Source organism: Pseudomonas sp. 10-1B (assembly GCF_000935045.1).
Classification (GTDB): Bacteria; Pseudomonadota; Gammaproteobacteria; order Pseudomonadales; family Pseudomonadaceae; genus Aquipseudomonas.
The window spans coordinates 1-81241 of the sequence record NZ_JYKS01000025.1 but is presented as its reverse complement, the minus strand read 5'-3'; the positions used below and the strand labels follow the sequence as shown (position 1 = coordinate 81241).

The window sequence follows — 81241 nt, the reverse complement described above, 5'->3', positions numbered from 1 at the left end:
AGCGGTAAGTCGGCAAGGCAAACCGCTGCTGGCTCCCACAGGGATATCACTGCACTTGAGGGCGGTGGAGAACCTGTGGGAGCGGGCGAGCCCGCGAAGAGGCCAGTTCAGGCAACACCAAACTCAGCGGTAAGTCGGCAAGGCAAACCGCTGCTGGCTCTGCAACATCGAAATCACCGGCAGTTCACTGGCCTGCTCGGCCAGGTCGCGGCGGATGGCGCTGATCGCCCAGGACAGCTGTTCGGCACTGTGCAGTTGTGCGTAAGTCAGCACCCGGCGGGTGACCTTGCCATCGGCAGCACGCAGGGTCAGCAGTACCCCGCCATCGGGGCGGGCTTGGGTATTCACCTGGTAGGCCGAAAATACCGAGACGAACTTTTCCTGGATGAGGTCCATATCAACTCCTGGCTGTTGGGTGGCAGACATGAGTTGATGGTTGCAGCGACCGTGCCAGAACTTGAAATAGACAGAAACCCAGTAAATTCAGGGTATTACGAGGTATTTTCAGAAGCGGCATCGTGCAGGCTGCATGGTCGTGCATTTTGCACAGTGCATTTTGCATGGTCCGGCAATTGCCTATCGGCCCTATAGAATCTGAACCTTTGACCGCAATGGCGTGCCTGACAAACACTTGGGCAACGATTTCTGCCAGGAGGTTCCATATGTCCAGCCAACCCTCGCCCGCCAGCATGACCGACGACGAAACCGCCGCGTTCGCCGAGCAGGTGTTCGAACGTGCCCGCCAGGGCGATGCCGAGATGCTTGGGCGCCTGCTTGCCAGCGGCCTGCCGGCCAACCTGCGCAACCACAAGGGCGATACCCTGCTGATGCTGGCCAGCTACCACGGCCAGCATGACGCGGTGCGCGTGCTGCTGGCGCATGGTGCGGACCCGTTGATCGCCAATGACAACGGCCAGCTGCCCATCGCCGGGGCCGCGTTCAAGGGGGACCTGGCGATGATCCGCCTGCTGCTGGAGCACGGTGTACCGGTGGACGCCGCCGCGCAGGACGGGCGCACCGCGCTGATGCTGGCGGCCATGTTCAACCGCAGCGAGATCCTCGACTACCTGCTGGCCCAGGGTGCCGACCCGGCCCGCCAGGATGTCCGCGGCGCCACCGCGCTGATGGCGGCGCAAACCATGGGTGCAGTGGACACCGCAGCGCGCCTGCAAGCGCTGGCCGGCTAACCGCCAGGGGGCATTTGCGGCTATCCTTGGCGACTTTTCACCCGTCGCAGGCCCCCTTTCATGAAAACTCAGTTGCTCGAATTCATCAGCCTCATTGGCGCCGGCTGCATGCGCGAGGAAGACATCGAGCGCATCGCAGGCGAAGCCGCCCAGGCCTACGCCGACCCGGATGCCTTCCTGGCCGCCAACCCCGACATCAACTACGACGACAGCTTCCCTATGCCGCTGGGCGAATGGGTGGTGCTGGGCAGCCTGCCGGACACCGTGGTGTTCCAGGCCGACAGCTACCAGGAGCTGTTCCAGCAGATCAGCGCTTCGTTCGACCAGAGCGTGCCGTTCACCCTCAAGCCCAAGCAGCTGGCCCGCACCGAGCCGCTGACCGCGCTCAACCGCATCCAGGTGCAGATGGGGGCGTTGAACAAGGAGGCGGGTGGCTACGTGCTGCTCAACTTCAGCCAGTTGCTGGATGACGAGTTGCAGATGGTGATGGTGGGGCAGAACGACCTGGCGCGGGTGCTGGAGCTGGGGGCTGAGGTGGGGATCAAGGTTGAGCCGGCTTTGGAAGCTTTGAAAGTAGCTGTACACATCTAAAGGCTACTGGCCCTATCGCCGGCAAGCCAGCTCCCACAGGTACAGCACAGGTTTCGAACCCTGTGGTGATCCTGTGGGAGCTGGCTTGCCGGCGATAGGGCCTGTACAGCCAACCCAAAATGTCAGCCCAGCGCGGTATCGAGAAACATCATCACCCCGAACCCCCCCATCAACCCCAGCGTCGCCGCGGTCTGGTGCCCGTTGCGGTGGGTTTCGGGGATCACCTCGTGGCTCACCACGAAGATCATCGCCCCCGCCGCCAACCCCATGCTCACCGGGTAGGCCAGGGCAAAGCCGGTCGAGATGCCCAGGCCGATCAGCGCGCCCAGCGGCTCCATCAGCCCCGACCCGATCGCCACCAGCGCGGCCTTCAGGTTCGACAGCCCGGTAGCACGCAAGGCCAACGCCACGGCCAGCCCCTCGGGGATGTCCTGGATGGCGATGGCGCTGGTCAGCGGCAGGCCGATGTTCATGTCGCCATTGGCAAAGCTCACGCCAATGGCCATGCCCTCAGGCAGGTTGTGCAGGGTGATCGCCAGCACGAACAGCCACACCCGGCTGATGCGCTCGGCCTCGGGGCCGCACGGGCCGGTACTTTCGTGCTCATGCGGGGTGAAGCGGTCCAGGCCCAGCATCAGCAGTACGCCCAGGCCCATGCCCAGCACCACGGTAAAGGCCGCGGCCGGGCCGTAGCCGGTAATTTCGCGGGCGGCATCCAGGCCCGGCAGAATCAGCGAAAACGAACTGGCGGCCAGCATCATGCCGGCGGCAAAGCCCAGCATAACGTCCTGGGAACGGGCGCTGACATCGCGCAGCACCACCGCCAGCACCGCGCCCAAGGCGGTGGCGCCGAAGCCGGACAGCCCGCCCAGCGCGGCCAGGTGCAGGTTGTCGGCATGGTCGCCGTTTACCGCGTTCCACAGGCTGGCGGCCAGCAGTAGCAGCACCGCCAGCAGGCTCAGCCCCAGGCCGGCGCTGAGCCAGGGGGTGTTCACGGCCTGCTGGCGCCAGGCGCTCAGCAGCGAGGAGGGTGGGGCGGCGCTTTGCGTGTGGGCGGGGGGCATGCGAACCTCGGGTCGATGGATACGGGCAGTCTACTCAGGGACCCGCGCCAACGGCCAAGGATTCCCTTCTATCGCCCTGATAGCTGACTATGCTGTGCAGCAAAGCCTTTGCACAGGAGTTTTGGCATGGGGTCTACATTCAACAGCCTGGTCGGGCTGATCATCCTGGCGCTGGATATCTGGGCCATCCTCAACGTGATCAAGAGTGGCAGCACGCTGGGCATCAAGGTGCTGTGGATACTGCTGATCGCCTTGCTGCCAGTGGTGGGGCTGGTGATCTGGGCGATCGCCGGGCCGCGTGGGAATGTGCGTATCTGAATACCTGTGCCGGCCCTTTCGCGGGTAAACCCGCTCCTACAGGCACAGCGCTGTGCCTGTAGGAGCGGGTTTACCCGCGAAAGGGCCGGCACAGACAAAAGCCACAACACCCCCGTGACAAAATTTTCACATTGATTTAAACAGAATCCGCACCCGCACAATGCTGCGTTGGTCTAGTACCAGCGCCATCTCCGCAAACCGCAATCCTAGGACTTTCCCATTCATGGCTAACCTGGACGCCTTGAAGCAACAGGGTGTGCGAGCGTCGCTCTCGCCGACCCTGAAATCCCACCTGGCCTACACGCTGCTCAGCGGCCTGGTGATCATGCTGATGCTCAGCCTCGTGCGCCTGGCGCTGCTGGTCTACAACAGCGACATGGTCGGCGATACCCCCTATGCGACCGTCGCCGAAGGTTTCCTCAATGGCTTGCGCTTCGACCTGCGGGTGGTGGTGTACCTCAGCATTCCGCTGCTGCTGGCCATCCTCAGCCCCTGGGCCATGGCCCGGCGTGGCGTGTTCCGCGTCTGGCTGACCCTCACCTCCAGTGTGGTGATGTTCCTCGGCCTGATGGAAATGGACTTCTACCGCGAGTTCCACCAGCGCCTCAACGGCCTGGTGTTCCAGTACATCAAGGAAGACCCGAAAACCGTGCTGAGCATGCTCTGGTACGGCTTCCCGGTGGTGCGCTACCTGCTGGCCTGGGCGTTCGGCACCTGGCTGCTGAGCCTGCTGTTCAAGGGCATCGACCGCATGACCCGTGACAGTGGCGCGGTCATGCTGCAGCGCCGCGTGGCGCCGTGGTACAACCGCCTGGCGGTGTTCATGGTGATTCTGCTGGTGGCCGTGGTCGCCGCCCGTGGCACCCTGCGCCAGGGCCCGCCGATGCGCTGGGGTGATGCCTTCACCACCGATTCCAACTTCGTCAACCAGCTGGGCCTGAATGGCACCCTGACCCTGATCGACGCCGCCAAGAGCCGCTTTGGCGAGGACCGCGCCAACATCTGGAAGCCGGTGCTCGAACAGGACGTGGCCACGCAAAGCGTGCGTGAGCAGTTGCTGACCGCCAATGACACCCTGGTCGATGCCGACGAGGCCGCCATCCGCCGCGACTTCGTGCCGCCGGCCGAGCGCACCCTGCCGATCAAGAACGTGGTGGTGATCCTGATGGAAAGCTTCGCCGGCCACTCGGTGGGTGCGCTGGGCAGCCCCGGCAACATCACCCCGTACTTCGACAAGCTGGCCAAGGAAGGCCTGCTGTTCGACCGCTTCTTCTCCAACGGCACCCATACCCACCAGGGCATGTTCGCCACCATGGCCTGCTTCCCCAACCTGCCAGGTTTCGAATACCTGATGCAGACCCCGGAAGGCGGCCACAAGCTGTCTGGCCTGCCGGCCTTGCTCAGTGCCCGCGATTACGACGACGTGTACGTCTACAACGGCGACTTCGCCTGGGACAACCAGTCCGGGTTCTTCGGCAACCAGGGCATGACCACCTTCATCGGCCGCAACGACTTCGTCAACCCGGTGTTCTCCGACCCGACCTGGGGTGTGTCCGACCAGGACATGTTCGACCGTGGCGCCGAAGAGCTGGCCAAGCACGACGGCAAGAAGCCGATCTACGCGCTGCTGCAGAGCCTGTCCAACCACACCCCGTACGCGTTGCCCAAGGACTTGCCGGTAGAGCCGGTGACCGGCCAGGGCCGCCTGGACGAGCACCTGACTGCCATGCGCTATTCGGACTGGGCCCTGGGCCAGTTCTTCGAGAAGGCGCGTAAAGAGCCGTACTTCAAGGAAACCCTGTTCGTCATCGTCGGCGACCATGGCTTTGGCAACCACCAGCAGGTCACCGAGCTGGACCTGGGCCGCTTCAACGTGCCGCTGCTGCTGATTGCCCCGGGCATCCAGGACAAGTTCGGCGCGGTCAACCACACCGTGGGCACCCAGGTCGACATCGTGCCGACCATCATGGGCCGCCTGGGTGGCAAGGCGCGTCACCAGTGCTGGGGCCGCGACCTGCTCAACCTGCCTGAGGGCGACCAGGGCGTGGGCATGATCAAGCCGTCGGGCAGCGAGCAGATCGTCGGCCTGGTACAGGGCGACCGCATCCTGATCGAGTCCAAGGACATGACCCCGCGCATGTACCGCTACCAGTTGGGCAGCGAGTTCAAGGCCGAGCTGATCGAAAGCCCGGACCAGCCGGAAATGCTCAAGAAGCTCGAGGCGTATATCCAGACCGCGACCAAGAGCCTGCTGGATAACACCGCTGGCGTAGTGCACGGCACTCCGAAGTAAGGTTGCAGCAGGGGCCGCTTTGCGGCCCATTCGCGGGCAAGCCCGCTCCTACAACGGGTTGTGATGCCTCTGTAGGAGCGGGTTTACCCGCGAAGAGGCCGGCACAGACTGAACATTCTCCTCGCCCCAGGGTCAGTTATTCAGGCCTCACACACACCCGGTGTTCGTTGACTGAGAGGATCCGTTCAATGAAAGAGTGGGAAGTCATCTTTGCCGACCAGAAAGGCGTGCTCACCACCCTGAAGCTGCACGGCGACCAATGCCCCAGCGAAGAGGATGCCGCGCGGGCCATTCGTTCGCACCTGTACCCGGTGATGGACGAGCTGGACCTCAACGACTTCCAGGACCGTGCCATTTCCCCCACCGCGCGCTGGCTCAAGGAGCAGAGCGGCGTGACCATCACCAGCATCCACGAAACGCCCTGAACCACACGTTTGCGTGGTGCCCTGGCAGGCACTACGCTGCATGAAGGTACCAGCCTATTCTGCGGGCTTGGTGCCGCTTCATTCGCGTCTTGCATCAGCTCGAACTGCACGGCCGCTGCCGGCAGGTGCGTAGTGCACGGAAAGTCTATCCATTGCTTTATTCAGGAGGACGTTTCATGAGCAGCCAGAACGACGATATCAGCAGCAACGTCCTGCGCCAGATGAAAGCAGGCGGTTTCGACTTCACCCAAATCCACCCCATCGAGTTCTACGCTGTATTCCCCGACGAAGCAGGGGCCCGCCGTGCGGCCGGGCAGTTTCGCGGTGAGTCCCTCAATGCCCAGGTGAAGGAACTGGGCGACGGTGCCTGGCACCTGGAACTGAGCAAGGTCATGTATGCCACCTACGGCGGGATTGGCGACTTCGAAGAGGCCTTCGAGCAGTTGGTGACACCTTATGGTGGTGAGGTGGAAGGCTGGGGGGTCAAGCACGAGCGGCCCATAGCCTGACAGTTTGGTGTTGCCTTCTTCGCGGGCTTGCCCGCTCCCACAGGTTGGCCACAATGTTCAATCCCGTGGTGATTCTGTGGGAGCGGGCAAGCCCGCGAAGAAGCACACACAATCCTCACGGCTTGCGCTTGGCCATATGCTCAAGGTATGCCAGCAAACTATCCAGCTCCCGCTCACTCAACACACTTTCGGCAAACCCCGGCATCTTCGCCTGCGGCCACCGCCGCAGGCTCTGCGGGTCACGAATCAGCTGGCGTAGATACCCAGGCTGAAAATACTCGGTCGGGTTGTGCGGCACATTCAAATCCGGCCCCAACTGCGCATCTCCCGCACCGTTCAGTCGGTGGCAGGCCAGGCAGTTCTGCTGGAACAAGGCAAAGCCTTGGCGCACCGGGCTGTCGGCTGGCAGCTTGGGGTCGGGCAGCAGCGCCGGGAACCGCGTCTCGACGGATGCCAACTTGCGAATGCTGGAAATCTGGAACGGCCACTGCTCCGGGCGGATGCCACTGGCCTGCGGTGTGGTCCATACCAGGTAGAACGGCCCCGCGCTCGGTTTGCCCTGGCCCAGTGCCGGCCACGGCTTGCCCGGGTCTTCCACGGCCAGCCAGGCCCGTGCCGGCCCTTGCTGCAGGAGCGGTGCGGCGGGCATTTCGGCGGCAAAGCCATCCAGGGCCACCGCCTGCAGGTGGTCGCTGGCGCTCACGTTCTCCAGTAGCGTGGCCAGGGGCACCGCTCGATACTGCATGGGGCGCTTGTAGGAAACGTCCTGTTCGATGCGGATGTCCCGGGCCTGGGGATGAGCGAGCAATTCGGCACTGCTCCACTGGCGCGTGTCGGCGCCCAATTCAAGGTGCAGTTGCGCCGCCGACAGCGGCAGGCTCAGGAGCAACGCTAACAGGGTAAGGCAGTGGCGCATGGGTAATCTCCGACCATCAAGGCCGGCAGGTTACCTGTGCGCTGCCAGTTGGCGCCACAGTTGCAGTCAGCCGAACAAACGTGTCAGGTTCGGCAGGATCAGCAGCAAAGTCGTGGCGAAGAGAATGAGCCCAGCTTGGCGAATTTTCGATTGTCTGAACATGGCGGACCGCCTTCTTGTTGTTATTCCTGAATACCCGTTGGCTTCCTTGTCGCGCTTCGGGTCGATCGCAGTAGCGTCGTGTGGCGCCTGAACTGCCTGCCTCTCTTGAAAAATGGATATACAACCAACAGTAGGGTGCGTGTCATCCATGCTTGAGAACCCTTTGTTCTAAAAAGACGGATCTGTGATTTCGTCTGGCTATGAGGCCAAGTGCCAGCTGGCTGGCATGCTCTGACTAGACGGTGGCGCAAGTGTCAGCAGGGCAGCGACAGAATATGACCGTTCGTCAGTGCAGCCTACTTGCTTGTACGGGCCTTTCGCGTCAGTCTTTACAGCAAATTCCACCCTCATGTCGTTCAGGAACATCCCTATGTCGTTACGCATCTGCATCCTTGAAACCGATGTCCTGCGACCGGAGTTGACCGCGCAGTACCAGGGCTACGGCAGGATGTTCGAGCAGCTCTTCTCGCGTCAGCCGATCGCCGCCGAATTTAGTGTGTACAACGTGATGAACGGCGACTATCCCGCCGACGATGAAGTGTTCGATGCCTACCTTGTGACGGGCAGCAAGGCCGATTCGTTCGGTTCAGACCCCTGGATCCAGACGCTCAAGGCCTACCTGCTGAAACTGTACGAGCGTGGCGAGAAGCTGCTGGGTGTGTGTTTTGGCCATCAACTGCTGGCATTGACCCTGGGTGGCAAGGCCGAGCGTGCCGCGCAGGGCTGGGGCGTGGGCATCCACCGCTACTCGCTGGCGGCCCATGCGCCGTGGATGGACCCGGAGGTGTCGGAGCTGACCCTGCTGATCAGCCACCAGGACCAGGTGACCGAATTGCCGGAAGGCGCCACGGTGATCGCCTCCAGCGATTTCTGCCCGAATGCGGCGTACCACATTCGTGACCAGGTGCTGTGTTTCCAGGGGCACCCGGAGTTCGTGCACGACTACTCCCGGGCGCTGCTCGATGCACGCCAGGAGTACCTGGGGGACGAGGTGTACCACAAGGCCGTGGCCAGCCTGGCCACCGAGCACCAGGGCGACCTGGTGGGGGAGTGGATGTTGCGCTTTGTAGGAGCGGGCTTGCCCGCGAAGCAGGCGAGGCGGTAGCTGGCACCGGTTGTGCCGGTGTCGCGGGCAAGCCCGCTCCTATGTAGGAGCGGGCTTGCCCGCGAAGAGGCCTTCACAGCCAGCCCGATTTCTTGAAGCTGGCATACAGCCCGGTACACCCCGCCACAATCACCCCCAGCACCCCAAAATATCCATAGTGCCAGCCCAGTTCCGGCATGTTCTGGAAGTTCATCCCATAAATCCCGGCAATCGCCGTGGGGAACGCCAGGATCGCCGCCCAGGCCGCGAACTTGCGCTGCACGATGCTCTGCCGCGATGACTCCAGCAGCATGCCGATCTCGATGGTCTGGCTGGCGATGTCGCGGATACTGGCCAGGTCTTCCATCTGCCGCGTCACGTGGATCTGCACATCGCGAAAGTACGGCCGCATGTTCTTGTCGATGAACGGGAAGCTCAGGCGCTGCAGCTCTTCGCTCACTTCCACCATCGGCGCCACGTAGCGGCGCAGGCGCAGGATGTCGCGGCGCAGGCTGTGCAGGCGGCGGATGTCGTCCTCCTGCAACGAACCGCCGAGCACGCTTTGCTCCAGCTCTTCGATCTCGCCATGAATGGCCTCGCTGACCGGCTGGTAGTTCTCGGTCACGAAGTCGAGCAGGGCATACAGCACGAAGTCTTCGCCGTGCTCCAGCAACAACGGCCGAGCCTCGCAGCGCTGGCGCACCAGGGCGTAGGACTTGGAGTGGCCGTTGCGGCAGGTGATGATGTAGCCATTGCCGGCGAAGATGTGGGTTTCGATGAACTCCAGCTTGCCTTCGTGGCGTACCGGCGAGTAGGTGACGATGAACAGGGCGTCGCCGAAGGTTTCCAGCTTGGGCCGGCTGTGCTTTTCCAGGGCGTCTTCGATGGCCAGTTCGTGCAGGTTGAACTGGCGCTGCAGGTTGGCCAGTTCCTCGGCGTTGGGCTCTTCCAGGCCGATCCACACGAAATGCCCCGGCTTGCGTGCCCACTCGCTGCCTTCGTCGATGCTGATGTTGGTGACCTTCCTGCCGGCGCTGTACACCGCCGATGCCACGACTCGCCCCATGGTTGTCCGCTTTTTCCGGTTGAACACGGGGTACAGCTTGGGCCGTACCTGGCTTGAGAGCAACCTGCGGAAGCTGGAATCGGTGTTGGCTTCTTCGCGGGCTTGCCCGCTCCCACAGGGTCACCACAGCTTCAGGCATTGTGGGGGCCCTGTGGGAGCGGGCAAGCCCGCGAAGAGGCCAACACAGGCGGCCTAGCTCTTGGCCAGCTCCCCGTCCATGCGGTCAATGCACTGCTGCATCTGCCCCCGGCACTGCTCGATCAGCGCCGGCAGGTCCTGCAGGGTCATGCCGGCCGTGGCGATCGGCGGCAGCGAGCGCACGATCACCGTGCGCTGGCGCCAGCTGTTCAGGCTCAGGCGCCCGGCATAGCGGCTGACGCACACCGGCACGATCGGCACGCCGGCCTCGATGGCCATGTGGAACGCGCCTTTCTTGAACGCCAGCAAATGTTCGCTGGCGTTGCGCGTGCCTTCGGGGAAAATCCAGATCGAGGTGTCGTCCTGCAGCACCCGGGTGGTCTTCTGCAGCGCCTTGCGCGCCTGGTAGGCGTTCTTGCGGTCGACCAGCACGTTGCCGCCCAGCCAGAACAACTGGCCGAACAGCGGGATCCAGCCCAGGCTCTTCTTGCCAATGGCCACGGTGCGTTGTGGCACCACCTGGCCCAGCACGAACAGGTCGAAGTTGGATTGGTGGTTGGCGACGATCACGCAACCGGGTGGCTGGTCCCACAGCGGGCCGACCTCGGCCTTGACCTTGATGCGCAGCAGCCAGGTGGCCGGCACGCTGTAGAGGCGGGCGAACATGCGGCTGTTGTCGGGGTTGAAGGGGCGGCACAGGCCAATGATCAGGCCCACGGCGCCAACCGCAAGGAAATGCAGCGCCAGCAGGAACATGCGCAATGAATAAAGCATGGTACGACTCACACCAGACAGTCGCCGGGCAGTGTACGGGTGTGCACTGGTTGGGGCAAACACCGGTGTAAGCCTGTGCTGGCCCTTTCGCGGGTAAACCCGCTCCTACAGGGATAACGCAAACCTGAAGGCACAGGTAATCCTGTAGGAGCGGGTTTACCCGCGAAGACGTCGGTAAGGTCAACCCATATGGTGCTGGTCCAGCTCGATCGCCTTGTCCAGCGCCTCCAGCAGCCCTTTGCGCACCTTCAGCTTGGTGTTCTTGTGCGCCAGCATATTCAGCTTCTTCAGCTCCCGCGCCACAGCCAGTGCCGCGTCCTGCAACTGCTCGGCCGGCACCACCTTGTCGAGGAAACCGGCATCCACCGCGCCGTGCGGGTCGAACACCTCGGCATTTATCACCGAGCGCTGGAAGGCCGCGCGGCGCAGGCGGTCGCGGGCCAGCTCGATGCCGGCATGGTGCATGGTCATGCCGATCTGCACTTCGTTCAGGCACACCTTGTACGGCCCTTCGACGCCGATGCGGTAGTCGGCCGACAGCAACAGGAAGGCGCCCTTGGCCACGGCATTGCCCGGGCAGGCGACCACTACCGGGAACGGGTGCGACAGCAGGCGGCGGGCGAGGGTGGAGCCGGCGGTGACCAGGCCGATCGCTTCCTTGGGGCCGCTGGTCATCACCTTGAGGTCGTAACCGCCAGACAGAATGCCCGGCTGCCCGGTGATGATCACCACCGCACGCTCCTCGGTGGCGCGGTCGAGCGCGGCGTTGAAGGCGCTGATGACGTCCGGCGAGATGGCGTTGACCTTGCCGTTGTTCAGGGTCAGGGTGGCGATGCCGTCTTCGGCATGGTAGGTAATCAGCTCGCTCATGGCAGAGTCCTTTTGTTGGCGTGGCGACGACGTTACCCAGCGCCGTGGGCCAGGTAAAGCAGCAAGGCTGACTGGTCGGTCAGCGTTCACCGCGGCCTAAATGCAAATGCATGAAAAATTTGAAAAAAATGCTTGCCAAAGGAAAGACCTTCCACTAAATTAGCGCGCCTCGACAGGCTGAAAGGCTTGAAGAGAAAACGGTGAAGTGTCCGAGTGGTCGAAGGAGCACGCCTGGAAAGTGTGTATACGAGAAATCGTATCAAGGGTTCAAATCCCTTCTTCACCGCCACATTCTACGAAGAGCCCCCGCGCTGAAAAGCCCGGGGGCTTTTTGCTTTTGGGGGCTGCTGCGCAGCCCATCGCCGGCAAGCCAGCTCCCACAGGGACCGCGCCGGTCTCAAGTACTGCGCGGTCCCTGTGGGAGCTGGCTTGTCGTGGCGACGAACCGCGGCGATGGGCCGCAAAGCGGCCCCAAAATCTCAAAAGCTGACCGAAGCCGACAGCCGAGCGGTGCGTGGCGCCCCCTGGAACAGGTAGTTGTCCCCAAGGTAATCCCCCACATCGCGCCAGTAGCGCTTGTCGAACAGGTTATCCACCGTCAGCCGCAGCACCGTGTCATACCCGCCGATGTGCGTGCGGTAGCGGCTGCCTACATCGAACACGGTATATCCACCCACCTCCACATTGCCCGCCTGGCTCGCATACTTGCTGGCGCTGTAGCGCGCCCCGCCCAGCAGTGCCAGCCCTGCTAGCGGCAAGGTGTATTCGGCCTGCAGCGCCGCCCGCAACTTGGGCACGTTGATCGCCTGGTGGCCTTCATAGGCCTCGGTGCCGCTGTTTTGCACTCGAGCCCGAATGGCCGCGGCGCTGGCCTGCACCTGCAGGTTCTGGGTCACCCAGCCGCTGGCGCCCAGTTCCAGGCCGGTGTTCTTCTGCTGGCCTTGCTGCACGTAGGTGAAGTTGCCGGCACCATCCGGGCGCGCGTACTGGTATGCCTGGCGAATCTGGAACAGTGCGGCGCTGAAGCTCAGGCCTTGCCAGTCGTGCTTGAGGCCCAGTTCCAGCTGGTGGGAGGTGGTGGGCGCGAGGATTTGCGCAGCGTTGCTGGCGAACCAGGGCGCAGTACCGCCCGCGGACAACCCCTTGGAGTAGCTGGCATATACCGTGGTATCTGCCTGCGGTTTGTAGATAAGCGCGGCATTGGGCAGCAACTCGTACTGACGGGTATGCCGCCCGGCCACGCCGTTCTCGTCCCAGGTCTTTTCATCCAGGCGCACTTCACGGGCACCCAGTACAGTCTGCCATTGCTCGTTGAAGCTGATGCGGTCGCTGATGAACAGGCCATACTGGCGGCTGTCCAGGCGGCGCTCGCTGGCGCCAATGGGTTTGTCGGACGGGGCGAAGGCAGGGGCGCCGGTGTGGATGTTGCCGGTGCCGAGCCATTCGTTGTAGTAAGGGCGCTGATCGAGGGTGCGTCGCTGCGCACTGCTGCCCACGCTCAGCTCATGCCCCACGCCCAGCGCATCGAAACGCCCGCTGAGCATGGCCTGTGCCTCATCGGTGCGGCGGGTATCGTCGGGGCTGCGGAAGTCGTAGATGTCATAGTCGCCATTGCTGCCGAAAAACGCGCCTTCGCTCGAACCCCAGGCAAACGAACTGTAGTCATCGATCACCACCTTGCTGCGCGAGGCACTCAAGGTGCCGGTCCAGGCCTGGTTGAAGCGGTACTCGAAGCGCCCGCCCAGGTTCAGCGAGTCGTTCTGCACTGGCTTGGCCCAGTGCTGGTAGGCCAGGCGGTCATCCGGGTCGATGCCATGGGGCACCTCCGTGCCGCCAAGCAGCTGGTAGCCGGGGACCGAGCGCTGTTCGCGGTGCTGGTATTCAGCATCCAGCTGCAGGGTGGCGTCCGGGCTGATTTGCCAGTCGAAGGCCAGCGAGGCGAAGTCGCGCTTGCCGTCGGCATGGTCGACGTAGGAGCGGATGTCTTTATGGGCCAGGTTGGCGCGCAGGCCGAACTGCCGCTCGCTGCCGAACCAGCCGCCCAGGTCGGTGGCCAGGTAGCGTTCGCCTTGCTCGTTGGTCGATACGGTGACGCTGCGCACGTCTTCGGCACGCTTGGTCACGTAGTTGACCAGGCCGCCCGGCTCCGACACGCCGCTCTGCAAGCCGGATAGGCCCTTGAGCAATTCCACCTGCTGCTTGTTTTCCAGGGCCACGTTCTGCTCGCCGGCGATGGTCTGGCCATTGATGCGGTAACTACTGGCCGCGTTCAGCTCGAAGCCGCGCACGTTGAAGTTTTCGTAGTAGCCGATGGGGGCATAGCTTTCGCCTACCGAGGCGTCGCTTTGCAGCACTTCGCTGAGCTTGCGCACCTGTCGGTCTTCCAGCAGTTGCTGGCTGAACACGCTGATCGAGGCCGGGGTGTCGAGCAATGGCGCGGCGTGGAAGCCGCCCACCGCTGCCTGGCGTGCCTGGTAGCCGTCGTTGGCGTAGCTGTCGGACACCTGCAGCGGTGCCAGCACCACGCTGTCTTCGGCAAGCACATGGGGGCAATGCAGGGCCAGGCCCAGGCTGAGCAGGCTCAGGGGCAGGCGAGGGGGATGCGGGGGCATGCGGGGGCTCCTGGAGGCGCGACACCTGCAATGGCCCTATCGCCGGCAAGCCACAGGATTACCACAATGCCCAAGCCTGTGATGACCCTGTGGGAGCTGGCTTGCCGGCGATAGGGCCAGTACAGGCCATGAAAAAGGCGGCATCTTACAGCCGCCTTCAACATAAAACGATCCAGGCCCGGCGATATTCAGTCAGCCTTTGCTGGCCGGCCGCCTGTGCTGCCGCCAGCTGTCATCGATTTTCGACCAGGTCTTGCCATCGGTAATGGCCATCAGCTTGCGCCCGTCCTTGAAGGTGGCGAGGAAGGTGGCTTCTTCCTCCTTGCCACCCAGCCACAACCCGGCCAGCAGCCCCACCGGCCCTGCCACCAAGGCTCCGGCCACACCCCAGCCCAGGGCACTGCTCAGGCTGCGGTTGGACTCCAGGCTGGCCAGCCGGAGGTCGCTGATGCGCGCCAAGGAAATCCGCTCGCCCGGGGAGGGGCTACGGGGGGTCTTGAGTGTGAGCGATCCGTTGCGATACTCGCCTTCACCTTGCAAGAAATCGCCGGATTGCACCGTGAGTCTTGTCATAAAGTCGTCCTGTCAGGGATTGGGCATTGACCAGCGCCTACTGAGCGCTGCCGGGCTTGGCAAGTCAACGGCCATGCGACGGAGGGTAGTGCGGTGCATTGTCGCGCTGGCTGATGCCTCTTCGCGGGCTTGCCCGCTCCCACAGGATTGTCACTGCCTTGAGGCCCTGTGATATCCCTGTGGGAGCGGGCGAGCCCGCGAAGCATCCAACAAAGATTTTTCAGGCGGCCTGCAATGTGTTTTTGCGCTTGCGCTCGGCCAAGCCCCAGGCCAGTAACGCCAAGGCACCAATCACCAACCCCGCCACCACAATGCCCATCCAGCCCTGGTGCTGGAACAACTGCGTCCCCAGCAGCGACCCCAGCGCCCCGCCGATGAAATAGCAGGTGATATACCCGGCATTCAGCCGCGTACGCGCTTCTGGCCGCAGGGCGATCACCGCGTTCTGGTTGCTTACATGTACCAGTTGCACTGCCAGGTCGAGCATCAGCACGCCCAGCAGCAAGGCCAGTAGCGACTGCTCGGCGAACCCCAGCGGCAGCCACGACAGTAGCAATACCACCAGGCCCACGGTGGTGCCCAGCGCACCCTTGCCACGGTCGGCCAGGCGCCCGGCCCAGTTGGCCGACAGCGCACCCGCCGCACCGGCCAGGCCGAACAGGCCGATCACCGCATCCGAATAGTGGTACGGGCCTTTCGCCAGCAGGAAGGCCAGTGGTGTCCAGAACAGCGCGAACAGGCTGAACGCCAGCAGGCCGAGCAGCGAGCGCAGGCGCAGCACCGGTTCTTCGAGGAACAGGCGGAACACCGAGCCGATCAGCGCCGGGTATTTCAACCCTGCATGGCTATGGTGCTGCGGCAGGCTGCGGTACAGCGCGACGGCGGTGATGGCCATCAGCACCGCGGCCAGCACATAGATGCTGCGCCAGCCGCCCAGTTCGGCCATGAAGCCGGCAGCGGTACGGGCCAGCAGGATGCCCAGCAGCAGGCCACTCATCAGCGTGCCGACCGCACGCCCGCGCTGGTGCGGCTCGCTCAGGGTCGCGGCCATGGGCACCAGGATCTGCGCCACCACCGAAAAAAGCCCGGTCAGCGCAGTACCCAGGATCAGCCACGGCAGGCTCGGCGCGCAGGCGCTGATCACCAGGCCCAGGGCGGAAATGGCGGTCATCACGGTAATCAGCCGGCGCTGCTCGAACAGGTCGCCCAGTGGCGCCAACAGCAACAGGCCGGCGCCATAGCTGAGTTGCGCGGCAATGACGATGCTGCCGGCGCTGGCGGTACTCAGGCCGAACTGTTGGGCAATGCTGTGCAGCAGCGGTTGGGCATAGTAGTTGCTGGCCACGGCCAGGCCGGTGGCAGTGGCCATCAGCAGGATCAGGGCGCGGCTGAGAGAGGTGTGCATGCGGTTCTCGTGGCGGGCAGGGGTAAAGACGGGGATTATCGGGAAATGTCAGGTATGACACCAATATTTGATCAAACCTGCCCCGGCCCTATCGCCGGCAAGCCGGCTCCCACAGGATCACCACAGGCTTGAGCATTGTGGTAACCCTGTGGGAGCCGGCTTGCCGGCGATAGGGCCGGGACAGGCAACCCACCAAGTCAGGCAGCGAACCCACCATCGATCGTCAGACTGGCCCCGGTGATGTACCCCGCCTCTGGCCCTGCCAGGTAAGCCACGAAGCTGGCAATCTCATCCGCCTCGCCATACCGCCCGATCGCCATCAGCGGGATCAGGCTTTCAGCGAACTCGCCGCTGGCCGGATTCATGTCGGTGTCCACCGGCCCCGGTTGCACGTTGTTCACGGTAATGCCCTGCGGGCCGAGGTCACGGGCCATGCCGCGGGTCAGGCCGACCAGTGCCGACTTGCTCATGGCATAGGGGGCGCCACCGGCAAACGGCATGCGCTCGGCATTGGTGCTGCCAATGTTGATGATGCGCCCACCCTGGCCCATGTAGCGCGCAGCGGCCTGGCTGGCGACGAACACGCTGCGCACGTTCACCGCCAGGGTGCGGTCGAAGTCGGCGAGGTCGAATTCGGTCAGCGGTGCCACCGCCAGCACACCGGCGTTGTTCACCAGGATGTCCAGCCGGCCGAAGGCCTTCACGGTGTCATCCACGGCCAACTGCACGGCCGCGGCATCGGCGCTGTCGGCCCGCAGGGCCAGGGCCTGGCCGCCGTTGTCGGTGATTTCCTGGGCCAGCGCTTCTGCCGGGCCACTGGAGCTGACATAGGTAAAGGCTACTTGCGCGCCTTCGCGGGCCAGGCGCCGCACGATGGCCGCACCAATGCCACGGGAACCGCCCTGTACCAGCGCGACTTTGCCTTCGAGTGTGTGTTGTTTGGACATGCTGATCTCCTGCTGGAAGCCAGGCTTGAATGCCTTGGATGGGCGCAGTATCCGCGCTCGATTACCTGCTGATAAGATGGCAATCACTATCAGCAGAGTAAACCTTTGGTTGGCAATCATGGCCATGGAATCGTTCAATGCCCTGGAATGCTTCATCCGCAGCGCCGAGGTCGGCAGCTTTGCCGAGGCTGCCAGGCGCCTGAGCCTTACCCCGGCCGCGGTGGGCAAGCACGTGGCCCAGCTAGAAGCGCGCCTGGGTGTGCGGTTGTTCCAGCGTAGTACCCGCAAGCTGACCCTGACCGAGGCGGGGCAGCGTTTTCTGGGGGAGGTCAGCGACAGCTTTCGCACCATCCAGTATGCCGTGGCCAACCTGGCCAGCGCCGAGGGCCAGCCGGCCGGGTTGCTGCGGGTGAGCATGGGCACGGTGTTCGGGCGTTTGTATGTGTTGCCCTTGCTGAGTGAGTTCCTGCGCCGTTACCCGGCCATTACCCCGGACTGGCATTTCGATAATCGCCAGGTCGACCTGATCGGCCAGGGCTTCGATGCGGCGATTGGCGGTGGCTTCGAACTGCCGCCGGGGGTGGTGGCGCGCAAGCTGACGCCGGCGCATCGGGTGCTGGTGGCGGCGCCGGCGTATCTCGACCGGTACGCGCCGATCGAAGACCCGCAGGTGCTGCAACGCCACGCCGGCATTCTGATCCGCTCACCGCAGACCGGGCGGGTGCGCTCGTGGCCGTTGACCAGCCGCTGGCAGGTGCAGCAACCACTGCAATTGCGCCAGGCGATGACCATGAGCGATTCGGACGCGGCGTGCGCGGTGGCCGAGCAGGGCCTGGGGATTGCCTTGGTGAGTTTGCCGTTTGCCGTGCCTTATCTGCAGGCAGGGCGGCTGCGCCGGGTGTTGCCGGACTGGTATGTGGACGATGGGCATATCAGCCTGTATTTCGCCGAGCACAAACTGTTGCCGGGCAAGACCCGGGCGTTCGTCGATTTTGTCGTGGAGCAGTTTGCCGAGCAGGGGTTGGCGGGGCGGTTCGATGCCTTGCAGGTGCTTTAGCTGTGTATTGCCTGTTCCGGCCCTATCGCCGGCAAGCCAGCTCCCACCTCGATCGCATAGGCCTCAAGCCCTGTGCAGTACCTGTGGGAGCAGTTTGCCAAGCAGGGGTTGGCTGGGCGGTTCGATGCCTTGCAAGCCCTTTAGATGGGTATTACCTGTACCGGCCCTATCGCCGGCAAGCCCGCTCCCACCTCGACCGCATAGGCCTCAAGCCCTGTGCAGTACCTGTGGGAGCTGGCTTGCCGGCGATGAGGCCAGCACAGGCAATACAAGACAGTTGCTCCCACAGGTTACTGCACAGGGCTTGAGGCCTATGTGGTCGAGGTGGGAGCGGGCAAGCCCGCGAAAAGGCCGGTTCAGGCAACATCGACAATGAACAGTACCTGCGACCCCAGGCTCACCTCATCATCAACCTTTTTACCTACCATCTGCTGCCCCAGCGGCGAGCGCGGGGTAATCACCGTCACCAGCCCATCCCCCGCGCCAATCTTCAACCCTGCCGCCTCGGGCCCGAGGAACAGCCGGCGCTGCCCGCCATCCTCATCCTCCAGTGTCACCAGGTTGCTCACCTGCACCCCGCGCGCCGGGTCGTAGTCGCGCAGCAGCAGTTGCTGGTAGGTCAGCAGCGCCTTGCGAATCTCGGCGCTGCGGCGGGCCTGGCCGGTAGCCAGGTACGAGGCTTCCAGGCCCAGGGTGTCGTACTTGTTCTCGGCGATATTCTCTTCGGCGGTAGCGGCTTCGTAGGCGCTTTGCGCCGCGCGGGTCAGCACGTCCTGGTCATGTTCGAGGGTGGCGACGATCTGCGCCAGCAGGCAGGTCTTGTCCATGGTCAGTAACAGAACTCCAGCACATTGGCCTGGCTTTTGTCGGTGGGCGCGGTGCGGTTCTGCTGCAGCCAGAACTGGCACTTGGGGCTGTTGAGGTTGCGCGGGTTGCCCTGGGCGGCTTCGGCGGCCTGTTGCAGTTCCTGCTTGTGCAGGGTGTGCTTGTAGCGCTGGAACATCTCGGCCTGGGCATCCTCTGCCGGGGCTGGCGCCGCAGGGTGGTACAGGCTGGGGGCCATGGCCTGGGCCAGCGGTTGCACCTGCTGTGGCCACAGCTGCAGGGCCAGCCACAGGCTCGCGGCAATGGCCATGGCGCCCAGCCACAGGCCAACGGCGACGCACACGATCAACGGCAACGGCTTGAGGGTGATCTTCAGTTCACGGTGGCGCGGCATGGCAGCTTCCTGGCAGGGTGGGTCGGGGGCATTGTCGCATGCGCCTGGGCATTTTTCCGCGCAGGTGCTTTTGTCGGCGACAATTTATCCGCAGAATTCGCGGTTTTCCGCTGGGCGAGGGCAGGGCACATGAAAGCCACCTGGGACATCTTCTGCACTGTTGTCGACAACTATGGCGATATTGGCGTGACCTGGCGCCTGGCCCGGCAACTGGTGGCCGAGCACGACTTGGCGGTGCGCCTGTGGGTGGACGACCTGCGCGCCTTCGTGCGCCTGTGCCCGGGCGCCGATGCCGCGCTCGCACAGCAGTGGCAGCAGGGGGTCGAGGTGCGCCACTGGCCGGCCGACTGGCAACCGGTGGCCACCGCCGACGTGGTCATCGGCGCCTTCGGCTGCCGCCTGCCGGCTGGCTATATCGAAGCGCTGTGCACGCGACCGACGCCGGCGCTGTGGCTGAACCTGGAGTACCTCAGCGCCGAGGACTGGGTGGAAGGTTGCCACGGCTTGCCATCGCCGCAGGGCAACGGGCTGCGCACCGTGTTCTTCTTCCCCGGCTTTACCGGCAAGACCGGCGGGCTGCTGCGCGAGGCGCCGTTGCTGGCCCGCCGCGCGGCCTTCGAGGCCGACCCGGTACAGCGCGCTGGCTTCCTTGCCGGGCTTGGCGTGCAGGCCCAGGCCGACACCCGGCTGATCTCGCTGTTCGCCTACGAGAACCCGCAGTTGGGCGGCTGGCTGGATGCCTTGGCCGAAGATGCCCGCCGCAGCCATCTGCTGGTGCCGGAAGGGCGCATCATGCCCGACCTGTGCGCCTGGTTGGGCGAGCCCGCGCTGGCGGCGGGAGAGATACGCCAGCGCGGTGCGCTGACCGTGCAGGTGCTGCCTTTCGTCAGCCAGGATGATTATGACCGCTTGCTGTGGTGCTGTGATTTCAATGCCGTGCGTGGCGAGGACTCGTTCGTCCGCGCACAGTGGGCAGGGCGGCCGTTGTTGTGGCACATCTATGTGCAGGAAGAGAACGCCCACTGGGAAAAACTCGAAGCGTTCCTGATGCTTTATCGCCAGGGCTTGTCGAACCCTGCCGCCGAAGCGCTGGTCGAGCTGTGGCGTGCCTGGAACATGCACCGTGACATGCACGCCGCCTGGCGCGGCGTATTGGTGCACTGGGACGAGCTGCAGGCGCATGCCCGCCAGTGGTGCGCGAAACAGGCCGCTCAGCCGGACCTTGCCATGACGCTGGTACAGTTTTACCGAAATTGGCTATGATATGCGGCCTCGATTTTTATAAATCCATCCAGATTCGGATACTGCGTAATGAAAACTGGTAAAGAGCTGAAACCCGGCACCGTACTGCGGATCGACAACGACCCGTGGCTGGTACAGAAAGCCGAATTCACCAAGTCGGGTCGCAACAGCGCGATCATGAAGACCAAGCTGAAGAACCTGCTGACCGGCTACAAGACTGAAACCGTCTACTTCGCCGACGACAAGCTGGATGACGTGATCCTCGACCGCAAGGAAGTGACCCTGTCCTTCATCAGCGGCGACGCGTACACCTTCATGGACACCACCGACTACACCATGTACGAACTGAACGCCGAAGACATCGACGCCGTTCTGCCGTACATCGAAGAAGGCATGCAGGACGTTTGCGCCCTGACCATGTACGAAGAGAAAGTGGTATCGGTCGAACTGCCGACCACCATCAGCCGTCAGGTCACCTACACCGAGAACGCTGCTCGCGGCGACACCTCGGGCAAGGTCATGAAGCCTGCCAAGCTGGCCAACGGTACTGAAGTACAGGTTGCCGACTTCATCGAAATCGACGAATTCATCGATATCGATACTCGCGATGGCTCCTTCAAGGGCCGTTCCAAGAAGTAATCCTTCTTGTGAAACGCAAAAACCCGGCCTTGGCCGGGTTTTTTGCGTCTGAGATACCAGCTGCGCTATACCTGTGGGAGCAACTGTCTTGTATTGCCTGGACTGGCCTCATCGCCGGCAAGCCAGCTCCCACAGGGTATTGCGTAAGCTTTAGACGGTTACGTGCAGGCGCACATCCACATTACCGCGGGTGGCGTTGGAGTACGGGCACACTTTGTGGGCCTTTTCCACCAGGCCTTCGGCATCGGCCTGGGCCAGGCCCGGCAGGTTGATGTGCAGGTCGATGTCCAGGCCGAAACCGCCCGGGATCTGGCCGATGCCCACCTTCGCGGTGATCGAGGCGTCCGCCGGCAGGGCTTTCTTCTCTTGCCCAGCTACGAATTTCAAGGCGCCGATGAAGCACGCCGAGTAACCGGCGGCGAACATCTGCTCAGGGTTGGTGCCGTCACCGCCAGCGCCGCCCAGTTCCTTGGGGGTGCTCAGCTTGACGTCCAGTTTGCCGTCGCTGGAGCGGGATTTGCCGTCGCGCCCACCGGTGGAGGTAGCTTCTGCGATGTACAGAGGAGTGACCTTTTGCATCTTGAGCCTCGCTAATGTGCTGTGCGCTTCCTGTCGGAGGGGGCGCGGGTTGGTGTGGGATTTAAATTAGCGCGCAATTAGTTTGCGCTCAAGATAAATCGTCACCGTTCATCCGAACGGCCATTGCACAGCATAGCCCTCAGAGGTTTTTTTGCAGGTTTTCACGCAGCGCCAGCAGGTCGGCCTGCAACTCCTGCAGCTGTTCCAGGCTGCGCCCGCTGGCCTTGAGAATGCACTGCGGCACCTCCCGGGCTTGTTGCTGCAGGGCGCGGCCCTTGTCTGTCAATTGCACCAGCACCACCCGTTCGTCCTCGCGGCTGCGGTTGCGTTGCAGCAGGCCTTCGCTTTCCAGGCGCTTGAGCAGCGGGGTCAGCGAGCCGGGGTCGGTGAGCAGGTGCTGGCTGATTTCGCCCACGGTCAGGCCGTCGCGCTCCCACAGCACGAGCATGGCCAGGTACTGCGGGTAGGTCAGGCCCAAGGCCTGCAGCAGCGGTTTGTAGACCTTGGTCATCAGTAACGAGGTGGAATGCAGGGCGAAACAGACCTGGTTGTCCAGCAGCAGCTCGTCACAGGAGGCTTGGGTGTTGGCGTTCATGCAGGTCCTTGAAGGTAATCAATGGGAAAGTCTGGCACGCTGATCATTAGTGCACGCCTTACTCGCGCAGTTCACTGCGCAAGGCCAAGTCCCAGGGTGGAATCGGGCTGAAGCGGCTCTTGAGGAATTCGAGCAGCAAACGGCTGCGAGAGTTCGTTTCATGTGCCAGGCGTAGCGCGTAGATACCGCTGGTCTCGGCTGCGGGCAAGCCGCCGTCGCAAAACAACGGTATCAGCTCGCCGCGCAGCAGGTATTCGCTGATCAGCCAGGTTGGCAGGTGGGCGATGCCCAAGCCAGCGAGGGCGCCGAACAGTAAGGTTTCGGCATTGTTGGCGGCCATGCGCATGCGTGAGGGGCGGTACAGGCGGGTTTGCCCGGCCACGTTGAAGCGCCAGGCGAACGGCGGTGCCAGGCCGTCCCAGTCGAGGCCATCGTGTGCGGGCAGTTCGCTGGGGCAGGTGGGCATGCCGCGGTTGGCCAGGTAGGCGGGGCTTGCGCAGGCGATACGCACCATGTAGGCCAGGGGCGTGGCTACCAGGCGGGTATCGGCCAGGGGGCCGGCGCGCAGCACCAGGTCGACCTCGCCCAAGTGGCTGCCATGCAGGTCGACGAAGCTGTCGATCAGGCGCAGTTGCACGTCCAGGCCTGGGTAGGCCACGAGGAAATCGGCGATGGCCGGGGCCAGGTGGCGGCGGCCGAACGCGGCGGGGGCATCGATGCGGATCAGGCCTTCGGGGGCATTGCTCAGCGACACCGCTTCGGCCCGGGCCAGGCGCAGTTCCTCGATGATGCGCCTGGCCCGGTCAGCGAAGGCGTTACCCGCTGGCGTGGCGCGCACGGCGTGGGTACTGCGGGTGAACAGGCGGCTGCCGACCGCGCTTTCCAGGTTGTCGATGCGCCGGGCCACGGCGGACGGGGTCAGTGGATGGCGACGGGCAGCGGCAGAAAAGCTGCCGCTCTCCAGCACATCGAGGAACAGGCTCAACTGGTCGGTCAGGGTATCAGGGCTCATGGCTGCCTTGCTTTTGCGAAAAGCGCATAGCCATTGTGCGCTGCTGTGCGTTTCCCCGCCAGTGCACAATCGTTAGCATGCTCGCATTATGTGTACAGGCGGATGAGGCCCTGATGATCGAGTGGTTGTTGTATATCGCGCTGGGCGCGGCCCTGGGGACCATGGGTGGCCTGTTCGGCATTGGCGGTGGGCTGATCGCGATCCCGGCGCTGGGCGTGCTGTTTGGCCTGGACCAGCAACTGGCACAGGGCACGGCGCTGGTGATGGTGGTGCCGAACGTGCTGCTGGCGCTGTGGCGCTATCACCAGCGCAACCGCATCGAGCTGCGTCATGCCTTGCCGCTGTCGCTGTGCAGCTTCGTGTTTGCCTGGCTGGGGTCGATCTGGGCGGTGGGGCTCGATGCGCACTCCATGCGTCTGGGGTTTGTCGGCTTTCTGGTGGCCTTGGCGGTGTGGAACGTGGCGCGGATATTCCTCAAGGTTTCGCCAGCCAGTGCCGAATTGCGCTATGCCTGGCCGTGGCTGGGTGTGCTGGGCAGCTTTGCCGGTACCATGGGCGGTTTGTTCGGGGTGGGCGGCGCGGTGGTAGCCACGCCGATCCTGACCAGTGTGTTCGGCACTACCCAGGTGGTGGCGCAAGGGCTGTCGCTGGCGCTGGCCGCGCCGAGTACCTTGGTGACCCTGGTTACTTATGGTGTGCATCACAGTGTTGACTGGGGGGTAGGGCTTCCGTTGGCGGTGGGGGGCTTGCTCAGCATCAGCTGGGGGGTGAAGTTGGCCCATGCGTTGCCAGAGAAGGTGTTGCGGGTGATGTTCTGTGGGTTTTTGGTGGTGTGCGCGGTGATGCTCGGGTTTGAGCTTTGAGCTTTTGGGGCTGCTGCGCAGCCCATCGCGACACAAGGCCGCTCCCACAGGTTCCAGCACAGGCCTCAAGGCAGGCGATAAACCTGTGGGAGCGGCCTTGTGTCGCGATGGGCCGCAAAGCGGCCCCAAGTTACTTGAACCCTTCGATAATGTAGTCAGCCATGCAATCGGTAATCGGCGAGGGGTTCTGGGTGCTGCGCACCAGCATCACATTGGCCACGGGCAATTGGGGTAGCCCTTCGCTCTCGCCCAATATGCGGATGTTCCCGCTGATCAGGCTCTGCAACTGCGCCGTCACTGCCAACCCCGCCGTGACGATGGCAAAGATCGCCGCCAGGCTCGGGCTGGTGTAGGCGATGCGGTAGTCGATGCCCTGTGCTTCCAGGGCATTGCAGGTCCAGGCCCGGCAAAAGCAGTCGGTGTTGAACAGGGCCACCGGCATGGGTCGTTGCTCCTGCGGGCAGAAACCTTCGGCGGCGGCCCACACCAGGCGTTCCTGGCGCAGTAGCTGGCCAATCTCGTTGCCCGGCTCACGGGTGATGATGGTCAGGTCCAGGTCCTGGCGCAGCATCAGTTGCTTGGACGAGTCGCAATGCACCTCCACCTGCACCAGCGGGTAGGCCTGGGCAAAGCTCGACAGAATGGTCGGCAAAAAGCGCATGGCGTAGTCGTCGGGCGTGCCGATGCGCACCACCCCGACCATGTGCGGCATGCGCAGGGTGTTGAACACTTCGCCATGCAGCTTGAGGATGCGTCGGGCATAGCCCAGCAGCACCTGGCCTTCGGCGGTCAGCCGCACCTGGCGGCCGTCGCGTTCGAACAGTTGGCGCTGCAGGATGTCTTCTTCCAGGCGTTTCATCTGCATGCTCACCGCCGACTGGGTGCGGTTGACCACCTCGCCGGCGCGGGTGAAGCCGCCTTGCTCGGCAATGGCGACGAAGGTACGCAGTACGTCCGCGTCGAGGCTCTGGTACTGGGACATTGCATCAATCTCCGAGATGCATGGCATCAGAAACATTCGTTGGATTGATCTTATGCCTGGCGCGAGACTGAGGCCATCCAACACGGAGGGCTTCACGATGAAAGGTCATGTCAGCAGCATCCCGCAACCTGCCTTTTCCCTGAACCACCTGTGGCATGCGGCCTTGCAGCGGCCGGCGCGCTGGCTGCAGTTGTACCGCCAGCGCCAGGAGCTGGCCAGCCTCAGCGATGCGACCTTGCATGATCTGGGGTTGAGCAGGGCGGATATCCAGCAAGAGGCCGAGCGGCACTTTTGGGATGATCCGCTGCGTAAATAGGCTAAGTTTGTCGGTGGACTTACCGGCCTCTTCGCGGGCACGCCCGCTCCCACAAGTTCTGTGCAATGCAGGCCAGGTGGGAGCGGGTTCACCCGCGAAAAGGCCGGAACAGACACCACAAGGAGATCAGGCTTGCCTCTCAAGCTGTCTATCAACCAGGCCCGTCGCCTGGCATTGTCTGCCCAAGGCTTCGCCAAGCAGCCAGAAGCACCGCCAACCCTTCCGGCGCTCAAGCGCATGCTGCAACGCCTGGGCGTGCTGCAGATCGACTCGGTCAACGCCCTGGTCCGCTCCCACTACCTGCCGCTGTTCTCGCGCCTGGGCGACTACTCGCCCGCCACCCTCGACCAGCTCGCCTGGGGCCGCGGCCGCCAGCGCCAGCTGTTCGAATACTGGGGCCACGAAGCCTCGTTGCTGCCGCTGAGCCTGTACCCGCTGCTGCGCTGGCGCATGGTCCATGCCGCCGAGGGCCGGGGTATCTACCGCCAGCTTGCGCAGTTCGGTCGCGAGCGCCAGGACGTGATCGCCCGGGTACTGGCCGCCGTCCGCGAGCAGGGCGCACTGGGCGCGGGCAGCCTGTCAACCCGCGAGGAACGCGCCGGCCCTTGGTGGGACTGGAGCGAGGAAAAGCACGCGCTGGAATGGCTGTTTGCCGCCGGTGAAGTCACCGTGGCGGGCCGGCGCGGTTTTGAGCGGCTTTACGATGTGCCGGAAAAGGTGCTGCCCAAGGCGATCCTCGACCAGGCGCAGCCCAGCGAAGCCGAGGCACACCAGGGCTTGATGCTGCACGCCGCCACCGCCCTGGGCGTAGCCACCGAGCGCGACCTGCGTGACTACTTCCGCCTGGAACCTGGGCAGGCCAGGGCAGCGCTGGCCGAACTGCTGGCCGACGGCCGGCTTCAAGCAATCGAGGTACAGGGCTGGAAGCAACTGGCCTACTGCGAAGGCGTGCCACGCATCCCCAGGCGTATCGAAGCCAGCGCGCTGCTGTCGCCGTTCGATTCACTGGTCTGGGAGCGCAACCGTACCGAACGCTTGTTCGACTTCCGTTACCGCCTGGAAATCTACACGCCGGCGCACAAGCGGGTGTACGGCTACTACGTGCTGCCGTTCCTGTACCTCGAACGCATAGCCGCGCGGGTAGACCTGCGTGCCGAACGTGCCCAAGGGCAACTGGCAGTGCACGCCGTGCATGCCGAAGCGGCCGGGCTGGACGAGGAGGGTTACCAGGCCCTGGCCGGCAACCTGCTGCGCCTGGCCAGTTGGCTGGGGCTGGAACGGGTGCAACTGAACTGCCCGCGCGCGGAGGGCAGCCAGTTGCGCCGGGCGTTGCTCAGCGCCGCACCTGCTTGAGGGTTTCGGCAATCAGGAACGCCAGCTCCAGCGACTGATCAGCATTCATACGCGGGTCGCAATGAGTGTGATAACGGTCAGACAGCGCATCCTCGGTAATCGGCCGCGCACCGCCGATGCATTCGGTCACATTCTGCCCGGTCATTTCGATATGAATGCCACCCGCATGGCTACCCTCAGCCTGGTGCACCTGGAAGAACTGCTTCACCTCATCCAGGATCTGCGCGAAGTCGCGGGTCTTGTAGCCGCTGCTGGCCTTGATGGTGTTGCCGTGCATCGGATCGGAGCTCCACAGCACCTTGCGCCCCTCGCGCTCGACCGTGCGGATCAGCCCCCGCAGGTGCTCGCCGACCTTGCCCGCGCCCATGCGCACGATCAGGTTCAGGCGCCCGGGGTCGTTGGTCGGGTTCAGCGTGTCGATCAGGCGGAGCAGCTCTTCGGGGTTCATGCTCGGGCCAACCTTGACCCCGATCGGGTTGTGCACCCCGCGCAGGAACTCCACATGGGCGCCGTCCAGCTGGCGGGTACGGTCGCCAATCCACAGCATGTGCGCCGAGCAGTCGTAGTAGTCGCCGGTCAGGCTGTCCTGGCGGACGAAGGCTTCTTCGTAGTTCAGCAGCAGCGCTTCGTGGGCGGTGAAGAAGCTGGTTTCGCGTAGTTGCGGCGCGCTGTCCAGGCCGCAGGCGCGCATGAACGCCAGGGTTTCGTCGATGCGGTTGGCCAACTGGTGGTACTTGTCGGCCAGCGCTGAGTTGGCGATGAAGTCCAGGTTCCACTTGTGCACCTGGTGCAGGTCGGCAAAACCGCCCTGGGCGAAGGCGCGCAGCAGGTTGAGGCTGGCAGTGGCCTGGTGGTAGGCCTGCAGCAGGCGCTCTGGGTCGGGGATGCGGCTTTTCGCGTCGAAACCGATGCCGTTGACGATGTCGCCGCGATAGGCGGGCAAGGTGACGTCGCCGATGGTTTCATCGCCCGCAGAACGCGGCTTGGCGAACTGCCCGGCCATGCGCCCCACCTTGACCACTGGGCAGCCGGCGGCAAAGGTCATGACGATGGCCATCTGCAGCAGCACCTTGAAGGTGTCGCGGATTTTCGCCGCCGAGAACTCGGCGAAGCTCTCGGCGCAATCGCCACCCTGCAGCAGGAAGGCGCGGCCTTCGGTGACCTCGGCGAACTGTCGGCGCAGCTCGCGCGCCTCGCCCGCGAACACCAGCGGCGGGTAGCTGGCCAGGGTCTGTTCAACCTTTAGCAGATGCGCGGCGTCGGGGTAGGTCGGTTGCTGCTGGATCGGCAGGGCGCGCCAGCTGTCAGGGCTCCACGGTTGCTTCATCTCGGGCTCGGTCTTGTCGGTGGTAGGCTTCAGACCATGGTAACAGTTGGCGCTGCGCTTGTTGCATCAAGGGTGTTGACGGACAATGCGCGTTTTTGCGCGGGTGGGTGGCGAACATGGTGGCGGAACGGGAAGAGCGGCTACTGGCACGGGTGGAGGATGCCTTCGGCGTCATCAGCGTGTACGAAGTAGACGACTACCGCTTTCTGGAATTCGGCGATGCGATCGAGCAAAGCTGCGTGTTCACGGCCGACCCCAGCTGGCTGGAGTACGACTACACCCGCGCCATGCTGGTGGGGGCGCTGTGCCATGAACAGCCGGAGAGCGCGCTGTTTCTCGGCCTGGGTGCCGGCACCCTGACCCAGGCCTGCATGAAGTTCCTGCCGCTGGAAGACATCGAGGCCATCGAGCTGCGCCCGGACGTACCGCGCCTGGCCATGGAATACCTGGGCCTGGACGACGACCCGCGGCTGTATGTGCGCATCGGCGATGCCCTGGAACTGCTGCCCACGGCGGAGCAGGCCGACCTGCTGTTCGTCGACCTGTACACCGACCATGGGCCGGGGGTGGGGCACCTGGCGTGGAATTTTCTGGAGAACTGCCAACAGCAGCTGAACCCGGGTGGTTGGCTGGTGATCAACCAGTGGGCCACCGATGATGGCAAGCCGCTGGGCGCGGCGTTGCTGCGCGGGTTGTACCACCGGCATTACTGGGAGCTGCCGGTGAAGGAGGGCAATGTGATTTTGCTGGTGCCGGCGGACCTGGAGCAGACTCTGGACATGGAGGGCTTGCGGGCCCGGGCCGAGGCTTTGGCACCCCAGTTGGGTTACAGCCTTGAGGGGTTGATCCGCGACATTCGACCGGCGACTTGAGGACTGCATTGGCTTCTTCGCGGGCGCGCCCGCTCCCACAGGATACTCGCCGCCCTTGAGTTCTGTGATATCCCTGTGGGAGCGGGCGTGCCCGCGAATCAGACGATGCGGTGTAGCAGGCAGGAATCGATTCAGCCTCTCATCGCTGATGGCTTGATACTGGCCCTGCACCCTGAAAATTTTCCTCACCTACCCGCACTATTTCGGGTATAGTACGCGCCGGTCTTTTAGCGGACCTCAAAATCAGGTGGTGCAAATCCTCCGAGTCCAGCTTCGGCTGCACGTCCGCTAGGCGGACCTTCCCAAGTTTTCTTTTTCAATCGTTTTCGCAAATCCCCGCCGCCAAAGCTGCCTGGGTGACCTGACGGTCTTTCAAGGCATGTGCAGCTTTGGAGCATGGGTCTTTGCGGATGCACCTAGAGGCAGACCCATGACCCAGGAAACCGGCGGCTTCGCCGCTCTCGATCTCAATCCGAATATTGTTGCTGCCGTTCTGGCTACCGGCTACGAAGAGCCGTCCGCCATTCAGCAACAATCGATCCCGATCATCCTCGCCGGTCACGACATGATCGGCCAGGCGCAGACTGGCACCGGCAAGACCGCTGCCTTCGCCCTGCCGATCCTCAACAAGATCGATGTGAGCAAGCGCGAACCGCAAGCCCTGATCCTGGCGCCAACCCGTGAGTTGGCGCTGCAAGTTGCTACCGCTTTCGAAACCTACGCCAAGCAGATGCCAGGCGTGAACGTGGTCGCCGTGTACGGTGGTGCCCCGATGGGCCCACAACTGCGGGCGATCCGCAACGGCGCGCAAATCGTCGTGGCCACTCCAGGCCGTCTGTGCGACCACCTGCGTCGTGACGAAAAAGTCCTGTCGACCGTGCAGTACCTGGTACTGGACGAAGCCGACGAGATGCTCAAGCTGGGCTTCATGGATGACCTCGAAGTGATCTTCGACGCCATCCCGGCTACCCGCCAGACCGTGCTGTTCTCCGCGACCCTGCCGTCGTCGATCCGTTCGATCGCCGAGCGTCACCTGCGTGAACCGAAGCACGTCAAGATCCAGAGCAAGACCCAGACCGTTACCGCGATCGAGCAGGCCCACCTGATGGTCCATGCCGACCAGAAGATCCCGGCTGTGCTGCGTCTGCTGGAAGTGGAAGAGTTCGACGCGCTGATCGCCTTCGTGCGTACCAAGCAAGCCACCCTGGACCTGGCATCCGCGCTGGAAGCCAAGGGCTACAAGGCTGCCGCGCTGAACGGCGACATCGCCCAGAACCAGCGTGAGCGCGTGATCGACTCGCTCAAGGATGGCCGCCTGGACATCGTCGTCGCCACCGACGTCGCCGCCCGTGGCCTGGACGTGCCGCGTATCACTCACGTGTTCAACGTCGACATGCCGTACGACCCGGAGTCCTACGTGCACCGTATCGGCCGTACCGGCCGTGCCGGTCGCGATGGTCGCGCACTGCTGCTGGTCACCCCGCGTGAGCGCCGCATGCTGCAGGTGATCGAGCGCGTTACCGGGCAAAAGGTTGCCGAAGCGCGCCTGCCGAATGCCCAGGCCGTGCTGGATGCCCGCATCAAGAAGCTGACCTCGAGCCTGGCGCCGCTGGTAGCCGAAGCAGAAGCCACCCATGGCGAACTGTTCGACCGCCTGACCGCCGACCTGGGCTGCAGCCCGCGTGCCCTGGCCTCGGCCCTGCTGCGCAAGGCCACCAATGGCCAGGCGCTGGACCTGGCTGCGGTAGAGCGTGAACAGCCTCTGGTGCCAAGCTTCGCCCCGCGTGGTGAGCGTACCGAGCGTGGCGAGCGCCCAGAGCGTGGTGACCGCGAGCGCCGTGCGCCGATGCCGCTGGCCGAAGGCCGCGTGCGTTGCCGTACTGCCCTGGGTGCCCGTGACGGCATCGCTGCCAAGAACCTGCTGGGCGCGATCCTCAACGAGGGTGGCCTGGCGCGTGACGCCATCGGCCGTATCCAGGTGCGCGACAGCTTCAGCCTGGTCGAGCTGCCGGAAGACGGCCTGGAGAAGCTGCTGTCCAAGCTCAAGGACACCCGCGTGGCTGGCAAGCAGCTGAAGCTGCGTCGCTACCGCGAAGATTGATCCTGGCGCAATGAAAAAATCCCCGGCCTTGGTCGGGGATTTTTTTTGCCTGTCAGGGCCTCATCGCCGGCAAGCCAGCTCTCACAAGTACCGCGCAGATCTCAAGCTTTGCGCAGTCTCTGTGGGAGCAACTGTCTTGTATTGCCTGGACTGGCCTCATCGCCGGCAAGCCAGCTCCCACAGGTACCGCGCAGATCTCAAGCTTTGCGCAGTCTGTGGGAGCAACTGTCTTGTATTGCCTGGACTGGCCTCATCGCTGGCAAGCCAGCCCACAAGTACTGCGCAGGGCTTGAGGCCCATGCGGTCGAGGTGGGAGCTGGCTTGCCGGCGATAGGGTCCGTCAGCCGAACCGATATATGTCCATCCCCAGTGCCCCCAAGGTGAACCCCTGGTGCACCACTGCGAACTTGCCCCCAGCCCCAAGGGCAAAGAACAGTGGCAGCAAATGCTCATCGCTGGGATGGTTACGCACCGCGAACGGCGCCTGCTGCCGATAACCCAGCAACGCGTCCCGGTCATCCGCCCGCAGTTTTTCCACCACCCAATCTCGAAACGCCAGTGCCCAAGGCTCGATCACCTCCGGCCCGGCATGCCAGTCCAGCTCACCCAGGTTATGGGTAATGCTGCCAGAACCGATCAGCAGCACACCTTGGCCGCGCAACCCCGCCAACGCCTGGCCCACCTTCACCTGCAGCGTCGGCCCCATGTGGCTGGGCAGCGAAACCTGCACCACTGGAATGCTCGCTTCCGGGTACATCAACGACAACGGCACCCAGGCACCATGGTCGAATGGCCGCTGCGGGTCGAGCCGCGCGGGTAACCCTGCGCCCTGCAACAACTCACTGACCTGGCCGGCAAGGGCGGGGTCACCGGGTGCCGGGTACTGCACCGCATACAAGGCCGGAGGGAAACCGTAGAAGTCATGCCAGGTTTCTGGCTGTGCGCTGCCGGTGACCAGCAGCTCGCGGCTTTCCCAGTGCGCCGACACCATCACGATCGCTTTCGGCCGTGGCAGCGCGTTGGCCAGCCCGACCAGCGCTGGCCCGCTGGCGCCGGGTTGCAGCGCAAGCATGGGGGAACCGTGGGAAATGTACAGGCTGGGCAGCATGGCGGGGGTCCTGAAGGTTAAGATGCAATCATCTTCGATCAACTACAGATCGAAATCCAAACCAAGTTTTACCTACAAATTATCTAAAAATCGGGAGTGATCATGGAGCCAGCGTTCTGGCAGCAGCGGTGGGCCGACAATCAGATCGGCTTTCACCAGGCGCAGGTGAACCCCTATCTGCAGCGGCATTGGCCACAGTTGCAGTTGACGTTGGGCAGCCGCGTGCTGGTGCCGCTGTGTGGCAAGAGTCTGGATCTGGCCTGGTTGGCCGGGCAGGGTTATCGCGTGTTGGGTGTGGAGCTGTCGCGGCGGGCGGTGGAGGATTTCTTCCGTGAGCATGGGCTTGAGGCCGAGGTGCGGCAGCAGGGCGCATTCGAGGTTTGGCGCGGTGGTGACGTGGAATTGTGGTGTGGCGATTTCTTTGCCTTGCGGGCGGAGGATATCGGTGACTGCGCGGGGTTGTATGACCGGGCGGCGCTGATTGCGCTGCCGGTGCAGATGCGTGCGGGGTACATGCAACTGTTGTCGAGGTTGCTGCCGGCGAGCTGTCGCGGGTTGTTGGTGACTTTGGATTACGACCAGTCATTGCTGCCCGGGCCGCCGTTTTCGGTTGGCGATGAAGAGGTGAGGCAGGGGTTTGCCGGGTGGCAGGTGGATGAGCTGGAGGCTGTGCAGGTGATCGGGGAGAGCCCGAAGTTTGTGCAGGCCGGGGCTGCCAGCTTGTTGGAACGGGTGTATCGGGTTAGCCGATAACGGTATGGCCCGGCCTGACGCGATCTCTGTGGGAGCGGCCTTGTGTCGCGAAAGGGCTGCAAAGCAGCCCCGGCGATTTGTGCATTGTTGCTGAAATCCTGGGGCCGCTGCGCGCCCCTTTCGCGACACAAGGCCGCTCCCACAGAGATCGCGTCAGGCCGGTACAGGCATATAAAAAGGGCGACCGAAGTCGCCCTTTCTACTTAGCGGATGGATCAACCGCGACGGCGCAGGGCCTCGATGCGCTCTTCCAGTGGCGGGTGGCTCATCAGCAGCCCGGCCAGGCCGTGCTTGAGGCCGCCGTTGATGCCGAAGGCCTTCAGGGTGTCGGGCATGTGCACCGGCAGGCCCTGTTCCACGCGCAGGCGCTGCAGGGCGCCGATCATCGCCGAGGTGCCGGCCAGCTGCGCACCGGCTTCGTCGGCGCGGTACTCGCGGCGGCGCGAGAACCACATCACGATCATGCTGGCCAGGATGCCCAGGACCAGCTCGGCGACGATGGTCGCCACGTAATAGGCAATGCCCTGGCCTTCTTCGTTCTTGAAGATGACCTTGTCGACGAAGTTACCGATGATGCGGGCGAAGAACATCACGAAGGTGTTCACCACGCCTTGCACCAGCGCCAGGGTGACCATGTCACCGTTGGCCACGTGGCCGATCTCGTGGGCCAGCACCGCACGCACTTCATCGGGCGAGAAACGCTCCAGCAGGCCCTGGGACACCGCTACCAGCGCGTCGTTGCGGTTCCAGCCGGTGGCGAAGGCGTTGGCCTCGTACGCGGGGAAGATACCCACTTCGGGCATCTTGATGCCCGCTTCACGGGACAGTTCTTCAACCGTTTGCAGCAGCCATTGCTCGTGGCGGGTGCGCGGCTGGCTGATGATCTGGGTGCCGGTGGTCATCTTCGCCATCCACTTGGAGATGAACAGCGAGACGAGGGAGCCGGCAAAGCCGAACACGGCGCAGAACACCAGCAGGCTGCTGAGGTTCAGGTCGACCCCGTTGGCGGCCATGAACCCGTTGAAACCGAACAGGCTCAGGGTAATGCTTGCAACCAGCACCACCGCGAGGTTGGTGGCTACAAACAACAGAATGCGCATCATGGTTGTTACGTTCTCCTGACGGATGAGTTGTCGCTTACTGCGGGGTATATAAGGGGCCGACCGTGCCGATTCAATCGGGCGACTATTTCAAACTGTGTACGGCGGAGTATGGCAGAGGATGGCCTGGGGGCTGTGCGGTAGAGCGTTGCAGGATGTAAGAAACATACGGCTTGGGGTTGTGTTAAGGCCACTGGGTGTTTGGCGCGGGAGGTGTGGCGCCTGTGAGATCGAGCGCCGCCCGCGCGGCGCTTCGCGGGTAAACCCGCTCCTACGTTTGTTTCGGGCCAGTCTCGCCTGTGCCAGTGGCGCGCGACCGCCTTGCTTGTACGACGCGATATCGTGTCATTCGCCAAGGCGGTCGCGCGCATTTGGCACAGGAATAATTGGCCGGAAACAAACGTAGGAGCGGGTTTACCCGCGAAGCGCCGCGTGGGCGGCGCTCGATCTGCGCACCACCACAAAAATCCCGTCGAACCTTACTGCGAATAACCCTGCAGGAAATTACCAATCCGCCCAATCGCCGCTTCCAGGTCGTCCACCCGCGGCAAGGTCACTACGCGGAAGTGGTCTGGCCACGGCCAGTTGAACGCCGTACCCTGAACGATCAGCAGCTTCTCCGACAGCAGCAGGTCGAGCACGAACTTCTCGTCGTTGTGGATCGGGCAAACCTTCGGGTCGATCTTCGGGAAGGCATACAGCGCGCCCATCGGCTTCACGCAGCTGACGCCGGGGATGTCGTTGAGCAGCTCATAGGTGCGGTTGCGCTGCTCCAGCAGGCGGCCTGGCGGCAGCACCAGGTCGTTGATGCTCTGGTAGCCGCCCAGCGCGGTCTGGATGGCATGCTGGGCCGGCACGTTGGCGCACAGGCGCATGTTGGCCAGCATGTCGATGCCTTCGATGTAGCTCTGGGCATGGTGCTTGGGCCCGGAGATGATCAGCCAGCCGGAGCGGAAGCCCGCCACCCGGTACGACTTGGACAGGCCGTTGAAGGTCAGGCACAGCAGGTCTGGCGCCAGCGAGGCGGTGCTGATATGCACGGCTTCGTCGTAGAGGATCTTGTCGTAGATCTCGTCGGAGAACACCACCAGGTTGTGCTGGCGCGCCAGCTCCAGCATGCCCAGCAGCAGCTCTTTGGAGTACACCGCGCCGGTAGGGTTGTTCGGGTTGATGATCACCAGGGCCTTGGTGTTCGGGGTGATCTTGGCCTTGATGTCTTCGAGGTCGGGGAACCAGTCGGCCTGCTCGTCGCACAGGTAGTGCACCGGCTTGCCGCCGGCCAGGCTCACGGCGGCGGTCCACAGCGGGTAGTCGGGGGCCGGGATCAGCACTTCGTCGCCGTTGTTCAGCAGCGCCTGCATCGACATCACGATCAGCTCGGACACGCCATTGCCGAGGTAGATGTCCTCGATGGTGACGCCGGCGATTTCCTTCTGCTGGCAGTAATGCATCACCGCCTTGCGCGCACTGAACAGGCCTTTGGAGTCGCTGTAGCCCTGCGCGGTGGGCAGGTTGCGGATCACATCCTGGAGGATTTCGTCCGGCGCCTCGAAGCCAAACGGCGCCGGGTTGCCGATGTTCAGCTTGAGGATGCGGTGGCCTTCCTCTTCCAGGCGTTTGGCGTGCTTGAGCACTGGGCCGCGAATGTCGTAGCAGACATTGGCGAGCTTGTTCGATTTGCTGAACTGCATGATGGGATCCCGATTGAGAAAACGCGCTACGCCCCGCCGAAAGGTTTGAAAGGGCAGGAAGCGGGTGCCAGACTGAACGCCTGGCACACGAAGCCAACTAATATACGTGCCACCCGCGCCCCGGAAAAGACGGTGCGGGGTGAAATTCAGCCTGCCGAGGTCCCTACATGAAAAAGATCGAAAAAACCCTGGACGAATGGCGGTCGATGCTTGACCCCGAGCAGTACCAGGTCTGCCGCCTCAAGGGCACCGAACGGCCGTTCAGCGGCAAGTACAACAGCGAGCGCCGCGACGGCATCTACCACTGCATCTGCTGCAGCCTGCCCCTGTTCGATGCGCAGACCAAGTTCGATTCCGGCTGCGGCTGGCCGAGTTTCTACGCGCCGATCGAAGACAGCGCGATGATCGAGATCCGCGACACTTCCCATGGCATGATCCGCACCGAGGTCACCTGTGCCCGCTGCGACGCCCACCTGGGCCACGTGTTCCCCGACGGCCCACCGCCGACCGGCCTGCGCTACTGCATCAACTCGGTGTGCATCGACCTGCGCCCGCGCGACTGACCGGAGCCCGAACATGGCTGGATCAATGCTGGACATCCCCTGCGTGACCCTGGGCGGCGAGCACAAGAAGCTCGGCGACTTCCCGGGCAAGGCGCTGCTGGTGGTCAACACCGCCAGCCAGTGCGGCTTTACTCCGCAGTACAAGGGCCTGGAGCAGCTGTGGCAGGCCTACCGCGAGCGCGGCCTGGTGGTGCTGGGCTTCCCCTGCAACCAGTTCGGCAAGCAGGAACCGGGCGATGCGCGGGAGATTGCGCAGTTCTGCGAGCGCAATTTTGGCGTGAGCTTCCCGCTGTTCCGCAAGGTCGAGGTCAACGGCCCTGGTGCCCACCCGCTGTTCGTCGAACTCAAGCAGCGTGCCCCGGGCCTGCTCGGTACGCAGAAGATCAAATGGAATTTCACCAAATTCCTGGTCGACCCGGCCAGCGGGCAGGTCAAGCGCTACGCCCCCACCACCAAACCACAGGCACTGGAAGCCGACATCGAGCGCCTGCTCAGCCGCTGAGCGGCACCCAGTGTTCCACCAGTGCAAGTAGTTCTTCGCGGCGGAACGGCTTGGCCAGGTAGTCGTTCATGCCCGCCGCCCGGCAGCGCTCGCGTTCCTCGGGCATGGCGTTGGCGGTGAGGGCGACGATCGGCAGGCCGGGCCAGCGGCCGCTCTGGCGGATGCGCCGGCTGGCCTCGTAGCCGTCCATCACCGGCATGTTGCAGTCCATCAGCACCAGGTCGAATTGCTCCTGTTCCAGCAGCGCCAGGGCCTCGGCGCCCTGGGTGGCCAACTGTACCTGGCAGCCGAGCTTGGCCAGCATGCCCTTGGCCACCAGTTGGTTCACCGGGTTGTCCTCCACCAGCAGGATCCGCGCGCGGCCTTGTTCCTGGCTGATGGCCGGGTTGGCCAGTGGGTGCTCGGGCTCGAGGCCTTGCAGGGTGCGGCGCAGTGTCTGGTACAGGGCGTTGCGTGCCAGTGGCCGGGCCAGCTGATGCAGGGGGGCGAGGGCGAGCGACTGCTCGCTGGGCAGGAAGTTGCCATAGGCGGTCACCAGCAGGATGGGGGATTTCAGCGCTGGGCGCAGTTCGAACAGGTGGTCCACGTCGTCGGTGATCAACAGGTCGATGGCGGCGGCGTCCAGTGTGGTGCTGCTGTCATGCCGCTGATAGGCCAGGCCCCAGGCGGGCAACAAGCCCTGCAACAGTTCATTGAGCCCGCTGCCAGCGGCGCTCAGCGCTGCCACGCGGCCATGCAGCGGCGCAGGCGCAATGGCTTCGGTGTGCACGGTCAGCGGCAATTCGGCGGTAAAGCAACTGCCAAAGCCTGGCTCGGAGCGGATGTGCAGGTGGCCCTGCATGGCCTTGCACAGGTTGCGCGTCAGCGCCAGGCCCAGCCCTGTGCCGCCATACTGGCGGGTGATGCCGGCGCCAGCCTGGGTGAACGGCTGGAAAATCCGTGCCTGGGCTTCCTCGGGGATGCCGATGCCAGTGTCGCGAACTTCCAGGCGCACGCCGCCAACGATAGGCGCCAGGCGCACATCGACGCGGCCGAAGCGGGTGAACTTGAGGGCGTTGGACAGCAGGTTGCTGACGATCTGCCGCACCCGCGTGGGGTCGCCGAGCACGCTGCTGGGGAAGTCGTCGGCGATCAGGCAGGTCAGCTCGACGCTTTGCGCGGTGTTCTGCGACAGCAGGTTGGCGGTGTCTTCGACCATCGAGCCCATGTCGAACGCAATGCGCTCCAGCTCCAGCTGGCCGGCATCGAACTTGGACAGGTCGAGAATATCGTTCAGCAGTTCCACCAGCACCTTGCCCGAATCGTGGGCGATCGCCAGCTGCTGGCGTTGTTCGCTGGGCAACGGGCTGTCCAGCGCCAGGGCGATCATGCCGAGCATGCCGTTGAGCGGGGTGCGGATCTCGTGGCTCATGTTGGCGAGGAAGGCGGCGCGCGCCTGGGCCATGTCCAGCGCTCGGCGGCGGGCCTCTTCCAGTTCCTGGTTGGACAGGCTCAGGCTGTTGTTGCTGGCTTTGAGCTCGTTGGTGCGCGCCGAGACGATGTCTTCCAGCTCATTGAGGTATTGGGTCAGGCGGTTTTCCGCGGTACGCCGTTGCTCGATCTCGGTGGCCATGCTGACGAACTGTTGGTTGGCGACCTTCACCAGCACGCCGATTTCGTCGTTTTCGTGGCCGTGCGGGCACTCCAGGCGGGTTTGCCGGGGCTTGCGCGGATCGCGGCCAGTGAGCGCGCCGATCACCTTCACCAGCGGCTTGGTCAGCATCATGTAGAACAGTGCCAGGAGGATGCCGGTCAGTACCAGGCTGCGCGCAAAGCCGTTGAGCAGGGTGATGCCGGCGCGGTCGAGGAAGCGGCTGCCGAAGGCGTAGGTGTCGACGTCCAGGTACAAGGTGCCGAGGTATTCCTCAGGCATGTGGGTCAGGTACAGGCGCTCCTTGAGCTGGCGCTGCTCGCCGAACAGGAAGTCACTTAGCGGCCGGTAGCGGTCCTGCAGGCGCGGGCGCCCGACATCGGCCAGCACCGTTTCGTTGTTGTCGATCAGCCGTGCGCGGATGACCGCTGGCGACTGCAACAGGCCGCGGGTCAACTCCAGGGCCAGTTCCGAGTCGATGTTGTAGGCGATGCGCGAGGCCGGGTTGTGGCTGATTTGCAGCAAGGCGCGCACTTCGCGGTTGATGGACGCGTCTTCGCTGGCATAATCGATGCCGATCTGGATGAGACTGAGCAATGTTCCCAGGATGAAGCCGACCAGGACTGTCAACCGGGCTTGCTTGTATGACAGGCGATTGGTGAACTTGATATCCATGAGTCCCGAGCCGGTTTCACGTCCCTTGCGCTGCGCAAGCATAGCCGAATAGCCCCGGCTGCTGGCGGGTCTGTCTGTTCATTTCAGTTGATCGCCAAGCGGGGGCCGCTGCGCGGCCCTTCGCGGGCTTGCCCGCTCCCACAGGATACAACGTAGCCCCAGGCTGGAACGCGATCCTTGTGGGAGCGGGCGAGCCCGCGAAGGGGCGCAAAGCGGCCCCAAAAAACTGAAATTTGTAGGAGTCGTCATGGACGCTCGCTTGATTGCTTTCCTCGACCGCGCCGAATCGGTACTGGCGCGCCTCGAACCACTGCTGCCGGCCCCGCGCCCGCTCATCGACTGGGGTACCACCCTGGCCGCGCGCTGGCAGCGCGATGGCCGCAGTGGCTACCTGCTGCCGCTGCAAGTCAGCCTGGATATCCGCCTGACCGACCTGATCGGTGTCGACAAGCAACGTGACCAACTGGGCCGCAACACTCACCAGTTCATCAGCGGCATGCCGGCCAACCACGCGCTGCTGTGGGGCTCGCGTGGCACCGGCAAGTCGTCGCTGGTACGTGCCCTGCTGGCCGAACACGCCAGCGCCGGCCTGCGCCTGATCGAAATCGAACGCGACCACCTGGCCGACCTGCCGCGTGTGGTCGAGCAACTGCAGAAGCTGCCGCAGCGCTTCATCCTGTTCTGCGACGACCTGTCGTTCGAAGCCGGGGAGGGCGACTACCGGGTGCTCAAGAGCGTGCTCGACGGCTCGTTGGAGCAGGCCCCGGACAATGTCCTGCTGTACGCCACTTCCAACCGCCGCCACCTGGTGCCGGAAAAGCAGAGCGACAACGAAAACTGGAAGATGGTCGATGGCGAGCTGCACCCCAATGAAGCGGTGGAGGACAAGATCGCGCTGTCCGACCGCTTTGGCCTGTGGCTGTCGTTCTACCCGTTCAGCCAGGAACACTTCCTCAACGTGGTCGAGCACTGGATCGGCCAGCTGGCGCGCCCGGCCGGGCTGCGCTGGCAGCGTGACGAAGCCCTGGACATCCTCGCCGTGCGCTGGGCCACCGGCCGCGGTAACCGTAATGGCCGTTGTGCCTATCAGTTCGCCCGCTACTGGGTCGGGCTGCAATTGCTGGAGCAAAAGTAAATGATCGACCTCAATGCCAGTGGCGCTGGCCTCGACGGCTACAACCTGCTGGCGGCGCAAGTGCAGGCGCTGTTTGCCGACGAGCGTGATTTCATCGCCAACGCCGCGCAGTTTTCGGCGTTCCTCTATAACCAGGTGGACGACCTGAACTGGGCGGGGTTCTACCTCAACCGCGACGAGCAACTGGTGCTGGGGCCGTTCCAGGGCCAGGTGGCGTGCGTGCGCATTCCGTTCGGCAGGGGCGTGTGCGGGGCGGCAGCGGCCACCCGCAAGACTCAGCGGGTGGAAGACGTGCATGCGTTCCCGGGGCACATTGCCTGTGACAGTGCGTCCAACAGCGAGCTGGTGATCCCGCTGGTGAAGGAGGGCAGGTTGATTGGTGTGCTGGACCTGGACAGCCCGAAGCTGGCGCGCTTCAGCGAGGCGGACCAGGAGGGGCTGGAGCGGTTGGCGGCGATCTTCCTGGAGCTGACTGACTGCTGATTGTTGTGTTGCCTACACCGGCCTCTTCGCGGGCTTGCCCGCTCCCACAGGTGTATCACTGCCCTTGAGGTTTGTGATTATCCTGTGGGAGCGGGCAAGCCCGCGAAGAGGCCAGTACAGGCAGCACAAGGCAATTATTCCTATAGGGTACTGCACAAGGTTTTGAGCTGGTGATGAACCTGTGGGAGCCGGCTTGCCGGCGATAGGGCCATCAAATCCACAACAAATTCCGGATCAGTCGTACATCACCTTCTTCTTCCAGGTCTCGTCCTCATCGGTCTTGAGCCCTTCGGTCAGTTCGTTGTGCTCGTCCTCCGCCGGGGCCATGCGGTCCAGTACCTGGGCGTTGGCCCGGGCCAGCAATTTCTCCAGATAGGTCAGTTGCTCTTCATACACCTTCGGCTCTGGTTGCTTGCGCAGGTACTGCACGCCGCGCTCGAAGGCCAGGCGCGCCTGGCCTGGCTGGTTGTTCTGCAGGGCCTGCTGGCCAAGGTTGTTGAAGAATTCGATATGCAGCAGCACCAGGATATGGCGGACTTCCCTGACCCAGTGCTTGGCCTCGGGGGCGGGCAGGAAGCCTTCCTGGGCGGCGCGGGTCACCTGGTTGTGCAGGGCCTCCAGCAAGAAGCGCACATCCTTGGCCTTGACCTCGGTCTGGATCGGATTGGGCGGGTTGTTCACCGGCATCTGCTCGCCCTGGGCAATCAGCCCTTCCAGTTCGCCGATGCGTGTCTTGATTCCGGCATTGTACTTGTCCAGCGCCAGCTGGCGCTGGTTGAGGTTGAGCTCCAGGCGGGTCAGCAGCAGCTTCAGCGCCGGGGTCATGAACTGGCCGGGGAAGGTCTCGGTGATTTCGCCGCAGCGGCGCAGGCGCTCGGCCAGCTCGATCTTCAGTCGGGCACGCTCGAGCTTGCCGTTCTCGACCACATTGTTGAGGTAGCCGATCACGATCAGCAACGCGATACCCGCCACGATAAGCAGGGTGATCAGGAGTGGTGTCACCGTTAATGCCTCATTGAAGAAGAATTACAGCTTTGAGTGTAGTGAGTTTGCCTGGGGGCGAATAGCGGCTATATGCCTGTACCGGCCTCTTCGCGGTTTTAGCCGCGAAGAGGCCGGTACAGGCAACCCCTCTCTCTATATCGTCCACCCAACCCGCATCTGCACCCCAACCCACCCGGAAGTCATTGATTTAAATAAATTTCTACAAAGGGGTTGACGCATGTTCGAAGCATCCATAGAATGCGCGCCACTTGCAGCGTAAAGCACACAGCGAAACGCGGCAGGGAGTGAAAGCAGGCAGTAATGCCAGCAGCGTGTCCCCTTCGTCTAGTGGCCTAGGACACCGCCCTTTCACGGCGGTAACAGGGGTTCGAGTCCCCTAGGGGACGCCAAATTGCGGGAATAGCTCAGTTGGTAGAGCACGACCTTGCCAAGGTCGGGGTCGCGAGTTCGAGTCTCGTTTCCCGCTCCAGTTTCTCCGGCAGCGCTTAACGGCGGGGCAGGAAAAGAAAATCCAGGCTGAATCGTGAGGTTCTGTTCTGGTGCACTGAAAAGTGTCGTGTGTCCCCTTCGTCTAGTGGCCTAGGACACCGCCCTTTCACGGCGGTAACAGGGGTTCGAGTCCCCTAGGGGACGCCATTTGCGGGAATAGCTCAGTTGGTAGAGCACGACCTTGCCAAGGTCGGGGTCGCGAGTTCGAGTCTCGTTTCCCGCTCCAGTTCAATACTGTGGCGTCTATGCGGTGCAGTGGTGGTGAAGGTCTTCATGGCGCTTCACGCCGATAGCGGTAAAGTTTCACAATGCGGGAATAGCTCAGTTGGTAGAGCACGACCTTGCCAAGGTCGGGGTCGCGAGTTCGAGTCTCGTTTCCCGCTCCAAATACAGATTTACAGAGTTCATCGATTTCTGTAGATCTTCAAAAAAGACGCTTCGGCGTCTTTTTTCGTTTGTGCGCCAGGCATGGCGCGTTGCGCGTTAGCGCAACCTGCTTGGTTGTGGTGGCCAAAGCAGGACTTGGAGGTGAAAGTCCTCTACACACCCGGCAAGGGGAAGTGTTAGCCAGGGGCAAGGGTGGCGCGGGCGACTGCGAATCTGAAGGAAGCCCGAGGCAAAATGCTGGCCTGACGAACAGGAAGCGGATAGAGGCGGCGCAGTGGGGTAAGAGCCGCCAGTAGGCGCCAGAGTCTCGTCGAATGTCGAAAAGCAGAAATTTCTCCGAGGGAGAACTGTGACCCCAAGTTCCGGACAGAATCCGAGAGTGACGACTGGCAGTGCACAGGCATCGACGGCGTCCCTGACGTGGACGAACGCGGAGCCGGACACGCTGTTCTCGGACTACAGCTACGGCTTTCGTCCGGGCAAAAGCGCTCATCAAGCCGTCGAAACGGCCCGCTCCCATGTGGGGGCGGGCCATCGCTGGTGCGTGGAACTTGATCTGGAGAAGTTCTTTGATCGGGTCAACCACGACATACTCATGGCCTGTATCGAGCGCCGTGTCGAAGACAAATGCGTGCTCAGGCTTATCCGCCGTTGCTGTCGAACATCCTGCTCGACGAACTTGATCGTGAACTGGAGCGGCGGGGCCACCGGTTCGTGCGCTATGCCGATGATGCGAACTGATGCGTCTGGGTCTGAGCCGAGAGCGTGCTTGTAAATCTGCCTTCAATGGCCGAGGCCCATGGTGGAACTCGGGTGCGTCACATGTAAATCAGGCCCTACCGAAGAAACTGTGGGATCAACTCGGACTGGTCTCAATACTGGATACGATCAACCGGCTTAGCCGCATAACCTGAGCCGCCGTGTACGGAACCGTACGCACGGTGGTGTGAGAGGACGGTGGGTGTGAACCCGCCTCCTACTCGATTTGCTTGTTTGGTTTTATCGGTACACAGGCCGCAGGGTATTCGCTCTGCGGCCTTTTTTGCGTGTTATTTGTAGCTCACGGTAAAGGTCAGCCCCCCCTCTGCCAACCCCGGCGTCACCACCGGTGCACTCTGGTAGTAGCGCGCCTGGAAGTCCAGCTGGGTGATGCCGATACTCACCGGCTTGGCCAACTCGTCAGATTGCAGTGGCATGGGGGTTCCATCGCTGCGCAGTAGCTGGATTTCAACCCCGCCAGCATCGGAAGCACCACCCAGGCTGAAGCGCCCGTCGGCCGGAACGGTCGGCACCGAGCCATTGGCACCATCCAGTTCGATGTATACATTGGCCGGGGCGGGGTTTGGGGCGCTGGCGTCTTCACAGTCACTGAGCGTGATATAGAACGGCACGGCCGTCGTAGTGCTACCTAACCCTTTGAAGTCAGCCAGGGAGTGGTCACCCAGTCGCACAGGGTCGGCGCTTACCGCATCGGATTTCAGCGAGCACTGCGCCTGGTTTACTGTTGCGCTCATGCGGTAATCCATGACCTTGCCCAGATTATGCAGAAACCCATGGAACATCTCGCCGTTGACACGTTGGGGCCCGGGTGCGATCGGCCCCGTCTTGATGAACCAGGCCTGCCCCGTCATGACCGACACTTCTACGTTGAAAGGCTGGTCTCGCAGGGTACCTGTGTAAGGGATGACAGGACGGGTACCGGGATCGGGAACGAATGAGTTGTTGGCTACTCCGTCAAAAGGCGAACCAAGCTCAATGTATACCCCAACCCCTGGGATGTTGGTTTCCATGACATGCCCATTGATGTCCTTGCCACCCAGGGGGGGCAGGGTGCCAGAGAAGATGGGCGCAGTGTTGGGCAGCCTCGCCTTGGGTGGGTTGGCGGCGTCCCACAAGCACGAGGCCCGCGCGCCTTCGTTGTTGTTTCTGGTGATCGAGCTGGTACCGATCACGCTACCCACCGCGGCATCACGGGGCACCCAGAATATCCCCATGTCACGCTCGAAGGTCATGTAGCTGGCGCCCGCGCGGAACGTACAGTTCGCGTAAGCGTTGCCAGAGCAAAGGCCCAGGGCCAGGCAGCAGGCGGTCAAACGCAAGCGGCGGTGGATATTGAATGTGAACGCGTTCATCAAAGCATTTCCTGGGTATTGTCGCCGGACAGAAGGGGCTGGCCGCTGGCCACGGGTAGTTGGCAGTGCAGGGTTTGCAGGCGGTAGCCGCCCTCTTGTGCGAGTGCTTGCGGGTCGATATTCAGTGAGCAGGCGTTGTCGCTGACCTCGCCCCACAGCACACGTATCGCTTGCGGGCCTGTGATGCGGGTGGACACCAGGGCCTGGCCGGCCTGGCCCACTACCCCCAGGCTCTTGCCGTCCGCATCGAGCACCTGAGCGCCAAACGGCACGGGTTGGCCGTTGGCCTGCAACAGTGTCAGCACCAGGCGCGCCACATGCTCGGCCTCGTAGCTGGCCTTCACTACCGCGCCGCGGCGCGGCACCACCTGCTGGCTGGCATTGCCAATCACCACTTCCGGCGACAGGTCGTCGGTTTGCAGCACCAGCGCATTCAGGCGATAGGGGCGCAGGTACGGCACCAGTGCATAGCCCTGTGCATTGGTTCGCGCCGAGGGTGTGTTCTGCACGCCGACACCGGCCACGTCGGGCACATGTACCAGGGCCATGGTTTCGCCCAGGTGGCTGCCAAACGCCACGCCGTCGCCATGCAGCATGATGGCACCGCTGGCATTCACCGACATGCTGCGGTAGTCGTTGCCTTGGTTATAGCCCATGCCGACGCTGGCCTGGCTGCCCTGGTAGTTGACGGACAGCCCGCCACTACTGCGCCCCTGGCCGTCGTTGGCCAGCGAGGTACTGTAGCTGAGCTGGTTGTCCAGCAAGCCGCCGCTCAGGCTGGCACGTTCGCTGGTTTGGCCGTTGTCGTTGCGCAGGTCGAAGCTGGCTTGCTGCTGGCGGCTGAAGTCCAGCGGCACGCTGAGGCTCAGGCCGAACATGCGGCTGTCGTGATTATTCGCGTCCAGCGCCTGGGAGGCAAACAGGTTGACCGCCACCTTGCCTACGCGGGTGGTGTATTGCAGCTGGTACTGGCGGCGCTGGTTGCTGGTTTGCCAGTAGGTGTCCTGGGAAAAAGTCAGGTTCAGCGCGCTGCGTTCGCCCACGCTCTGGTACACCGATGCTTCCAGGCGGCTGCGACGGTTGCCGAGGTAGCTGCTGGCATTGCTGCGTTGCTGCACGGCTTCGTCAAAGTCGCGGTAGCCCTGGGTCGAGTAGCGATAGCCGGCAAAGCGCAAGTTGGTGCGGGTGTGGAAGCTTTTGCCATAGCGCAAGGCAAAGCTGTGGCCCTCAGTCTCGCCCAGTGTGTTGCCCAGGTCGCTGGATGAGCGGGTGACATCGAACGACAGTGCTCCCAGCTGGCCGATATCACGGGCCATGCCCAATACACTGGCGTTGTAGTACTCGCTGGAAAGCAGGCCGCCGTAGAGCGTGGTATCCCAGGCGCCGCCTCGGGCCAGGGTGGCTTGCCAGAACAGTGGGTCGTCGAGCTGTTCGGCGCCGTCATAGCGGCCCACGGTCGCGCTGTAGCGCCATACACCTTCGCGCAGCAAGCTGCCCATGCTCGAATAGGGTTGGGTGAAGCGACGGACCTGGCCATCGGCCTCGGTGATGACCACTTCCAGCTCGCCATGGCCAGAGCCCACGCTGAGGTCATCGATGGCATAGGGCCCGGGGGCCACGTAGCTGGAATAGATAGGGTAGCCATTGTGCAGGATTTCTACCTTGGCGCGGCTCTGGGCTACGCCGCGGATTACCGGGGCGTAATGCTGCATCGCATCGGGCAGCATGCCCGTGTCGGATGCCACACGTGCACCGGTGAAGCGCACGCTGCGGAACATGTCGCTGTTGGTGAAGGTTTCGCCCAGCGTGAGGTTGGCCTGCAGGCCAGGCAGGTCGCGCTGTGCATAGGTGTCGCTGCGGGTCCAGCGGCGTGCCCCGTCGGCCTCCTCGCGCAGCGCCTGCTTGCTGCGCAGGCGCCAGGCGCCCAGGTTGAGGCCACTGTTGAGATACAGGTCCTGGCTACTGCGGTTTCCGCCGCCGCGCTGGCTGCTGTGTTGGGCCGAGGCCTGGTAACTGATGAAGGCGGCATTGATGCCGTTGCTCCAATGGGCCTCTGGCACGCTGCCTGAACGATCCTGGCGCAGGGCAATCTGCGGGATCGACAGTGATAGGTGCAACTGCGCGGGGTCGAAGTCGACGCTGGCGTGTGGCACCAGCTGCGGCAGGCCCACGCAGCTGTCGTCGTCTGGCAGGGGCATCTCCAGGGCCTGTTCGCGCAGGTCGAGGGTGCGCAGCAGCTCGGTCGTCAGGCAGGGCTGCAGCCCTCTGCCATTTGGTCCTTCGATGAAATCAATATCCTGTTCGGGCAGGGGGCTGAGGTTGAGCGAGATCTGTACCCGGTATCGCCCCGGCGGCAGATGTGTCTGCGCGGCAAGGTTTTGCAGCGCCAGGGCCCCGGCCTCGGCGGATTGGCCGGGGGCCTGGCGCATGAAGCCGGTCTGGAAGGCGATATCGGTCTGGCCTGCCAGGGCAGGGTGGGCAAGGGCAAGCGCCAGACAACCGCCAAGCAGTGGCGGCAGCGGGGTGACGCGCGGGCGCAACGGCAATAGCCTGCGCCGTTCGAGCTGGAGCATGAGCGTGTCCTGGGCGGCGCCGACGGACGATGCACAGGTGGGCTCGTGGCAGGCGCTTGAAGTGAATGACGGGGCGTGAGGGCAGCTGTTGAAGCTGGGTCACATTGAAAAGGCGGGGGCAGATTAGAGTGAGGATAAAACTAGCGATGTAGGAAAAGGCTTCAGGCCTGCTGGGATATGCGGATGTTCTGGTGATTGTCTTGGAGCTTGATGAGACGTCTCGCTGCCAGAGGCAGCGAGACATCAGACCTGTTAGCTACCGGCGGGGCCAGTGAAAAAGCGTCCGTTAGGAGCCCGATGCAACATGAAATTATCGCTATTGCCCAGTAGTGTCAGATCAATGCCGAACTTAGGGCGGTTCGGTGCACCGGTTGGCCGGCTAACGACACTCGGTTTTTCGCTGAGGAACGGTTTCATCTCCGCACCTGGCGGAGAGACTGTGGGGGGGGTAGTCGCTTGAGCAGACGTGCTTGCGACAGGGGTAGACGTCGACGCCGAGCTTGGTCCCGGAGCTGATGACGCGCCAGCGTCAGAGACCGAGCGAATAGGCGCACGAGGGCGGCGGGGCACAATTCTGCCTGAGCTCTTCTGTATGAAGGTGTAGGTTCGGTTATCAATGTGCTGGACTATCTTCCCACCCGCATTTGCCATTGCGGGTGCCGCTTGCGCGCCCTTGGCCGCCGATTTCGCCGCGCTCATCGCCCCCTTGGTAGCCGCAGCCCCGTATCCGCTCATGTACATGGCGACAACCGAGAATACAGTGAACAAGCTCTGCAGCAGGTTCGACAGTTCCGGGTTGCTGTACATGGTCGCTGTCGATGCCGCCTGCATGCCAGCGGCGGCAGCGTTGGCCGCCACGCCGATCACACCAATGACATAGCTGGTGGTTATGCCGATGCTGGCCGGTGCCGACCATGGCATTACGATCGCCGATGCAACGAAAATGGCGGCGGCAGCAGCGACGCCAAGCCAGGCATACCAAGGTACCTTGGGCTTGTCTTCTTCCTTGAAGCGCTCCAGCGGTGCCTGGCGGCCACGTGTCACCGGTTCACCGCGGTGGCCGGTCGGGTCGTGCCAGTAAACCGGGTTGCCCAGGGCGTATACGTACGGGTTGATGCCGGCCTCTTCAGGCGGTAACGAGTCCGGGCTGTGAAAGCGCATCAAGCCTGGGTTGTAGGCCCGGTAGCCACTGCCCAGCAGGTACCAGCCCAGGGCGTGCTCACGGGCCTCGCCGTTGAAGGCCAGCAGGCTACGCATTGGCTGCTCGGCGTCCTCGGGCTGTTGTTCACCATAAGGGGCGTAGTGGGCATATCGTGTGCCGTCTGCATCGTGCTCGGTGTTCACGCTGCCGGCATGGTCGGTAAGCAGCAGTGTGGCGGTCCCTGCTTGCTGCTGCGCCCGAGGTTGGCCGCCAGCATGCAGGTACTCGGTGAGCAGGCCGTCTTCCAGAATGCCGTCCAGGCTATGCGCCAGATAGCGGCGCTGCACCTTGCGTGCATCGGTGCCGGAGTAAAGCAGTTGATCATGCCCGTCATAGCCATACTGCGCGGTGACCCTGCCATTGGCATCCTGCACCTGGTGCAGGCGGCCGAGGCTGTCGTAGTAAAGCGCGTTGCCACGCTCATCGTTGAGCATGTTGCCCAGGTCGTCGTAGCTGAACGTCTGTTCTGCCGGGCAACCTTCAGGTGGCAGGGTATGCGTGACCTTTTTCAGGCGAAAACTGTCGTGCGCGAAGTATGTGAAGTCCGCATCGTCGCGGGCGCCGTCACTGAACGTTGTGCGGCAACGCTCGATGTTGTCTACAGCGTCAAACTTGAACAGTTGGGTTGTGATCTGCCGGCCGTCGTCGGTTTCGACAGGGCAATCGTATTTTGTCAGGCGACCGAGATCGTCATACTCGAACGTTTCCTCACGCAGTTTTTGCTCGCCTTGCCAAAGGGTACGCGAGTACAGCATGTCGTTGTCCAGCCACACTTGTACCCATTTGCGTGTCTGGCCGTTAACGCTCAGTGTACGGCTGGTTTCCCTGCCCAGGGTGTCGTAGTCCTGAATGCACAGGGTGACAGGTTGTTGTTCAGGGGCGGGGTTGGTCGTGTCGCGGGTTTCGGTATTCTCCAGCAAACCAGTGTCTTCGTTATAGGTTAGCGTCGACTTGAGGTTGCCCTGTATCACCGTTGTGAGCCGGCCTTGTTCATCATAATCATAAAAACAGGCCAGGCCATCGCTGTGCTTGCGCTGTGTTGGCAGGCCTTGCCAGGACTGTTGGTAAGTGACGCTGTAAGGCGTACCTTCAGTGTCGGTCAGGTGTTCCTCGCAAAGGTCGCCCTGGTCGGTGTACACATAACGGCGTTTGCCCAGCGCATTATTGGCGTGGGTGATTTCTGCGCTTTTCACGTCATAGTCGAAGTCCGCAACCTGTTGCTCCTCCTGGCGAGCAGGCGTGCTCCCGTCTTCCAAGGTTGCAACGAGTTTGCTGGGTTGTTCGGTCAGCTCAGGTTTGTACTCATAACCAATGATCCGCTTGCGCGTACCTTTGCTTGTCGTCTCCAGGCCGAAGACCGTGCGCGTATCGACCAGTTGGGTTGTACCCTGATAGAGGTATTCCTCCACCCGAGCACCTATGGTCATGCGCTCAAGGCGGCCAAGCCCATCGAACTTGCGCTGGTAGAGCACCCGTTGCGGTTTGTCGCCAGCCTCTTTCAAATGCAGTGCCGTGACCAACTCGCCCATGCTGTGTGGGGCAAAGGTGCGCAACAAGGTGGTGCCATCTGGCCGCTCATTGCTGGTCATGCGTCCCAGGGCATCGTAGGTGAACCTACTGGTGCGATTGATGACCTGGCCATTGCTTTCGGGGGCCTGGATAGTCTCTGTACTGCTCAGGCAGCGGCCTAACCCGTCATAGGTGAAGTCGGTGCGGCCAGCCTCGCGTGTAACGCGTTGCTTGCCCCCTTCAGGGGTATCCACTTCCTCCTCCAGCAAGCGGTACTCATAAACCGGTTTATTGAAGCGGTTAAACTTGCTGACGGTTTGCTGCAGTCTGTGCCCGGGCGCGTTCGGGCTCTCGATCCAGCGGCTGACCAACTGGCCACCAGGTTCCAGTGGCGACGCTTCGATACACTCCTTGATGCCATCGGGGCGCACAGTGGCACACCGTTGGCCCCACCCGTCGTAGGTGTAGCGCGACTGCAGCATAAGCACTCGCGGCTCTGGCGCATCGTCTTTGGCCGGCAAGTAGTCATAGCCGGTTTCGCTCTCCAGGCGACCGGCCGAGTCATATTTCAGCTCGGCTACCGTGCGTTTCACAACGTTTCCGGTTAATGCATCCTTGGCTACACGCTCCTCCCGGATCGGGCGGCGGCTGCCGTCGAACACGGTACGGGTGATCACCCCCTTGCTGTCGGTTACCTCTTCGCAAGAGCGTTTACGGCCGCCATCGTCGAACAGCTTGTAAGCGGTGGTACGTGTAGTGGCGAATGCCGTGTCAGGGCTGGCGATTTCTGAGGTGACGCGGCCCAGCACATCATGGTGATAGCGCGTGAATACACCATTGGCATCATGCTCCAGCACCACCTGGCCGTTATACAAGGAAAGGGTGGTGGCGCTTTTTTTCTCAAGTGTGTGAGTATGGTCAGTGAAGGTTTCGGTACTGCGGCTCCAAGTGAGCTGACCATTGTCGTCCTTGACCTTTTCGTACTTCCAGTCGCTGCTGATCGTAAAATCGTTGATTTGCTGCTCTTGTCGATCAACCCGGCCGTGCAGGAATGGGGTGTCGGTCTTATTCAAGTAATAGCGAGTTTTGCTGTTCAGTAACAGGCGCTCGGCGCCCACGCCTTCGAATGTGTCCTCCTTTTCCAATGACAGCCATTGCGGCATGTTCAGGTTGGGGTCGGCTTGTGGCAGTGGGGGCAGACTGGAATAGGTGTATTCGCTGCTTATGGTCTGGGCCAGCGGTTCGCCTGGGCTGGACGGGGCGGCTGGGTGGATGATGGCGGACTTGAGGTTGCGTTCGAAGCCTTCGGGGTCATCCGCTCCGGGGTAATAGGTACGTACCATGCGCGTGCCGTCGCTTTTAAGCTCCGTCAACAAGTTGCCATGATCGTCGTAGGTGGTGTGTGTAGACTCTTGGTCGCCCACTGTTGGGTCACCCTTCATCGCCCAGGACTTTGTCACGATGCTTGGGAGTTGAAAGTAGGCGGGCTGGTCTTTGAAGGGTATGTTTGCTTGCTCGTGATAATCTGTTGTAATGGTCTCGATACAGTCATTGTCTGTAGTAACCTGGGATTTCATCAGATGAAAGCGATTGAAGGTGCTGACCACTGTTCGGTAGCATTTTCCATCCCGATAGTGTTCAGCGGTAGAACTGTACGCAAACGTAGTGCCGGTAAATCGGTAGAGTTGATCGGTGCCGTCTTCATTGCCATAGACCAGACCGGTACCGTTGCCCAGGAAATTATTACTGGAATAGGTATATTTCGTAAGTATGTGGGTATTGCTGTCGCGTACGTCAGGTTTGACCCAGTGTTCATCGACCGAAGGCAGGTAGCGCTCGATACCTGGATATTTATGGCCCGCGGCACCTTCATGGTAACTTATCGTATCCATGCCTTTGTCAGGGTTTTCAACACTGGTCAGGAAAGGCAACTGGTCGTATAGCTTGTATTTCAGTTCCCAGTACTCATCACTTGACGTAGGCAGCGTGACTTTTCTGAGCTGGTTATCTTCCAGGTCCAGTATGTACTTGGCCGGGCTGCGCGTCGTTGGGTTGACTGTGAACTCTGTACGGATATCTGTAGGGTATTTTACTTCGAGCAGTAAACGGCCGGTGTCATCAACGATGGACTGCAGGCGTGCTGTGCTCCTGGTCGTATCGTAGCCGAGGTTGACGCCGTGGCCGGAGGCACCCATGACCCGAACGGGCACGGCGGTAACAGGGTCATTTACCTGGGGCTCAAGTATTTCGACCAAACCGCCTTTATGCGCAATGCGAATACGTTTCTTGTTGCCTTGGCTGATGTTGCTGAAACGAAAGCTGTCCAGTTTTTTTTCTTCGATAACGGGCGGGTTGCCTGGCCCGTTGTCTGCGACTTTGAAAGATTCACCGGTGTGCAATGAGAGCATGCCAGTGGTGATATTGAAGCTGCTGAGTTTCAGGCTCCAGCCCATGCCAAACCCTTTGTTATCATTGCTCATTGGGCTGAAATTCAATTCCAAGGGCAGGTCTGGTCCGCAATGGTCGTTGGCATTCAAACTCGGAAGGGCAATGGACAGGGTGTACAGGCCAGTTCGAGGGTCGACACTGCTCTGCATGAAACTTGAGAAATTGAAAGCATTCGATGTAGTTGCCATGATTCGGATTCCTGGGTGTGCGGTATGCGTTGAATGACCTGTGTTCAGCGCTGGGTCCTGTATTGGGTATTGTCAGAGGCGTGCACAAGCTCTCGCCTGTAGTCAGCAGGCATCCAAGACAAGCTATCTACCGTGAAGGCTAAGAAAAAAGCCAAACGCGCGCACCTGGCAAAACTACTAGGTGTACGCGCCTCCAGCGCCTCGGGCGGCGTGCAGACGACCTGTTATTTCTGCTAGTTGTGAGGGCGGTTGGGCTGTACTAAAACTGTCTCGGCAAGCAACGGAGCCCGGTGACAAGCACTGGAAACGCACTGTTTTTCGCTCTGTTTATTTATCTATTTGACGGCTACGCCTGGGTCTTTGTGCACCCTGCAGGCGCTCGCCAATTTTTTGGAAGTTTCGATATGAATGAGCGGCTAGCTAAAGATGAGGCTCTGGAGGCGCCGATCATTGAGGGTTTGACGGCATTCAATGAAATTAATCTGGATGAACTGGGCAGCCAGGATTTAAAGACCCTGATCCAGTATACGGGCATGGTCGCTAACGATGTGGTGAGAGTGCGCTGGCTGGGGCGCAGTCTTACGGGTGAAGCTTATGATCATACGGCAGACTATTTCATTGGCGATGAGCATGTGCGGGACGGACTCGAGGTTGAAATTGCCAATAACTCTGTTGTCGAGGCTGCTGGCGGGGAGGCATTTTATTCCTATACCCGCCTGGCGGATGGCCCTAGGCCTGCGGCCGAATCATTACGAACCTTTTGCTATATAGGCGTGCGGCCCAAGGGGCAGATTGAAAAACCGTCTGTACTCCAAGTGGTTGACTCACATGGGCTGATCATTCAGCCCAGCCAGTTGCCTAACGGTGGGATGAGTGTGATGGTGCCCCGCTATCAGGCAATGCAGACGGGTGACAAGGTTACCCTGACGGTAGAGTGTTATGAGCCGGACGGTACGCTCGACGGCACCTGGGAAAAGGTAGTGCCCGTCGAGAAAAAACACTTCGAACAAGACGCTATCAGTGATGCGGTAGCCAAAAGATACTTCGACTGGATCGATCCAGGCTATGTAATGGCCTACTACGAGATCGAGTTCGCAGGCGGTGGGCGCCTGGACTCACCGCCACAACGGCTGGAGGTCGCTTCCAGCGGCGGTTTGCCTGGCTACCTCGGCAAACCTGCCATTGATGGGTACAACGAAGGCGACACGCTGGACCCTGGCAAATTGCCCAATGGTTTGCTGGTCAAGTTGCCCCATTACCCCGGTATCGCAGAGTCCGACTACCTGACCCTTATATGGTCCATCCCCGGGGGCTTGCAATACATGCCATCGGCGCGTGTAGACCCCAGTACGCGGGCTGCGGCTTCGATCGCGTTTCAGGTCAGCCCTGAGGTCCTGGCGCTTAGTCAAGGCGCCAATGTCAGTGTTTCCTACTTTTATGGCCGCGTAGGTGAGGGGCTGCGTTCGGAAGTGCTGCAAGTCAATGTGCAAAATTCACGTACCCCGCAAGTGCCCCTGATTGAAGGCGCCACGGCGGATGGCGCAGCCGACAGCGGCAATATATTGGCTGATCAGTCCACGTCAGGTGTTTACATCAATGTGCCTGCCGGCAATGTGTTGCCGGGTGAGGAGCTCCATGTGCATTGGGCCGGCGCTGCAGCGCTTGGCGAATACGTGGCGAAAACACCGGTCTCTGAGGAAAGGCCGTTGCGCTTCTGGATTCCGCCCGAGTATGTGCCCGCCAATATGGGGCGTACCGCTATGGATGCCAGTTGGCGGTTCAATGTGTTCTACAGGTTGTCGAGGGATGAAGACAACTACATCGATTCGCTGCCTTATAAGTTACGCATCAAGCCATTGGATAACGCGACCTTGCCGACGGTTGATTTACCTGATGGGCCGGTCTACCTCAGCAGGTTGCCTGAAGCAGGTGCCAGGCTGCAAATGGGTACGTGGGTATTTATTGCGCCAGGGCAACTGCTGACGATTGTGATGGAAGGGGTAGACCCTCAGAACAACCCGGTGGAATTCATTGTCAGGAACGCAAAGCCGGTGACGGCTGCTGAGGCAGGCAGCGGTGTGAATGAAATGCTGCCTAAGTCGGAACTCCTGAAGTTGAAGATGGGCGAGCGTTTTACGTTGTATGCCCGGGTGAGTTTCAACGGCGGAGAGTTTTTTTTGAAATTCAGGTCACAGTCAGTACCGCTTAATCCGTAATTTTAATTTTTTGACTTTTTCTAGTGCTTGCAGGGCCGGTAGCGGTCGTGCAATCACGTTATTTGGAGAACACTCATGGCCAGACCAACGCTCGATCAATTTTACACCTACATGGGTAAAGCTCCTCGCACCCGCGGTTGGGGCGCTTTTTTGGTTTATGACCGCCAAAAAGCAAACCTTTTGTTGATGCAGGAACATATCCTGCGGGCGGATAATAAAGCGTGGATCGAACCGGTTTCAGATGAAAAGGAAACCGAAACCGGTAAGTATACAAAGTTGGTGAATTTTGCCTTCGGTGCGCCAGTGCTGTCATTCGAGAACTCGAACATTGGCAGCTCTATGGCCGCGTTGAGCATGCCGGTGGTGAGTGGCCTGCTGACCGAGTGGAGTCGGGAACCAGGGGCGGAGCTGGCAACGCTGGTTGGTATGTCTAAGTTGGACCCGCTTACCGCGCCGCGCGTAAAAATGAACATCAAGCTCAACGAGGGTGCAGGTGGTGTTGTTGATGAAGACGGTCGTGTGTATTTGGACCTGTCGGAAAGCGATAGTTATTACTTTGAAGTGAGTCAGTGGAAAGACCTAAATACCAAGCTGGGTGAGTTGATCGAAGCGAAGTTCAAAGCCCCTGAGCGGGGCGAGCAGGTTTGGGAGCTGAACAGGATAGCGCCTGTGGAGGGAGATTTGAAACCGACCACGTTCGGACTGCGCACGCATTCCTTGGCCAGGGCGGGTAATGCGGTAGCCAGTACCAAGCAGGCGGACTTGGAGGAGGGCGCCATTATTGTTGGGTTAGCATTCAACGGTAGTGAGGTGGGAGATTTTCCGGATGATGATAGGCTAATGCCGTATCTGTTGCCCACGCGGGAGGGAGGCGGTGACTATTCTGCAGGACTAATATTAAGCAGCGAAATGTGGGCGAAAGCTGCTTTGAAGAGTTTATTCGAAAATCTAGGTGATGCATTTTATGCACCTGCTCCAATAACTTATGAATTGGATGACTCCGGCTTTTTGGTCGTTGCTAAAGGTGGAGGGCTTCAGCTTCGAGGTCTTTATTCTGTTGTTGAAGAGTCAAATGCTTATTTTAGAGTGTATGTCTCTAATTTTAATGCCGGGGTGGTTTCATTTGCGGCTGTACATGGGGGATTGTTGGTAATTGGGAATATGAGGGTGTCGGGGGGCGGGTGAGCGTTGGTATAAACGCCGGTAACGGTTGGCAAGAAGTTTCCTTCGACCTGTTGATGAAAGCGAGTGCAAGTTTTCTCTTGTCGGCGAGCATGGACGGTAGTGTGCTGAAGCTGTCCTCTGGATCTGTATTATTGGATGTCGAGTGGTCGGTAGAGGACGGAGGAAATGAAGCAGAGCTGGATGCTGGCAAAAATGAATTTCTAAAGGACGTCGAGCGAGATATCGAAGCGATGATCCGCCGAATCACAGGGCAACTGGATGTTATTGATTACTGGCGCTTGAATGCTCTGCTCTTCCGCAACGGTCAACGTTCTATGCCTGATACTTTCGCCTGTCCCGGTGATGTCACGATGCTGGGTGAGCTAGCTCCCGCCCTCACCGCCTTCGCGATCGACCCAATTGAAAAAGTTCTTATAGCAGACGGCACACAAGCGCTCACGCTTACGCCCGCCCCCCAACCAGGGCAGGCGGTGACCTGGGAGGTAAAAGCGCTACCGGGTGACCCAGAAAACCCTGTTGGGCCTGGGCAACTGGGCGAAGTTGTCGGTGGTGTTTACAAGGCGCCCAAGGCAGACACGATAGCCGGTACGCTCCGCCAGGTCATCATTACCGCAAAGGTGGGTGACAGCAGCAGCAGCGCCCTCTTCACCATCATACCCAAGGCTGTGGCGGTAAGGCCGCTACTGCTCAATGCGCTCTATTCCACTGGCAGCGCTCCCCAGCGCTACGTGCTGGAGGGTGGCAGCGTGGGATCGGCCTTGACTTGGGACAAGGGTGCCGGTTTCAAGGGGGAACTGCGTGATCCCACAGATGCCGAGCGTACCGAGCTGAATATTCCGGATGACAAAAATGTCAAAGTGTATGTTGCACCCACTCGCAGCCCTGATTCAGGGCCGGTTTTGGGGGCGCTCATGCAGTTGGACCAGGTGCGGGTTAGCAGTGCTGGTCGTACGGAGACCATCGATATCACCGTACTCTGGAGTGCCGCTGCAGCAACTCTAAAGATTACGGCGCAAGGCACGGCACTGAAGTTGGTACTGGCTGTTCAAGGGTGGGGCGGTGATCCGGTGGATCTGCCTCCTGACCAGACAAAATGGTTCGTGGCCAAGGGCAAAGGCAACCTCAATGAAACCACGGGCACCTACCAGCCAGGGGATGCCGAAGATGATTACGTGATCATTGCCGGTGTCGACACTGCAACAGGCTCGTGGAAATACGCGGTTGTGCCCATGCCATACACTGCCGAAGATGCGTTAGCCTTCGAAGAGGTGAGCAAAGCGTTGCAGCCTGTTCAGATAGAGAAGGTTGAGTATACCGCCGAGCAAATCAAGGCGATGGAAGAGGTGAAAAAAGCCTTCAGCGGCCTGAATCCGGTGGAGGGTTGATCATGTCCAATTCCAAGGAAGCACTCCTCGAGGAGTTGTCAAAAGGTGACAGCATGCGTGGTAGCGGTGCGGTGCTGGCACTGGGCCGTGATGCTGTCAACGAGGCTTTGCAGATCAACTTTGTCGAACAGTTCGACCAGCGCGGTGGTCTGCTCGCCATCGAGGGTGAGTATTTTATCGACCCAGCCGCCAGGAACGAAAAAGTGGCTTTCGAGCGACTTACCCTGGGCCCGCCTCAGTTATCTTTCAAAGGCTCTTCGGGCAGATCGGGGCAGGTCAGGGTCAGCATGGAACTGCTCACCGGGCAGTGCGTGTCCTCCACGGTCCTGTCAGGCAACGTCGAGCAGCTCAGAAGAAGCCATGTGCTGGAGATGGGCCTGAGTCATCGCTTCGAAGTCTATGGTCGGTTGAAAGTGCAGCCGCACGCATACCTTGATAAGTACCACGTCGTGCTAGACCTTACCGAAGCCAGTGAGCCCAGTTGCACGCTGGGTGGCAACAGCACTGCTGCCGTGAGGATGGGGGAGTTCATACTCGAACGACTCAAGTACGAGTGGGTGATGAGCAGCCCCTTGTCGGTGCTGGAGTTCGATATCTTTGGCAATAACGCCTTGGCTACCCAGTACATCCAAGTGGTGGCCCAGCGAGCGCCTGCCGGAGCCGGCGGCGGTACGTCGCCGGAAGATGATGGGGCGCTCATCGTGCTTATGCAGTTGGTCGCTGGCCGGGATGTTGGCCAGCCAGGCGCCCCCTTCCCCTACCTGCTACCGCGCAAGAGCAGCAATGATAACTATGCCAGCGCATTGCTGATCAGCCGAGAGCGTGCGCCGATTGCCAAAGATCGCCCAAGTGTCGCGCTGGAACAACTGGTGCTACCTGATGCCTATCAGGTCGTGCTCGAGAAGCAGGAACATAACCCGCATGACATGATCGTTTTCGGCCATGTCAGTGCTTCTGCCGCCTCCCGTCAGCCGCAACCGCAGTTGAGCAAAGTGGCAGCCGACAAGAGCGCCAGGTTCACGGTCGCGAATCAGTCGGTAACTGCGTGGACTGCACGCGATGTGAACAACCCGCGTGACTCTGGCGAGATTGCTGCAGGCACTTACGCCGCCCCTGGCGTGAAAACGTTCCCGCTTCGTCAGCGCCTGGTTAACGTCAAGGCACATTTTGCAAATGCCCAGGAAGGGGCGAGCAAGTCGGCATTGCTGGTCGCTTCCGGTGAAGACCTGGTGATTTCACCGCGGGTGGTGGTGTGGGGCAAAGGCGATGGGCCCGTCCGGCTGACCGCATCGCAAGGTGGGCGGCTGGAGTGGGAGCTTGAGGACGAAACGTTCGGCAGCATTGTGCGAGACCCTGCGGGTGACCAAGAAACACCCCACGCCCTTTTTACCCCGAATGAGCCCTCTAACAATCCGCCCATTCGCCTGCAGCGAATCAAGGTCACCAACTGGGAGGGGGGCAGTGGCCACGCGACGGTGATCATTCTGTCAATGCGCGCGCCTTTGCAGCTCCAACCGTTCCATGTGTCGAACATGCCTGCTTCTGGCTCCCAGCAATTTACCCTGACCGAAGTACTCGGTGGGCAGGCAGCGGATGTGACATGGGGTGATCGCCCTGCGGTGCAAAGCACCCTGTGGGAGCTGTACGGAGAAGGCGAAGTGGTAGAGGGGAAATACACTGCGCCCGCGTCGAGCACCGGCCAGGTCAGTGTGCTGGCCGGTGTGTACGGTGGCCAAGCGGGCATTGCAGTGATTGAACACAATGATAATGCCAGCCCGCAGAGTGCCCCGGGTTCTCAGCGCTGGATGGCCCTTAATCAGTTCAAGCTTATTCTTAACGACACATCGCGAAAGAAGGTGTGGGCGAACGGCAGGCAGCAGGTGGGTATCGATATTCATATTGAAACCAATCCTTTCAAGGACGAGGATGGCAACGATATCTATGACCCCGTGAGCGATGCGGAGCTCGCGACCTTGCAACTGACCCATCGGGATGGCACGCCGATCGAGTGGTTGCCAGCTGACACCGAAGCAATCAGGCCTGGCGGGGCGAAATGGGCCGCTAGTAAGTTTCGCAACCGCTTCGACTATCTGCCTGCTGACGGATCGTTGTCGGCGCAAGAGGTGCAAGAGGCGCAAGACGCGCGGGCTAGAAAAGACCAGTCGAAGGCGGTGGGCGTGAAGGGCAAGGAAGAGGCCCTGCGCATAGTAACGGTCTACCTTCAAACCACTGAAACCGAAGTACGCTGGATTCGAGCCAAGTTTCAAAGTTATCGCAATACCTGGCACGACTCTTACGTACAACATTCCGGTAGCGATGGTGAGGTAGAACTGGGTGGGCTGCCACCCAAAAAACTGGATATCGCTGACCTGGAGCCTTTCACGGGACGTCGCGTCGCTAAAAAAGGTGGGTTTGACGTGGTGGATAGTGGCAACAACATTGTCGATGGCCACAATTACTGGCACTACACCACGCACTATTGGACATTGCGCGCCAGGGGGCAGCGTCGCTTTGTCGATGTACGTTTCGATCATGTTTCAGTCTTGAAGTATGAAAGCGAGTTGCTCGACGAAACGTTCAGCAGCCATGTTGGCGTCGCCTACGTGCCGCGCGAGTTACCGGGGCGGACTGCGGCACGACGCATTGAGTATCAGGCCGAAATGGAACTGTTGGCCTTGCAGCAAGCGGGTACCCCGTTGAATCGGGACTTTGCAGCGGGTGAAGTCTTTACCGCAGGCACTTTGCTCGTGGCCCTCGAACGCGTCCCGGACATGAAGTTCTGGTTCGACCAGCAGGGTACTAAATGGCGTGAGCAACTGAGCCAGCCATTGAAGTTTACCTTGATTGATAACTACGGCACGGAAGGTGCGCTGTATATCAACTGGGGGCGCCAAATGGACGATGGTTCGATCAACCCGATTGATACCCGAAACTTCCTGCACTGGAAGTTTCAATAAGGGCCGCTGCCCATTTGCGGCAGCGTTGACTCAGAAAGAGGGAAAACAGATGGCGACGAATTCGCTCGTGCATTCCAATGCATTCAATTTCATGAGCTTCGTTCAAGGTGGCGTCGACCCACGAACGGGGCAATACACCGTATCTCTCGAATTGCCTGAACTGTTGGCCAATCACTTGAACGGCCCCAACTTGCCTTTGCGCATCGGCTTCAATTCGATGAACCCCGAGGACTCTGGCTTTGGTGCTGGTTGGCGCTTGAGTTTGAGCGAGTATGACCCGCAAAGCCAGATGCTTAGCCTGCATAGCGGTGAGCGTTTCAAGGTATTCGACAACGGTCCGGGTACGCAGCCGGTAATACCGGAGCGCAAGATCGACAGCTTCCACTTCGAGAATATTTCTGCTGGTGCGACCACGCTTTATCGCGTGGCGCACAAGTCGGGGATGATCGAAGTGCTTGGATTGCACGATATCGACGAGCAGGGGCAACCCAACAAGAAGGTGGCACTGCCTGTCAGGGTGCTGGCGCCGACCGGGCATGGCATTACCCTGAGCTACGAGCAGGTGGGAGTGCCCTCTCCGATGCCGGGTATTCCAGCCAAGGGTGTGCCATGCCTGGCATTGGTAGAAGACGACAGCAAGCGAAAACTACTGGAAATCGACTACTCGAACCTTAGCCGGGTACTGATTACCCTCAACCCGGGTTCGGTGGCGCAGGCTGTTTATACGCTGGAGCGCGAGGACAGCGAGCTGGTCAAGGTGGTTTTGCCGACAGCAGATAAGGGCCGCTGGGCATTCGAATACAAAAAGATCGGCCAGGTGCGTTGCATTGAACGTATGTGGACACCGGTCAACGGCTTTGAAGAAGTTGTCTACAAGGATGATGGGCATGCCTTGCCTGGCGTCGGCCAAAGGACGCTGCCTCATGTGGAGCGTCACTTGGTGAACCCGGGGGCCGGCCAGCCGCAAGTACGTACCGACTACTCGTTCAGTTCGAACAACTTCCTGGGCAACAATACCGGTATCTCCTGGGAAGATAACGGTGAAGACAACCTCTACAAAGCCACCGGTGCGGACTATCGCTATGACTGCACCGCCACGCATTACAAAGGCGGCACGCCGGCCTACACGGTGAAGACGTCATTCAACCGCTTCCATTTGATGGTCGACCAGGTCACTACGCAGAAGGACTGCATCGAAACCCAGACCCTGATGTACCCGGAGGTTGCCAACAGGCAGTTCAGGGACCAACCCAACAACTTCCAGCTGGTCGAGACTACCACCACCTCTTGGCGCACGGGCCTGGACGGCCCTGCCCGGGAGCAGTCGGAAATTACCCGTTACGACGAGCATGGCAACCTGGTGGAGAAAACCGAAGCCAACGGAAAGCGCACGGTAATGTCGTACTACCCGGCTGCGGATGACCCAGAAAAATTCGAGCGCATGCTCAAGGCCGAGGAGGTTATTCCGGGGCCTGGCGAAGCGGGCGCCGAAGCCTTGCGCAGCGAGTACCGTTATCAGTTGGTTGCATCGTTGGATAAAGAAGGGTACGCACGGGGCGCGTCATTGCGTGACCATGAGCGGCAGTTGCGTGTGCGTGATGAGGCGCTGTTGTCGACGTTGGATACCCCCTACCACGACAAGCCCCTCAATCCTCTCGAGCATGGCCGTGCCCGTGAGCAAACGCTGACGCTCAATGGCAAGGCAACCCTCACTGAATATGTATACAGCGAGGTGTCGGTAGAAGGCCATGCTGCCGTCCAGACTCAGGAAACCCTGACCGGTTTCGATCACGGCCAGCCTTTGCCAGAACGCGAGTTGATGAATGCCAAGGGGAAAGCGGAGCGCCATGCCCAGAAGCTCAATACCTTGCAGCATTCGATATTGATTGGCGAGCCACTGCTCAACTATGACGACAATCAGGTGCAGATTGCCTACGTGTATGACGAACTGCGTCGCGTAACGCGTGAAACAGTCGACCCCGGTGGCAAATACACGGCATCACGCGATTATAGCTACTACTTGTCGTCCGACGGCCAGCAGGCTTGGCAGATGCAAGTTGATGTGAAGGGGGTGAAAAGCTGGAGCTATGTAGACGGTCTGAAGCGCGTTGTACGGATGACGCGCCAAGATCCGGACTTTGGCCCTACCCGCAAAGCCAGGGAAGATGAACGGCTCAGTTACACCGCACGCTATGACGAACTGGGCAACCTGGTGGAGGAGGTCGAGCACGACTGGCTTGAGCTGAAGAACTTACCCTTGCGTACCACTTTTGAGTATGACGACTGGCGCCAGCGCCGCGTCGAAATGGGCCCGGACATGGTGCGTATCTGCACGCAGACCGACCCGGTGGGGCTGCCGGATCGCCTGGGGCCGGTACGCAAGGAGTGGCGAGAGTCTTTCGATCGCAGGAAATCCACCGGCGTCACCGTCACCCGGCTGAACCTGTTCGACATGCCTGTCGATGTCGAGCGCCTCGACAGCGATGGTGCCCGGGCGAGTTTGCACTGCTACTTCTACGATGGCCTGGGGCGCACGGTGCGGGAAGTGGATGCACGGGGTTATGAAACGACTACCACCTACGATGAGTTTGATAGGCAAGTAGACCAGGTGCTGCCTGATGGTTCGGTGGTGCACCGTGACTATGCGTTGCACAGCACGGGTGATTTGCCGACCTTGATCAAGGTGCTCGACAAGACCGATGGCATCGATTACGTGCTGGGGACACAAACCTTCGATGGCCTGGACCGCATGATCGAATCGGTCACTGGGGGGCGCAAGCGCACCATGCTGTACGGCATTGGTCAGCGCCAGCCGGAAGCCGTGATCACACCGGCAAACAACCGCATAGACTATGAATACGTTCCGCAGTTGGGCGAGGAGCCATTAAGCCGCAGGACGCTGGGCAAAAATGCGGACTATACATATGACCAACACAATGCCCGCCTGTTGCACTGTACCGAGAACGACGAGACGCTTGAGCGTGAGTACTTCAGTACCGGTGAACTGAAGGTTGAAAAGCGCCAGCGCAGCGACGATGCACAAGCGCATGAAATGGTCTATGTACACAGCTTGAAAGGGCGCTTGCTCGGTTATACGGATGTACTGGGCCAAACTCAGTCGTATGAATACAACCCGCTTGGACAGTTGTGCCAGACCAGCCTGGGAAATGTTACCAGTACCTTCCGTTATGACGAGCTGGGCAGGACCGCCTGCATACTCACCGAGACCGTGGATGAAGACGGGAGCCGCCGCAGTCTGGAAACTGAGCTGTTGTATGATGAGTTCGAACGCGAATTTTGTCGACGTTTCGATTTTGGCGATGCGGTACAGACATTGATGCAAACGTATAACGAAGTGGATGGTATCGACAGTAAAACGTTGTTAGCGGGTGAACAAGATGGCGAGAGGCTGCGCCATGAAACTTTTGAGTACGATGACCGTGCACGGCTGTCGAAGTATACCTGCGAGGGTGTGAGCGACTATGTGCCTGTTGACCCTTACGGTAACAGAATAGACAGCCAGCTGTTCGGCTTCGATGGCTTGGACAACATCACTCGGGTCAGGACTGATTTTGCGGGCGGCAGGCTGAATGCCACGTATCAATTTACCAATGAGAAGGATCCGGTGCAATTGACGGGCATTGTGTTGGATTGGTTAGAGGTCGTACAAAGGCATGGTGAAGCGCAAGAAGTTCCTCTTAGGCAGGAGCTGGTCGAATTGATTTATGACCCTGATGGCAACCTGATCCTAGATGAGCAAAGGCGGGAATTGACCTATGACCCCATGGGGCGTCTGGCGCGTGTGCATGTGCCTGAGCAAGGCATCACTGTAAACTACGGGTACGATCCGCTGGACCGTTTGGCGTCGCAGGATGCTTGACGGTGTAGATCAGCTATCCGATTGATTTTCAAAGTTTACGATGTATCGGAGCCTGCCGCTGTGCAGGCTCTTTTTTTGAGTGGAGTATTTAGCGGTATTACGGTTGACCTGATAAAAATGCCAGTTGTCGGCTACGACGCCGGCGGTGTTGAATCAACAGGAGCGCGATTGCAGCGCTACTCTCTCACTGAAGCTTGGAGGTGGCTGTGGCTCATTCGGATGTTTTAAGTAAGGGCTCGCTGGCTGCACGAGCTGCCTTCAGGCTTGATCGCGCGAAATTGCTGAGTGCGTCTAATGAGCCGAGCCAGTTGGGAGACCTGATCGTTGATGACGCAGTGTACGCTGATAAGGCTGATGGAACAGTAAAAACACTGTACCTGCTGCCTGGTGGGCTAAATCTTGTTGTTAAGGTGCCAGCATGGATATTCTCGGATGAAGACATTCTCAGGATTGAGCATTCGCGTGACAACGTGGCATTCGAAACTATTTACGAGGAGACCATCAGATACTTTGATGACGCTCCGCAGATGCCTTACCCGGTAACGCTGGATGTTTCGCTGGACGCGCTGAGTACCGAAGGGGTGCATTATTTCAGGAGTTATGTGCTCTCCGACAGTCTGGAAGAAGAATGGTCGGGCTCACTGACGCTGCGCTTTGACCGTGTTCCGCCGTATGCCCGGGCGTTGCCGACAAAATTTCTTCCCGTGCCGGTGGTGACAGACGCCAGCCTCGCTGCGAATGGCGGTAATGTCATCCTCGAGTTGCCAGCCTACCCGGATTGGCAGGCAGGTGATTACGTACTCTGGTACTGGCTGAAAGAAGTGCCTAAAGAGCTCGGCGACATTCAAGAAGTCGCTACTGCGTCAACAACCGGGCAAGTGCAACAACTGAGTGTGCCGGAAGATGTTGTTCGCCAAGTCGGTGATGGAGGGCTGTTTGCCGTTTATGTATTGGTGGACAAGGCTGGTAACATCAGTCAGATATCCGATTATGTGGCTATCGATGTAGCGCTGGGCAGGTTGCCTGTCGTCTTCGAGGCCCCCGTGGTGCCTTTGGCGACAGCCGCGGACAACTACCTGATTGACCAGGGTGACGCCTTGGAAGGTGTCGAAGTCTGGGTGCCGCTGTTCGCGGACTGGAAGGCCACTGATACGGTGCTGGTATCTTGGAAAACGGCCGAGCTGCTGGCAGAGCCCGTCGGCAGTGCACCGGTTGAATACGTGCGGGTCAAGGTCGACAGCGCAACACTGCTGCAGGAGTATGACGGTACAGCACCACCGGAAGAAATTACGGTGCGTTATGACGCCTATCGTGGTACGCACAAACTGGGCGGGGCAGAGACAACGGTAAAAGTGAACTTTGACTCCATTGACCCCAACTGGCCAGGCCCGGATTGGCCGGACCAGATTCATCCCGGCCTGGAGCCTGCCCATGTCAATGGGCGCGGCAATACCAGTAATGAAGACGAACTCGACAGCGGCGATACCGGGCTGGACGCTGACATCGCGCTGGTGTTGAGCGACTTCATCGAGGAAAACGACATCTTGACCCTTGACTGGGGAAGTCAGGTGCAAGCTGCTACGCATGAAGTCACTGCACAAGATATAACTGATGGTGACGCTGAGTTTCCTCTGCCTTGGTCCGTTATAGAAGCGGAGGGCAACAAGACGGTAATCATCCATTATTGGGTTAACCGGCCAGGTGTGCATAACCCGATCAAGTCAGGAGGGACTTCGGTGGCGGTAAGCGCCGTTGTAATTACATCAGACCCGGTGGATTTTCTGGAGAAAAATGCCAATGGCGATCTGAACTGTACGTCAATCAGAAACAGCCTGCCACATGCTGATAATGGTGCAGTGCAGTTGGTGGTTCCTGACTTGAGTGAATATGAAAAATATGGGCCAATCACCGCGGTTGAAATTACCTGGTGGGCGGTCAAGGGGGGGCGAGATAGCCAGGGTGAGGATGAGGTACCCGGTGTAAGAGAGACATTCAAGGTGAACATTGGGGTGGACTTTCCGCTAGAGGGGTTCACTTGGCGTGTGCCATACGAAACGCACGTTGCACCGACTTACGACCCTACTGACCCGTTGTTTTATAAAGCGCGTGCGCGGGTAATTTACCGCTTTACCGCCGGCAGCGAAAATATCATATCCAAGCGGGGGGATGTTGTCCTGGCGATGTATCAGCCTAGCGGTGCATGTGATTTTTCATGAAAGATGGTCGAGGTTCGAGAAAAAACAAGCGATGAATTTTCCGGCCGTAATGTAGGGCTTTTCCTACAGAGCGACAGGAAAATGCCCTGTAGCCTCGTCGGAAATATCTGCAGTGAACCTGCAACAGAGCAACCCGAATTTCGGCTTGGGCGAGGATTACACATGAAAAAACACACTACATCCCTCAGCAGAGTTGGCAAACATGCCCTTGCACTGGCTTTGACGCCTCTTTGGGTGGTGAGCGAAGGCACATTGGCATTGACGACTATCCGGGATGATCAAACTATCGATGCCACGGTAGCGCTGGACAGTTACCAGGTACTGGCGGGGGCCACGCTGACAGCCAATGGCGCCGCCACCCAGCAAATCCAGCTGCGAGCCGGCTCGGCCCTGGACTTCGGCGCCAGCACTATCACTGCCGCGGGTGATGCGTTGCTGGTGGGCAGCGATGCTGTGGCCAGCGTCACGGGCAGTACCATTGTCAGCCAGGGGCGAGGGATTGTCGCGGCACGTACCGGGGAGGTGGGGTCCACGGTCGAGCTGCGGGGTAGCACCGTAACAGGTCAGGCGGGCGGGGCAGCGCTCGCCAGCAACTCGCGGCTGAGCATCAGCGACAGCCTGTTGCGGGGAGCTGGCGCGGGAAGCTCCGGTGTGCGCATGTTCAATGGCCGGCTGGATGTGGCGAACAGCCAGATCATCGGTGCCCAGGAAGGTATCCTGGTCAATGGCGATGCGGCAGTGACAGGGCAGGCGGACATCGACCTGCAAAATGCCGTGGTCGAAGGGCAGGAGGGGGCCGCAATTGTCGTGGCCGGCAGTGCGGCAGCGTCAGCCTCGGCAAGCATCAAGGTAGGTAACGGGTCGCGCCTGCTGGGTAGCGATGGCACGTTACTCGAGGTGCGTAACGCATCGTCAGCGGACATGGCGGTCGATAATGCGCACCTGGTTGGCAATATCAATGTGGAGGAAGGCTCCAGTGCCACATTGGCGCTGAACAACCGGTCGAGCCTTACTGGCCATCTGGACGGTGTTTCGAGCCTGAGCATCAATGACCAGTCAACCTGGATAATGACCCAGGATGCGAACGTCGGTGATCTGGCACTCAATGATGGCAACGTCCAGTTCGGCCAGCCGGATGCGTACCACCGACTTACCGTGGAAAACCTGTCGGGCAGCGGCACCTTCGTGATGCATGCAGACTTCTCCACCGGGCAGACGGACTTCCTGGATGTTACCGGCCAGGCCACTGGCAATCACAGCTTGCTGATCGGCAGCTCCGGCGAGGACCCGCAGGCAGAGAACCAGCTCCATGTGGTGCATGCCGCCAGCGGTGATGCCACGTTTTCGCTGCTCAATGGCCGGGTTGACCTCGGGGCGTTTTCCTATGACCTGGTTCAGCGTGGTGAAGATTGGTACCTCGATGGTTCGCGCAAGGTAATCAGCCCGGGTACGCAGTCGGCGCTGGCTTTGTTCAATGCTGCGCCTACTGTCTGGTATGGCGAGCTTGCCTCGTTGCGCAGCCGAATGGGCGAATTGCGTTTGCAGGATGGTCAACCAGGTGTCTGGGTGCGGGCCTATGGCAACAAGTTCGATGTGGCGGCCAGTTCCGGGGTGGCCTACAAGCAGGTGCAACAAGGCGTGTCGTTCGGTGCCGACGCCCCGCTGCCTATCGGCGATGGCCAATGGCTGGTGGGTGCGCTGGCGGGTTACAGCCGTTCCGACCTGGACCTGTCGCAGGGCACTTCCGGTGATGTCGACAGTTACTACCTGGGCCTTTACACCACCTGGCTGGACAAGCAGAGCGGTTACTACTTCGACGGTGTGGTCAAGCTGAACCGCTTTGAAAACGATGCCAAGGTGGCCCTGAGTGATGGTGATCAGGCCAAGGGCGACTACAACAACGTTGGTATGGGGGCGTCGGCCGAGTTCGGGCGGCATATCGCCCTGGATGGCGGCTATTTCATCGAGCCTTATACCCAATGGTCGGTGGCGCAGTTCCAAGGTAAGGACTACACGCTCGATAACGGTTTGCAAGCCAAGGGCGACACTGCCCGTTCCGTGTTGGGCAAGCTCGGCAGCACGCTGGGGCGGAACATCGAACTGGGTGATGCCCGGGTGGTTCAGCCTTATGTACGCGCGGCCTATGCCCATGAGTTCATCAACAACAACCAGGTCAAGGTCAATGGCCATCGGTTCGATAACGACTTGTCCGGTTCGCGTGCCGAACTGGGGGTTGGGGTGGCGGTTTCAATGGCCGAGCGGCTGCAGGTGCACGCTGATTTCGACTACAGCGCCGGCGAGCATATCGACCAACCATGGGGGGTGAACCTGGGGCTGCGGTACAACTGGTGAGCAACCCCCTGAAGGAAGACGTCATGTCTTTCTTTTTTTTGGAGAGATAAAGATGCAGGTGCCTGGCAAATTTCTGCGCAGTGTCCTTGGCTTCTTCAGAAGGCCATTCAATGGGATTGCAGCACCTGGAGAGCCGCAGGCACTCAAGCCTGTGGACGTGGCTGATCTGCTACCTGATATTGACGGGGGTGAACGTAATTTGCTGCCTGTGAGGGCCACGCGCAGGCCTTTGCCCATTGCCATACCCATGTGGCTGGTCTCCAACCCCAGTGAGGACGACCCCGAACAACTGGTGGTGAAGTGGGATGGGCAGCTGTTCGAAGACAGGACCTGGACCACGCCAGTGCTACCTGCAGACCTTGAGCTTGAGGTGCCCGTGGCGCTGTTGGGTGAAGGGCGCCACACCTTGACGTATGAGGTGACGCTGGGTAACGGCGAAACCTCCTTTTCTGATGACCTTTCATTGCTTATCGACAAGACCGCGCCCGTGCTGGGTGGGCAGCGTGGCCGGCTCGAGCTTGTCGAGGCCGCTGATGAGCTCGAGCGCGATGGCCTTACCGCCCGGTACCTGGACCGGCACGGTGATCGGCTGCGCACCCTGGTGCCGGCCTACGACAGCCCAGGCTCAGGCGATATCATCACGTGGTACTGGGGAGAGAAGCCGGATGACGCTGAACGGGTCGATAGCCGAATCTTGACCAGCGACGACTATTCGCTGCCGATTCACATCGACTTCCAGGGTGAGATGATTCGCCAGGCCGGGGACGGGGTGCGTTATGCGTATTACGAAATCGAGGACCGGGCGGGCAACCTGAGCAACCTGGCGAGATCGTTGGAACTGGAGGTCAGGGCGCAACCAGCACCGCGCGATTTCGAGTGGGTGGAAATCGCCCAGGCTACCGGGGCGAGCGGGGAGCTTGCGTTGAAGCTGGATGACTACATTGAGCCGCTGTTGGTCGCTGTGCCGCAGTCGGCGCAGTGGTTTCCAGATGAAACGGTTACAGTGCTCTGGGGGGAGCCTGAGGATTATGGCTATTACTCAACCTCCGAGGTGCATCCTGGGACCGAACGTTCCTATGCGATTCCCGAGAAGCAGGTGCTGGCATATGGCAAGCGCACTTTGGTTGTGCGTTACGAAATCCGCGACGGTGTCGATGTTTTTCCTTCCGCCAGTAGCAATCTGAAAGTGACCGAGTTCGATCAAGGCGGGTTGCCTGTGCTAGCACTTGAGGGGGCCAACTCGAACGGGTTCAGCCTCGGCTCGGCGCCCGAGCGTGTGCCTGTCAGTCTGGGTACATGGCGGGGAATTGCCGTAGGGCAGCAGGTGAATGTAACCGTGACTGGGGTGTTGCAGAGTGGGTCGGATGCTCCCCCTCAGCCTGTTCTGACCGCGCATCCGCTGACCGAGGCGCAAGTGAGGCAGGGGATTGGGGCAAACAAAGAGGTCACCGTGCCGAAGGCATACCTTGCGACCCTCAAGCGTAACGAGCCGTTCACCTTCCTGGTGCAGGCCAGCTTCGACGGTGGCAGCACATGGGTCGATTTCCCCCGTTATAGCCCCACCCTCAGGGCTTGAGTGCCATCACGGGCGCTGCACCGGGCGGGACAGCTCCGGCGTCAGGCCGCCATAGTCATTGATGGTTGTGAACGCGACCTTCAGGCCGTCCTGCACGGTTGAAGCTTTGAGGGGGTAGCTTTGCCTGCCCATGGGTATGGCCATCTTCCTGGCATCGATTTTCTCGCTGCCCTTGGCGCTGTGCAGGGTCAGCTGGTTGAAGGTGAAGTAGTACGGGGACGGGTTGTCCACCACCAGGTGAGGCTTGCCGTCGAGCGTTTGCACCGACCAGGCCAGGTTCTGCAGGTGCTCCTGTGAGCGGCCCTTGAGCTGGGTTGGGCGGTAGAACACCTTGATGCGGGTACGCAGGGCGATGGTCAGGCTGTTGCTCGGTTCGTCGTCCGCCTGCGGAATTTCCTGCAGGTTGAAGTAGAACAACGATTCACGGTCCTGGGGCAGGTCGTTGGGCAGGCGGTTGAACTGCACCGTCTGTTCGCCGGCCGGGTCGATGCGGAACAGTGCAGGTGAGGCGATCAGGGGGACTGCGGTGGTGTTGTCGTCTGCCTCTGTATTGATCCAGGCCTGGGCCGCGTAAGGGCGTTGGCTGGGGTTGGCGACCACGATGCTGGTGCTTTGCCGGTCGCTGGGCTGGATTACCCGGGTAGAGCTGATGGTCAGGGCGGCGTGGGCCGCGCCAGAGGCTAACAACGCCAGGCAGGTGGCCAGTGCCGTGGCGAGCCTTGTGGCGATTGAGGTTGGGCGGTGCATGGGCGTCTCTTTACTGCGTCTGGTAGAAGGGCTATGGCATCCAGGTGCTTCCGGAGAAGCGCCTGGAGCGTAACGAATTACTTGATGTCTACAAGGAAGGTTACTTCCGATGCCGCGTCGCCTTCAGTGACGGTAGCTGCGGTGGACTGGTACATGGCGTAGAACAGCATGTCGGTGGGCTTCGTATCGTCGAGCGCGTAGGCGGCCGATTCCTGCTCTGGAGCCAGGTTGGTCAGGCTCTTGTCCTGAATGGCCAGTGCCAGCCCGCGAGCGCCAGCGGGGCGCAGTGAGTAAAGGTTGGTGCCTTCTGGGCCGTAGAGCGCCGTGAACGTGACATAGCCTTCTTCACCCGGATTGATGGTGCAGCCATTACCGGGCGTAACGCGCAGGGCGAACGGAATATGGCGTGTTTGCTTGCCTATGGTGTCAAAGTAACTTGGGTGATAGCTACCGACCACCACGCGTGGCAGGATAGCGCCGCCAGTGCCCGGCTCTACCAGTTCGATAGGGCAGGTACCGCCTGGCGTGATGGTGCCCTGGAAGTAGATTTTGCCGGTGTTGGCAAATGCTGCAGTGCTCGACAGGCCCATGGCGAGGGCGATGAGGGTGCGTTTCATTGTTTATATCCTGGTGGTGGGAGGCATTCGAACATGCATGTGGGATGTTCGGCCGGCAGGATATTCAGGCTGAAGGTTCGAGGCTGTAGGATTACTTCACAATGGTTACGGGAACAATGGACAATAATGGGATCGGCGCAGCGAACCACGCCGATTGATCGAAGTAGCTCGACGTACGGGCTCAGTGTTGCGTGTTACCTGCAGCTTGGCGCAGCAACTGCTTTTGCTGGTTCCAGTCAAAGGCTTCGCCGTTCTGTTCGGCCTCATAGCGGCGTTCTTCCAGCTGTTGGTACAGCTCGAGTTCTTCATCAGGCATGAAGTGCAGGCAGTCGCCGGCGAAGAACCACAACAGGTCGCGTGGCACCAGATGGGCAATTTGCGGGTAGCGCTGGATAACCTGGCAGATCAGGTCCTGGCCCAGGTACTGGCTTTGCAGTGGGTTCTGCGGGAGAAGGGTCAGCAGTTCGTCGAAGCGTTCGAGGAACAGGGCGTGGCTTTCCTCCGGTACCTGCTCGGCTTCACCCAGGGCCACCAGGATGGTACGCAGGTGGTTCAGCAGTTGCAGGTGGTATTCCAGGTGGGGGTTGGCCATGGGGGCGGTCCTCGGGGTGGTCGAAACGGGCGCGGAGTATACGCCGGTTGGGGACGGGTTGGGGAAGATGCCGGCTGAACCGGCCTCATCGCCCGGCAAGCCTGTACCCACAGTACATGCATATGGCTTGCGGGCGATGCGGCCCATGTGTGGCGCTGGCTTGCCGGCGATTGGGCCGCAAAGCGGCCACTTGGGTCAGCGTACCTTGCCGTGTTCCGGCAGCAACTGCTCCTTGTCGAAGGCATCCACATCGATCACTGCCCGACGTGCCTGTTCCGCCGCCTGCAGCCGTTGCCCTTCGCCAGGTTGCAACACACCGCTTTCGACTGCCGCCTCGATCGCCGACTGCCCAGGTGCTGGCCGCACCTTGCCCTCCTTGGTCGCCTGATGCAGTGCCTTGTGCAAAGGCGCCGCTTCATCCAGCAGGTCGCAGGCCCGTTGTAGTGCCGCCACCGGGTCGCCATCGGCCTGTGGCCTGAAGCAGCCGGCGAGCAGCTCTTCAAGCGCGGGATCACCCTTGCTGCGGCCAATCAATGCCGCCACCTCTGCATCCAGCTCATCGCTGGGCCCGGTATGGCGACGGCCAAAGGGGAACACCAGCACGCGCAGCGCACAGCCGACAAAGCGGTTGGGGAAGTTGTCGAGCAACTGGTCCAGGGCCTTTTCCGCCTGACCCAGGCTTTCTTCCATGGCCCAGCGCAGCAAGGGCTGCATATGTTCCGGTGAACCCAGGTCGTGATAACGCTTGAGCGCCGAGCTGGACAAGTACAGGTAGCTCAGCACGTCGCCCAGCCGGGCACTCAAGCGTTCGCGGCGTTTGAGGGCACCGCCCAGCAGCATCATCGACACGTCCGCCAGCAAGGCAAAGGCTGCGGCCTGGCGGTTCAGGGCGCGGAAGTAGCCTTGGCTCAGGGCATCGCCTGGGACGTTTTCCAGGCGACCCAGCCCCAGGTTGAACACCAGCGTGCTGGCCGCGTTGCCGGCGGCGAACATGATGTGCTTCATCAGCAGGTCGTCGAATTCTTTCAGCGCCTGGTCGCGGTCCTCGCGGCCAGCGAGTGCCATCTCCTTGAGCACGAACGGGTGGCAGCGGATCGCGCCCTGGCCGAAGATCATCAGGTTGCGCGAGAGAATGTTCGCGCCCTCGACCGTGATGAAGATCGGCGCCCCTTGCCAGTTGCGCCCCAGGTAGTTGTTCGGGCCCATGATGATGGCCTTGCCACCGTGTACATCCATGGCGTGTTGGATGCATTCGCGACCGCGCTCGGTGAGGTGATACTTGAGGATCGCCGACAGTACCGAAGGTTTCTCGCCCAGGTCCACGGCCTTGGCCGTCAGCAGGCGCGCACTGTCCATCAGCCAGGCATTGCCGCCGATACGTGCCAGCGATTCCTGGATGCCTTCGAAGGCTGCCAGCGGCACGTTGAACTGCTCGCGGATGTTGGCGTACTGGCCGGTGACCAGGCTGGTGTACTTGGCGGCACCGGTGCCGACCGCCGGCAGGGAGATGGAGCGACCGACCGACAGGCAGTTCATCAGCATCATCCAGCCCTTGCCGAGCATGGCCTGACCTCCGATCAGGAAGTCCAGTGGCACGAAGACGTCCTTGCCGCTGTTGGGGCCGTTCATGAATGCTGCGCCCAATGGCAGGTGGCGTTTGCCGATGTCCACACCCGGGGTGCTGGTGGGGATCAGCGCCAGGCTGATACCCAGCTGTGCTTCTTCGCCCAGCAGGTGGTCCGGGTCGTAGGCCTTGAATGCCAGGCCCAGCAGGGTGGCGACCGGGCCGAGAGTGATGTAGCGCTTTTCCCAATTCAGGCGCAGGCCGATGACTTCTTCGCCATTCCATTGACCTTTGCAGACAACGCCGGTGTCAGGCATGGCGCCAGCGTCGGAGCCGGCCAGCGGGCCGGTGAGGGCGAAGCAGGGGATTTCCTCGCCCCGAGCCAGGCGCGGCAGGTAGTGGTTACGTTGTTCATCGGTGCCGTAATGCAGCAACAGTTCGGCCGGGCCCAAGGAGTTGGGCACCATCACCGTGGAGGCCAGGTCGCCGCTGCGGGTGGCCAGCTTCATCGCCACCTGGGAGTGGGCATAGGCGGAAAAGCCCTTGCCGCCATACTCCTTGGGGATGATCAAGGCGAAGAAGCCGTTCTGCTTGATATGCGCCCAGGCTTCGGGCGGCAGATCGAGGTCCTGGCCGATCTGCCAGTCACTGACCATGGCACAGAGTTGTTCTGTGGGGCCATCGATGAAGGCCTGTTCTTCTTCGGTCAGCCGGGGCGCTGGGTAGTTGAGCAGTACGCGCCAGTCGGGGCGACCGCTGAACAATTCGCCGTCCCACCACACGCTACCGGCGTCGATGGCTTCGCGCTCGGTCTGCGACATGGGCGGCAGGGTGCGCTGGAACCACTTGAACACCGGGCCGGTGAACACCTTGCGCCGCCACTCCGGCAGCGCTACCAGGGCGATTTTAAGCGCCAGCACGATCCAGATCAGCGTCAGCAACCAACCGGGGGCATTGCTGAAAATACCCATCAGCAGCACATAGGCCGCGATGATGCCCAAAATCTGCAAGGGCGCCAGGCGCCGGTGCGTGAGGTATGCCGCGCCGATCACCAGCACCACCAACCACAACAGCAACATAATCGATCCTCCTTGGAATCGGGGGCTTGAGCCGTCCCACAGAGCTTAGACGTTACGCCGTGAACGGCCGGGTCAGAACAGTGACAGGGTATGGCGCTGGGAGTTTCAGCCTGTTGTATGCCTTCTATGCAAGGAGACAGTGATCGAGAAGATCAACAGCCAGGTTCGCTATATCAAGCAAGCGGGAACCTACTGTGTGGCCCGACCTGGCAATTCTGCTAGGTGCGCGGGCGCTAGTGCTGTTTTAAATTCAAGCCCACATAACGACACGGCGCCGTATTAGGCGGTGATATGTCTCCAAGGCACATAATCTTCAACGCAAGGTGCGCATCATGCGAAACGACAACACCCCATACCAGAACGGCGTCGTCATTTTCTGGAAAGAAAACAACGGCACCGGACCAAGCGAAAGTCTGACTTTGCCAGCAGAGGGAAGTGGAGATACAGCCTACAAGAGTGTGGGTGGCGACTACAGCAAAATAGCCATGAGCGATATTCCCTCTGCTACGACCATCACGTTCAGCCAGGGGGCTGGCTCGAACCGGAAATACATCAAGCTGCTAACCACCCACCGACCGGCATCACTCAACCGTACCGAATTTCAGTATCTGATGAACTCCTACTCTGTTGGCGACTTTATCAGTGAAGGGCTGGGCTTCAAGGTTTTGGAAAAAGAGGGTAAAGCGTCGGATGCTGGTATCGATTGTCATATTCAACTTTCCAAATCGCCCCCCACCGCCTGACCCGTCTTCCCCCCTGTCAGCTCGCCTGGCTTTTCCAGGCGCGCCCTGACAGTGTTGCGGTTGATGTTCAACAGCTTGCCTGTGAAAGGGCCCGTACAGGCGACATCCCTCTGGAGTAGACTGTGCAACCTCCGTATTCATAAGGACGTTGCCATGCTGAAGATCTGGGGCCGCAAGAATTCGAGCAATGTGCGCAAGGCGCTGTGGATCGCCCACGAACTGGGTCTGGACTTCGAGTCCATCGACGCCGGTGGCGCCTTTGGCGTGGTCAACGAACCGCACTACCGTGCGCGCAACCCAAATGGCCTGGTACCGATGCTCGAAGACGGTGACCTGACCCTGTGGGAGTCCAACGCCATCGTCCGCTACCTGTGCGCCGAATACGGTGCAGAACAGGGCTGGTACCTGGAGGACCCGCGCCAGCGCGCCCTGGCCGACAAGTGGATGGACTGGACCACCTCGTCCTTCGCCACGCCGTTCCGCCCGTTGTTCTGGGGCCTGCTGCGCACCCCGGAAGACCAGCGCGACTGGGTGGCGATCAACGCCGCGCACAAGCAGTGCGCCGAGCTGCTGGCCATCGCCGACGAAACCCTGGCCAAACAACCTTATCTTTCTGGTGACCAGATCGGCATGGGCGACATCCCACTGGGTAGCTTCGTCTACGCCTGGTTCGAAATGCCCATCGAGCGCCCGGCCATGCATCACCTTGAAGCCTGGTACGCACGGCTCAAGGCGCGCCCGGCCTACCAGGCCGCGGTGATGACCGCGCTGACCTGATCGAACACCACGCGTGTTTCGATAGTCATTATCAATACATGTGACTGTACTTGTGCGGCCTGGCCTTGCACCATGGCCGCACTCACTGCGCCAGTGACCTGCCCTGGCGTGTCCTGCACCTTTTTCTTCGGTAAATGACCCGCTATGAGTTCCGCCCTGTCCATCCGACAGCTGACCAAGACCTACGGCAACGGCTTCCAGGCCCTCAAGGGCATCGACCTCGATGTTGCCGAAGGTGACTTCTTCGCCTTGCTCGGCCCCAACGGCGCCGGCAAGTCCACCACCATCGGCATCCTCTCCACCTTGGTCAACAAGACCAGCGGCACGGTCAATGTGTTCGGCCACGACCTGGACCGCGAGCCCGCCGCGCTCAAGCGCTGCCTGGGCGTGGTGCCGCAGGAATTCAACTTCAACCAGTTCGAGAAAACCTTCGACATCGTCGTGACCCAGGCCGGTTACTACGGCATCCCGCCCAGGCTCGCCAAGGAGCGCGCCGAGCAGTACCTGACCCAGCTGGGCCTGTGGGACAAGCGCGACGTGCAGTCACGCTCGCTGTCCGGTGGCATGAAGCGCCGCCTGATGATTGCCCGCGCGCTGATCCATGAGCCGCGCCTGCTGATTCTCGACGAGCCCACCGCTGGCGTGGACATCGAGCTGCGCCGTTCGATGTGGAGCTTTCTCACCGAGCTGAACCAGAAGGGCATCACCATCATCCTCACCACCCACTACCTGGAAGAGGCCGAGCAGCTGTGCCGTAACATCGGCATCATCGACCACGGCACCATCGTCGAGAACACCAGTATGCGCCAGCTGCTGGGCAAGCTGCATGTCGAAACCTTCGTCCTCGACCTCAAGCGCGACCTGGCCACGGCGCCGGCATTGCCGGGCTACCCGTGCCGGCTGTTGACCCCGCATACCCTGGAAGTACAGGTGGAAAAGGACATCGGTATCACCGCGCTGTTCGGCCAGCTGGCGCTGCAGAACATCGAAGTGCAGAGCCTGCGCAACAAGACCAACCGACTCGAGGAGCTGTTCGTGTCCCTGGTGGAAAAAAACCTGTCGAAGGTGGCCGTATGAGTGTGGAACTGCGCACCAACTGGGTCGCCCTGAACACCATCGTCTACCGTGAAGTGCGGCGCTTCCTGCGTATCTGGCCGCAGACCCTGCTGCCGCCGGCGATCACCATGGTCCTGTACTTCGTCATCTTCGGTAACCTGATCGGCCGGCAGATCGGCGACATGGGCGGCTTTACCTACATGCAGTACATCGTGCCGGGGTTGATCATGATGTCGGTGATCACCAACTCCTACGGCAACGTGGTGTCGAGCTTCTTCGGCAGCAAGTTCCAGCGTTCGATCGAAGAGCTGATGGTGTCGCCGGTGTCGCCGCACACCATCCTCGTCGGCTATGTATTGGGCGGGGTGCTGCGCGGCCTGGCGGTGGGGGTGATCGTGACCATCCTGTCGATGTTCTTCACCGACCTGCAGGTGCACCACCTGGGCGTGACCGTGGTCGTGGTGCTGCTGACCGCGACCATTTTCTCGCTGCTGGGCTTCGTCAACGCGGTGTTCGCGCGCAACTTCGATGATATTTCGATCATCCCGACCTTCGTGCTGACGCCGCTGACCTACCTGGGCGGGGTGTTCTACTCGATCAACCTGCTGCCGCCGTTCTGGCAGACCGTGTCGCTGGCCAACCCGGTGCTGCACATGGTCAACTCGTTCCGCTACGGCATCCTAGGGGTGTCGGATATCAGCATTGGCACGGCGATCACCTTCATGCTGGTGGCCACCGCGGTGCTCTACCTGCTGTGCGTGCGCCTGCTGGTCAGCGGCCGCGGCATGCGCGCCTGAGGCCTTGCACCGGCATTGGCGTCGACGCCACTGCCGGCCCACCCACCAGCGCCAGTACAGCATGGTGGTGAAGTAGCCAAGGATGCCCAGCACCACGCCGCACACCACCGAGCCGAGCAGGAAGGGTTGCCACAGTGTGTACAGCTGGTCGGTGATCCACTCGAAGGTCAATTCTTCGGGCAGGGTGCGCGGCGGGATCTGCATCAGCCAGGCACCGGTCATGTAGGTGACGAAGAACACCGGCGGCATGGTCAGCGGGTTGGTCAGCCACACCAGGCTGACCGCGATCGGCAGGTTGCCGCGCACCGGAATGGCCAGCGCGGCGGCCAGCAGCATCTGCGCCGGCATCGGGATCAGCGCCGCGAACAGGCCAACGCCCATGGCCCGCGCCACCGAATGGCGGTTCAGGTGCCAGAGGTTCGGGTCGTGCAGCAACTTGCCGAAAAAGCGTAAGGACTTGTGTTCCCGAATACTGGTCGGGTCCGGCATGTAGCGTTTGAAAAGTCGGCGCGGCATGTAGGCTCCCGGAGCGTTGATCTGGGCAGTATGCCCTTATTCCGGTTCAGCCTCGTTTAGAGTTTGTGACAATTGTTGAGCAAGCACTGCCGGCAATTGGGCTATGCCTCAGGGGGTGACTTGCCTTCTGGAGCTCTACCTCATGCGCACAGGGATGTTTGCGCTCGCACTCGGGTTGTTGTGCCTGGGTTTTCTCCCCGCCTTGCCATCGGTCGGATGGTTGATACTGTTGGCCATCGTCGCGGCCATCGGCCTGGGTACCCGCCTGTGGCCGCTGGGCTGTTTTCTGCTGGGGCTGTGTTGGGCGTGTGGGGCAGCGCAACTGGCGCTGGATGACCGCCTGGCTGCTGGCTTGGACGGCCGCACGCTGTGGCTGGAGGGGCGGGTGGTCGGCTTGCCGGCGCGCACTGCGCACGGCGTACGCTTCGAGCTGCAAGAGCCCCGCTCGCGGCGCGCCGAGCTGCCGCAGCGCCTGCAGTTGAGCTGGTTCGACGGGCCTGCGCTGCGGGCGGGCGAGCAGTGGCGGCTGGCGGTGACCTTGCAGCGACCGGCTGGGCTGCTCAACCCGCATGGGCCGGATCGGGAAGCGCAATTGCTGGCGCGGCGGATCGGCGCCACCGGCACGGTCAAGGCTGGGCAACTGCTGGCCTCCGTAGACGGTGGTTGGCGCGATGCGCTGCGCCAGCGTCTTCTGGCCGTGGATGCCAATGGCCGCCAGGCGGCGTTGGTGGCACTGGTGCTCGGTGACGGCGCGGGCCTGGCACGGCAGGACTGGCAGGTGTTGCAGGATACTGGCACGGTGCACTTGCTGGTGATTTCCGGCCAGCACATCGGCCTGGTGGCGGGTTTGCTGTATGGCCTGGTCGCCGGGCTGGCGCGCTGGGGGCTGTGGCCCGCACGGCTGCCGTGGTTGCCCTGGGCCTGCGCTCTGGCCATGGCCGCAGCACTGGCCTATGGCTGGCTGGCCGGTGCTGGCGTGCCGGTACAGCGCGCCTGCCTGATGCTGGCCGTGGTGTTGCTCTGGCGTCTGCGCTTTCGCCATCTTGGCGCTTTTGTACCGCTGTTGCTGGCGCTGGTTGCGGTGTTGCTGGTCGAACCGTTGGCGGCACTGTTACCCGGTTTCTGGCTGTCGTTTGCCGCCGTGGCCACGCTTATCTATTGCTTCGGTGCCCGCTTGGGCGGTTGGCGACCATGGCAGGCCTGGACGCGGGCGCAATGGGTGATCGCCATCGGCTTGCTGCCGGTGCTGCTGGCCACGGGCTTGCCGGTGAGCCTGAGTGCGCCGCTGGCCAACCTTGTGGCGGTGCCGTGGGTGAGCCTGGCAGTGTTGCCGTTGGCGTTGCTGGGTACCTTGCTGTTGCCGCTGGGTGGGGCAGGGGAGGCGTTGTTGTGGCTGGCGGGTGGCTTGCTGGATGTGCTGTTCCGCGGGCTTGCGCTGGTGGCTCAGCAACGGCCAGCGTGGGTGCCACCGGCCTTGCCATTATGGGCCTGGTTGCTGGTCTGCCTGGGTGCCTTGCTGGTGCTGCTGCCCCGTGGCGTGCCGCTGCGAGGGTTGGGCGGGGTGATGCTGTTGGCCCTTTGGGTGCCCCGGGAACCGGTGCCGTTCGGGCAGGTCGAGGTCTGGCAACTGGATGTCGGCCAAGGCTTGGCGGTGCTGTTGCGAACCCGGCATCACAACCTGCTGTATGACGCCGGGCCGGCCAGGGGCGAAAGCGACCTGGGTGAGCGGATAGTGCTGCCGACCTTGCGCAAGTTGGGGGTGAGTAGCCTGGACTTGATGCTGATCAGCCATGCCCATGCCGACCATGCCGGTGGTGCTGCGGCCATACAACGTGGTTTGCCGGTCAAGCGGGTTATCGGTGGGGAAGAGCTGGATGATGTTCAGTTGCAACCTTGTGCCAGTGGCGAGCAATGGGAATGGGATGGCGTGCGTTTTTCGCTGTGGCGCTGGGCGGATGGGCGCAGCAGTAATGACCGCTCCTGTGTGTTGCTGGTCGAGGCGCAGGGTGAGCGGTTGTTGCTGGCGGGAGATATCGAAGCCGGAGCTGAGCGGGCCTGGCTGGCGGCTAACGATTCTCCGCGCATTGACTGGCTGCAGTCACCGCATCATGGCAGCCGTAGTTCTTCCACTGAGGCGTTCATTCGTGCCACTGCGCCGCGTGGGGTACTGGTGTCGCGGGGGCGCAATAATAGCTTTGGGCACCCGCATGGGCAGGTGGTGGAGCGGTATCGGCGGCATGGGGTGGTGATGCATGACACGGCGGTGGAGGGGGCTTTGCGGTTGGTGTTGGGGCTGTCTCTTATACACATCTGAGGCTGGCGC

General features: G+C 61.4%; 63 protein-coding genes, 6 tRNA genes and 2 pseudogenes. 40 read left to right on the top strand and 31 right to left on the bottom strand.

The annotated features are described in order from the left end of the window. Positions 1 to 123 precede the first annotated feature (123 nt). Positions 124 to 396: a DUF3509 domain-containing protein gene (locus tag TZ03_RS15860; protein WP_013971511.1), complete on the bottom strand. Its 273-nt coding sequence runs from the start codon at positions 394 to 396 to the stop codon at positions 124 to 126. Between the two features lie 266 nt (positions 397 to 662). Between TZ03_RS15860 and TZ03_RS15855 the strand changes: the two genes are divergently transcribed. Continuing rightward, positions 663 to 1187, top strand: a complete 525-nt coding sequence (locus tag TZ03_RS15855) for an ankyrin repeat domain-containing protein (protein WP_051098946.1) — start codon at positions 663 to 665, stop codon at positions 1185 to 1187. Between the two features lie 60 nt (positions 1188 to 1247). Next, positions 1248 to 1778: a hypothetical protein gene (locus TZ03_RS15850; protein ID WP_051098945.1), complete on the top strand. Its 531-nt coding sequence runs from the start codon at positions 1248 to 1250 to the stop codon at positions 1776 to 1778. Positions 1779 to 1900: 122 nt separating this feature from the next. Here TZ03_RS15850 and TZ03_RS15845 read toward each other — a convergent pair whose 3' ends face one another. Further along, a complete protein-coding gene (locus TZ03_RS15845; protein ID WP_051098944.1) occupies positions 1901 to 2842 on the bottom strand; it encodes a ZIP family metal transporter in 942 nt (313 codons plus the stop codon). Between the two features lie 126 nt (positions 2843 to 2968). On the opposite strand from TZ03_RS15845, the gene TZ03_RS15840 reads away from it, so the two are divergent. The 4 genes from TZ03_RS15840 to TZ03_RS15825 all read left to right on the top strand — a co-directional run bounded on the left by TZ03_RS15840 (position 2969) and on the right by TZ03_RS15825 (position 6387). Next, entirely contained in the window at positions 2969 to 3160 is a 192-nt protein-coding gene (locus TZ03_RS15840) for a PLDc N-terminal domain-containing protein (RefSeq protein WP_051098943.1), read from the top strand. A gap of 223 nt (positions 3161 to 3383) precedes the next feature. Continuing rightward, positions 3384 to 5453, top strand: a complete 2070-nt coding sequence (locus TZ03_RS15835) for an LTA synthase family protein (protein WP_051098942.1) — start codon at positions 3384 to 3386, stop codon at positions 5451 to 5453. 188 nt (positions 5454 to 5641) lie between these two features. Further along, positions 5642 to 5878, top strand: coding sequence for a hypothetical protein (locus TZ03_RS15830; RefSeq protein WP_051098941.1), 237 nt, complete (start codon positions 5642 to 5644; stop codon positions 5876 to 5878). 176 nt (positions 5879 to 6054) lie between these two features. Further along, positions 6055 to 6387: a ribonuclease E inhibitor RraB gene (locus tag TZ03_RS15825; protein ID WP_016715077.1), complete on the top strand. Its 333-nt coding sequence runs from the start codon at positions 6055 to 6057 to the stop codon at positions 6385 to 6387. Between the two features lie 115 nt (positions 6388 to 6502). Here the strand turns inward: TZ03_RS15825 and TZ03_RS15820 are convergent, their stop codons facing one another. Together TZ03_RS15820 and TZ03_RS30360 are read right to left on the bottom strand one after the other, a co-directional pair. Continuing rightward, positions 6503 to 7303, bottom strand: a complete 801-nt coding sequence (locus TZ03_RS15820) for a c-type cytochrome (protein ID WP_051098940.1) — start codon at positions 7301 to 7303, stop codon at positions 6503 to 6505. A gap of 66 nt (positions 7304 to 7369) precedes the next feature. Then, positions 7370 to 7615, bottom strand: coding sequence for a hypothetical protein (locus TZ03_RS30360; protein ID WP_152645468.1), 246 nt, complete (start codon positions 7613 to 7615; stop codon positions 7370 to 7372). A 220-nt stretch (positions 7616 to 7835) separates the two neighbouring features. Here TZ03_RS30360 and TZ03_RS15815 point away from each other — a divergent pair, with 220 nt between their 5' ends. Further along, positions 7836 to 8570 (top strand): amidotransferase, encoded by a 735-nt coding sequence (locus TZ03_RS15815; protein ID WP_051098939.1) that lies wholly within the window; start codon positions 7836 to 7838, stop codon positions 8568 to 8570. A gap of 73 nt (positions 8571 to 8643) precedes the next feature. On the opposite strand, the gene TZ03_RS15810 is transcribed toward TZ03_RS15815, so the two are convergent. The 3 genes from TZ03_RS15810 to TZ03_RS15800 all read right to left on the bottom strand — a co-directional run bounded on the left by TZ03_RS15810 (position 8644) and on the right by TZ03_RS15800 (position 11397). Then, complete coding sequence (locus tag TZ03_RS15810; protein WP_051098938.1) at positions 8644 to 9615, bottom strand: magnesium and cobalt transport protein CorA; 972 nt, start codon at positions 9613 to 9615, stop codon at positions 8644 to 8646. Between the two features lie 192 nt (positions 9616 to 9807). Next, complete coding sequence (locus TZ03_RS15805) at positions 9808 to 10527, bottom strand: lysophospholipid acyltransferase family protein (protein WP_051098937.1); 720 nt, start codon at positions 10525 to 10527, stop codon at positions 9808 to 9810. A gap of 180 nt (positions 10528 to 10707) precedes the next feature. Continuing rightward, entirely contained in the window at positions 10708 to 11397 is a 690-nt protein-coding gene (locus tag TZ03_RS15800) for a crotonase/enoyl-CoA hydratase family protein (RefSeq protein ID WP_051098936.1), read from the bottom strand. Between the two features lie 199 nt (positions 11398 to 11596). Here TZ03_RS15800 and TZ03_RS15795 point away from each other — a divergent pair. Then, positions 11597 to 11686 (top strand) — tRNA-Ser (locus TZ03_RS15795). 190 nt (positions 11687 to 11876) lie between these two features. Here the strand turns inward: TZ03_RS15795 and TZ03_RS15790 are convergent. From TZ03_RS15790 to TZ03_RS15775, 4 genes are all read right to left on the bottom strand, one after another. After that, a complete protein-coding gene (locus TZ03_RS15790) occupies positions 11877 to 14009 on the bottom strand; it encodes a TonB-dependent siderophore receptor (RefSeq protein WP_051098935.1) in 2133 nt (710 codons plus the stop codon). A gap of 192 nt (positions 14010 to 14201) precedes the next feature. Then, positions 14202 to 14582: a hypothetical protein gene (locus TZ03_RS15785; protein ID WP_051098934.1), complete on the bottom strand. Its 381-nt coding sequence runs from the start codon at positions 14580 to 14582 to the stop codon at positions 14202 to 14204. 220 nt (positions 14583 to 14802) lie between these two features. Next, positions 14803 to 15987, bottom strand: a complete 1185-nt coding sequence (locus tag TZ03_RS15780) for an MFS transporter (RefSeq protein WP_051098933.1) — start codon at positions 15985 to 15987, stop codon at positions 14803 to 14805. A 197-nt stretch (positions 15988 to 16184) separates the two neighbouring features. After that, positions 16185 to 16934, bottom strand: coding sequence for a 3-oxoacyl-ACP reductase family protein (locus TZ03_RS15775; protein ID WP_051098932.1), 750 nt, complete (start codon positions 16932 to 16934; stop codon positions 16185 to 16187). 118 nt (positions 16935 to 17052) lie between these two features. On the opposite strand from TZ03_RS15775, the gene TZ03_RS15770 reads away from it, so the two are divergent. Then, the gene (locus TZ03_RS15770) at positions 17053 to 17991 is read left to right on the top strand and encodes a LysR family transcriptional regulator (RefSeq protein ID WP_051098931.1); all 939 of its coding nucleotides are present in this window, start codon (positions 17053 to 17055) and stop codon (positions 17989 to 17991) included. Between the two features lie 356 nt (positions 17992 to 18347). On the opposite strand, the gene TZ03_RS15765 is transcribed toward TZ03_RS15770, so the two are convergent. Further along, positions 18348 to 18818, bottom strand: a complete 471-nt coding sequence (locus TZ03_RS15765) for a GreA/GreB family elongation factor (RefSeq protein ID WP_051098930.1) — start codon at positions 18816 to 18818, stop codon at positions 18348 to 18350. 2 nt (positions 18819 to 18820) lie between these two features. Beyond that, positions 18821 to 19210, bottom strand: a complete 390-nt coding sequence (locus TZ03_RS15760; protein WP_051098929.1) for a hypothetical protein — start codon at positions 19208 to 19210, stop codon at positions 18821 to 18823. A gap of 129 nt (positions 19211 to 19339) precedes the next feature. Here TZ03_RS15760 and earP point away from each other — a divergent pair, with 129 nt between their 5' ends. Next, positions 19340 to 20473: an elongation factor P maturation arginine rhamnosyltransferase EarP gene (earP, locus tag TZ03_RS15755; protein WP_051098928.1), complete on the top strand. Its 1134-nt coding sequence runs from the start codon at positions 19340 to 19342 to the stop codon at positions 20471 to 20473. Between the two features lie 48 nt (positions 20474 to 20521). Continuing rightward, complete coding sequence (efp, locus tag TZ03_RS15750) at positions 20522 to 21091, top strand: elongation factor P (protein WP_051098927.1); 570 nt, start codon at positions 20522 to 20524, stop codon at positions 21089 to 21091. A gap of 150 nt (positions 21092 to 21241) precedes the next feature. Here the strand turns inward: efp and TZ03_RS15745 are convergent, their stop codons facing one another. From TZ03_RS15745 to TZ03_RS15735, 3 genes are all read right to left on the bottom strand, one after another. Then, positions 21242 to 21670 (bottom strand): organic hydroperoxide resistance protein, encoded by a 429-nt coding sequence (locus TZ03_RS15745; RefSeq protein ID WP_051098926.1) that lies wholly within the window; start codon positions 21668 to 21670, stop codon positions 21242 to 21244. A 139-nt stretch (positions 21671 to 21809) separates the two neighbouring features. Next, entirely contained in the window at positions 21810 to 22265 is a 456-nt protein-coding gene (locus tag TZ03_RS15740; protein WP_051098925.1) for a MarR family winged helix-turn-helix transcriptional regulator, read from the bottom strand. A gap of 58 nt (positions 22266 to 22323) precedes the next feature. Next, positions 22324 to 23277: a LysR family transcriptional regulator gene (locus TZ03_RS15735; protein WP_051098924.1), complete on the bottom strand. Its 954-nt coding sequence runs from the start codon at positions 23275 to 23277 to the stop codon at positions 22324 to 22326. Positions 23278 to 23390: 113 nt separating this feature from the next. On the opposite strand from TZ03_RS15735, the gene TZ03_RS15730 reads away from it, so the two are divergent. Then, positions 23391 to 24140 carry a sulfite exporter TauE/SafE family protein gene (locus TZ03_RS15730; protein WP_051098923.1) on the top strand — a complete coding sequence of 250 codons (750 nt, stop codon included), beginning with the start codon at positions 23391 to 23393 and terminating at the stop codon, positions 24138 to 24140. Between the two features lie 130 nt (positions 24141 to 24270). On the opposite strand, the gene TZ03_RS15725 is transcribed toward TZ03_RS15730, so the two are convergent. After that, positions 24271 to 25122, bottom strand: a complete 852-nt coding sequence (locus TZ03_RS15725) for a LysR substrate-binding domain-containing protein (protein WP_082056639.1) — start codon at positions 25120 to 25122, stop codon at positions 24271 to 24273. Positions 25123 to 25219: 97 nt separating this feature from the next. On the opposite strand from TZ03_RS15725, the gene TZ03_RS15720 reads away from it, so the two are divergent. Together TZ03_RS15720 and TZ03_RS15715 are read left to right on the top strand one after the other, a co-directional pair. Continuing rightward, a complete protein-coding gene (locus tag TZ03_RS15720) occupies positions 25220 to 25438 on the top strand; it encodes a DUF1127 domain-containing protein (protein WP_051098921.1) in 219 nt (72 codons plus the stop codon). Between the two features lie 132 nt (positions 25439 to 25570). Continuing rightward, positions 25571 to 26791, top strand: a complete 1221-nt coding sequence (locus TZ03_RS15715; protein ID WP_051098920.1) for a winged helix-turn-helix domain-containing protein — start codon at positions 25571 to 25573, stop codon at positions 26789 to 26791. On the opposite strand, the gene TZ03_RS15710 is transcribed toward TZ03_RS15715, so the two are convergent. Then, the gene (locus TZ03_RS15710) at positions 26772 to 28118 is read right to left on the bottom strand and encodes a class II 3-deoxy-7-phosphoheptulonate synthase (protein WP_051098919.1); all 1347 of its coding nucleotides are present in this window, start codon (positions 28116 to 28118) and stop codon (positions 26772 to 26774) included. The genes TZ03_RS15715 and TZ03_RS15710 overlap by 20 nt on opposite strands. A gap of 116 nt (positions 28119 to 28234) precedes the next feature. On the opposite strand from TZ03_RS15710, the gene TZ03_RS15705 reads away from it, so the two are divergent. Together TZ03_RS15705 and TZ03_RS15700 are read left to right on the top strand one after the other, a co-directional pair. Beyond that, positions 28235 to 28990, top strand: coding sequence for a spermidine synthase (locus tag TZ03_RS15705; RefSeq protein WP_051098918.1), 756 nt, complete (start codon positions 28235 to 28237; stop codon positions 28988 to 28990). 430 nt (positions 28991 to 29420) lie between these two features. Continuing rightward, positions 29421 to 31091 (top strand): DEAD/DEAH box helicase, encoded by a 1671-nt coding sequence (locus tag TZ03_RS15700; RefSeq protein WP_051098917.1) that lies wholly within the window; start codon positions 29421 to 29423, stop codon positions 31089 to 31091. 340 nt (positions 31092 to 31431) lie between these two features. Here the strand turns inward: TZ03_RS15700 and TZ03_RS15695 are convergent, their stop codons facing one another. Continuing rightward, positions 31432 to 32199 carry a DODA-type extradiol aromatic ring-opening family dioxygenase gene (locus TZ03_RS15695; protein ID WP_051098916.1) on the bottom strand — a complete coding sequence of 256 codons (768 nt, stop codon included), beginning with the start codon at positions 32197 to 32199 and terminating at the stop codon, positions 31432 to 31434. Between the two features lie 102 nt (positions 32200 to 32301). Between TZ03_RS15695 and TZ03_RS15690 the strand changes: the two genes are divergently transcribed. Next, on the top strand, positions 32302 to 32952 hold the full coding sequence (locus TZ03_RS15690) for a thiopurine S-methyltransferase (RefSeq protein ID WP_051098915.1): 651 nt from the start codon (positions 32302 to 32304) through the stop codon (positions 32950 to 32952). Positions 32953 to 33167: 215 nt separating this feature from the next. Here the strand turns inward: TZ03_RS15690 and htpX are convergent, their stop codons facing one another. Next, positions 33168 to 34055, bottom strand: a complete 888-nt coding sequence (htpX, locus tag TZ03_RS15685) for a protease HtpX (RefSeq protein WP_051098914.1) — start codon at positions 34053 to 34055, stop codon at positions 33168 to 33170. A gap of 476 nt (positions 34056 to 34531) precedes the next feature. Then, a complete protein-coding gene (locus TZ03_RS15680) occupies positions 34532 to 35743 on the bottom strand; it encodes a pyridoxal phosphate-dependent aminotransferase (protein ID WP_051098913.1) in 1212 nt (403 codons plus the stop codon). A 167-nt stretch (positions 35744 to 35910) separates the two neighbouring features. Here TZ03_RS15680 and msrB point away from each other — a divergent pair, with 167 nt between their 5' ends. Together msrB and TZ03_RS15670 are read left to right on the top strand one after the other, a co-directional pair. Beyond that, a complete protein-coding gene (gene msrB, locus TZ03_RS15675; protein WP_051098912.1) occupies positions 35911 to 36306 on the top strand; it encodes a peptide-methionine (R)-S-oxide reductase MsrB in 396 nt (131 codons plus the stop codon). A gap of 13 nt (positions 36307 to 36319) precedes the next feature. Beyond that, positions 36320 to 36808, top strand: a complete 489-nt coding sequence (locus TZ03_RS15670) for a glutathione peroxidase (protein ID WP_051098911.1) — start codon at positions 36320 to 36322, stop codon at positions 36806 to 36808. Here the strand turns inward: TZ03_RS15670 and TZ03_RS15665 are convergent. Beyond that, positions 36798 to 39155, bottom strand: coding sequence for an ATP-binding protein (locus TZ03_RS15665; protein ID WP_051098910.1), 2358 nt, complete (start codon positions 39153 to 39155; stop codon positions 36798 to 36800). The two genes, TZ03_RS15670 and TZ03_RS15665, sit on opposite strands and share 11 nt — an antisense overlap. A gap of 205 nt (positions 39156 to 39360) precedes the next feature. Here TZ03_RS15665 and TZ03_RS15660 point away from each other — a divergent pair, with 205 nt between their 5' ends. Further along, the gene (locus TZ03_RS15660; protein ID WP_051098909.1) at positions 39361 to 40248 is read left to right on the top strand and encodes an ATP-binding protein; all 888 of its coding nucleotides are present in this window, start codon (positions 39361 to 39363) and stop codon (positions 40246 to 40248) included. Further along, positions 40249 to 40731 (top strand): GAF domain-containing protein, encoded by a 483-nt coding sequence (locus TZ03_RS15655; protein ID WP_051098908.1) that lies wholly within the window; start codon positions 40249 to 40251, stop codon positions 40729 to 40731. It abuts the gene before it with no gap. Positions 40732 to 40965: 234 nt separating this feature from the next. Here the strand turns inward: TZ03_RS15655 and TZ03_RS15650 are convergent, their stop codons facing one another. Next, positions 40966 to 41733 carry a hypothetical protein gene (locus TZ03_RS15650; protein ID WP_051098907.1) on the bottom strand — a complete coding sequence of 256 codons (768 nt, stop codon included), beginning with the start codon at positions 41731 to 41733 and terminating at the stop codon, positions 40966 to 40968. Positions 41734 to 42049: 316 nt separating this feature from the next. On the opposite strand from TZ03_RS15650, the gene TZ03_RS15645 reads away from it, so the two are divergent. The 6 genes and pseudogenes from TZ03_RS15645 to TZ03_RS31810 all read left to right on the top strand — a co-directional run. Continuing rightward, positions 42050 to 42125, top strand: a tRNA-Glu gene (locus tag TZ03_RS15645). 4 nt (positions 42126 to 42129) lie between these two features. Continuing rightward, a tRNA-Gly gene (locus TZ03_RS15640) sits at positions 42130 to 42205 on the top strand. A gap of 91 nt (positions 42206 to 42296) precedes the next feature. Beyond that, positions 42297 to 42372, top strand: a tRNA-Glu gene (locus TZ03_RS15635). 3 nt (positions 42373 to 42375) lie between these two features. Next, positions 42376 to 42451: transfer RNA gene (locus TZ03_RS15630), tRNA-Gly, on the top strand. A gap of 84 nt (positions 42452 to 42535) precedes the next feature. Next, positions 42536 to 42611: transfer RNA gene (locus TZ03_RS15625), tRNA-Gly, on the top strand. 440 nt (positions 42612 to 43051) lie between these two features. Next, positions 43052 to 43526 (top strand): annotated as a pseudogene (locus TZ03_RS31810) (reverse transcriptase domain-containing protein); the annotation flags it as partial. A 135-nt stretch (positions 43527 to 43661) separates the two neighbouring features. On the opposite strand, the gene TZ03_RS15615 reads toward TZ03_RS31810, so the two are convergent. The 3 genes from TZ03_RS15615 to TZ03_RS15605 form a co-directional block, all read right to left on the bottom strand. Continuing rightward, positions 43662 to 44744, bottom strand: coding sequence for a fimbrial protein (locus TZ03_RS15615; RefSeq protein WP_051098906.1), 1083 nt, complete (start codon positions 44742 to 44744; stop codon positions 43662 to 43664). Next, positions 44744 to 47317, bottom strand: coding sequence for a fimbria/pilus outer membrane usher protein (locus tag TZ03_RS15610; protein WP_051098905.1), 2574 nt, complete (start codon positions 47315 to 47317; stop codon positions 44744 to 44746). The genes TZ03_RS15615 and TZ03_RS15610 overlap by 1 nt, the downstream gene beginning before the upstream one ends. 252 nt (positions 47318 to 47569) lie before the next feature. After that, the gene (locus TZ03_RS15605; RefSeq protein ID WP_082056637.1) at positions 47570 to 52663 is read right to left on the bottom strand and encodes an RHS repeat domain-containing protein; all 5094 of its coding nucleotides are present in this window, start codon (positions 52661 to 52663) and stop codon (positions 47570 to 47572) included. Positions 52664 to 52953: 290 nt separating this feature from the next. Between TZ03_RS15605 and TZ03_RS15600 the strand changes: the two genes are divergently transcribed. From TZ03_RS15600 to TZ03_RS15565, 8 genes are all read left to right on the top strand, one after another. Further along, positions 52954 to 54879, top strand: a complete 1926-nt coding sequence (locus TZ03_RS15600; RefSeq protein ID WP_152645467.1) for a hypothetical protein — start codon at positions 52954 to 52956, stop codon at positions 54877 to 54879. A 75-nt stretch (positions 54880 to 54954) separates the two neighbouring features. Beyond that, on the top strand, positions 54955 to 56064 hold the full coding sequence (locus tag TZ03_RS15595) for a hypothetical protein (RefSeq protein ID WP_053388442.1): 1110 nt from the start codon (positions 54955 to 54957) through the stop codon (positions 56062 to 56064). Continuing rightward, positions 56061 to 57449 carry a hypothetical protein gene (locus tag TZ03_RS15590; RefSeq protein ID WP_152645466.1) on the top strand — a complete coding sequence of 463 codons (1389 nt, stop codon included), beginning with the start codon at positions 56061 to 56063 and terminating at the stop codon, positions 57447 to 57449. The genes TZ03_RS15595 and TZ03_RS15590 overlap by 4 nt, the downstream gene beginning before the upstream one ends. 2 nt (positions 57450 to 57451) lie before the next feature. Next, positions 57452 to 60406 carry a hypothetical protein gene (locus TZ03_RS15585; RefSeq protein WP_051098904.1) on the top strand — a complete coding sequence of 985 codons (2955 nt, stop codon included), beginning with the start codon at positions 57452 to 57454 and terminating at the stop codon, positions 60404 to 60406. Positions 60407 to 60455: 49 nt separating this feature from the next. Beyond that, a complete protein-coding gene (locus tag TZ03_RS15580; RefSeq protein ID WP_051098903.1) occupies positions 60456 to 64286 on the top strand; it encodes an RHS repeat domain-containing protein in 3831 nt (1276 codons plus the stop codon). A gap of 206 nt (positions 64287 to 64492) precedes the next feature. Then, positions 64493 to 66502 (top strand): hypothetical protein, encoded by a 2010-nt coding sequence (locus TZ03_RS15575; RefSeq protein ID WP_152645465.1) that lies wholly within the window; start codon positions 64493 to 64495, stop codon positions 66500 to 66502. Between the two features lie 162 nt (positions 66503 to 66664). Continuing rightward, entirely contained in the window at positions 66665 to 68854 is a 2190-nt protein-coding gene (locus TZ03_RS15570) for an autotransporter outer membrane beta-barrel domain-containing protein (protein WP_051098901.1), read from the top strand. Positions 68855 to 68906: 52 nt separating this feature from the next. Further along, a complete protein-coding gene (locus TZ03_RS15565; protein WP_053388440.1) occupies positions 68907 to 70430 on the top strand; it encodes a hypothetical protein in 1524 nt (507 codons plus the stop codon). Between the two features lie 6 nt (positions 70431 to 70436). Here the strand turns inward: TZ03_RS15565 and TZ03_RS15560 are convergent, their stop codons facing one another. The 4 genes from TZ03_RS15560 to TZ03_RS15545 form a co-directional block, all read right to left on the bottom strand. After that, positions 70437 to 71177 (bottom strand): molecular chaperone, encoded by a 741-nt coding sequence (locus TZ03_RS15560; protein ID WP_082056636.1) that lies wholly within the window; start codon positions 71175 to 71177, stop codon positions 70437 to 70439. Between the two features lie 77 nt (positions 71178 to 71254). Next, positions 71255 to 71794, bottom strand: coding sequence for a fimbrial protein (locus tag TZ03_RS15555; RefSeq protein ID WP_051098900.1), 540 nt, complete (start codon positions 71792 to 71794; stop codon positions 71255 to 71257). Positions 71795 to 71975: 181 nt separating this feature from the next. Then, positions 71976 to 72386: a PA2817 family protein gene (locus TZ03_RS15550; protein WP_051098899.1), complete on the bottom strand. Its 411-nt coding sequence runs from the start codon at positions 72384 to 72386 to the stop codon at positions 71976 to 71978. A gap of 195 nt (positions 72387 to 72581) precedes the next feature. Continuing rightward, entirely contained in the window at positions 72582 to 75029 is a 2448-nt protein-coding gene (locus TZ03_RS15545; protein WP_051098898.1) for an acyl-CoA dehydrogenase, read from the bottom strand. A gap of 332 nt (positions 75030 to 75361) precedes the next feature. On the opposite strand from TZ03_RS15545, the gene TZ03_RS15540 reads away from it, so the two are divergent. From TZ03_RS15540 to TZ03_RS15520, 4 genes are all read left to right on the top strand, one after another. Then, the gene (locus tag TZ03_RS15540) at positions 75362 to 75772 is read left to right on the top strand and encodes a hypothetical protein (protein WP_051098897.1); all 411 of its coding nucleotides are present in this window, start codon (positions 75362 to 75364) and stop codon (positions 75770 to 75772) included. Between the two features lie 153 nt (positions 75773 to 75925). Next, on the top strand, positions 75926 to 76549 hold the full coding sequence (locus TZ03_RS15535; RefSeq protein ID WP_051098896.1) for a glutathione S-transferase: 624 nt from the start codon (positions 75926 to 75928) through the stop codon (positions 76547 to 76549). Between the two features lie 144 nt (positions 76550 to 76693). Beyond that, a complete protein-coding gene (locus TZ03_RS15525; protein ID WP_051098894.1) occupies positions 76694 to 77626 on the top strand; it encodes an ABC transporter ATP-binding protein in 933 nt (310 codons plus the stop codon). Beyond that, positions 77623 to 78402, top strand: a complete 780-nt coding sequence (locus tag TZ03_RS15520; protein ID WP_051098893.1) for an ABC transporter permease — start codon at positions 77623 to 77625, stop codon at positions 78400 to 78402. Before TZ03_RS15525 ends, TZ03_RS15520 begins: the two co-directional genes overlap by 4 nt. 9 nt (positions 78403 to 78411) lie before the next feature. On the opposite strand, the pseudogene TZ03_RS28840 reads toward TZ03_RS15520, so the two are convergent. Continuing rightward, a pseudogene (locus tag TZ03_RS28840) lies at positions 78412 to 78918 on the bottom strand (DUF2062 domain-containing protein); the annotation flags it as partial. A gap of 142 nt (positions 78919 to 79060) precedes the next feature. Here TZ03_RS28840 and TZ03_RS15515 point away from each other — a divergent pair. After that, the gene (locus TZ03_RS15515) at positions 79061 to 81232 is read left to right on the top strand and encodes a DNA internalization-related competence protein ComEC/Rec2 (RefSeq protein WP_051098892.1); all 2172 of its coding nucleotides are present in this window, start codon (positions 79061 to 79063) and stop codon (positions 81230 to 81232) included. Positions 81233 to 81241: the final 9 nt, after the last annotated feature.

Bases quoted from the DNA above. Each gene is read 5' to 3' on its own strand.
- TZ03_RS15785 (WP_051098934.1), bottom strand. From the start codon at position 14,582: ATGACAAGACTCACGGTGCAATCCGGCGATTTCTTGCAAGGTGAAGGC.
- TZ03_RS15760 (WP_051098929.1), bottom strand. From the start codon at position 19,210: ATGCCGCGCCACCGTGAACTGAAGATCACCCTCAAGCCGTTGCCGTTG.
- TZ03_RS15550 (WP_051098899.1), bottom strand. From the start codon at position 72,386: ATGGCCAACCCCCACCTGGAATACCACCTGCAACTGCTGAACCACCTG.
- TZ03_RS15520 (WP_051098893.1), top strand. From the start codon at position 77,623: ATGAGTGTGGAACTGCGCACCAACTGGGTCGCCCTGAACACCATCGTC.
- TZ03_RS15585 (WP_051098904.1), top strand. From the start codon at position 57,452: ATGTCCAATTCCAAGGAAGCACTCCTCGAGGAGTTGTCAAAAGGTGAC.
- TZ03_RS15515 (WP_051098892.1), top strand. From the start codon at position 79,061: ATGCGCACAGGGATGTTTGCGCTCGCACTCGGGTTGTTGTGCCTGGGT.
- TZ03_RS15805 (WP_051098937.1), bottom strand. From the start codon at position 10,527: ATGCTTTATTCATTGCGCATGTTCCTGCTGGCGCTGCATTTCCTTGCG.
- TZ03_RS15775 (WP_051098932.1), bottom strand. From the start codon at position 16,934: ATGTCCAAACAACACACACTCGAAGGCAAAGTCGCGCTGGTACAGGGC.
- TZ03_RS15545 (WP_051098898.1), bottom strand. From the start codon at position 75,029: ATGTTGCTGTTGTGGTTGGTGGTGCTGGTGATCGGCGCGGCATACCTC.
- TZ03_RS15845 (WP_051098944.1), bottom strand. From the start codon at position 2,842: ATGCCCCCCGCCCACACGCAAAGCGCCGCCCCACCCTCCTCGCTGCTG.
- TZ03_RS15570 (WP_051098901.1), top strand. From the start codon at position 66,665: ATGAAAAAACACACTACATCCCTCAGCAGAGTTGGCAAACATGCCCTT.
- TZ03_RS30360 (WP_152645468.1), bottom strand. From the start codon at position 7,615: ATGGATGACACGCACCCTACTGTTGGTTGTATATCCATTTTTCAAGAG.
- TZ03_RS15810 (WP_051098938.1), bottom strand. From the start codon at position 9,615: ATGGGGCGAGTCGTGGCATCGGCGGTGTACAGCGCCGGCAGGAAGGTC.
- TZ03_RS15660 (WP_051098909.1), top strand. From the start codon at position 39,361: ATGGACGCTCGCTTGATTGCTTTCCTCGACCGCGCCGAATCGGTACTG.
- TZ03_RS15735 (WP_051098924.1), bottom strand. From the start codon at position 23,277: ATGAGCCCTGATACCCTGACCGACCAGTTGAGCCTGTTCCTCGATGTG.
- TZ03_RS15665 (WP_051098910.1), bottom strand. From the start codon at position 39,155: ATGCTTGCGCAGCGCAAGGGACGTGAAACCGGCTCGGGACTCATGGAT.
- TZ03_RS15525 (WP_051098894.1), top strand. From the start codon at position 76,694: ATGAGTTCCGCCCTGTCCATCCGACAGCTGACCAAGACCTACGGCAAC.
- TZ03_RS15860 (WP_013971511.1), bottom strand. From the start codon at position 396: ATGGACCTCATCCAGGAAAAGTTCGTCTCGGTATTTTCGGCCTACCAG.
- TZ03_RS15615 (WP_051098906.1), bottom strand. From the start codon at position 44,744: ATGAACGCGTTCACATTCAATATCCACCGCCGCTTGCGTTTGACCGCC.
- TZ03_RS15560 (WP_082056636.1), bottom strand. From the start codon at position 71,177: ATGCACCGCCCAACCTCAATCGCCACAAGGCTCGCCACGGCACTGGCC.
- TZ03_RS15610 (WP_051098905.1), bottom strand. From the start codon at position 47,317: ATGCTCCAGCTCGAACGGCGCAGGCTATTGCCGTTGCGCCCGCGCGTC.
- TZ03_RS15820 (WP_051098940.1), bottom strand. From the start codon at position 7,303: ATGCGCCACTGCCTTACCCTGTTAGCGTTGCTCCTGAGCCTGCCGCTG.
- TZ03_RS15730 (WP_051098923.1), top strand. From the start codon at position 23,391: ATGATCGAGTGGTTGTTGTATATCGCGCTGGGCGCGGCCCTGGGGACC.
- TZ03_RS15680 (WP_051098913.1), bottom strand. From the start codon at position 35,743: ATGCAGTTCAGCAAATCGAACAAGCTCGCCAATGTCTGCTACGACATT.
- TZ03_RS15740 (WP_051098925.1), bottom strand. From the start codon at position 22,265: ATGAACGCCAACACCCAAGCCTCCTGTGACGAGCTGCTGCTGGACAAC.
- TZ03_RS15605 (WP_082056637.1), bottom strand. From the start codon at position 52,663: ATGGCAACTACATCGAATGCTTTCAATTTCTCAAGTTTCATGCAGAGC.
- TZ03_RS15720 (WP_051098921.1), top strand. From the start codon at position 25,220: ATGAAAGGTCATGTCAGCAGCATCCCGCAACCTGCCTTTTCCCTGAAC.
- TZ03_RS15765 (WP_051098930.1), bottom strand. From the start codon at position 18,818: ATGGACAAGACCTGCCTGCTGGCGCAGATCGTCGCCACCCTCGAACAT.
- TZ03_RS15830 (WP_051098941.1), top strand. From the start codon at position 5,642: ATGAAAGAGTGGGAAGTCATCTTTGCCGACCAGAAAGGCGTGCTCACC.
- TZ03_RS15690 (WP_051098915.1), top strand. From the start codon at position 32,302: ATGGAGCCAGCGTTCTGGCAGCAGCGGTGGGCCGACAATCAGATCGGC.
- TZ03_RS15780 (WP_051098933.1), bottom strand. From the start codon at position 15,987: ATGCACACCTCTCTCAGCCGCGCCCTGATCCTGCTGATGGCCACTGCC.
- TZ03_RS15555 (WP_051098900.1), bottom strand. From the start codon at position 71,794: ATGAAACGCACCCTCATCGCCCTCGCCATGGGCCTGTCGAGCACTGCA.
- TZ03_RS15535 (WP_051098896.1), top strand. From the start codon at position 75,926: ATGCTGAAGATCTGGGGCCGCAAGAATTCGAGCAATGTGCGCAAGGCG.
- TZ03_RS15710 (WP_051098919.1), bottom strand. From the start codon at position 28,118: ATGAAGCAACCGTGGAGCCCTGACAGCTGGCGCGCCCTGCCGATCCAG.
- TZ03_RS15800 (WP_051098936.1), bottom strand. From the start codon at position 11,397: ATGAGCGAGCTGATTACCTACCATGCCGAAGACGGCATCGCCACCCTG.
- efp (WP_051098927.1), top strand. From the start codon at position 20,522: ATGAAAACTGGTAAAGAGCTGAAACCCGGCACCGTACTGCGGATCGAC.
- TZ03_RS15700 (WP_051098917.1), top strand. From the start codon at position 29,421: ATGACCCAGGAAACCGGCGGCTTCGCCGCTCTCGATCTCAATCCGAAT.
- TZ03_RS15790 (WP_051098935.1), bottom strand. From the start codon at position 14,009: ATGCCCCCGCATCCCCCTCGCCTGCCCCTGAGCCTGCTCAGCCTGGGC.
- TZ03_RS15540 (WP_051098897.1), top strand. From the start codon at position 75,362: ATGCGAAACGACAACACCCCATACCAGAACGGCGTCGTCATTTTCTGG.
- TZ03_RS15725 (WP_082056639.1), bottom strand. From the start codon at position 25,122: ATGTCCCAGTACCAGAGCCTCGACGCGGACGTACTGCGTACCTTCGTC.
- TZ03_RS15850 (WP_051098945.1), top strand. From the start codon at position 1,248: ATGAAAACTCAGTTGCTCGAATTCATCAGCCTCATTGGCGCCGGCTGC.
- TZ03_RS15815 (WP_051098939.1), top strand. From the start codon at position 7,836: ATGTCGTTACGCATCTGCATCCTTGAAACCGATGTCCTGCGACCGGAG.
- TZ03_RS15565 (WP_053388440.1), top strand. From the start codon at position 68,907: ATGCAGGTGCCTGGCAAATTTCTGCGCAGTGTCCTTGGCTTCTTCAGA.
- TZ03_RS15825 (WP_016715077.1), top strand. From the start codon at position 6,055: ATGAGCAGCCAGAACGACGATATCAGCAGCAACGTCCTGCGCCAGATG.
- msrB (WP_051098912.1), top strand. From the start codon at position 35,911: ATGAAAAAGATCGAAAAAACCCTGGACGAATGGCGGTCGATGCTTGAC.
- TZ03_RS15855 (WP_051098946.1), top strand. From the start codon at position 663: ATGTCCAGCCAACCCTCGCCCGCCAGCATGACCGACGACGAAACCGCC.
- TZ03_RS15835 (WP_051098942.1), top strand. From the start codon at position 3,384: ATGGCTAACCTGGACGCCTTGAAGCAACAGGGTGTGCGAGCGTCGCTC.
- TZ03_RS15670 (WP_051098911.1), top strand. From the start codon at position 36,320: ATGGCTGGATCAATGCTGGACATCCCCTGCGTGACCCTGGGCGGCGAG.
- TZ03_RS15655 (WP_051098908.1), top strand. From the start codon at position 40,249: ATGATCGACCTCAATGCCAGTGGCGCTGGCCTCGACGGCTACAACCTG.
- TZ03_RS15595 (WP_053388442.1), top strand. From the start codon at position 54,955: ATGGCCAGACCAACGCTCGATCAATTTTACACCTACATGGGTAAAGCT.
- TZ03_RS15745 (WP_051098926.1), bottom strand. From the start codon at position 21,670: ATGCAAAAGGTCACTCCTCTGTACATCGCAGAAGCTACCTCCACCGGT.
- earP (WP_051098928.1), top strand. From the start codon at position 19,340: ATGAAAGCCACCTGGGACATCTTCTGCACTGTTGTCGACAACTATGGC.
- TZ03_RS15580 (WP_051098903.1), top strand. From the start codon at position 60,456: ATGGCGACGAATTCGCTCGTGCATTCCAATGCATTCAATTTCATGAGC.
- TZ03_RS15840 (WP_051098943.1), top strand. From the start codon at position 2,969: ATGGGGTCTACATTCAACAGCCTGGTCGGGCTGATCATCCTGGCGCTG.
- TZ03_RS15695 (WP_051098916.1), bottom strand. From the start codon at position 32,199: ATGCTGCCCAGCCTGTACATTTCCCACGGTTCCCCCATGCTTGCGCTG.
- TZ03_RS15770 (WP_051098931.1), top strand. From the start codon at position 17,053: ATGGCCATGGAATCGTTCAATGCCCTGGAATGCTTCATCCGCAGCGCC.
- htpX (WP_051098914.1), bottom strand. From the start codon at position 34,055: ATGATGCGCATTCTGTTGTTTGTAGCCACCAACCTCGCGGTGGTGCTG.
- TZ03_RS15705 (WP_051098918.1), top strand. From the start codon at position 28,235: ATGGTGGCGGAACGGGAAGAGCGGCTACTGGCACGGGTGGAGGATGCC.